We start from the raw sequence: 115,343 nt of genomic DNA on the forward strand, positions 1-115,343 counted from the left end.
ACTGAGATAGGATTCCTCCTAATGAGTATGAATCTCACGAAATTGGCTAAGAAATTAGTCCAAGATAATAGAGATAAAAAGAAAAACACAGACAGTACGGCTGGATTTCATCAAAATCAGCTCAATCTGTCTGTGTATTTTTTAGTTATTGGCTAGTTATTGGCTAGTTTTTGCCCAGCCTCGTTTGAAGTTGGAAATAGGGAAACGAAGTTTCCTCGTACGTCGAAGTAATAAGAGAAAAACTAAATGACGATACATACTAAAAGACAGGATTTCTCCTGCCTTTCACTTACATATTTTTGGCATAGTCCAGGCGATAACCTAGATTAGCAAAGAGATTCTGTACTCGTTTTATGGTGGCTACTTTACCGAATAAGAGATGGTACTGGTCGGCATTCATCTCTACAGCAGCCAAACAAAACTGTTCACTAGCATATTTTTCATCAATAATCGCAGCCCAGTCTGGCACATTGCCAGTTTCCTCCAAGCCAGCCGAATCTAGTTTTAACAAAATCCCTGCATTTCGTACAGGCTGTAGGCAATCAAAAGCCGCGATAAAATCAAATAAGCGATCCTTGCGTGGTCGAACACAAACGTACCGATTATGCTCCAGTAAAGCTAGTAGAATAAGCAACAAATTGTCCTTTTCTACTTCTCCCACACGATCTAAGAAGGCATCAAATGCCTCTGGTGATAAAATACCTTCTAGCAAGTCTAAAATGTGATTGGGATCACTTGCAAAGACGCTCTCTTTTAATTGGATAAATATATCTCGGTTGCCCTCAGATAGTAGGTCAGCAATCTCAAAAATATCCTGTAAATTTTCTTCTGTCAGCATACTTCCTCCGATTCATTTTTATTTTTTAACTTGGAAATTCCCACATAATATGAGGTTCAAGTGGACTGAGGAATTGATACACTTCATTGAAATCAGCTCCAGAAAGATTCTCAAGTTTCACCTCAGCCAAAAGGGTTCCTGTCCTTCCTACAATGCGTAGCCGTTTTGAATAATAATCACGGTAAATGCGGACAAGCTCATATTGAATTTTCCCAATTTCTGCTACAGGAATGGTTATTCTTTCTCCCAAAAGTTTGTTTTTATACTCTAAACACTGCTGATTAAGGACAAAGACCGGTCCTTGTTTCCGCCATAAATAAGCATAGAAGGCAGAAGGAACAGCTAACAATAGGTAGCCCAATCCTGATAGAATAGCAGGTTCTGGCTTTAACATTAAGCCCATACCAATCAAGATAAATACCATGCTAATAACAAGTGGTAATACAAAAGATCGTTTGTAGGAAATCATATTCGCACTCCTTTCTCAACAAGAGCTTCCAATACACAAGATTAGGGATAAATCCAGTTCATATCTGGAACCAAACTGCTAATATCGCGGTGAATACTATTGAAATCAGAATTTTCCAAGCTATTTAAATTGATTCTGTCCAAAATTGTATCATTAAAATCTTTAAAATTTAGGTATCTTCTTGTAGAATAGCCCCCTGAATTGGAATGACGTTGATACCTCATACTGTATTCTATCGCTGCAATTTCGTTCCAGTAGAGACGATGTTCTTCACGAAACATACCAGCCTTTAATTCAATATACTCCTCAGTCATCACTACTGCAATAGGCTGGCGAGATTTCAAATGGTTACTGATAAGAGCTCCGATAACAAAAGCAGCGGTAATTCCCCAAATAGCTAGTAAAATGGGCGTAATGAACTCATTATTTGGAGTCTGCACCGTTTCGGCTTGTCTTCTAATGCTGGATTTTTTCTCCTCTATCCTCTCATTGACAGTATCGACGATCTCTTGTAAACGCTCCTGGTACTCTACATCCGTTTCATTTTCCAATTTTGGAGAGATGATTCTTGCCCGGTCAAGCGTCATTGGTTCAGCATCGAGGATGTATTGCTCACGGATAGTCGATAGGTCTGTTGAAGAAGAACTATTGCTGCTTAAGCCCGGTTGTGTCAGAAACAAGAAGAGGATTGTTAGAATAGTAGCGTAAATCAATATCCAGATAATGGATGTTTGACCTTTTCTATATTCAATCCTATTCTTGATATTGCTCATTTATGAACCCCTTTTTCAACAAGAGCTTCCAATTCTTCCAAACGAGCCTCAAATACCTTGAAGGCATCGTTGAGGTAATCTTCCTTGGTCATGTCTACACCTGCTTTGGCAATGACATTGAGGGAATAATCTGAGCTACCTGCTTTCAAGTAGTTGAGATAGTTTTCTTTGTCTTCTGGACTACCATTGACAATCTTGTTTGCCAGAGCTGATGCTGCTGCAAAACCTGTCGCATATTGGTAGACATAGAAATTGTAATAGAAGTGTGGAATACGAGCCCACTCAAACTGGATTTCTGGGTTTTCTTCTGCCGAAAGTCCGTAGTATTTCTCGTTAGTCTGACCGTACAATTCATTGAGGAAATCAGCCGTTAAGACTTGACCTTCCTGGTCTGCCTTGTAGATTGCTTGCTCAAACTCGGCAAATTGCGTTTGGCGGAAGACTGTACCACGGAAACCATCTAGGTAATGATTGAGAATAGCAAAGCGTTCTTTGTCATCTTCTACTTCTGCCAAGAGTTTTTCTGTTAGGAGATTTTCGTTGGTCGTTGAAGCAATTTCAGCCAAGAAGAATGAATAATGGCCATAGACATAGGGTTGCGTCTTACGAGTCAACATAGAGTGAAGTGAATGTCCTGTTTCATGGATAAGGGTATACATGTTATCCAAGTTATCCTGCCAGTTGAGAAGCATGAAGGCGTTGGTGTCATAGGCACCACCTGAATAGGCTCCTGAGCGTTTTCCTTCATTGACATGGACATCAATCCAGCGATTTTCAAAGGCTTCTTTTACAATAGCCGCATAATCCTGACCGAAAATTTCCAAGGTTTCTTGGCATTTCTTGAGTGCATCTTCATAAGAAATCTTTGTGCTGAAATCTGACAATGGTGTGTACATATCATACATCTTCAAGTCATCAATACCCAAGAGTTTCTTACGCAAATTGATATAACGGTGCAAGAGCGGAAGGTGCTTGTTGACTGCCGCTACTAATGTATCGTAAACAGATTCTGGAATGAAATTAGCTGCAAGTGATGCGTGGCGGGCAGAGTCGTACTTCCGCAAACGAGCTTTCAGGTTATTGACCTTAACGTTAGACTGCAGAGTCTTAGCGTAGGTATGCTGGAACTGCTCGTAGGTACCGTACATAGCCTCATATGCTTCTTGGCGGACGTCACGGTTTTTAGACTCCATAAAATGAATGTAGTTACCATGAGAAAGTGGGACCAAATGACCATCTTCATCAGCGATTTCTGGGAAACGTAGGCTGGCATTGTCCAAAACAGAGAAGGTTTCAGCTGGTGATTCGAAAATCTCGCTGGTCGCTGCAAGGACTTCTTCTACTTCCTGTAACAAGACATGGTCCTTAGCTGCCAAAAGCTTTTCAAACTGATGGCTGTACTGCACAAGAGCAGGTTCTTCTGCCTTAAAGGCCTCCAACTGCTCATCAGTAATAGCCATAAATTCCGGCTCATAGAAGGCAAAAGCTTGTGAGAAGGATGAGTAAAGCCCCATAGCCTTAGCCTGAAATTCCTGATACTTTCCTTCACGAGTGTCCTGGTCGTTTTTCATAGACGCATAGACATAAAGCTTTTCAATGCGGCGCATAAGACCAAGTTGCGTTTCGCTGATTGTCAAAAGGCTCTTCGCTGAGTCGAGCAAATGACCTGCAAATTCTTTTGTTTTTTCAGTTTCAGCTTGTAAATCTGCAAGTTCTGCTTCCCAGGCTTCATCTGTTGGGAAAATAGTGGTCAAATCCCACTGGTATTTTTCTTCAATTTCGTAACGTTGTTTAGACATATTCAAATCCTCCGTTCTCCTATTCTAACATAAAAAAGCCCCTATTTCCAACGGAAAGTGAGGGCTTACAACTTACTCATCATCCTGTAAATCCACACTTGGCACGGTTGTTGCCGCATCTGTGCTGGCTTGGAAAAGCTCAACTTTTTCATAGCCAAACAGGCTAGCATAGATGGAGGTCGGGAATCGTTTGATTTTTTTATTGTAGGCTGTTGCCACTGCATTATAATCCTTGCGGGCAACCAATATCCGATTTTCAGTCCCTTCCAGCTCGGTAATCAAATCAGATACCTGTTGATTGGCTGTCAGTTGCGGATAATTTTCCGCCACCATCAGCAGGCGAGAAACAGCCGAATCCAGCTGACTTTGGGCCTGATTGTAGTCACTAGTTCCTGCTTGACTGGAGCCAATTTTCGCACGCGCATCCGCAATAGCAGTAAATATTTCTTCCTCGTGTTCCATAGCTCCCTTGACCGCAGCAACCACATTTGGAATCAGGTCATATCTGCGTTGGAGCTGGGTATCCACATTGGCCTGGGCATTTTCCACTTCCGCATGGCTATCGACCAGCCCATTGTATTGACCGACAGCCTCCATTCCTAAAAATAGCAGAGCGAGGATCGGGATTAGTATGATTAACCATTTCTTTTTCATATACTTGTTCCTTTCTCACCAACCAGACGAGGCTCCGCCGCCTCCACCACCGCCTCCAGACCAGCCACCTCCTCCGAATGATGAAGAAGAGGAAGAATGGGAGGAATGGTTGTCATGATAATGATGGCGGTCATCCACCAGCATCCATAGAAGATTTCCTGGACCACCGCCTCGACCACGGCTAGCCTTATCAATCATTCCAAAAATTATGAAGATTAGTATTAGAATTAAAAATAATACAAAACCATCACTTTCTGCACTGGTCCTTTCTTCCATAGCTGCCAGTTGTTCCTGACCCAGACTGGTACCATAGAAACGATCTCCTATGGATTGGACAATATAGGTTACTCCTCCGTCGTAGTCTTCCTGGCGGAAAAATTCCCTAGCATTTTCCAGAATGTCCTTAGCTTCCACATCTGTCAATACCGTGGCAGCATTGTCTGAAGTTTCTATCCGAAATTCCCTGTCAGCTATGGCAATCACCAAGAGGACACCATTGTCTGTCCCTGCAAAACCAACCTGCCACGCACGAAAGGTTTCATTTGCCAGACTTTTAATATCCCTTGAAAGACTTTCAGTCACATAGACCCCGACCTGTAGTTGTTGCTCACTAACTGCCCAAGTCTGATTGAGCTGGTCAATGCTGGCGATGGTTTCACTGGAAAGAAGATTGGTTTCATCAACCACCGTCGTATCAATAGGACGGTCTGGAATTCCCTCAGCTTGTGCCAGGCTAGGCAGACCTAGACAGAACAGTAAAAGCAAGAAACCCAATAAATAGAACAGATACTTTTTCATACGGCACCTCCTCTGAATGAAGAAAACGCTATCTTTATATTATTGTATCATTTTTGCTCTGTTTTGCAAGTATTTCTATAATTATTTTTTGAAGTTGCGGAATGATTTCTGCTCGAAACCAAGGATTCTTTGCTTGCCAGAGATTATTTCTTGAAGAGGGATGTGGTAAAGGAAAATAAGTGGGAAGGTAGTCATCTGCATGCTGTACTCTTTCAGTCAGGTTCCTTTGGGATTTTTCCAAATAATAATCCTGAGCATATTGCCCAATCAACAAGGTCAGTTCAAGATCAGGAAGTTGGTCCAGAATCAGCTGGTGCCATTTGGACGCAAAATCCTTGCGAGGCGGTAAATCCCCAGACTTCCCCTTTCCTGGATAATAGAAATCCATAGGAAGGATAGCAAACTGACCAGATTCATAAAAAGTTTGACGATTTACACCCAACCATTTCCGCAGATTCTCTCCGCTGGCATCATCAAAGAGGCGGCCTTTTTCTTGTGTTTTTAATCCCGGTGCCTGTCCAATAATGAGGATTTTTGCGGTAGACGGTGCTTGGAAAAGCGGGACTATTCCCTTGTTCGTAAACGCTTGATTAGCTGCATCCTTCATGATGGCTTGCTCAATTTCAGCTAGCTCCATTATGACCTACTTTCTTGACCATGGTCACATCTTCTTCTAAGGCACGGAAACCACATTTTTCATAGAAGGAAAAGGCTGGTAAATTACGTTCGGTTTGCAGGAGAATATGAACAATCCTTCTCTCAATCAACTGTTCCTCAATTCTTTTTAGGAAATCCTGCCCGATTCCTCGTCCTTGGTAATCGCGAGAGATACAGAGCTCTTCAATACGGTATTCGGTCCCCTCATACCAGTAGCGAATGTGCCCTAGAGAAAGGGCAATGAGGCTACCTTGGTCAAGCAAGCCAAAACAAAGTGCTCTTGGATGTGACAGCAAATCACCTAGATAGCGGTCTAATTGTTCCTCGTCAGCCCAATCATCATTCCATGGCTCCTGACTAAATACAGATAAAAAGAGCTGTTTGACCATTTCTATATCTGAAGAATAAAGTTCTTTCAGTTCCATATTTCCTCCTAAAAAAGACGAGCAAACCCGTCTTGATACTATTTGATCAATTCATAAATAGCTTCTGCGTAAATGGCAGCTGCACGGTAGAGTTGCTCAACTTCGATAAATTCGTTGGCTTGGTGCATGGTGTTGACATCACCTGGGAACATGGCTCCGTAGGCAACACCACGTTTGAGTAAGCGGCCGAATGTACCACCACCGATTACTTGTTCGTGACCTTTCAAGCCTGTGTGTTTTTCATAAACAGACAAAAGGGTTGCAACCATTGGGTCATCGATTGGGCAATAATGTGGAGTGTGACCATGTTCAGACAGGCTAACAGCTTCCACGCCCAGTTTTTCCAAACCAGCCTTGATAGCTTCAGGGTTTGTATTTTTTGGATAACGGAAGTTGAGGGCAATGGTATTGTCAGATGAGGCTTCATCAAACTTAAAGACACCTGCGTTCATAGAAAGGGCACCCATTTGTTCATCGTAGATGGCTACGCCGAGTTTCTTAGCATCATGGTCTTCTAGAAGGACTTGGCCTGCCAAGTCAAGATAGGCTTTAGCTGCTCCGTCAAAAGCGAATTGGCTGAGGAATTTTGCCAAGTAAGTTGCACCGTTGACGCCTTCTTCTGGGGTTGAACCGTGGGCTGATTTTCCGATGACGGTGACTTGAACTTGACCGTTTTCAAGGTTTTCCGCGTCAGCTTTTAGGCCATAGGCTGCTGTGAAATCTGCCAACTTGCTGTCTAGGTCTGCTAGGTCACCAGAAATAATCGCTGTCGCAGACTCAGGCACCATGTTCTCACGCAAACCGCCTGCGAAGGAATGCAGTTTAGCAGCTCCGCTATTTTCCCCCGCAAAATGAAGATAAGCTGTGATATTGCCCTTTTCTCCGTTGATAATCGGAAACTCGGCATCAGGAGAAAATCCAAAATCTGGCAGGGGAAGGCCGACGTGTTCGAAGTAGTAATCCATGTCCGCCCAGCCTGACTCTTCGTCGGTACCAACGATGAAGCGGACTTTTTTAGAAGTCGGAAGCCCCAACTCCTTGATGATTTTCAAGCCGTAGTAGCAAGCCATGGTCGGTCCCTTGTCGTCAGAGGATCCGCGGGCAAAGAGCTTGCCGTCGATGATTTGCGGCTCGTATGGGTCGGTGTTCCAACCGCTACCTGCTGGCACCACGTCCAAGTGACCGAAGATACCGAGGACTTCGTCGCCCTCGCCGAATTCAAAGTGACCTGCGTAGTTGTCAACGTTCTTGGTTGGATAGCCATCACGCTGAGCGATTTCTAAAAACTTATCCAAGGCACGCACTGGGCCAGGTCCAAATGGATGCTGGGCATCTGCCTGGTTGTCGTCACGCTCAGAATTGATGCGGAGGAGGTCAAAGAGGTCCGCTAGAAACTCATCTTTGCGTTTGTCAAACTCTGCTCTAAAATTTACTGTCATGTGTTCTCCTTTTCAGTATCGTCATTTGGTTTATCTTTTATTACGTCGACGAAAGTGGAAACTTCGTTTCCCTATTTCCAACTTCAAATAATTTCATCATTATTTGAACTCGTTTTGCCGTACTTCAGTTATGCCTGCGGCTGTTGACACAAACTCTGACAGTCACTACTCTGACTGTTTTGACACAAACTTCGTTTGTTTCATCTCCAACCTTCAAAGGTTCCCCGAACAGTTGTTGACACAAACTCTGTTTGTTTCATTTCCAACCTTCAACAGTCACTACTATGACTGTTTTGACACAAACTTCGTTTGTCTCATTTCCGACCTTCAAAGGTTCCCCGAACCTTTGAAGCTAGTAATAAAAGTAAACCAAAAGACTGGATTAAAGTAAGTCTATTTTATCACAAAATGAAAGAGATTTCAGAATTGAAACAACGAAAAAAAGTTGGTCTCCCAACTTATTTCTATTTTTTCCAAGCAGAGCGTTCTGCTACAACTGTGAACAAAACATCGGTTGATGAGTTGAGGGCTGTTTCACAAGAGTCCTGAATCACTCCGACCACAAATCCGACTCCAACTACTTGCATGGCTAACTCATTTGGAATGCCAAAAAGACTACATGCAACTGGAATGAGGAGAAGCGAACCTCCTGCTACCCCAGATGCTCCTGCAGCTGATAGAGATGCGACAACAGATAAAAGAAGAGCTGAACTGAAATCAACTGTGATTCCGAGTGTATTTACCGCAGCCATTGTCAAAATATTGATTGTAATGGCAGCTCCAGCCATATTGACAGTCGCACCCAAGGGAATAGAAACGGAATAGGTATCTGGATCAACTCCCAACCGTTTTGCCAACTGCATATTAACGGGAATATTGGCTGCTGAACTTCTTGTGAAAAAAGCAGTTACACCGCTAACACGGAGACATTCCAATACCAAAGGGTAAGGATTTTTTCTCATGACCATAAATGCAATCAAGGGATTGACCACCAGAGCGACAAAAGCCATGCTGCCAACTAATACTAGTAATAGAACTCCGTAATTCTTAAGAGCTGCCAATCCATTATTTGCGACTGTGTCAAAAACCAAGCCTAAAATTCCGAATGGTGCAAGACCAATAATCCAACCGACTACTTTTGAGGTTACTTCCGCTGTTGATTGCAATAAATCCTTGGTGTGTTGACTCGCATTCCGAAAGGCAAGTCCGAATATCGCTGCCCAAGTCAAAACACCAATATAGTTGGCATTCACAAGCGCATTGATTGGATTGTCAACAATGTTCAATAGTAAGTCTTGAAATACTTCTGAAATCCCCTGAGGTGGTGAAATTTCTGTCGCAGTTGCCTCGGTAAGAACCAATTTTAATGGAAATAGGTAGCTGACGATAACAGCAACACTCGCAGCTGCAAACGTGCCAATCAGATACAGGAAAAGGATAGTTCGAATGTTGCTTTTTTGACCATTAGGTGCCTGAGACAGGGCGTGGGCAACCAGTGTCAAAACCAATAGTGGTGCAATGGCTTTTAAAGCTCCAACAAAGAGACTTCCTAAGAGAGAAATCATCGTAAACTGAGGCACACTCAATCCCAAGACTAATCCTAAAAAGACCCCAATACTGATTTTCCGAATTAAACTCATCTTTTTCCAAATAGAAATTATATTTTTCAAACAATTACCTCCAAACAAACATTTTTCCATATTAGCAGAAAAACGAACGTTGGTCAATAGAATAAAAAACGAGTATGGACTAAGAGTTTTTTCAGCATACAGTCATTATTCCCTCAAAAAACTATTTCATATATTAAAGCACTTCACTTGTGAATACCGTTCTAAGATATAAAAACTACATGAGGTCACTCCACATGCAGTTTACAAGGTATTCTTATTCAAACTCCAACTGGGCCTTGTTGGTGAAATAGGTCTGGTAGGCTGCGTAGGAGGCGATTACTGAAGCCAGACTGGTCGCAGACAGCAACATGAACATGACCATAATCTGATAACGAATGGCATGGACTGGATCAACGCCTGCAAAAATCAAACCGGACATCATACCTGGCAGGCTGACCAGACCGACTGTCTTAGCTGAGTCAATGGTGGGCTGCATACCTGTTTTGATAGCCTCTCGCAAAATATCCTGTGAAGCCAATTTGACAGTTGCACCCAGACTTAATTTTTCTAAAACTTGCTGGCGGTTGTCTGTGAAGGACTTGTACATAGCCCGATAGGACAGACCGATGGCCGTCATGGCATTACTAGCCAACATCCCTGAAATGGGAATGACCTGTGAAGGAATAAATTGAATAGCACCCGATAGTACCAAAATTGTCAAGGTCAATCCAGTCGAAGCCAAAAGTGCAAGAAAAGGATGAATCAAGGATTTCTTGCCATTGGGATTGCGTTTGTTGGCTTGGACACTGGCATTGTAAAGAATGATCAAAACCATTGCCAAGCTAAGAAAGACATTAGAGGCTTGGAAGATAAATTTGAGAATGTAGCCGACAAAAATTAGCTGGAAGACAGTTCTGACAACTGCCATGAAAATATCCTTGGTCAAGCCCAGTTTTTCCTTTTGGCTAATGCCCATGGCCACCAAGACCAGCCCGAAAACAAGGGCTAGGGATAGGTTATCTACTGAAACATTCATACTTGGACCCGACCTCCTTCTATTCTCAGAATCTTTTGGGCTGCATCAATCTCTGACTGGTCATGAGTGACTTCAATCAGGGTATTTCCAGCAGCTTGGTAGTCTGCCAAGAGCTTGTTGACAATGGCCTTGGTTTCGGCATCCAATCCTGCAGAGATTTCGTCTAAGAGTAAGACTTTGGGCTCGAAGAGTAGATTGCGGATGAGGGCAACTCGCTGCTTTTCTCCTCCAGATAGTTCTGTGATTTTCTTGCTTAAAAATGTTGGTGCTAGATGAACAGATTCTAGGGCCTTTAGGGCTTTGGCTGGGTCAAATGCTAGCTGACGAATGGTAAATGGAAACTGGAGATTGTCTTGGACAGTCTGTCCAAAGAGGACTGGCTGTTGAAAACAATAGGAAACTTCTCTCCTGTAAGTCGGCATATCCAGCTCTGCTATGTCCCTCCCCTGAAAGAAAATAGTCCCACTGGTCGCGGATGTCAAGCCTGCCAAGAGTTTTAAGATAGAACTTTTGCCGCTGCCTGAAGGCCCAACCAAGGTTAGTCGCTCGCCTGCTGCAACGGTGAAGCTAATGTCCGTTAAAATCGACTTATCTTTGTCCGATAAGCTGACCGATTGAAGTTGGAAAATGTTCATCTTAATGACCGTGCTCTTCTGCTTCTTCAGCAGCGATAGCGATGGCTTGCGTTTCGTGAACTGTCCCGTGAGCGTGGTGGGCTGGTCCATAGATAGAGTAGATTTTTAGGTCTTCTTGACCGATGTTGATGACATTATGGTAGGTACCGTTTGGAATCAAAATGGCATCTTCTGGTCCAACTTCCATATCAAGCGTAATCTTATCAGCTGATTCACCCATGATAACACGGCCGTGACCTTGCTCAATGCGGAGGAATTGATCGTTTTCATTATGGACTTCTGCACCGATATCACCACCGACCGGGATAGACATGAGGGTAACTTGCAAGAGTTCCCCAGTCCAGAGGGCTGTACGGTAGTTGGTATTTTCAAGCGTTGCTGTTTCGATATTGGTTACAAATGGAGCTTTTCCATAATCTTTTGTTGTCATAATTGTTTACCTCTAAATTATAATCATTCTAAACTTTCTTTAGAACAATTCTAATTATACTCCTTTTGAAATACTTGTCAAGCTTTTTTAGAAACATTATAATTTTCAGACTATATTTAAGGAACAAGCACAGAAAAAGCTACCTTTCGATAGCTTGTTTCTATAACTTTACAGACAAGTTGGCCAAATAGTCTGAGCCAAATTGGGACAGGCGATTGCGACTGTCTTTAGATTCATAAAAATCAATCATGGCAAAACCAGCTCGTAATTGCCCAGCAATCTGTTCTTCTAAGGTATGGCTAAATTCATAGCCATATTCTGGATTGATCGTGATTTGTCCTGCTTCTTCTAATTGTCGTGCGTTGAAAGGTAGGCTATACTTGAGCACCAAGGTCTTGTCTGGACGGTCCCAAACATCGTCCCCGTCAAAGATATAAATCCAAGGGTTCATGTAGCCAACCATGAGCAGTCCGCCTTTTTTCAAAACCCGATAGGATTCCTGCCACATATTTTCCAGGTCTTCGATATAGACATTTGAAACAGGGCAAAAAATGATATCAAAACTCTCGTCTTCAAAGGGAAAGGCTTGTGTCATATCTGCCTGTACCGTCTGTAAGTCCAGATTTTCCCGCTCCGCAACCAAGCGATCCTTGTCCAACTGTTCCTTGGAAAAATCCATAATAGTCGTTTGGTAACCGTGAGCCGCAAACATCGGTCCCTGCTGACCACCACCGCAAGCCAGACCCAGTAATTTCTTGCCTTGGGCTTTTTCAAACCAGTCAAGCGGCACCGTCTTTCCAACTGTCAGGGAAACGGATAAGGGCTTGTCCTTGGCAAGAAGAAATTCCTCATGACTGAGCGGAACCGTATAGGCATTTCCCTGCCCAGCTGAAACACGATTCCAACGTTCTTGATTGTAGTGTACATAATCTGTCATTCTTATTTCCTCTGGAGAGGCCTAGCCAATATGACCTCGTTCTTTTCTTTTCATATTTTTAACTCCTTTACTATGCTCATTCTATTATAGTATAAGCACAAAGAAAAAGCTACCTTTCGATAGCTTCTTTCCTTATGTCAAGTCGTTAAAGTCCCAGACATCATCCACCCAGCCTTCATAAAAATCAGGCTCGTGGCAGACCATGAGGATAGAGCCCTTGTAGGCCTGAAGGGCACGTTTGAGTTCGTCCTTGGCATCCACATCCAAGTGGTTGGTCGGCTCGTCAAGGACCAGCACATTGTTTTCACGGTTCATGAGTAGGCAGAAGCGAACTTTAGCCTGTTCACCACCGGAAAGGACTTGAATCTGGCTTTCGATATGCTTGGAAGTCAGACCGCAACGAGCCAAGGCTGCCCGTACTTCCGCTTGGTTCAGTGCAGGAAAGGCATCCCAAACGGCTTCCAGTGGCGTCTGACGATTGCCTCCGGCAACTTCTTGCTCGAAATAGCCTAGTTCCAGATACTCCCCACGCTCCACAGAACCACCGAGCGGTGGAATAATCCCTAGCAAACTTTTAAGAAGAGTGGATTTACCGATACCGTTGGCACCGACAATGGCAATCTTCTGGTTGCGTTCAAAGGTAAGATTGAGCGGTTTACGGGTCAATACACGGTCATAACCAATTTCCAAATCAGTCGTTTGAAAGATAAAGCGACTTGGTGTCCGAGCCATTTTGAAATCAAAGGATGGCTTTGGTTTTTCCGCTTGGAGTTCAATAATCTCCATCTTATCCAACTTCTTCTGGCGGGACATGGCCATGTTTCGTGTCGCAACGCGGGCCTTGTTACGGTTAACAAAGTCCTGCAGATCTGCGATTTCCTTCTGCTGACGTTCATAGGCAGCCTCTAACTGAGCTCGCTTCATAGCGTGAACTTCTTGGAACTGGTAATAATCCCCTGTGTAACGGGTCAAGAGTTGATTTTCCACATGGTAGACAATGTTAATCACGTCATTCAAGAAAGGAATATCATGCGAAATCAAGACAAAGGCATTTTCGTAGTTCTGCAAGTAGCGTTTGAGCCAGTCAATGTGTTCGGCATCCAGGTAGTTGGTCGGCTCATCCAGAAGCAAGATGTCAGGCTTTTCCAAGAGCAATTTTGCCAAAAGAACCTTAGTACGTTGGCCACCTGATAACTCCGTCACGTCCTTGTCCATACCATAATCCATAACGCCCAGAGCCCGTGCCACTTCGTCAATCTTGGCATCCAGCGTATAGAAATCACGGCTTTCCAGACGGTCTTGCAGTTCACCAACCTCTTCCATGAGGGCATCCATATCCGCTCCCTCTTCTGCCATGGACATGTAAATGTCATTGATACGAGCCTCGGTTTTTAACAGTTCATCAAAGGCTGTTCGCAAGACATCACGGACAGACTGGCCTTTTTCTAGTTTAGCATGCTGATCTAAATAACCTGCCGTTACATAGCGGGACCATTCTACCTTGCCTTCATCTGGCTTCAATTGACCTGTCACGATGGACATGAAGGTTGATTTTCCCTCACCATTGGCACCAACAAGACCAATGTGCTCCCCCTTCAACAAACGGAAGGAAACATTCTCAAAAATGGCGCGGTCACCAAATCCATGACTTAAATTCTTTACTTCTAAAATACTCATAATTTCCTCATAACATCAAAGAACTGGAGCAAGCAACTCCAGTTTTTTATTTTTATTTTCACTGTCTTGAGAGTAACTACTAGCCACCTACTCAATCTTGTGATCCAGACAATGAAATCAGCTAAACGAATGATTGATTTCTACTTAAATTCCGATTTCTGCACGGACCACATCGGCAATGGTGTCCACATAGTAATCGACTTCAGCATCCGTTGGTGCTTCTGCCATAACACGCAAGAGTGGCTCGGTACCACTTGGACGGACCAAGATACGACCATTGCCAGCCATTTCTGATTCCATTTTTTCAATGATAGCTGCAATAGCAGGCACTTCCATCGCCTTGTCTTTCATGCTGTTTTCCACACGGATATTGACCAATTTTTGTGGGTAAATAGATACTTCTGCTGCCAATTCTGACAATTTCTTACCAGTTTCTTTCATGATTTTGGTCAATTGCACAGCGGTCAACTGACCATCTCCTGTGGTGTTATAATCCATGAGAATGACGTGTCCAGACTGCTCACCGCCGACATTATAGCCACCTTTGCGCATTTCTTCGACAACATAACGGTCGCCGACTGCGGTCACAGCTTTTTCAATCCCCTCACGGTCCAAAGCCTTATGGAAACCAAGGTTAGACATAACCGTTGTTACAATGGTATTTTTAGCAAGCAAGCCCTTGTCTGCCAAGTACTTACCAACGATGTACATGATACGGTCGCCATCAACCAAGTCACCATTTTCATCGACAGCAATCAAGCGGTCACTGTCACCATCAAAGGCAAGTCCGATTTGACTGCCAGTTTCTTTCACCAATTCCTGCAGTTTTTCTGGGTGGGTTGACCCAACTCCTTCGTTGATGTTCAAACCATCTGGGTTCTCAGCCATAACTGTCAAATCAGCTCCCAAATCTGCAAAGATTTGACGGGCAGAAGTTGAGGCTGCACCGTTGGCAGTGTCCAAGGCCACTTTCATGCCTTCCAACTGGATACCAGTCGATACAAGGAAGGATTCGTATTTACGCAAACCTTCTGGATAATCGACTACATCGCCCAAGCCTTGTGCAGAGGGACGAGGAAGGGTATCTTCTTCGGCATCCAAGAGGGCTTCAATTTCTGCTTCTAAGGCATCATCCAACTTGAAACCATCGCCTGCAAAGAATTTGATACCATTGTCTTGGGCAGGGTTGTGGCTGGCAGAAATCATAACACCAGCACTCGCTTTTTCTGTTTTGACCAAGTGAGCTACACCTGGGGTCGCAAGCACACCAAGCTTATAGACATGAATTCCAGCTGACAAAAGCCCCGCTACCAAGGCAGCTTCCAACATCTGACCTGAGATACGAGTATCACGCGCCACAAAGACACGGGGAACATCTGTTTCATGCTGACTGAGGACATAGCCACCAAAACGACCAAGTTTAAAAGCCAATTCCGGCGTCAATTCTACGTTTGCTTCTCCACGGACACCATCCGTACCAAAATATTTACCCATTTTAAAATTTACCTCTTATTTCGTTTTTGTTAATGTAATTTGCATGTTTGCCTCTGTCTGTGACAAGACAACTGGCAAGACATTGCCGTCGCTATCAACAGCCTGTAACTTAGCTGTTCCACTATAATTTGTTGACAGATTGCTCACATCTACAGCAATGGCTTCAATTCGATCAATCTTAGCCATGGTTTCTTCATCTGTCGTTACTTTTACAGTATCTACATTGACCGAAACCTTAGAAAGGCTGTAACCTTCTGCCAACTGATTGCTATAAACTTTAGCTTCTACAGGCAGGGCCTTACTAACTCTTTTACCAATATTAACCGTAATGGCATCTGGTGCTAGGGTCGCGGTCACTCCTGCTGGCAGATTGGCTAATTGGAGTTTTACAATATTGGTGCCTGCCTTCATCTCTTTCAAATCTGCGACAACTTGAAAAGTTCGTGTAGATTCATCGGATTCCCGTTGCAAAAGCACTCGATTGGATCCTCTCAACTCAACAGTCACTGTTGATGAGAAACCTGAAATAAAGTACTCACTGGTATTGTATTCAATATCTATCGGTACATTATTTAAGGTATGAACATAGGTTTCTGACTCCGTATTCTGAGCGGCTGTTTCCGAATTTTTATAGTTGGTAGTAGTCGCATAGAAAAAAAGCAAAAGCGCTAAGAATAATGAGAGAAGTAAGTGACCTACAGCTTTAAATTTTTCTTGCATGTTTGCCACCTCTCAATCGCTTCAAAAATGTGTTTTTCTCCTGATTGTCAGAACCGAAAATAGTCCATAGTTCAGCCTCAAATTCCTCCAAGCTCAAATCATGCTTGAAATTACCATTATGAGCAATGGAAATACTACCCGTTTCCTCTGAAACTATGAAAACAAAGGCATCTGAAACCTCTGACAAACCGATCGCAGCCCGGTGCCTAGTGCCAAATTCTTTTGAAATACCTGCACTTTCAGACAGGGGAAGGTAGGCACAGGAAACCGCCACCTTATCATCCTTGATAATAACTGCTCCATCATGCAAGGGGGTATTAGGAATGAATATATTTATCAATAATTCACGCGAAATATCTGCGTTCAACGAAATACCCGTTGCCCTATATTCTTGCAAGGTTTGAGCCTGCTCCACTGCCACAAGTGCTCCAATTTTACGCGGTGACATATAGGCTGCAGATTTTACAAGAGCATCAATGAGCTTTTCTTCCTTACTGAGCGTATTAGCTGAAAAAATATGGGTCGTCCGCCCTAACTTTTCAAGCATGGCTCGCAGTTCTGGAGCAAAAATAACAACTGCTGCGATAACTCCATAGGTAATGACCTGATTGATCAACCAGGCAATGGTCTGCAAACCAAATAAACTAGCAAGAAGTTGTGCAATGATAAAGAGAAATACCCCACGGATGAGGGTCATAATCTTCGTACCAGCAATAGCCTTACTAAAATTATAAATCAAATAAACAACGATGCTGATGTCAATCAAGTGTAGGATAGCTACCCAAGGACTAGCAATCAGACTTGACCAATACCCAGCATCCAGTAACTGGCTTAAGTTTAACATAGGTTTCTCATACTTCCTAACTCGTACATGGTAACGTTTCTATTATATCACATTTTTTCTTTCTTTTTTTAGAAAAGGATGAAGATAGGATTAAATTTATTACAAATAGTCATCAGAAATGTATCAGTATTTCTACATACTCCGTTCTAGAAAATCCCTGACCTTTATGATAAAATAGTCCCATGAAAATAAATACTTTATTAGGGATTGCCGCAGGGAAGACCAGCCAGTTTGTCCTCAACAAACTGGGCCGAGGAACTACCTTGCCTGGTAAAATTGCCCTCACATTCGATAAACATATTTTAGATAGTTTGGCTAAGGATTATGAAGTCGTTGTTGTGACAGGTACCAACGGTAAGACTTTAACAACTGCCTTGACCGTTGGAATTCTTCAAGAAGCCTTTGGCGAAATCACGACCAATACCAGCGGTGCCAATATGATTACAGGGATTACGGCAACCTTTTTATCTGCCAAGAAAAACAAAAACGGCAAGAAGATTGCCGTCTTGGAAATCGACGAAGCCAGCCTAGCCCGTGTAACCGACTTTATCAAGCCTAGCCTGATTGTCTTTACCAATATCTTCCGCGACCAAATGGACCGTTATGGTGAGATTTATACCACCTACCAGATGATTTTGGACGGGGCTGCAAAAGCTCCGCAGGCAACCATTTTAGCCAACGGTGACAGCCCGCTTTTCAACTCGACGAACGTTATCAATCCAGTAAAATACTACGGTTTTGCGACGGAAGAGCATGAGCCACGTCTGGCCCATTACAATACCGAGGGTGTTCTCTGCCCGCATTGCCACCAGATTATCCAGTACAAGCTCAATACCTACGCCAACTTGGGCAGCTACATCTGTAGCAACTGCGGCTTTAGCCGACCTGAACTGGACTACAAGTTGACAGAACTAAAAGAAATCACCAATACTTCTTCTACCTTTGCCATTGACGGTCAGGATTACAAAATCAACATCGGCGGGCTTTATAATATCTACAATGCCCTAGCAGCTGTCAGCGTAGCAGAATTTTTCGGAGTAGCACCTGAGAAAATTAAGGCAGGATTTGACAAGTCCAAGGCAGTCTTCGGTCGCCAAGAAACCTTTAAACTCGGTGATAAGGATTGTACCTTGGTCCTCATTAAAAACCCTGTCGGTGCAACCCAGGCCATTGAAATGATGAAACTGGCTCCTTACGATTTTAGCCTATCTGTTCTTCTCAATGCTAACTACGCTGACGGAATTGATACCAGCTGGATTTGGGATGCTGACTTTGAACAAATCACTCAAATGGACATTCCACAAGTCTTTGCAGGCGGTGTTCGTTCGTCTGAAATTGCCCGTCGCCTCCGTGTGACTGGCTATCCAGAGGACCAGATTACTGAAACACCAAAACTGGAAGACATCATGACCTTGATTGAGCAGTCCAGCAGTCAGCATGCCTATATCCTCGCAACCTATACGGCTATGCTGGAATTCCGTGACTTGCTGGCTCAACGCCAAGCCGTTGGAAAGGAGATGAAATAATGGTCTATACTTCATTAAAAAGTCCTGAAAAAGACTACACTTATGATCTCCACATCGCCCATCTCTACGGTGATTTGATGAACACCTACGGTGACAATGGCAATATCCTCATGCTCAAGTATGTAGCTGAAAAGCTAGGGGCTCGTGTACAGGTGGACATCGTTTCACTGACAGATGAATTTGACAAGGATTTCTACGACATCGCCTTTTTCGGTGGTGGTCAAGACTATGAGCAGTCTATTTTAGCCAAGGATTTACCGACTAAAAAAGACAGCCTAGCAAACTTTATCGAAAACGATGGCGTCATGCTGGCTATCTGCGGTGGCTTCCAGTTGCTCGGTCAATATTATATTGAAGCAGGCGGTAGAAAGATTGACGGTCTAGGTATCATGGGCCACTACACCCTCAACCAAACCAATAACCGTTTCATCGGTGACATCAAAATTCACAATGATGAATTCAACGAAACCTACTATGGTTTTGAAAACCACCAAGGCCGTACCTTCCTAGCTGACAACCAAAAACCTCTGGGCAAGGTTGTCTATGGCAATGGCAACAATAAGGAAGACGGTGGCGAAGGCCTGCATTACAAAAACACCTTCGGCAGCTACTTCCACGGGCCCATCCTGTCCCGAAATGCCAACCTAGCCTACCGCTTGGTCACAACTGCCCTCCGTAAAAAATACGGACAAGACATCCAACTTGCCAGCTATACTGACATCCTCAGCAAAGAAGTCGCTGAAGAATACGGCGATGTGAAAAGCAAGGCAGAATTTGAGAAATAAAGCAAAACCGCTTCTGAAATCAGAGGCGGTTTCATTCTTTATTCAGTTCCTACCAAGAGCACTCCCTCCACCGTAATCTCGGTCAACTGGCTCAGGTCCAGCTTGGACTGGTCCACTTGGAAAAAGAGAGGGGTCATATCTGCCAATACTTGAGCATGATCGGCAGAAATCGGCAGGGTACGACTGACAAAGACCTCCTCAACCTGTCCCACATAAGCCTTAAAATGCTCCACTATATCACGATTATCATAAGACTCCTTTCGGAGTTGGTCTTTGGCTAAATGGCGGAGCTCCTTGAGGTGATTGGGTCCTGGGACCAGTTTGAGAATAGCCCCACCAACTTTCAATACTCTGGCAAACTCCTGATAATTGGCTGGGGAAAAGATGTCCAAGATGCCGTCAATGGTCTTGTCTTGAATCGGTAACTTGGTCAAGTCTCCGACAAACCATTTGACTGACTTGGTACTGTCAGATCTGGCTGCTAGGAGTATGGAATCCTTAGAAATATCAAAAGCAAGAATGTCCAAGTCCATTTTCTCGGCTAATTTGCGGGAATAAAAGCCCTCTCCACAGCCGATGTCCAAGACTGACTGCAAACCCAGCTCTGCTATTTTCCCCTCCAAAGCCTCGTAGAGATGATCGTAATAGCCTGCCTCTAAAAAGGCCTGGCGATTTTCAAAGCTAGACTTGTGGTAGTTGGCAGACTGCTTGACCTGGGGTGCCAGATTGACGTAGCCCTGCTTGGCGATGTCGAAGGTATGGCGGTTGGGGCAGCGGAGGCTGTTGAGGTCAAGACCAAGAGCCTGCCCACAATGTGGACAGGCGAAAAATTGGTCGCTATTGCTAAAACGTGGATGTTTGGTCATGTTAGGTATTTTCTTTTCTAAAGCGGTGCAGGGCTAGTCCTGATAGGAGCGAGGCAAGGGCTCCTGTAAAAACTAGCAAGTAGCCGACTGGGAGCAGGTAGAAGTTTTCATGCAGGATGCCGTTGGCATCGACATATTCGACGGAATTGGCCTTGATGAGAAAGCTTCCGATAATGGTAATGGTCAGGTGCATCTGGGTACGGCGGCCTTCACGACCGTCCTTGACTAGTTTTTCTGTCATGTTGTTCATGTCAGTTCCTCCTAAGATAAGTTGATCTAGGGAGATTGAAAAGACAGAGGACATGAGAATCAAGAGTTCCAAGTCGGGTAGGTTTTTGTCATTTTCCCAGTTGGAAACAGCCTGCCGTGTCACATTGAGCTTGAGGGCAAACTGTTCCTGGGGCAAGTCTTCCTTCTTCCGTAAGTCTTTAATTTGTTATCCAAAGTTCATTTCGTTCTCCTTTTCGGGAGCGGGACAGAACTCGAAAAATGAAAAAGAGTTCGTCGTCCCGCCCCCGCACAGTTGATTAGGTCAGATTTGAAGTGTGCAACACGAACAAATCTGCCAATCAACCACTGCGCTGAGATGTTGACACCACCTTCGAGAAGTGATGCTAATCTCTATACTTATCTTAGCTTGTCGGTCGATGTTTGCAAAGAAAGGCTGGCTTGCAAATGTTATTTTTGACCGCAAGAGAATTTTGCGGCAGATTTTTTCTATCGCAAGACCTGCTTGCAGGCTTGATTTATCAAGGTTTTTTGGCTAGTGTCAACTTCTTGTCAACCTATCCCATCTGCTCGGATAATGCTTCCCATTCTTCCATGAGGCTTTCTTGTTTGGCTGTCAGTTGGTCGATTTCTTTCTGGTAATCGGTCAGCTGGGCGATATCGTTTGTTTCTAGCATGGCTTGGTTGAGCTCGCTTAGGCGGTTTTCGATGTTCTCAATTTCTGCCTCGATTTGCTCGATGCGGCGGGCCAATTTGCGTTGCTCTTTTTGGTTTTCCTTTTGGGCTTGGTAGTCCATGGCTCCGGCTGATTGGCTGGGGCTTTCTAGCTGGTCAGGCTGGGTTTCTGCTTCCTGCTCTGCCTTTTTCTCCAAATAATAATCATAGTCGCCCAAGTAAAGCGTGGAGCCCGTTTCCGAGATTTCCAGCACCTTGGTGGCGACGCGGTTGATGAAATAGCGGTCGTGGCTGACAAAGAGCAGGGTTCCGTCAAAGTCGATGAGGGCATTTTCCAGGACCTCCTTGCTATCGATGTCCAGGTGGTTGGTCGGCTCGTCGAGGATGAGGAAGTTGTTGTTCTCCATGGACAGCTTAGCGAGTAGCAGGCGGGCTTTTTCCCCACCAGACAGCATAGATACGGACTTTTTGACGTCATCGCCTGAGAAGAGGAAGGCTCCAAGGCGGTTGCGGATCTCCACTTCAGGCGTGGTCGGAAAGGCTGACCAGAGCTCCTCCAAAACGGTGTTGGAAGGCGTCAGGGCCGACTGGGTCTGGTCATAGTAGCCCACTTCCACATTGGCACCGAGCTTAGCTTCCCCTTTGATAAATGGCAGAGCTCCGATGATAGATTTGAGCAGGGTTGTTTTTCCGATTCCATTGGAACCGACTATGGCAATGGCATCCAGCTTTCGTTGGTCAATGGAAATAGGCTGAGAGAGAATGTCTCCATCGTAACCCACCGCAGCATTTTCCACCGTCAAGACGATATTGCCAGAAGTCTTGTCCGACTGGAAGGTCATGTTGGCAGACTTCTGCCCAGTTGTTGGCTTGTCCAGTCGCTCCATCTTTTCCAATTGCTTGCGTCTAGCCTGAGCACGCTTAGTGGTCGAGGCACGGACAATATTTTTCTGGACAAAGTCTTCTAGTTTGGCAATTTCCTTCTGCTGCTTTTCATAGTTTTGCAATTCCGTTTGCAACTTCTGCTCTTTGAGCTCAACAAACTGAGAATAATTACCCACATAGCGATCCAAGGAATGCTTGGTCAAATCCAGTGTCAGTGTCGCTACCTTGTCCAAGAAATACCGGTCGTGACTGACGATAATCAAGGCTCCCTTGTAGTGAACCAGATAATTTTCCAACCAAGCAATCGTGTCAATGTCCAGGTGGTTGGTTGGCTCATCCAGCACCAATAATTCTGGGCTTTCAAGCAACATTTTTGCCAGAGCAAGTCGAGTATTTTGACCGCCAGAGAGTTCGGAGATTTTCATGTCCCACATGGTCTGGTCAAACTTAAAACCATTCAAAATAGCACGGATATCCGCCTCATAGTTAAAGCCACCTGCTAGACGAAATTCCTCTGACAAACTATCGTAGGTCTTCATGAGCTGGTCGAGTTCATTACCAGAAAGACTGCCCATTTGCTCTTCCATAGACCGCAGGCGTTTCTCCGTCATCCGCAGATCATCAAATACATGGAGCATTTCATCGTAAATGGTATTTTCCGACTCAAAACGGCTGTCCTGTGCCAAATAGGAAAGAGACAAATCACGCTTGGTTGAAATCTCTCCGCTGGTCGCTGCTTCTTCTCCGACAAGGATTTTGAGCAGAGTTGACTTGCCAGCCCCATTTTTTCCGACAAGGGCAATCCGATCCCGCTCATCGACTTGAATGTTGATATTGTTAAATAAAACTTCGCCCGCAAATGAGCGTTCAATCTTGTTTCCACTTAGAATAATCATAGCAATATTGTACCATAATTTAGGGTAACAGTGCGGAATCCTTTTTCTGATTTCAGCAAAAAACAGCAACTTTTCAGCCACTGTCCTTCTCAAAAAATATTTAGACCAAACCGCTAAGTAATTCCCTATTCTGCCAGAGCAGATAAAGACCGCCACCAATAATGATGAGCATGATGACAAACTTAATCACACCTTTAACAAATCGGATAACCATCATCAAAAGCATGGACACAATCAGCCAGCCCCAAGCGGAAGAATTGAGCAAGGTCTGCATACTCTCTAGACTGGCACCTGTCCAAGCCTTGATAGGTTCTGGAATTTTATCAAACCAGCTGCTATCAATACCGATTTGTTCCATAATGGAATGACTGGTCGATTGTAACCATGCAAAAATCCCAGCATTATAGAGAAAGAGCAAGGCTTGCTCTGGGTAACGTTTTATTGTATTCGTAATTGTTCGTAACATATTTTCCCTTCTATTCTGAATACAAGGCCACTACGGCATCAATGTCTGCCTGCTGGATACCATGATTAGAGCCAGCTGATTCCATAACAGAAGCCTGACTATCATCATGATCCAAACCAATGGCATGACCCAATTCATGTTCAGCTGTATGGATAATTCTGTCCATATCATAGCCATACTCCTCATTCAAGAGATAATAACTATTCAAGCGAACTGTCACCGAACTATAATAATTTGTCAATAAATTGGTCGTTGAATTGGCCTCACCTGCCGCCTGGGTATTGCTATCATTCATCTCAGTAGCAATGATATCTGCCTGATTTGGATCTGTGGTAAGGACTAGGGTAAAGGCACCGGTCGCATTCCAATTGGCAATAGCCGTTTCATAGGCAGCTACGAATATTGGATTTTGGGTTTCAATATAGACAGTCGCAGTATTGGTTTCCCAACGTCCATGGTCAGCTGTATTAACCGTATCAGTAGTCAGATGTTTGATGGTATCAACACCCTCTTCAATACTGACCTCAGATTGACCTTTAACCATCAATTGTACTTCCTGAGCCAAAGTTTGTAGCATCTGAGGCGCAGCTTCCTGTTGAAAATAGAACAACATCCCCAAACCACATGCGATTAAAACCATGGAGAGCCAAACCAAGCTCCAAACTGTTCGCCAGATCCATTTAAAAATTGAAGCAAAAAATTTCATACACTATACCTCTCTCTAGAAATAGATTTCAGTATAGTCTTATTTTCTGAAATTTTTCTTAAATTCTAGGACAATCTTTCTTCCAATTTGAAATCAATGGGCAGCCAAGCCAAGACCTTTTCAATCTGTTGGTTCCAATAATACCACTCATGTTTACCTGGTCCATAACTAGCCTCTATATCAAACCCCAGTTCCTTTAACTCCCCGACTGCCTTCTGATGCCCCTCAAAGAGAAAATCCTCCTCACCACACCAGGCGTAGAACTTGGTTTTCTTGTCCGAAAATCTAGAAATATTAGTCAGTAGATTTGGATTTTCTGGATTATCTAAATCTCCAAAAACACCCTTCCAATAGTCAGGACTACCTAATTCCAAGGCAGATGGACTGGTAAAATCAACCTGCAAGGCTCCTGAAAGTGAGGCTGCGTAAGAAAAGTGATTGGTCATCATGGCAATCTTGAAAGTCCCATATCCCCCCATAGACAAGCCAGCAATAAAATTCTTCTCCCGCTTGTCAGACATATTTGGGAAAAACCGCTTGAGGATTTGAGGCAACTCAAGCGCTATGGCATCATAATAATTCATACCATAGGTGGTATTGGTGTACCAAGCCTTGTCCGTATTGACCATAACCACAATCAGATTAGTATAACGAACCAAGCGTTCAATAGTCGACCGATTGAGCCAGGAATCCTGATTGCCTCCCATCCCGTGCAAGAGATATAGGACAGGAATGTCGTTATCATCAGGATTTTCCACACGATTTCGGTCGGGATATAAGACCGTAACCTGTCTGGACATATCCAAAACTTCAGAATGGTATTCTATTTTCATGATTGCCATATGTTTCTCCTTATTTAGAAAAAGCCTGGGTTGCCCTGGGCTCTTTGCATTTATAAAACTCTATTTCACTTCCATAATCACCGGCAAAATGGCTGGGCGACGTTTGGTTTGGTCAAAGAGGAATTTAGCTAAGTCATCGCGAACAGCACTCTTAAGTTCTGTCCAGTCAAAACTATCCTTGGTGAAGTAATTTTCCACCGTTGCATTGACCAAATCAGAAGCCTCACGCAAGATATCCTTACTTTTCTTGACATAGACAAATCCACGCGTATTGACCTTGGCCTTGGAAATGATTTTCTTCTCACGGCGGTTGACAGTGATTGCCACGATAAAGATACCATCTTCGGAGAGAATTTTACGGTCACGAAGGACAATATTTCCAACATCTCCCATGGCATTTCCGTCAATCATGACATCACCAGCAGGAACCGCTCCGCTATGGACAAAATCGCCATCTTCATAAACCATGACATCCCCACGCTTGACGATAATAATATTCTCTGGGAACATGCCGATTTCAAGGGCAGCCTTGGCATGGGCATCTAGCTGGCGGTACTCCCCTTGAACTGGGAAGAGATACTTAGGACGGAGGATATTGAGCATGAGCTGCAAATCACGGGCATTGCCGTGACCAGATACACGCAGGTTTTTTGTAATGGATTTGACCGTTCCACCAGCCTTGTAAATCAAGTTTTCAACACGGGCAACTACCGCCTCTTTGGAAACACTTGGAGTTGTGACGATATAGACTAAATCGCCTTCCTTGATTTCGACATAGCGGTGGCGACCAATGGCCATCTTACGAAGCCCGTTCAGTGGCTCACCCATCCGGCCTGTTTCCAAGATAATCAATTCATGGTCTTCGTATTTGCCCATATCCTTTGGCTTGACCAAAAGTCGCTCGCTAACCAATCGAAGTTTTTTCAATTGGATAGCCGTACGGACAATATTTTCCACATCGTGCCCCGTCAAAACAACACGACGACCTGTCGCCTCTGCCGCATCAAAAATCTGCTGGATACGAACAATATTACTTGCCACTGCAGCCACGATGACACGCCCTTCGCAGTCAGCAATGGTATTGAGAATTTCTTCACCAGCCTCATGCATACTAGCTGACTGCACATTGCTATCCGCATTAGCAGAGTCGGATAAGAGGGCCAAAACTCCTTCAGAGCCAATTTCTGCCAGACGACCAAAGTCTGTCCGATAATACTTGTCAGCCGCTTGGTCAAATTTAAAGTCACCTGTATAGACGATATTTCCTTGGTCCGTCTTGACAACAATCCCCAAACTCTCTGGAATAGAGTGAGTTGTCTTAAAGAAAGACACAACAGAATCACCAAAATCAATCTCTGTCGCTGCATTGATAACATGGAAATCCTTGAATTTCTTGGTTGCATTATTGTTCTTGACAATCAATTTCGCCAATTCAATAGTCAAATGTGAGCCAAAGACAGGTACCTTGATTTTTTCCAAGAGATAAGGCAAGGCGCCAATCGAATCCGCGTGTCCATGTGTCAAAAAGACCCCAGCCACACGGTGCTTGTTTTCTTCCAAATAATCAAAGTTTGGGACAACAACATCGACACCCAACTGTTCATTTTCTGGATACTTAGCACCAGCATCCAAGACAAAAATATGCTCATTTACTTCGGCAATATAGAGGTTTTTTCCGTTTTCACGTACCCCACCGAGAGCCATGATTTTTATGCTACTCATTTTTTCTCCTTTTTAGGACATCCCACAGGTGTCCACCTTATTTTTTCTTACCAACGGTCCTTGGGATGCCCAAGTCGAATTACAGTCTGCTATTTATCGTCATTTAGTTTTTCTTTTATTACTTCGTTAACTCGCCTTGCCTAACTCCAGTTATGCCTGCGGCTCGTTGCCTAGTACTAAAAGTAAACTAAAAGACTATATTTTAGCTATCGCTTCTATTATACATTTTTTCAGGAAAATTTACAAAAAACTCTGCTGAAATTCAACAGAGCTCACATCATATTAAATTCTAGTTACAGTTTGGTATTAAGATACCGGTTCTTCCTAAAATTTAAGATATATTAAAAGCCTGGATTGCTCCAGACTTTAGTCAAACAACTTGTAATAATCTTCCAGCTTCATCTTGGATTTTTCCTCTGCTGTTTGGTCTTGAATAATCTGACCATTTTTCATGACAATCAAGCGATTGCCGTGACGGAGAGCATCTTCCATCTGGTGAGTGACCATGAGAGCCGTCATTCCCTTGGTCGCAATCAATTCATCTGTTAACTGCATCAAGGATTGGCTAGTCTTAGGGTCGAGAGCTGCAGTATGCTCATCCAAGAGCAGGAGTTCAGGCTGTTTCAAACTCGCCATCAACAAACTCAATGCCTGGCGTTGGCCACCTGATAAGAGTCCTGCTGGCGTATCCAGATGTTTTTCCAGACCATTTCCCACTCTCGGCAGAAGCTGGGCAAATTCTTCGGTCTGTTGGGCCAATCTGCGTGGCACCAAGCCCCGTCCCTCGCCACGATACTTAGCGATAAGCAGGTTTTCTGCCACTGTCATCCGAGGAGCAGTTCCCATTTTAGGGTCTTGGAAGACACGGGCCAGATACTTGGCACGCTTTTCTGCAGGCCAATTGGTCACGTTCTCACCAAGAATATGGACCGAACCACTAGTCAAGGGCAAGGTTCCAGCAATAACATTAAAGAGGGTTGACTTCCCAGCCCCATTGCCACCCAAAATGGTAATAAAATCACCTTGGTAGATAGTCAAATTGACATTGTCCAAAATCACACGTTCTTCATCAAAACCGTTTGTCACCACCTTGGTGGCATTTTTTAATTCAACAATTGCTTTCATCGTGACAGGCTAGCTCCTTTCAAGACTTTATTTTTCAACTCAGGAACCATGAGGCAGACAGCCAAAATCATGGCTGAGAAGATACGGAGGTAGCTGGTATTGATACCGAGGGAAATAACCACCAAAATCAAGAACTGGTAGAAGATAGCTCCCACTGCAATGGCCAGGAAGCGTTCCAACATGGTCAGATTTCCATACAAGACCTCACCAATAATCAGACTAGCCATACCGACCACAATGACCCCAATACCACGCGACACATCCGCATAGCCTTCTTGTTGGGCAATCAAGGCACCAGCAAGTGCGATGATCCCATTTGAGAGGACTAAGCCTAATAATTCCATGCGACTGGTATTGATACCAAAACTGCGAGCCATATCTGGATTATCCCCCGTTGCGATAAAGGCCTGCCCAAGTCGGGTATAAAGGAAGAACATCAAACAAGCAATGACTAGAGCAATGCTGCCCAAACCAAGCAAGAGACCATTCACCTGCTCTGAAAATGGAAGCAAATCCTGCAAGCGACTAGTATTTAACAAGCCTAAATTTGCCCGTCCCATGATAAAGAGAATAATGGAGTGACAGGAAGACATGACCAAGATACCTGCCAATAGAGTAGGAATTTTTCCCTTGGTATAGAGCAAGCCTGTGACCAAACCTGCCAAGCAACCTGCCAAAACGGCTGCCAGCGTTGCCATGATAGGATGAACTCCCTGTGTCAGCAGGGTCACTGCAACTGCTCCTCCCAGTGGAAATGAGCCCTCTGTCGTCATATCTGGGAAATTCAAAATCCGAAAGGTGACAAATATTCCCATTCCTAGTACAGCCCATAAGAGAGCCTGTGAAACTGTTGATACAATCATAACTTTCCTTTGTCTTATTCAATAACCTTGCTTGCCTGATTGATTATATCATCTGACAAGGTAATTCCTAATTCTTTAGCAACTTTCTGGTTGACCACAATAGTACCTTCATTGAAGATTTGTACTGGTGTATCCCCTGGATTTGCACCGTCTAAGATTTTCGCAGCCATTTTACCAGTTGCCACACCTAAATCATATTGGCTAAGAGTTACAGATGCGATACCGCCGCCCTCTACCATGTCTTCTACACTGGTGAAAATCGGAGTTTTGGTTTTATTGGCCACAGAGACGACAGTTGAAAATGCTGAGGCAACTGTGTTGTCTACTGGTGTGAAGAGTACATCTGCCTTGCTGGTTGCTACTTCTACTGTAGAAGCCAATTCATTACTTGAAGCCACTGCATACTCCAGAACAGTATAGCCAGCCTCTTCCGCTGCAGCCTTAAATTCTGCTACTTGAATTTTTGAATTGTCTTCGTTAGAAGAATAGAGGACACCGATTGTTTTTGCATCTGGTGTGATTTCTTTGATGAGAGAAACAGCGTCTGCAACTGGTGTTTGGTCAGATACCCCTGTGATGTTGCCACCAGGATTTTTCAAGTCTGTCACCAAGTTTGCACCAACTGGGTCTGTTACAGCTCCCATGATGATTGGTAACTCTGTCGTCGCATTTGCCAAACCTTGTGCAGCAGGTGTTGCAATCCCAATCAAAAGCTCATTGCCATTGTCCACCAATTTTTTACTCATGGTCTGAACTTGAGACTGGTCAGCCTCAGCATTCATAAAATCAATCTCCAGATTGTCTGTTGTTGAATAACCACCTTCTTCTAGTCCGGCCTTGATTCCCTTGTAAATCTCATCTAGTGAATCATGGGTCACAAACTGCAGAACACCAATTTTAACTTTTTCAGAGCTAGCAGACTGACTGCTCTGCTCTTTTTGCGTCATAAACAGGGCAGCAACCACCATCACAGTAAGGGCAATAATTGTAGCAAGTAAGTTTTTATTTTTTAACATATTCATTCTCCTTTAAAATACACACTATCCAATCTCTACGTCTTCACTATTTTATTCCACCATCGCCATCGTTTCATTTTGATTACCTCGTATTATCTACCATAGTCAAAGTAGAATGTCATTATCTGTATACCGTTTTTTCAATTAAACTACAATCTACAAAGACAAGGAAAAGCCCCCGCATACTGAAAAACAGTATGCGAGGGCGTCAATGACACGGTGCCACCTCACTTATGGGAATTGTCTAGAATCCTCCCATATCTCATCTCCTCTAACAAGGAGTTGCACTGTAAGGTGTGCGGACCGAACTATCATTGTTTTAAGTTCATTTGCGTGACTGTTTGGACTAATTACTCAAAGTAAGTTACAGCAAACAATCATTGTGAATTTAGGGCATTTTAGGACTAGGCAGTCGGGTGAAGGCAGTACTGGTGGTACGGCAAGACCGACTAACGACGTCATAAAATAGACATAAATGCACATCAGCCCATTTCATAAAACTCCGCCACCTGTTCTCAGCACCACAGGCTCCCTGAAGACTTCTGCTTTACTACTTCTTCTGATTACAGACGATTATACGGCATCCCAAAGACTTTGTCAAGACTTTTGATTAAATTTTCTGAAAATTTTTCCTAACCTACTCTGTCCCCTTCATCAAAAAGTCACTGATTTATGGTATACTAGACTGAGTTAAAGCGATTAGAAAGAGGAAAACCATGTCTTTTGACGGATTTTTTTTACATCACATGACGGCTGAATTACAGGCCAATTTAGAAGGTGGGCGGATTCAGAAAATCAACCAGCCCTTTGAGCAGGAAATTGTCCTGAACATCCGCAGCAACCGTCAGAGCCATAAGTTGCTCCTGTCCGCCCATTCAGTTTTCGGGCGGGTCCAGCTGACTCAATCGGACTTTACCAATCCAAAGGTCCCCAATACCTTTACCATGATTCTGCGGAAATACTTGCAGGGTGCCATTATCGAGGACATTCGTCAGTTGGACAATGACCGCATCTTAGAATTTTCCGTGTCCAACAAGGATGAGATTGGCGACCATATCCAAGCTACCTTGATTGTGGAAATCATGGGCAAGCACAGCAATATCATCTTGGTAGATAAGTCTGAACAGAAAATTATCGAGGCTATCAAGCACGTTGGTTTCTCGCAAAATTCCTACCGAACCATTTTGCCAGGCTCCACCTACATTCGTCCACCGGAGACGCATTCTCTCAATCCTTACACGGTATCTGACGAAAAATTGTTTGAAATCTTATCGACTCAGGAACTGAGTCCAAAAAATCTCCAACAGTCCTTTCAAGGTTTGGGTCGGGATACGGCTTCTGAATTGACCAGTCATTTGCAGTCAGACCGCCTGAAGAACTTCCGTGCCTTTTTTGACCAAGCAACACAACCTAGCCTGACAGACAAGTCCTATGCTGCTCTGCCATTTGCCAATAGCCCTGAAAACCAGCCACACTTTGCGAGCCTGAGCAGTCTGCTGGACTTCTACTATCAGGACAAGGCGGAGCGGGATCGGGTGGCCCAGCAGGCCAATGAGCTGATCAAGCGGGTCGCCAGTGAGCTGGAGAAGAATCGCAAGAAGCTGGTCAAGCAGGAGCAGGAATTGGCGGATACGGAGACTGCGGAGTTGGTGCGGCAAAAGGGCGAGCTCTTGACCACCTATCTGCATCAGGTGCCCAATGACCAGCCAAGTGTGCGGTTAGACAACTACTATACGGGCCAGGAGCTGGAAATTGAGTTGGATGTGGCTTTGACGCCTAGCCAAAATGCCCAACGTTACTTCAAGAAGTACCAGAAACTCAAGGAGGCGGTCAAGCACCTGACCAACTTGATTGAGGAGACCAAGGCAACCATTGTCTATCTGGAGTCCGTTGACACCATGCTGGGACAGGCAAGTCTAGCAGAAATCAACGAAATCCGTGAGGAGTTGATTGAAACAGGCTACCTCAAGCGTCGCCACCGTGAGAAAATCCACAAGCGTCAGAAACCTGAGCGATACTTGGCGACGGACGGGAAGACCATTATTCTGGTTGGAAAAAATAACCTGCAAAATGATGAATTGACCTTCAAAATGGCTAAAAAGGGCGAACTTTGGTTCCACGCTAAAGACATTCCAGGCAGTCATGTGGTTATCACAGATAACTTGGACCCCAGCGACGAAGTCAAGACAGACGCTGCTGAACTAGCCGCCTACTTCTCCAAGGCAAGGCATTCTAACTTGGTTCAAGTCGATATGATTGAATCCAAGAAGCTCCATAAACCAACAGGTGGCAAGCCAGGTTTTGTGACCTACCGCGGTCAGAAAACCCTCCGTGTCACCCCAACTGAAGACAAAATAAAATCCATGAAAATCTAGTTCATGGATTTTTTTGCTACTTATAACTACTCCGCCTTATCAATATCTTCTCTAATTTCCTTAGCATTGAACTTAGCAAACAGATACTGGCGGTCCTGAACTGGAAAGCGTTGATCCAGCTGATCGACTGGGCCAACCTCGATATTTCCTTGTGAAATGATATAGTCCATGACATGACCCCCAAAGGTCAAATCGTCTGAGATAAAATGCAAATGATAACCTGCCACACTGACACCATGGAAAATCTCTGGTGTCCAAATACCAACAATAGTACCCGAAATGTTCTCAGCGGTATACTCAGGCTGACGACTAGCCACCTCCGCAAAGCGAACATCCGAAGCCGATTTAGGAATCATACGGACATGCATCCGTGAAAACGTCCCTTTGATTTTGATAGAACGAAAAAGATTTTCTCCATCATAATAGGATTCAATCCGCTGGTGCAATTCATCGCTAGTCATTTCAAAGCGTTGTTTAAAAATCACTTCTGCTTCATGGAAAATAACCGCCGCATAGGGAACCTTCATATCGGCAGGAACTTCAACCACTTCTGGTTTCTCCCCTGCTCCCTTGGCCTGATAGGCCTTTCCATCTAAAACAATCAGCTCACCGTCAATAGAGTCCAGGGTTCCCAAACCCAAATCACCATGTTCCAACAATTCACCAACTGTCAAAGATCCTCCGTAAAGTCCTGCCATCAAGGCACCGAGTGTATTGTATTGAAATAATCGCTTTACTTGCATAACCTACTCTTCATTTAAAAATTCTTGCATAGCCAAGTCATCTGGCACCAACTGGATATAACGATTTGCCTGCTCTCTTGCCTGATCCAAATAACCAAGCTGGCGCAAAAGGGCTACATAATCTGCCAGAAACTCTGGGTTTTCCGCTAAATCCCCAGCTAATTCCTCATAGAAAGCAAGGGCTTCTTCTTCCCTTTCCAATGCCTGATAGGCCTTTGCTACATTCCAACGCGCCAAGACATTCTCAACCTCTTCATCAATGAGGGTAAGAACTTCGTCATAGCGTTCCTGCTCAAGATATAAATTGGACAAGCGCAGAGCTAGTTCATTACTATCATCTGCCACCTCTTTTGCCTGAAGCAGATAGTCTTCAGCAGCCTCCACATCATGCAATTCATAGGCATACTGGGAAGCCTGAAGCAAGAGATTGGCATCAAAGTCATTTTTCGCCAAACCTTTTTCCGTCATGGCCAAGGCTTCTTCAATCTTATGCTCTGCATGGAGAGATTGGGCATAGGCATATTCATAGCCCTCAAAATCAGGATTGATGGTATCCAGTTGCTTGAAGTAGAGATTGGCCTTTTGGTATTCTTCTCGTTCAAATAGCAGAGCAGCCAATTCAAAAACAGTCTGATCATCGTATTCCAACTCAACAGCCTTTTCCAAAAATTCAATGGCCGCTTCAAATTTCCCCAAACTTGCATAGGCAAGCCCAATTCGCTGATAGGTCGAAACCCCTGTTAATTCGTAGATTTCACGATTATCCATCTGGGCATAGTAGGAAATAGCCTCCTTAAAATATTCCAATTCCATGTCCAATTCCGCCAAGCCAAAGAGGATAATGGGTTCATCTGATAAGTGACTGGCTTCTAGCAATTTTTCACGCGCCACATCTGACAATCCTTCCGCCTGATACAAGTCTGCCTTGACCAACAAGGCTTCCACATAGGCAGGACTGTCTTCTGAGATTTCCTCCAAATAAGCAAAGGCTTCTTCGACCAAACCATCTTCAAAAGCAATCTGAGCCAGATTGAGGACTACCTCAGGATAGGTTTCCTTGAGCTGATCATAGATTTGTGCAGCCTGGGGGAAAAAACCAATACTTTCCAGATAGGCAGCCAAGGACAAAAGTGTGTCATTGTCATCTTCTGCCAAGGCCCGCTTGAAATACTTATCTGCCTTGGCTAAATCCTGCTGGTCCAAACAAGCCAACATTTTTTCACTATTGTTCATGAACTTCTTCAGTTTCTCCTTCTTTTTCATATAGACCACTGTAGACCTTATACCATTCAAATACAGCCTTGACCAAGACCTTAATAGAAGCATAGATTGGAATACCTAGCAGAACCCCCAGTACCCCATACATCTGACCTGCCGTCAACAAGACAAACAAAATGGTAATGGGGTGGATACTCAAAGAGCTACCTATAATGAGCGGGGTCACGAAACGACCTTCTATGGTTTGCTCTACCATAAAGACAATCAAGACCTTGACCAACATCACAGGTCCAGCAATCAAACCGAGTACAACGGCTGGAATCATGGCTAAGAACGAGCCCAGGTAAGGTATCAGATTGAGGAAACCGGCCATAACACCCAAGGTGATAGGATAGCTTAAACCAATTACCGAGAACATAAAGGAGAACATAAGGGCAACAATGATGGCCACCGTTACTTGCCCTCGCACATAGTTTGCCAATTGACTATTGACATCTGTCAAAACCTTGCTGACGGATGAACGCCATTTAGTTGGCAAATACTGGGTGACATGACCATTCAAATGCTGACCATCTCGTAAGAGGTAGAAGAGAATGAAAGGCATAATCAAGATGGCCACGATAATCTGTGAGGCCGTTGAAATCAAGCTACTAGCCCAGTTAACCGCACTGGAAGAAAATTTCTGTGCATAGGAAACAATTTGGTCATTGACCTTATTCAATATTTCCAAAGCCGTTGGGCGAAACTGTTCAAATTGCTCATTTTCCAACAAGGTTGTCACTTGACCTTCAAGCTTCTGAATATTAGATGGAAGATTCTGGGCGAAAGAAACCACCTGCCCTTGAATACTTGGAATGGCCACCGCCAAGCCCCAAACCAAAAGCATACCAATCAATACAAATAATACCGAAATGGCAGCTGTCCGTGAAATTTTATATTTCTCCAACCAATCTACAATCGGATTTAAGAGGTAGTATAACAGGCCCGTCAACAACATAGGCAAGAGAATAATTTCAATAAAACTCCCAATGGGCTTCAGTAAAAAGCTGACCTTGGTAAATACAAAAACGGTCAATAAGACCAACAAGGTCACTAGGAAAAATGTAACAGCCTGGTTGTTCACAAACCACTTAAAAAACCAGGACATTCTAAATCGTTGATTCTGCTCATCCATATCAATCGCTCCTCATTCTTTTTCTCTATTGTATCATTTAATAGGCTATTTTAGATAAATGAACTATAGGATTTCTCAGCCTTTGCAGGAAAAATATGGTATAATTTTAGCAATCATGTTCAAAGGAGATAGCCATGTCTGTTTATTTCGGTACCTATACCAAACGCCAATCCCAAGGAATTTATAAAGCTGATTTTAATGCTGAAACTGGTCAACTCAGTAATTTAGACTTAGTTGTTGAAGAACCAAACCCAACCTATCTGACTTTTGATAAGGCTGGTCGACTATACTCAGTCGGAGCTGAAAATGGACAAGGTGGTATCGTAGCTTTCAATACAGATTTTAACTTACTAAACCATGTCGTCAGCGAAGGGGCTCCCCACTGCTATGTAGCCGTAGATGACGAACGAAATCTAGTTTACGCTGCTAATTACCATAAGGGGCAAGTTCTGGTCTATAAGCAATTAGCAGATGGCTCCTTAGAATTGGCTGACCTAGCTCAACATCACGGATCTGGACCACATGAAAACCAAGCATCTGCCCATGTTCACTTTTCTGATTTAGCACCAGACAAATTCTTAGTAACTTGTGACTTAGGTTGCGACCAAGTTATTAGCTACAAGGTTTCAAACCAAGGTAAACTAGAAAAAATTGCTACTTATCAAGCAAGGCCGGGAAGCGGTCCACGCCACATTGTCTTCCATCCCGTCGCAAAATTAGCCTACCTCATTTGTGAACTTAATTCAACTATTGAAGTTCTTATTTACGATGGCTGGGGTGAATTTGAACACCTACAAACCATCTCAACCTTGCCAGAAGACCATACTGGTTTCAATGGCACTGCTGCTATCCGCATTACAAAAGATGGAAAATTTGTCTACGGTTCTAACCGTGGTAATGATTCCATCGCCGTCTTCAAGACACTTGGGGATGCCAGTTTAGAACTTGTTGAAATTGTTCCTACAAATGGTAAAACACCACGTGATTTCACCCTAAGCCCAGATGAGAAACACTTGATTGTTGTTCACCAAGACTCTGATAATGCGACAGTTTTTGCAAGGGATACTGAAAACGGTCGATTGACAGAACTTTCTCATGATTTCTACATTCCAGAAGCTGTTTGTGTTACATTTTTTGAAGACTAATCATTTGTGAAATCGCTCTATTTTTGGTTTAATAGATACATAGGAGGTGAAATACATGAATCCAGTAGATCTTTTCAACCAAGTAAAAGACTTGATCGCAAACAAAGACTTTGAAGGTGCAAAACAATTTATCGAAGAAAACAAAGACAACTTCGGCGAATACTTGGAGCAAGCTAAAGGCTTGTTGTCAGGTTCTGAAGGCGTAAGCGGTCTTTTGGACAAGGTTAAAGGCTTGTTCTAATAGAGAAAAACTAGGCTGAATGTTCAGTCTAGTTTTCTTTTTACCCAAAAATAGTTGGTAGTTCTTTCAATGAAGCAACTACCCAATCGCTCTTCCAATTACCATTTTCTCTTGTGTACTTTCCAAAACCTGTCAGTATTCGTACAGTATACATTCCCAAGGATTTAGCGGGCAGAATATCATTATCATATCGGTCACCAACATAGACAGCCTTATCTGCTGGAAGGCCAGACTCCTCTAAAGCGAGCTTGAATATTCTCAAATCTGGTTTGCACACACCAACCTCTTCAGAGAGAATTATCAGTTGAAAATAGGAGCTAATTCCCCACTCTTTTAATAGTTCTTCCACACTACCAGACTGATTGGCAATAATCCCCAATCGATAGTTTTGTGATAACTTCTCTAAAATATCTATTGTTTCAGGATACAAGCTCACCCCCTCATTCGTCCATAAAGGACGTGGCACGGTCTGTGCAAAATATTGCCAGGTCGCACGAACTGGGTCCAACGACTTATGAGCATACTCCACCATTTTCTTTTTATAAAAATCTGCTGAAACCTCTATATCAAGTGACTGTAACTTCTTCACACACTTATCTATATAGAATCCATAAGCAGCCTCTTCATCTAAAAGCGTCGAACCCAAATCAAAAAATATCCACTCTATCATCCCACTCTCCATCTCTTTTCAAAATTAGAATACTTAAATTAGTCTGTTTTTTAGAATATCATTTTATCTATAGCAAGGCAAAGAAAACTCTCCAGAAAAAACTAGAGAGTTTTACTAATTTCTCGCTTTGCTAGCTCGGGGATAAAACAGTCCACCGGACATTGAAAACAAGTCCGAAGATTTTTGGACTTGTTCTTACTATAACCCTCGCTATGCTAGCTCGGGGATAAAACAGTCTCACAGACATTGAAAAACAAGTCCGAAGATTTCGGACTTGTTTTTATTATAACCCTCGTTATACTAACTCGGGGATAAATTAGTACACTGTACTAATTTATTTTTTCAAGTTGTAGAATGAGTTCAAGCCTTTGTAGACTGCAACTTCACCCAATTGATCTTCGATACGAAGCAATTGGTTATATTTAGCGATACGGTCTGTACGTGACAATGAACCAGTCTTGATTTGGCCAGCGTTAGTTGCAACTGCGATGTCAGCGATTGTTGAATCTTCAGTTTCACCTGAACGGTGTGATACAACGGCAGTGTAACCAGCTTCTTTAGCCATTTCGATAGCTTCAAATGTTTCAGTAAGAGTACCGATTTGGTTAACTTTGATAAGGATTGAGTTAGCAGCACCTTCTTTGATACCACGTGCAAGGTAGTCAGTGTTTGTTACGAAGAAGTCGTCACCAACCAATTGAACACGTTTGCCAAGACGCTCAGTAAGAGCTTTCCAGCCATCCCAGTCGTTTTCATCCATACCGTCTTCAATAGTGATGATTGGGTATTTGTTAACCAATTCTTCAAGGTAGTCGATTTGCTCTGCAGATGTACGAACAGCAGCGCCTTCGCCTTCGAATTTAGTGTAGTCGTAAACTTTACGCTCTTTGTCGTAGAATTCAGATGACGCACAGTCGAAACCGATCATGATTCCGTTTTCGCCAGCTTCGTAACCAGCAGCTTCGATAGCTTCGATGATTGTTTCAACACCATCTTCAGTTCCTTCGAACTTAGGAGCGAAACCACCTTCGTCACCAACAGCTGTTACCAAACCACGAGCTTTCAAGATTTTCTTCAAAGCGTGGAATACTTCAGCACCCCAACGAAGACCTTCTTTGAATGAAGGAGCGCCAACTGGCAAGATCATGAATTCTTGGAAAGCGATTGGAGCGTCTGAGTGAGAACCACCGTTGATGATGTTCATCATTGGAGTTGGCAATACTTTAGTGTTGAATCCACCAAGGTAAGTGTAAAGTGGCACTTCAAGGTAGTCAGCAGCTGCACGCGCAACAGCGATAGAAACACCAAGGATTGCGTTAGCGCCCAATTTACCTTTGTTAGGAGTACCGTCAAGAGCGATCATAGCGCGGTCGATAGCTTGTTGATCACGAACGTCATAACCGATGATAGCGTCAGCAATCACGTTATTTACGTTGTCAACAGCTTTTTGAGTACCAAGACCAAGGTAACGAGATTTGTCACCATCGCGAAGCTCAACTGCTTCGTGCTCACCAGTAGAAGCTCCTGAAGGAACCATACCACGTCCGAAAGCACCTGATTCAGTATAAACTTCAACTTCAAGTGTAGGGTTACCGCGTGAGTCAAGGACTTCGCGAGCGTAAACATCAGTAATAATTGACATTATATTACTCTCCTTTGAGTTTAAAATAGTTACACTGCTATCATACCCTAAAATAAGGGATTTTTCAAGAAAAAACAGATATTTTACTGAAAGAAATAATGTAAACGTATTCTATTGCCTTTTTGCACTATTATGCTATACTAAAACCATGACTGATTTACATACAACTATCCTACAAAAAGCTTCTGGCGAAACCCGCCTAAACCCTGATCAACAACGTCAATACATGGGCACCTATCGCGAACGTGTTGTACTAGTTCTCACATTCGATGAATTGGTTCATGAAAATGTCAACAGCCGTTTTGACACTATCTGCCAAAAACTAGCATCTCATTATCTTCCTCTCTTTCTCAAACTATCACCATCCTTATCGGATAAGCAACAAATTTCCTTAATGAAAGTTGCTCAAACCTATGGCATTACGTCTGCTATCATCGATGAGAAAATCGGGAAATCTCCTTATGCTCTGGTCTTTCATACAGACCATGCTATTGACATGGAAGATATTAGCTTGGCAACCACCTTTCCAAATCTTGTACAAACTGTAGAAAAAAAGGAAGATACAAAACCTTCCTTCTGGAAAAAACTATTTGGTTAGACTTATTTATCAATAAAGCAGTATAAATATTAAAGTAAAAATAATACAGGTTAGACAAAGGATTCCTAGCAATCTGCCTCTTTCATTTTTTTCATTGAAAAAGAACGTTGCTCCATTTGCCTTTATTACATTCGTTTCCATTCCTCTTTCTTTTTTGGAAAGTCTTATGACAGATACTAGCTTTGCAAGACAAATAAAAATAAATAAGATAATAGCCACATATTTCACTAATTCCATCTTTGTTGGCCTCCTAACTGGAGCATTCTCGCCACCTGTTCTGCCGTGCGGATCAGGTTTTTTTCTGCATATTTTAGCGTGTTTTCCAAACTGTCAACACTTGCGATAATCGGAAATGCGGCGCAGATATTTTCAAAAGGAAAATCAGGAAGGTTATCCTTCAAACTACCACAAATGGCAATGATGGGAATGCCTGCTGGTGTTCGTCTAGCCACTCCTACAGGAGTTTTTCCAGCTAAACTTTGAGCATCCATCCGTCCTTCACCTACAATAACTAGGTCAGCCTCAGCAACCACTTGTTCAAAGTCCAGCTTGTCTAAGACAAAATCAATGCCTGTCTGAATATGGGCTCCTGCAAACTGCACCAAACCTGCTGCCATCCCACCACCTGCACCAGCTCCAGCCAATGTCAAGATTGCTGGGTTAACGAAATGATAAAAGGCAGCCAGCTCCTCATCCACGCGTTCAAACTCCTCCGCTGCCAGTCCCTTCTGACCTGCAAAAATATAAGTAGCTCCCTGAGGACCACAGAGTAAATTATCCACGTCCGTTACCAAATCAATCTGAACAGACGACAAATCAATACCTATGTCTTCTTGGGAAAAGTCCACAATCTTACCCAGATTGGCACCAATGGCTTCAAGCTCCTGACCCGATTGGTCATAAAAATGAAAGCCCAGGGCCGACGCCATTCCAATACCGCCATCATGACTGGCAGAACCACCAATTCCGATGAAAAGCTGTTTGGCACCGTTGTGAATGAGTTCACCCAGCAGTTCACCCACTCCTCGAGTAGAAATAGTGAGGGGATTTCTCTTTTCCAGTGGAATGCTGGCAAGACCAACAATCTCAGCCATTTCAAAAACAGCAAGTTCATCCCTCATCGCATAGGAAACACAAATCCTGTCCCCAAATGGTCCCGTCACTTCTGTCTGGTATTTCTCCAAACCCAAGGCCTGCGTCAAACTATCAAGAGTTCCTTCACCTCCATCCCCTAAAGGAAGCAAGTCATACCTTGCCTGTGGATAGACCTTTGAAAATCCCTTTTTGATTGCTTGGGCAACCTCTTCTGCTGAGAGAGATTCTTTAAAGGAATCTGGTGCAATTAGAATACGCATGAATATCCCACCTTTCTATATCATTGTAGCACTCCGTCTCAAGTCTTTCAAGATGAGGGAGAGCTTTTCCTGAAAATATGATATACTAAAACAAAGGAGATTCCTATGTATCAAACTATTTTATTCGACCTTGACGGCACCCTAACAGATTCAGGACAAGGTATCCTTCATTCTGTCGTCTATGCACTGGACCAAATGGGGATTGATGAGCCTGACCTTGCTAATTTACAACGCTTTATCGGCCCACCCCTCTATGAATCCTTTTCCCGCTTTTATCAGCTAAATCCAGCAGACACTCAAGCTGCTGTCGATGCCTTTCGGGTCTATTTTAAAGACAAGGGAATGTTTGAAAACCAGCTTTACGATGGCATTCTGCCACTCTTGGAAAGCCTGAAACAAGCAGGAAAGACCTTGGCTATTGCTACCTCTAAACCAGAAGTCTTTGCCAAGCAAATTCTGGAATATTTTGACATCGCCCACTACTTTGATGTCATTGCAGGAGCCAGTCTGGATAGTAGCCGCATTAGCAAGACTGATGTCATCTCCTATGCCTTAGCACAGCTGGACTACGATCCGCAAACAACCATTATGGTCGGGGACCGTGAACACGATATAGAGGGAGCCCAGGCCAACCAACTAGCTTCTATCGGTGTCCTCTATGGCTACGGAAATCGACAAGAACTGGAAGAAGCAGGTGCTAGCTGGATCATCGAAACCGTTCCTGATTTGCCAAAACTCTTGCTTATGCAGGATTAGAAAAAGCCAGCTATACAACTGACTTTCATTTATTATAAGCTATCCAAAATCTCTATTAGTTTGTAGAGATTTTTTTCATTGATTTGATAAGGAGCCTGTTCCTGTACAATGGGCTTGGCACAGAAAGCCACACCAACACCTGCTCCTTGAATCATCGGTAGGTCATTAGCACCATCTCCCATAGCAATCGTTTGTGATACATCCAAGCCATTTTCAGCTGTCCAGGCTTCCAAACACGCCTTTTTAGTATCCTTGGTCACAATATCTCCCAAAACCTGACCAGTCAAGACACCGTCCACTACTTCCAAACGATTGGCGCGAACATAATCCAATTCCAACTGCTCTGCAAGGCGGTCCACTGTTTCATGAAAACCTCCTGACACAACAGCAACCTTGAAACCACGTGCCTTTAATTCTGCTACTAGCTCTGCCGCTCCTGGTGTAAAATGAATTTTTTCCATGATCCGATCGAAAACAGAAACAGGCAAGCCCTTCAACAAGGAAACACGCTCACGTAATGCTTCTTCAAAATCCAATTCTCCACACATGGCACGTTCTGTAATGGCTGCAACCTGCTCGCCTACACCCGCTTCCTCACCAAGAAGGTCAATACCTTCTTCCAGGATGAGCGTTGAATCCACATCCATGACCAATAAACCGTTTGTCATTTTCCTATCCTTTCTTGTATAAAAATAAAAAGCCAAAGATGGCTCTTTATTTAGTAACGAATTGCTTCTCTTGTTTTTTCGTAAGAACGAACAAATCGTTCTGTTACGCCAGGTTCAACTGTTTCCAAGGCAAATGAAATTTCTTCAAAGGCTGCTTGGTAGTCAAAATCTCGTTCGAAAATGTCTAGGGAACGATTGAAGGCTGCTTGAATTCCTTCATCAGTTGAACGATAACGGTTAGAATACTGTAGGAGTTGCTCTGTCAAGGTCGCGTTTTGAACGATGAGATAGGCAAGCTCTTCTAATTGATTCATATCGTAGGTCGCATTTTCCAACAAACGATTAACAACTTCAATGTTGATACGCTTGTAGTCCAATTCTGCAATCAAGGCTTCCACATGATCACTTGTTCTAAAGAAGTTTGTCAAGAATTCTGCTGGAATACCTGGCAGATTGCGTTTCTCCATATAGCGTTTGAGAGTGTGCAACTTATTGATATAAAGGGTTGCTTTCTTGCGCGCTGTACTTTCTGATACTTCTTGTGATTTGAGGTACTCAGCCAATACAATTTGTTCTTCTTCGATTTCTTTCAAACTAGAAAGCGAATGTTCCAAGCGTTCTTCCAAGATTGAGTAAGCCACTTGTGGTGTCTCAATCCCCTCAACACTCTCAGCTACGACGATTTCAATGGTTTCCAAACGTTTTTTCAGCTGGTTGATACGAGAAAGCTTGCTATCTGCCAAGAGGTAATGGGCATTCAAACGTTGACTTTCTTCATCCAAGAGCTTGGTATTTTGTACCACATGCTCCAAGAATTTTGGCAAGTTCTTGCTAATCTTATTAGCGGACTTATTCGCCTCAATCTCACGATTAAAGAGCTTATACAAGTGATCAATCTTCCCTTGAATACCTTCATTTTCAGCTTCTGCAGCATCCAAATCGAAGGAAACAATCAAAGCAGTATTTTCACGAATTGAAACGCGGATATTTTGGAATTGGGACTCGATATTTCCTTCTGTAAACAAGTAGTTTTGCTCCACAAGTTTACGATAGCCTGATTCCAAATCTTCCAACTGTTCTGGAAAATCCTTGCTCACACGTTCAATCAAATGAGGAATGCGATCCATAATCTGATTGAGGGCAATCATATGCTCCTCAGTCTTATCAAGGATTTCAGAAGCTTCAATCGGATCTCCAGATGAATTGAGCATAACAAACTCTGAGAACTCAACTTCAATATTCTTCAGTTGTTTTTCAAGTTCTGGCAGGGTTTCTCCAAAACTTTCAGAATTATCACGAACAGCGGCTTGTAGATTTTCAAACAAATCCAAGGCGTGTTTGACACGACCAGAGTTCTTCTCCTCTTGTTCTTTCAAATCCATCAAACCGTGACGGATAGAAGCAATGTCTTCTTCAATCAAGTCGATTTGGCTTTCAATGCTATCAATCGCATTTTTTGCACTGACAAAACGGAATGAATTGTTAAAGGCTTCTGCTTCAAAAATATGATTTTCAATATCGGCAAATGAATTGAGAGAAAGGTCTACCCATTTCTGATTCCACTCACGGAAGGAAACCTGACTTTGACCAATCAAGTGAAGGGATTTTACCGCTTCAACTTCTTCATTTACAGGGAGGTTAAATAGCTCTTCCTTGCGCTCTTCTAATGCAACCAAGAGGTTGTCATTGCGTTTGCGAACAATCAGGCAGGCTACATAGGCAACGATTAAGATAATAACAATCGAAACGATTAAGATGATTGTTCCTGTAGGCATGTAAATCTCCTTAGTTCATAGTAATTACTAGAAAATATCGCTTTATTATACCATAAATCTCTAGCTTATGCACTTGTTTTCTCAGTTTTTAAACATCTAATGTTGAATATACCGCATTTTCTTCAATGAATTCGCGGCGAGGTTCAACCTTGTCCCCCATCAACATATCGAAAATCTTATCTGCTTCTGCAGCGTCATCAACTGAAACACGCGCCATCAGACGATTCTCTGGATTCATGGTTGTTTCCCACAACTGATGGTCATCCATTTCTCCCAACCCCTTATAACGCTGGATGGTTGGTTTAGAACGTCCTGTACTATGTCTTTCTAAGGCTTCTTGCAATTCCTGTTCTTGATTGGCACCTGGTTGAATGTATTCCTTGATTTCACTTCCAACCTTAACCCCATAAATAGGCGGTTGAGCAATGTACACATAGCCAGCTTCTACAATCGGTCTCATATAGCGGTAGAAGAGGGTTAAGAGCAAGGTACGAATATGGGCTCCATCGACATCGGCATCGGTCATGATAACCAATTTTTGATAACGAGCTTTTTCCACATCAAAGTCCGCACCGAAGCCAGTCCCCATTGCTGTAAATAAGCTACGGATTTCCTCATTTGCCAAAATCTTGTCCATGCTGGCTTTTTCTACATTCAAAATTTTACCACGAATCGGTAAGATAGCCTGAAACTCACGATCACGACCAGATTTTGCTGAACCACCCGCAGAATCCCCCTCCACAATGAAGAGCTCTGTCTTGGTAGCATCGTTTGACGAACAATCCGCCAATTTACCTGGAAGATTGGAAATTTCAAGTCCTGACTTCTTGCGAGTGACCTCACGCGCCCGTTTGGCCGCAATACGTGCCTTGGCCGCAACAATCCCCTTATCCACAATCCGACGAGCAATCTGAGGATTTTCCAAAAGAAATTCTCCAAAAGCATCTGAAAAGAGTCTATTGGTAATTTTTACAACTTCACTGTTACCCAACTTTGTCTTGGTTTGGCCTTCAAACTGAGGACCAGGGTGTTTGACAGAAATAACCGCTGTCAGACCTTCACGCACATCCTCGCCCGTTAGGTTATCATCATTTTCCTTGAGGATTTTATTCTTCTTGGCATAGTCATTGATAACACGAGTCAAAGCTGTACGGAAACCTTGTTCGTGGGTACCACCTTCATGGGTGTGGATATTGTTGGCAAAGCTGACCACATTTTCATGGTAGCTAGTCGTGTATTGCATGGCTACCTCGACTGTGATGTCATCCATTTCACCCTCTGTATAAATCGGTGTGTCAAAGATAACATCCTTGTTTTCATTGAGGTATTCCACGTAGGAAGCAATACCACCCTCATAGTGATACTCTTTGGTTTGTTCCATTCCCTCACGTTTATCCGTGATAGAAAGATTGAGACCACGATTTAGGAAGGCAAGCTCTTGGATACGCTTGTTTAATTTAGCAAACTCAAACTCTGTCGTTTCAGTAAAGATTTCTGGGTCTGGTGTAAAATGTACGGTCGTACCCGTGCGGTCTGCTTCACCCACAACCTTCAAATCAGCAACGACTTCACCACGACGGTATTCTTGGAAATAAACCTGACCATTTTTATAAACATGGACATCCAACTGGGTCGAAAGGGCATTTACTACGGATGAGCCTACGCCATGCAAACCACCAGAAACCTTATATCCGCCTCCGCCAAATTTTCCTCCGGCATGGAGAACTGTGAAAACTGTTTCTACGGCTGGACGACCTGTTTTTTCCTGAATATCGACCGGAATACCACGACCATTATCCACAACAGTGATGGAATTATCTGGTTCGATATAGACTTCAATCTTGCTGGCAAAACCGGCCAAGGCCTCGTCAATGGAGTTATCGACAATTTCCCAAACCAGATGGTGAAGGCCCTCTTTAGAGGTTGTTCCGATATACATACCTGGACGCATACGAACAGCTTCCAGACCTTCCAAAACCTGAATCTGACTGGCATCATATTCCTGTGCTTTTTCTTGTAAATCTTTGATTTCTTCTGTCATTCTTATTCCTTTATTTCTAAGCTTTGCTCTAAAAAAATCACAACAATTCATCAAACAGCTGATAAAACGGTGAAGAAAATGAGCATAAAAACTCTACAATAGTACCCAACATTATACCATATTTTTCGTAAAATTCCCACCAAAAAAGGAGCTGAATTTCTTCCTCAGCTCCCTACTTTTGAACACTTTGCTCCGCTAATTTTTATGAACCATGACTTTTGCAAGGCCTTGACCATCGCCACCAAGCAAGTCAACCAATTTGTAAGCAAAGTCCAAGCTGGTACCTGCACCTCGACTGGTAATAATTGGTCCATCTACGACTACATTTTCTGCAAGATGAATACCAGTGGAAATATCCGCTTCTTTCCCTGGGAAACAAGTATAGCGACGACCATCCAGTAAACCAGCCCTATCAAGAACAATTGGGGCTGCACAGATAGCCGCAACGTATTTCTCATTGGCTACTGCTTTTTGCAACTCAGCAATCAAACGGTCATCATCGCGGAGATTGGTGGAACCGGGCATGCCTCCTGGCAGGACAATCAAATCATACTGGCTCAAATCCCCATCAAATAGACAATCCGCTTCCACCTTGATAGCGTGCGAACCCTCTACACGAATACTGGTTAAACCGACCATATCACACTGAAAACCAGCTCTTCGAAAAATATCAACGGGGGCTAAGGCTTCAATTTCTTCAAAACCATTTGCCAAAACAACTGCGATTTTTACCATAGTAACCAACTTTCTAACGTTCTAACGTAATTTTTCTATATTTGCGTGATCTCACTTCTTCTTTTTCATCTGCTAGATGCGACTGGTAACTCATGGACAGTACCAAACCAACCCCAATCAGATTGGATACCATTGAAGAACCACCTTGGGAAATAAAGGGAAGGGGAATTCCCGTTAAAGGCAATAGCCCCGTGGCTGCTCCAATATTTTCAAAAACATGGAAAAGAAGCATCATAATGTATCCTGTTGAAATGTAAGTATAGTAGCGATTATTGGATTTTAATGTAATCCGCAACATCCGATAAATTAGCAACAAATACAAGCCAATTAAGACTGTCCCACCGATAAAACCAAAATCCTCCCCAATAACAGTAAAAATCATATCACTTTCTCGAACGGGAATCAGCAGATTTGTTTTATTGAACCCCAAACCTTTCAATCCACCGCTACCGATGGCAATCAAACTTTGAGCCTGTTGATAGGTCGTTGATTGTGCGTGTTTGAAGGGGTCTAGCCAAGCTGAAATACGGTTGATTTTATAGGTGTCCATCCCCATATTATGCAGGAAGGTTGTTCCACCTGGAGATACAAAAATCAGCATGAAACCACCAACCAGGACCAAGACCGTCAAAGCTGTCGGCAGGAGGATTTTCCATGACACACCAGACAAGAGGACCATGCCACTGAAGATGGCGATAAATACCAAGGAAGTTCCCAAGTCACTTTGCAAGGCTAATAAAACCAAGACAGGTAGTGTAAATAGGGTCATATAACCAATCAACATAAAATCTTCTCGAAGACCTCGTTCAGTATGGTGCTTATGGAAGGTGACAATAACCCTTGCAATCATGACAATATAGGATATTTTCATAAATTCCGACGGCTGAAAGAGGGTCATTCCTCCAATGGTTACCCAGTTTTTCGCACCTGTCGAAGCCACTAAATCTGGACTATAGAAGAATAGGGGAAGGACCATCAAGCCTAGACCAAGCACGTATAAAAACGGTGTTATCTGCCAGAGAAACTTGGTAGAAAAGAACATCACCAGGAATGCTGCCACAATACCAATACCAATCCAAGCAACCTGCTGCCCCACCATTTGCAACACACTATTGGGATAGTCTTGACTAACCGCGATAAAAAGGGCTATGATCCCTGCAACCAATAAAAAAAAGACTGGTAAAATGAGAGAATAGTCCACACGACTATCTATACTTCCTCTGTATTTCATCAAAAACCTCATACTTTCATTTTTAAGAAACTCTATTCACCAGCAAAGTGCTGAACTGTGAATACAGTTCTAAATATAGCTTTTAACATTATAGCAAAAAAAACGAAAAGGCTCTAGCAGGAACAAAAAATCATCTGGATTGAATAGCAAATACCATAAATTTTTTATGCACCATTCAGCCAAAAACTATGTAAGAATACTAAGTGTCCTGTACTCATTTTCCTGCTAGCTTTATGAAAATTTTTTACTATTTGAAGCAGGGGCAACGATTAAAGAAGTCCAGGAACGACTAGGGCATGAAGATAAAAAACAACTATGAATATTTACGCTCACGTTACGGAAAATACAAAAGAAAAAACGGCTGAAAAGTTTGCCCAATTTTTGGGAATGTAACGCCAGCCGTTACCATTTCCGTTACCATTTCAAAAAGAAAACCATTCCCATAGCTCAGGAATGGCTTAAAATCAACGTTTCTAACGGTTTTATAACGCTGATTATTTGAGACCGTATTTTTTGTTGAACTTGTCCACACGTCCATCTGCTTGAGTGAACTTTTGACGTCCAGTGTAGAATGGGTGTGAGTCTGATGAAATTTCCACACGGATCAATGGGTAAGTTTCACCTTCGAATTCTACTGTTTCACTAGTTTTCTTAGTTGAACCGCTAAGGAACTTGTAACCAGTAGTTGTGTCCATGAAGACAACAGTGCGATATTCTGGATGGATATCTTTTTTCATTTTAAAAATTCCTTTCTGCCATGGTCTCTTTCCGAGCCATAGATTATAACCACTTAAGTTTACCAAAACTTTTTTCTTCTGGCAAGTCTTTTTACCTATTTTTCAAACATTTTTAACAGATTATAGGACAGAAGCTCCAGAAGCCAGGTCTGAGGTCACTCTTGCCCCAAATCCCCCTCTGGATGGGCTCCCCAAACTATCTGAGATTCGCTCCTTGCCTGCCAGTATTTTATTAGAAAGTCCTGATGTCACAAAAATCTTCCCATCAAGACCTATCAAGACCACCTCAATGCCATCCGTCTCTTCAACCACTTTAATAATCTGATCAATAGCTTGACCGAACAGTCTGGTCGTCCAAATTTCACCATCGACAGAGTTTTTAGACACAATGGTCACACTGGCCAGCTGACTCTGGATAGGATAACCCGTTTGCGAACTTAAAATGTGGTGGTAGGTCTGACCATCTACCGTGAGGCTACGTTCGTAAATACCAGAGGTGACAACCGACTCTTCGCCTATCTTGAGGACGAGGGCATTTTCACCCCGTGTTTTCTGAGGATCCTGAATACCAATTCGCCAGCAACCATCTGGATTATGCGGAGCCTGTCCAAAAGTCAAGACATTGCCCCCCAGGTTAATCAGTCCAGCCTCTACTCCAATTCTTTTTAGAAAATCAACAATCCTATCTGCTACATAACCTTTGGCTAGGGCACCCAGGTCAATAGCCATGCCTTCTTTTTTTAGATAGACGGTCTGCTCTCGGTCATCGAGTTCGATATCCCTTGGATTGATGAGCTGGAGTTTTTCTGAGATGACTTCGGGACTAGGGAGCTTAGCATCACTAAATCCAATCCGCCAGGTTTGTACAAGGGGACCGATGGTAATATTCAAAAAAGATCCCTGAGCCAGACTGTGTTCCTTGCCCAATTTAATCAATTCATACAGGTCATCGGCAACAGGAACTGCTTGAACACCTGCGTTTAGATTGACCTCCATCAATTCAGATGTCAAATCATTGGCAGAAAACCGGTCTTTATAAAGATAAAGCAGCTCTTCAACCTGATCCAAAATCGGTTCAGCTTCTGGATGCCATATTTTTGTTTCAATAATGGTTCCCATTAGACGAAGGAAACGGCTACTTACTTGCATTCCTCACGACCTCTTGAATTTCTTGGTAGATTTGCTCATTTTCGGAGAGAGAATAAGAGTTAGCACCGCTGGCTAGTGGGTGGCCACCGCCATCGTGGCGCTTGGCAATCTCGTTTATCGGAATGTACTTGCTGCGTAGTCGTACTCTATAGTTTCCGTCAGTTTGTTCCACAAAAATCCCCCAAGATTGTACAGTACCAATCCGTCCTGGAGCCCCAACGATAAACGATGTATCCGCATCGGTCACCCCGTATTTTTTGAGAATAGCTTGTGTCAAAATGACCCGTGCCGCACCGTGCTCATCGACTTCCAAGTTGTCGTAAACGTAACCTGTCAGCTTGGCAATCTTGAAATCAATGGTATCCATCTGGCGAGACATCCTTGCAAAGTCAAAATCTTCCTGACGAAGGCGGGCAACAATTTCAAAAGTGCGTGAGCTAGTCGCCGGATAAAGAAAACGTCCCGTATCGCCAACAATACCAGCATATAGCAGTCGAGCAGTTTCCCCATCCAATTCCAACTGGCTTTGAAGGCCCAATTCTGCAATCATTTCACTGCATGAGCTAGCCTCAGTATTGACCCAGAGCAGGTCACCATAAGGCTCTTCATTTGGATGGTGGTCGATTTTTATCAGGAATTCACCCTGAGTGTAGCGGTCATCATCCACACGGGCTGTATTGGCAGTATCCGTTACGATAACCAAGGCCCCTTGATAATCTTGGTCGGAAACCTGATCCATTTCTGCCATCCAAGCAAGATTCGGCTCATTGAAACCGGTCACCTTAATGGTTTTTTCAGGAAAATTCTTCTGCAAGAGCTTCTGTAAGCCAACCTGACTACCGATAGCATCTGGATCTGGTCGTTGGTGACGATGAATGATAATAGTGTCATATTCGCGAATTTTTTCGATAATTGTACTGTAAATAGTCATAGCAACTCCTTTTCATCATTTTAGCATAAACTTCCCCTTTTGAAAATGATGGGAGTATGGTATAATGAGATTACTATGTAATTTGGAGGAAATTATGGCACTAGCAAAAATTGTTTACGCTAGTATGACTGGTAACACAGAAGAAATTGCTGATATCGTCGCCAGTAAGCTAGAAGAGTTGGGTTTGGAAGTACAGGTGCACGAATGTACGACCATTGAAACAGAAGAAATCTTGGATGCTGACTTAATTGTCGTAGCCAGCTACACTTATTCTTATGGTGGTGATGGTGAGCTTCCAGATGAAATCGTTGATTTCTATGCTGACCTAGCGGACTTGGATTTGACTGGTAAGGTGTACGGTGTTTGCGGTTCTGGTGATACCTTCTATGATGACTTCTGTAGTGCAGTAGATGACTTCGATGTCATGCTGGGTTCACGTGGTGCAGTCAAGGGGGCTGAAAATGTCAAGGTAGACCTTGCTGCTGAAGACGAGGATATCGTAAACCTAGAAAAATTTGCAACTGACCTTGCTGCCAAAGTAAATGAATAATCAAATCAACCAGTAACATCTGTTACTGGTTTTCTTAAAAGGAGAAAAAATGAATCTAGATCATATCCGGGAAAATATTAACGCTATTGACAGTCAATTAGTTGACTTGCTTGAACAACGCATGAAGCTAGTTGACCAAGTCACAGCCTTTAAGCGAGCAACTGGCAAACCTGTTTTGGATACCAGTCGGGAAAATGCGGTTCTTGAACGGGTTGGTAACTTAGTCCAAAAGGACGACTACCGCTCAGCTATTCAAGCGACCTTTAGTGATATGATGGCCCAATCGAGAGCCTATCAATCTTCCAAGTTAGAGAATCATGAGCAATAAGATGAAACAAGCCAGCCAACTCCTTTTCTTTGCTTGCTTAATTGGAGTCGGTGCAGGGATTATCACCACATTCTTTGGGAAAATTCTACTAGGGATTGGTGACTTACGGTCTGAATTCTTTACTTATCTAATTCCCTTTCTACCACTTGCAGGGTTGGTGATTGTTTTCGTTTATCAAAAATGGGGGAGGGAAGTCCAAGCAGGTATGGGCTTAGTCTTCAAAGCTGGACAAGGGGAGAATGTGCACATTTCTCCAGTGCTCATTCCGCTCATCATTTTTACAACTTGGCTCAGTCATCTTTTTGGCGCTTCCGTTGGCCGCGAGGGGGTAGCTGTCCAACTTGGAGCCAGTCTCTCGCATTGGTTACAAAAACAAGGTTTCACACACTTGCCTAAAGACATGATCACGAAGATTGGTATGGCTGCAGGTTTTGCGGGACTCTTTCAAACACCATTGGCTGCTAGTTTCTTTGCCATCGAAGTCTTGATTGTTGGTCAATATGCTTGGACTAGTCTTCCCTATTGTCTAGTTGCCTCTTTCACAGCTTCTACTACTTCTCATTTATTGGGATTAGAGAAATTTTCGCACGCCATCGCGACTACCTCATTCCAGTTTACAGATAGTTTCAAATGGATCTTGATTGCCATCTGCTTCGGATTTGTCGGTAATCTATTTGCCTGGTTTTTGGCACAAGCAAAAAACATCTCAACTCGATGGCTTCCAAATCCTTATATAAAAATTGCTATCATGGGAGTTGGACTAAGCGTTCTACTTTTCTTCTTCCATCAGGGGCGATATGCTGGTTTGGGAACCAATTTAATTGATGTCAGTTTAGCTGGGGAACAGGTATTTGCTTACGATTGGCTACTGAAACTCCTACTGACCTGTCTTTGTTTGGCCGCAGGTTTTCAAGGGGGAGAAGTCACGCCACTCTTTGCCATTGGTGCAAGTTCTGGGGCTGTTTTAGCAGGATTACTAGGTCTACCAACTGAACTTGTTGCAGCCCTTGGCTATTGTGCCGTCTTTGGAACAGCCACCAATACCTTGCTGGCTCCGATCTTCATTAGTTATGAAGTATTCGGCGCCAATATCCTACCCTATGCCATTCCTGTACTTGCCATAGCTTATCTAATAAACAGAAAACAAACTATTTATGGGATGCAAGTGAGGTGAAGTAAGGGAATCATAGTTTGCCTCATTTTACCTCCTAGTCATATTTTAGACAAAACAAACCTTTGAAATCAATTAGCTATTTCTAGATGACCTTCAATTTCATCATTATCTTCTAAAATATAACTTTAAAACGCCCTAGAAATCTAGAGCGTTTTTGTATTAACATAAAAAACTAAGAATTTTACTTACTTTCCGTTTTCAACTTGTTTCCGAAAACAGAATAAGCTAACAATCCCAATCCAACAATATAAATTAGGTAACCAAATCCAGGAGTTCCATATTTATAAACATAAAATGGATTCCAAATTATTACGGAAGCTATTTCAATAATCGCATAGCGTTTTACATTGTTTGTATTATTTTGAAATAAATTTAATAGTAATAAAAATGCAACTAGACATATTACCGATGAAACGATAGGATGATCAGCAAAAGCTGGTGTCGCAAGCAAGAATTTATTCATAATATTGAATGGCAATAGTTGCGAAATTACCAACAACACATTAGCAATTACTAAAAGTTTATTTTTAGAATATAGTTCCACTAGTTTATGAAAATCAAAGTGGGTTGTGTGTACTAACTCTTCTTTTTTAATAAAACGATTGTACAAATAAAGTACAAAAATGATAGATAATATTAAAAGTACCAACCGAATGAAATGATATCCAAATAGAAGTTTGCTTGATTGTGCTAAATTTGTCGGCATCTCAAACAGACCAAATGTAAAAAATGACATTACTGAAGATGCAAAATTTCCAACGTTATTTGCAAAGGCAGCACTTTGTTCAGATTCAATAACAGCTATCGATATAGTGGAGAGAATATTTAAAATCAGAAAAGTATCAATGACTCGGAAAGGAATAAAAATCTTTTCATTTCGATTAATCAAACCAACAATTTCTATAACTGAGCAAACCAAAAATAATGGAGCTATGTTCACTTTTCCGTAGATGTTCAAATTTCCAATTTGAAAAGTAGCATCATACATTACATTAAAAAACGTTGAAATAATAAGCACAATCTGGCTAATCAAAAGAGCTTTTAATATTTTTTCTAATTTCGTTCCACTTGCATTAAAATTACTAGGCTGTAATTCCATAATATACTCCAAAATATTCCTATTATCTCATCCGTATCTCCCCTGCAGGAATCGAACCTGCAACTAATTCTTAGGAGGAATTTATTATATCCATTTAACTAAGGGAAGCTACTCTTCTATTTTACATCATAAAATAGAAGATTGCAAGGTCTGTTAGTCCTTACTGGATGTTCGATATTTTTCCATTTTCTTTTTAAATAGTTCGGCATTGCTGGGAGCTGTGTAGGAAATAGCGTTAGCTCCTGCTTCAATCACGCGACGAATGGATTCTTCAGTTGGACCACCTGTCGCAATGATGGGGAAGTCTGGGAGAACTTGACGGATTTTTTTCACCACGTTAGGAGTTTCTAATCCACAGGAAACGTTTAAAATATCTACGCCAGCCTCAATTCGTGATAACAAGTCTGCCTTCTCTGAAACGACGGTGTAGATAATGGGAATATCCGCCATCTTGTTAATTTCCTCAATGGTTTTAACATCCGTAGGACCATTGACCACAACAGCATAAGCCCCTTCTGACTCAGAAAGCAAACTCATATTGGCCGACCGCATTCCTGACGTTAGACCACCTCCAACACCAGCTAAAACAGGAACAGAGGCAACCATCATAACGCTTTTGAGAATGGCCGGACTAGGAGTAAAAGGATAAACCGCTAAAACCGCATCTGCATTATGATTAGCAATAATCGCCACATCCGTTGTAAATAAAACCGAGCGGATACGGCGACCATAAATACGAATACCACTACATTCCTTTATGATGTCAGGCACCTGCACAATATCCTGGCGTAAATCAGACAAAACAGCTGGAATAACTTGCTTACTCATACTCGACCTCCTCTATGTATAGTCTTTTAGTTTACTTTTAGTACTCGCTTCAAAGGTTCGGGGAACCTTTGAAGGCTGGAGATAGTGCGAACCAAGTTCGCCGCAAAAGAGCCGCAGGCATAACTCAATGCTTTCTAATTTCTAGGCATTGACTTGAAACAGTCCCCCAGACTGTTTCAATCAGGCAAGGTGAGTTAACGACGTAATAAAAGATAAACTAAATGACGATATATAGTAACAGTATAACATATTTTATGTAGGGAGATATAGTAAACATCTATTCTTGATCGCCCTTTATACATATAGATAGGTCAGATAGGAAGCTAGCTCTTACAAACAAAAAAGAAGCAACTTTCGCTGCTTCCTCCCATCTTAGCGACGGATTTCTTTGATACGCGCTGCTTTACCTTGCAATGCACGTAGGTAGTACAATTTAGCACGACGAACTTTACCGTAACGTACTACTTCAATCTTATCAACACGTGGAGTGTGGATTGGGAATGTACGCTCAACACCTACACCACCAGAGATTTTACGTACAGTGTACATTTCTGAGATGCCTTGGCCTTTACGAGAGATAACAACACCCTCGAAAATCTGGATACGTTCGCGGTTACCTTCGACAACCTTAGCGTGAACACGTACAGTGTCACCAGGACGGAATGAAGGGATGTCAGTACGAAGTTGACCTTCTGTCAAACTTTGGATCAATGGATTCATTTTATTCTCCTATCTTTGTCAATCATAGGTGCTTTTAAACCCAGCGGATAAACTGTATTTTTGTGCGTCCATTACACACAAAATAGATTATACTAAAATCCTCTTTTCTTGTAAAGAAAAATACTCAAAATATTGAAAAAAACAAGCGAACATTCGCCTGTTTTACAATCTTATTTAGTAGCTTTGTAAAACTCGTCTACCTTATTCCCACTCCTCAGCTACAAGGGCTTTGCTCCTTGTAGCACGGAAAGCCCGATTAGCTTTCCTAGAGGACTGACTAGTTTTTTCTCGGAAAAAAATCGTTTCCTCGAAAAAACGTCGCAGTAAGCTAGTAGGTTAGTTGCTGAGAGCAGCTTTGTAAAGCTCATCAACTTTGTTCCAGTTGATAATTTCAAAGAAGGCTTTGATGTAGTTTGGACGGACGTTACGGTAGTTGAGGTAGTAAGCGTGCTCCCAAACGTCCAATGCCAAGATTGGTTTCAAACCTTGCATGATTGGTGTGTCTTGGTTAGCAGTAGAGATAACTTCCAACTTGCCATCTTTATTGACAACCAAGAAAGCCCAGCCTGAACCGAAACGAGTTGTTGCTGCTGTAGTGAAGGCTTCTTGGAAGGCATCAAATGAACCGAAAGTCGCATCAATATCGGCTGACAATTCTGCTGAAATTTCTGTTTTTTCTGGTGAAAGCAATTCCCAGAAAAGTGCGTGGTTGAGGTGACCGCCGCCGTTGTTGATAAGGGCTTGACGGATGTCCGCAGGAATTTGCTCCACATCTGACAAGAGTGCCACCAAGTCTTCACCAATTTCTGGGTGTTTTTCAAGGGCAGCATTTGCATTTGCAACATAAGTCGCATGGTGCTTGTCATGGTGCAAGGTCATTGTTTCTGCATCAATATGTGGTTCCAAAGCATCGTAAGCGTATGGAAGGTCTGGTAAAATAATTGCCATTTTTGTACTCCTCTGTCTATATGATAACTTTATTGTACTCCATTGTGAGAGCCTTTTCAACTTATTTGTCTGACTAGTTGCTAGAAATTTTTAGTAAGGCTAGGTCAAATAGATAGTCCTTCTCAAAAACACCTGTCTTAATCTGATAGTCTGTTTCAATCAACAAGGCCACTACCTTTTTCAGAAATCCAATGGATAGGTAGCGGGAATCTCGAAGGGCAAACTTCACTTGGTAGGGATTAACCTTTCGACCTGTTACGTCAGACAGGTCTACCACTATCTGCTGCTCACTCTTACCCTGTTCTTTCAGAAGTTGAACCTGCAAATAGGTGCGGAATTGGGTCAGCATAATGGCGATCAACTTGATTTCATCCTCCCCCTGTAAGCGTAAGTCACGAACAAGTTGACGGGCCTCGTCGATGTTCGATTGGAGAACCATTTGTGTCAAATCAAAAATATTGTCCTGCAGCGTCTTGGGAATAGCGGCATCAATATCTGCCATCCTAATCAGATTTTGTCCCTTGTAAGACTGTAAAAAGGCTAGGTTTTTACTAATTTCTGCAAAATCAAAATTAGATTTGACCAATAAGTATTGAAAAACATCTGCCGCCATCTGCAAGCCTAGTTGATTGGCCTCTTTTTGAAAATGGTTCTTTAAATCCATTTCTTTCAACGGACTGGCTTCTAAAACAAGACCATCTCGTTTGAGGAGTTTGACCAGGCGACGCTTGCTGTCCAACTTACCTGGGGCTAGGATGATCAAACGGGTTGTTTCGACAGGATTTTCCAAATAAGCCTCAAACTGCTTGAGCTCGTCATCCGTCAAATGCCGCTTCTTATCCGTCGTCAAGTCTGCAAAATAATCCAGTATGACCACTTTTTCATCTGAAAAAAAGGGCAGAGATACCAAATCCAGATCAACCTGACTGTAATCAGCCTCGGACATATCAAAATAGGCAAAACCTAAATCTGCTGGGTCAAAATCGACCCGTCTTAACAGTAAATCCTTGGCAATCTGATATTGACCAATATCCTCACCGCATAAAAGGGTCAAGGAACCTAATTTTTCTTTTTTTAACTTCTCAATCTGTCCAATAATTGTCATATCATCCTCTATTTCTTCCTCCATTTTACCATAAAAAGACACCCAGCAGGTCACTGGGTGCAGACTAACTGAATTTTTTAGCAGTGGATGGAATCGTCAACTTCCTATCTTGCTGGCTTGTAAAGGGAACAAGTGGAGGACGTACTCTTTCCATGTAAGCCATCACTTCTTGACCATCTGGTGCCAACTGAAGCAAGGCATAAAAGGGGTCATGGTAAAAGAGGAAGATATAACCCTTTTCATAGGCTTCATGTATCCACTTGGTCTTAGCGGCAATACTATCCATGGGATAATCATCTACAGCCGCAACCCAAAGCGGATTGCGATGGGCATGGGTCAGTAGTAAATCTGCCAGGTGGATGATGGTTTCCTGCCCTTGTTTGAGCAATACAAGGCAATGCCCCTTGCTGTGTCCACCTGTCCTGTGCATTTCAATACCTGGAAGGATTTCAATGGAGGAAGCAAAGGTTTTGACTTGCGATTGAATGGCTTCCCAATTTTCCTTGAGATAGGTTCCACGAGTACGAGGATTTGGATAACGAACCTCATCCCACTCAATCTCATTGATATAGATGGTTGCATTTGGGAAGGTTGACACCAGCTGCCCATCTTTCAATCTGGTCAATCCTCCCGCATGGTCATTGTGCATATGGGTCATTAACACACCATCAATTTCTTCACAGCTATAGCCCAAGCTAGCCAAGCTCTCAACAACCTTATTTTCAGATAAAACCCCCAGATTTCGTCTAAGCTTGGCATCTAATTTTTCAGTTCCCAAGCTGCTATCAATCAGGAATTTCTTCTCTTTGTATTCAATCAAAATCGGGTCCGTCAAATCCGCCAGCAAACCATCTTCGGTCGCTGGATAGTATCTGGACCAAACCGCCTTGGGAACAGGCCCAAACAGGGTACCTGCATCGGTATATTTGTCAGCTCCCCGTAACCAAGTAATCCTCATTTCCCCAAATTCAAATTCCTGTAACATCTTCCCTCCCCTATCTGATGACCATTATACTATAAAATCCTTCCCTAAATCACCTATTCTTATTCAACTGGTGGACTATAGAACTTCCGTATTTCTTCGTAAATAAAATTTTCTGCCTCTCCCACCCGTTTACGATAAGGCCGACATAGCCAGATATTAAAGGGCAAAGCATCGCGAAAGCGCACCACAGTAAACTGACTTTCATCAATCAATTCCTCAATGCTACTCGGTAAGATGCTGATGATGTCATTTCCAGCCGTTGCAGCAACCAAATAATCCCAAGAAGATGACAAATGAAGCCGTTGGATAGTTACATTTTCATCTTTTAATTTCTGAGTAATATTGCTATAGCTGGTAAAGTTTTGATTAAAGGTAGTCATGGGATATGATTGCAAATCCGTCCATTCAATCCATTCCTTACCTGCTAGGGGATGGTCTTTATCCATAAGGGCAACGTACTCGTCCTTGTGGATGAGGTGCTGTTCGTATTTTTTATCATCGAGATTGGTTGGCTCAATAAGAAGGGCAATATTCAAGTCATTGTCCATAAATTTTTTCCATAAATCCAAGCCACCACCCTCAAAAATCTCTATATTGATGTTAGGGTAGTTGATGTAAAAGGTTGGCAGAAGCTGGGAAAAATAGGCTCTCAAAATCACGGACGGTACCCCTAGTCGAATAGTCCCTTGCTGTTTGGCCGCTTCTTTCTGAATTAAATCCTGCATTTCTTCATACCTAGCAATGATTTCTGTGGAAAAGCGGTAAACCATGCGACCTGCTTCCGTCAGACCATCCAAACGACCATTTTTCCGATTAAATAATTGAATCCCCTCACTCGCTTCAAAATGTGTGATAAATTGACTTAAAGCAGATTGGCTAATATGAATTTTCTTGGCTGCAAGGGATAAATTACATCTACACTCCACGATATTGATCAGATACCCCATTTGTACAATATCCATGCCCATATACTACTCCTCTTTAGGTAACTCCCTAAACAATCAAACTCTCCTCTATTAGTCTGGAAGAAATGACTACATAATTGACACAAACAGCTTGCACAACTGGCATTTTGTTTCCTCAGCTTCAGCCAGCTGTCTGAAAGTGTTTCAAAAACTCCACACTTCGTCACTCAAATCAAGAAAGTTCGACCCGATTTCTAAAAATATAAGGATTTTATAGAAGAGGTCACAGTAAAATACCTCTTCATTTTTACACGATTTTATTTATATCATTATATCATATGTTTGACTTTTTTGCTAACTTTTTATGGGGATAATCTCTATTTTCTTAGCAAATCCAGGTTTACAGTAAGACAAAAAGAAACGGACAAACCCGCTTGACTTTCTATAGAAAGCAAGTGTGTTTATCCGTTTTTTATAGTAATACTGGGAGGGGTAAATTAGCTTCCTACTTACTCTGCTTTCTTGCGACCTAGCCAGAAGCCTAGACCTAATGAAGCTAACAAGAAGCCAAAAATATTTAGACTATTATGACTTTGACCTGTTTCAGGGAGGCGAGAAGAGCTGGACATTGAGGAAGTTGCACTTGTCAGGCTTCTAACCTGTTCTTCCTTCTGTTGGTGAAAGACTACTTGCTGTTGCGCTAATCTTGGTTTAGGCTGGACTTGAGCTAACTCAAGTTGCGACAGGGATATTTCTGGCAATTCTACAGTCAGTCCAGCTCCCTTGGCCGTCACTAATGGTGGTAAAACACCGACTGGCAAGCTGTGTTGAACACTACTTCCCTTGGCGGTAACGATTGCGGGGAGAACACCTGCTGGCAAGCTGTGGTGAACGCCACTTCCCTTAGCAGTAACGATAGCAGGGAGAACACCCGCTGGCAAGCTATGTTTGACACCACTTCCCTTGGCGGTAACGATAGCAGGGAGAACACCCGCTGGCAAGCTGTGTTTGACACCACTTCCCTTGGCAGTAACGATAGCAGGGAGAACACCCGCTGGCAAGCTATGTTTGACACCACTTCCCTTGGCAGTAACGATTGCGGGGAGAACGCCTGCTGGCAAGCTGTGGTGAACGCCACTCCCCTTGGCAGTAACGATAGCAGGGAGAACACCCTCTGACAAGCTATGTTTGACACCCTTGCCATGTTCTGTAAAGAGAATATAAAGAGGAACGGCTACTTCTTCTTGACTAAGGTCATCATAAACAACTCGAACTGTGACAGTGTGGTCCCCACTGGTCTGTGGAAGAGTACCTAACACTTCCAAATCAACCTGACCAGCTTCGGTTGGCAGACTGATTTGCTTCAAGATTTCTGCCGTGGTCGCCTCACTAGTGCTAGTTGGTAGGACTTGGGCAGAGCCTGTAACCTGTGCTTGATAGAGATCAGCTTTAGGAAGAACACCGACTGGCAAGCCATGTTTGACACCCTTGCCATGTTCTGTAAAGAGAATATGAAGGGGAACGACTACTTCTTCTTGACTAAGGTCATCATAAACAACTCGAACTGTGATAGTGTGGTCCCCACTGGTCTGTGGAAGAGTACCTAACACTTCCAAATTAACCTGACCAACATCACTTGGTAGACTGATTTGCTTCAAAATTTCAGTCTTGGTCGCTTCACTAGGGCTAGTTGGTAGGACTTGGGCAGAGCCTGTAACCTGTGCTTGATAGCGATCAGCTTTAGGAAGAACACCCGCTGGCAGGCTATGTTTGACACCCTTGCCATGTTCTGTAAAGAGAATATGAAGAGGAACGACTACTTCTTCTTGACTAAGGTCATCATAAACAACTCGAACTGTGACAGTGTGGTCGCCACTGGTCTGTGGAAGAGTACCTAACACTTCCAAATTAACCTGACCAACATCACTTGGTAGACTGATTTGCTTCAAGATTTCTGCCGTGGTTGCTTCACTAGTACTAGTTGGTAGGACTTGGGCATTGCTTGTAATTTGTGGCTGGAAACGACTTGCTTTTGGCAGAATCAAAACTACTGGAATCTCAATCGTTTTACTGCTAGTAATAGTAGCCAGCACCGTCCTGTCAAAGTTTGGATCCAACTGGTAGCTACCCTCTGGTGCGCTAGGCAAATCATTCTCGACACCTGTGATAGACTGCCCATCATCAACCTGTACCTGTTTCTCTTTTAACAAGAGACCTGACTGAGTAAAGTGCAGGGTTACTGTATGAACTTGTGGTGCCTGAGTCGGCTCTACCAAACGGTAAACTAGTCCATCCTTGATCAAGTTAAAACGATTGAACCCATTCTCCAAAGTAATACGTGCAGCAGGAGAAAGCATGCCCTCAACCATTACGTATTCCTTGTTTACATTCTGAGCTAAGTCCTGTTCAAAGCCTCTAACAAGCACTCCAACTTCCCCATCAATATCTCCTGTTACGTTGAGACTAGATGCTGCTGGAATGATGACGGTTCCTTGCCCAGATAGACTACCCAGTCTAACTGGATCATTGGCAATGGTCAACTGAGTCCCTGATTCTAGTTCTAGACCAGTCGAGATTTCAGATACCTGATTAGCTAAACTAACATCCGCCTTATTGACCAATTCAAGCGTTTGGATGTTCTGTAGGTTTAGTCCGTAGATGCGTGCAGTATCAATCACAACTGTATTATCCCAACTTCCGTTACCGTCAATTGACTTCAGACTGCTAGATTTTGATGTGACCAAAACTGGCTCCGTCACATCTTCTCCATTGACACCTGACAATTTGATGCCTTGGTCTACGCTAACAAAATCCGACAGGATAGAAATGGTTACTGGAATGTTACTTACTGAATCAGCATTTCCTGCATAAATGGTGTTAAACCGTGTGTCTGAATTTCCATTAAGAATGGTAATTTTCCCATGACTGCCTGCTGGTTGACCTGAACGCGAACCGGCAACTAGAGTGGGACGTAAGTCACTTTGCGCCTGACTCATTGTTGTAGATACCTGATCCAAGGTCAAGTGATAGCCATTGGCATAAATATTGGGTTGTTTACTACCATCTGCTAACATATTTAATGTTACATGAGCAAAGGTTACATCAGCCCCCAGCTCCACATCAGGTCCACGGAAGCTTAAACGATGGCCTTGACCATCAATGGTGACAGACTTATCAAGACGGAAAGGCATGTCCTGACGATGCATGATATTATCAACAAGCTTGATTCTATCCCCGTTTTTTGCTTGGGCAAGAGCGTAGGATAGACTCTGGTAAGGACTATCAAGAGTGCCGCGACCATCTTGAGATTTCTCATCTCCCTTGGTTACATACAGATCACGCGCTACTTGTTCCTGATAAATGCTAGTACGGAATTCATTTGTATCTTTCAAATAAGCCTGGAAGATGCTCTTTTTCAAGTCTTGAACAGCCGAAACCCTGGTGGACAAGGGAACCTTATTAGCAGCATTACTTTTCAGTTGTTCTAAGTCTTTGGCAATCGCTTCGTCCATTTTACTTTGAATCGCAGCAAAATCACTGGCTACACTAGTCGGTTTTAGTTCAGACACCTTGGCAATGCGGCGATTAAACATAGCCTTCTTAAAGGTTGCTAAATTCCCATCGAATTCAGGCATAATGGCAGTAAGAGCTTCCTTGTCATTGGCATGTTGATCCGATACATAGGCCACCATACCTTTTTCATAGCCGTATTCACCTAAAATTTCATAGGCATTTCGCTTAAAGCTAATATCACCTCCGCTACCCGTATCATTTTGAAGGGCAGCATAAATCGGTTCAAAGAGCGGAATAGTATAGTAGGAGTTCGTACGGGCTGTTCCTCTGGTTTCCATGCCATTAAATTTGTAGCGTCCCGAAATCAAGCCTTGATCTACAAAATCAGCGATCGTCTGTAAGTTAGCAGCTGAAGTCGAATCAATGGAGTTTACAAGTTCAGTCGTTTTTCCACCACCATTATTGGCTGGATTTGGAATAAGACTAATCTTATTGAGCAAAACAGCCCTATCAGCAGCAGTATGTTTCAAAATAGACTGAGCCTCAGCGTAGTCTAAGGTATAGATCACATCCAAGATTCCCTGCATATAGGTTTTCAAGTCTGCAGAAGTTTGGAAACGACTTGGATGGCTATTTTGAGTTCTATCGCCCGAAATAGTATAGGCAGTATTGAGGTTAAAAATCGGATCCGAAGTCGGTGATGCAGACATATTCATCGATTCAAATAACCCTCTCGCAAATACTTCCTGCAACTGATCTGGTCGACGACCATGCCCATTTAACCAAACGGTCTTATCCAACATGTGTGTCAACTCATGAGTGTAGACAGCATGGCCATCATTGGTTAATGACTTATAGAGGAAATTGTTCATACTGTTGGTCCCATTGGCTTGACCACCTGCACGAACAAAATTGATATAAAGATTCATGGGACCGATAAATTCCTGCACTCCTGTCAAGGCTTTCGGACCTGATTTAGGCGACCACAATTGTTCTGCAGAAGCCCTTCCAGTTGAATAGGCCTGCAGTGAGTCGGTCACAATAATCGGCTCATGAATTTTTAATCGTTCACTCTGCTCACTAATACGATACCAAAAATCCAAAAAAGCTTGTTGGTGAGCTGCGTAGTCTGCTATTTGTGTTTTTAGAGCAGCACGTTGACTATCGTTTTTTTCAGCTAGATAGGTATCTACCGCACCATAAGTGATGGTATTTGTCGTACTAATGGCATAAAGTGAATCATCACTCAGGTTCAGAAGAGGCAAAATATGATTCTGCCACCGCTGGCTATCTCGCAGGGTGGTGTAGAGTTCTGTTTGCCCATGCGGACTACTAGCTTCTGCAATATAAGCCTTAGAAGTATCTTTAAACCAAGCTGATACATCTTCTTGTCCCGTCCATCGTGGCACTTGACTTTCAATAAACTGAATCGCATCAGCATGATTGGTAATCGAGCTTAGTTTTCGTTGGTAGGTCACCAAGTTGTTTCTCAACTCCAAATCAGCATAAGCCAAATCGCCTATCGCCAATAAATTGGTCAAGGGGTCACTGCTATTTCCAAACACTTCTGGATGGTACAAAATGAGGTCTTTGGCTGAAAAATTACCAAATTGAAACCCATACTGACGGTCAAGATAGGTCAAGCCAAGCAAAATCTTTTCTTTGTTTGCTTTGATTGTATCAGCATTTACTGTAGTCGTTTTTTCAAAAACACCTGCCAAAATACTATCCAAATTTGTCTGAACAGCATTAAAGCTATCCCGCATATCTAACTGGTTCATATAAACCTGTCGCTTACGCTGGGTCATTTCTTCATTTGTTAGAGCTTTACCACCATTTTCCTTTTTTAGAGCTTGCTCCAACAGTATTTTCTCTAGTGGTCTCTCTGAGTGATTCAAACGCTCATACAAGCTCTCATAGTTAACTGCCTTCAATTCAGGAGATACTGCGCCAACCAGTTCTGAGACATTTTGACCATTCTTTATTCTTGGGAGATTAGCTGCAGTAGCTTCTTCAATTTGACTGGTTCCATCTGCAAATACTGTTTGTAGCTTGACAGCCGATTGATTGGTCAAAGAAGTTACCAGCTTTCCATTGGCATCTAGCGGTAATTTAGCCAACTCCTGAGCTGCCACACTGCGTACTCTTCGTGCTGAACGTAGCACAGGTTGAACGACTTCTTCTACTGCTTGGTCAGTCGAAGCTGCTTCTCCTGCTGCTGTTTCAGTTGGTTGAACTGCTTGAGTAGCCTCGTCCCTTGAACCTGCTGGTTCTTGTGCCGTTTGAATAGTCTCTAGTTCTACTGGCTCAATAATTTGATGAGAATTCTCGGCTGGGAGAGTATTCTCATTTACCGGCTCCACTGCTGGCTGCTCTTGCCCTGCTTCTGCTGGAAGTGCTGCTTGGGGTGCTGAAAGGTCTTGAGAGACCACTTCCTTCTGAATAGCTGGTTCTGCTTCTACAAGCTGGCTTTCTTGAGCTGGGTTCTCCTGTGTGGCTTCGTTTAGTGAGGAAGCAACGGTTTCTGGAGTTTGAACAGCTACCTCATTGGTTGCCAGCTCTTGACTTGGCTCATCTGTTACTAGCTGACTAGTTTGTTGACTACTAGCAGGCACTTGACTTACCTCTTGCGCAGCCGCAACCTGCCCTCCAAGGACGCTAAAGCTAATGGCCAGAGCAACTGACACGACACCGATGGAAAACTTACGTATACCAAAATGGTGCTTCTTTTGTAAAAAATGTAAATTCATTAAAATATAGTCTCCTTTTGAGTTAAATAAACACTCTACTACAATTATATAAGTAAAAAGAATGAAATGCAAAGAAAACGCTAACAAGTAAAAAAGCTCCCAACGATAACCGTCAGGAAACTGAATAAAACACTCTAAATTGAAAAGAAAATTTCTACCCTTACTTCACCGTCTCCACCTTCCACTCCTTCCAACCTCGGAAGCGAATGGCTCCTTGCTGGTCAGTACGATAGACTTGAATATTTCGACTGACAAAACGGTCCAAGGTTTCTTGGTGAGGGTGCTTGTAGCGGTTGTTTTCTCCTGCTGATACTAGGGCAATCTTGGCTCCTATATGGTCTAGAAACTCAGGATAGGAAGAACCTTTGGAGCCATGGTGACCAGCCTTCAGGACATCGACAGGCAAGCTGGGATAGGCTTTTATCAAGTCCAATTCCCCCTGCTCCAAGTCCCCTGTAAAGAGAAAATTCGTTTCCAACAAGCGACCGTAAAGGACAACAGAGTCATTATTGCCACCGTCCCCTGTCCCATCTGGATAGAGGACTTCTAGATAGGAGTCAAAAATCGGCAAGCGGTCGCCCACCGCCACCACATCAACAGGAACATTGATTTCTTTCAAGGTGGCTACAAAGTCAGGCACCGTCAGGCTTCCTGGTGACACGTAAATCCGACCAATCTGGACCTGCTTCGCCACTTCCAACACATCGCCCACATGGTCCGCATCGGTATGGGTCAGGACCAAACTATCAATCCTGTCCACGCCCCGACTATGCAGATAGGGAATCAAGGTCCGCTCTGCATTTGCCTGCGAAGACCGCTCTTGCCACTCTTCCTTGGCCGCAAAATCGACCCGACCGCCCACATCAATCAGGACCGTCAGCCCCCGCATATCCCGCAAAAAGATGCTGTCCCCCTGCCCGATATCCACCACCGTCACCTCATTTTCCAGAGGATGTTTGGTCATGAAAAATAGCAGAGCGAGGACCAGGCTCAGTCCTAAGAGCCATTTTTTCTTCCTGTAGAAATCGTAGAGCATGAAGAGGCTGACCAGCAAAAGCAAGAGGACCAGCCCAGACGGCTTGCCCAGTATCCAAGGTCGTATGCCCAAATCCGCCACCCAGACAATGATTTTTTCCATAAAGACAAAAAATCCGTTGACCCAAGTTATCTTGACCAGAGGTGACAGGAGAAAAATAACTGACAAACCTGGCAAGAGCAGGACATCAAAGATAAAGGAAAAGACAAAGGTCAGGAGGATGGACAGAGGCTGAAAGGCATAGAAATAGCTCATAAGTACAGGTAGAATCCCCAGCGAAATACTGAAACTCTCCACCGCAGCCTTTTTGACCTGCCCCAAGTCCTCAAAATCAAAGACCGTCAGCAAGAAAGCATAGGTAAAAGTCAGCACTCCACCTGCCGTCAGTAAAAATCGGGGCAGCATCAACAGGCAGACAAAGACCGTCACCGCAAAATTATCCAGCTTCCGCAAGCCCATATTGCCCAGAATTTTTTGGACAAGCGACCGCACCACTGATACCGAAAAGCCTGTCAAACCAGCATAGACCAGGGAAAAGGGAATCTGCAACTTATCTACCGTTTCCTTAGTCAAGCCCAGACGCAGCAAAATCCAACGAAACTTGTCGATGAAAAAGCCCACCTGCATACCAGACAGGGCGAAGAGATGAATGATACCCAAACTGGAATAGAGGTCGCTCATCTGATCAAAGTCACTATCCAGCTCCCCAAACAAGAGCCCTGTCATGTAGTGGCTCATAGGTGCTGGAAAATTGGTCTTGATATAGACCAAGGCTTGCCTCCGCCAGCTTGATAGCCAGTCAAAAACATTCCAAGACTGGATAGGAACAATCTTCTTAATCGCGGTTAGCTTGACAGTCCGATAGATGCCCTGTGTTTTCAGATAGGCCTGATAGTCAAAGCCCTTGAAATTCCTCTGACCAGCTGGCAGGCTGACCTCTGCCTCCACTTCTAGCTGGACCAAACCTATCAGCTTTTGAAAATAAGCCTGCTCCTCCTGACTGGCTAATTTGTAGAAAACTTGATAGTTTTGTCCGTCAGCCCGACCCCGAAAGGACAGGCTGTCCCCGTTAATGTCAATAGTATCTGGAATAACCTGAACAGATGTCACTTGCTCTGGGGCTGACTGGGCTGCCCGCTCCCATTGGACCTTCTGGCATCCAAAAAACAGACCGCACAGGGCTAGAAGCGGCAGCGTTTTGAGGAACACTGCCTTACCTTGCCGAAACCCAAAGACAGCTAGCAACAAACTCAGCAGGCCCATTGTCAAGAGGGAAAAAGAATGGACTGCAAAGTAGGCCGCCACCGCCAAGACTGCCAGGTGAATGGGCTGGCAGGGGGGCTTACTCAACCGTGACATAAGGTCGGATGCTTTCCATGGTCTTGTCGCCGATGCCCGATACATTGTTGAGGTCGTCCACCGACTTGAAGCCACCATTGGCCTCACGATAGGCGATAATGTCCGCCGCCCGCTTGGCACCGATGCCCGAAATGGTCTGCAAATCCGCCTCGGTCGCCGTGTTGAGATTGACCTTACTTTCATTTCCTTCTGGGGACATAGCAGAGCTGGCAGTCGTGCTGGCTACCACCGAGATCTTTTCGTCCTTGCTGGCCACATAGACCACCGCCTCGTCGCTGAGCTTCTGAGCCAGATTGATAGACTTGGGGTCTGCCTGACTGGTCAAACCGCCAGCCGCATCAACCGCATCATTAACACGCGCACCAGATTCTAAAGTGTAGAGCCCCGGCTTTACTACCGATCCCTTGACATCAACGACCAGCTGGCTGGACTCCTCACTTTCTTCTGTACTGTTTTCCTCGACCAACTCAGAGCTGCTAGAAGTTTGCTCGGTCTGTGGAAAGTCTGTCAGTCCTGTCTGATCAGACTTGGCAGGTTGACTGAAAATTAAGAATGTCGTCAGAAGCAAACCTGCAGCTGCTGGCAGAGCAATCTGCCACTTGTATTCTTTAAGCATTTCTATATAAGTTTTGATTGTATCCATAAATTACCTCCACCTATATAGTTCGCAAAAAATACGAAAATCCCGACCTTATAAGCCGAGATTTTCATATTTTGTCCGATAGCCAATCTGCAAAATTTTCCCATCTTGAATCAGCAATGGACGTTTGATCAGCATACCATCATTAGCTAATAAGTCTAAGGCTTGGTCCACCGTCAAACTGTCAAATTTGTCTTTTAGACCGAGTTCGCGGTAACTATTGCCTGAAGTGTTAAAATACTTTTTCAATTCCAAACCTGTTGCTTCCATCCAGGCTTTGAGCTGGTCAGCACTTGGAGGGGTTGCCTTGATGTCAATGGCTTCAAATTCCAAGCCCAAACTTTTCAGCTCTGCTTTTGCCGCCCGACAGGTCGAACACTTAGGATATTCATAGTATAAAATCATTGTTTCACCTCAAAGTATGGATTTTCGTGTTGCAAGAGCCAGATTTTTTTATCCAGTCCTCCCGCATAGCCTGTTAACTGCCCTTTTTGATTAAGAACACGGTGGCAGGGAACGATGATAGAATAAGGATTTCGCCCAACTGCTCCGCCGACTGCCTGCCCTGAGCACACTCTCAGTTGCTGGGCAAGTTGTCCATAGCTAGTCGTCTGGCCATGAGGGATTTCTTTCAATAAAGCCCAGACTTTTTCCTGAAATTCCGTTCCTGTAGCTTCAAGCGTCAGGCTAGAAAAATCTACTTCCTCACCTGAAAAATAAGCATCCAGCAAGAGACTAGTCTGGTCTAAAATAGGATGTGAGCTTAGAACTGGCTCTTCTCTTAGGCCTCGTTCAAAATATTTCTGGTCCTCAAACCAAGCTCCTCGCAAGCCCCTATCACTAGCAACAAGGGACATAGCCCCAAGTGGACTGTGGTAGATTTTCTTATATAGCATTCTAGCCTTTGTTTTTGATAACACGAACCTTGACAATGGCCTCAGTCGTTTCAAGTTTAGCAACCAAGAGATCAATCTTCGCCTTATCTGCTTCATCCAAGTCTAACAAAGTATAAGCATAGTCACCTTTTGACTTATTGATGATGTTGTCAATGTTGATGCCCAATTCAGACACAGCTGTGGTGATTTTTGCCACCATGTTTGGAATGTTCTTGTTAATCAAGGTAATACGGTAGGGAGCATCCAAGAACTGTTTGACATTTGGGAAATTGACTGAGTTGATGATTTCACCCGTTTCCATAAAGCGACGAATGGTCTGCCCAGCTGCAATGGCACAGTTGAGCTCCGCTTCTTCTGTTGAACCACCAACGTGTGGGAAGACGATAATATTATCTTTGTTGAGCACTTCTTCTGTTCCAAAGTCAGTGATGTAATTCTTGATAACTCCCGCTTCGATAGCTTCAAACAAATCAGCGTTGTTGACCAACTCACCACGGGCGAAGTTAATCAAGGTCGTTCCTTTTTTCATTTGTCCAAAACTGTCAGCATTAAAGAGTCCTCGTGTCTTATCTGTCAAAGGAACATGAACAGTAATGTAATCCGCATTGGTAAAGATTTCTTTCAAATCATCTACCCGTTTGACATGACTTGAAATCGTCCATGCTGTTTCAACTGACACATAAGGATCATAGCCAAGTACATTCATGCCCAGACGACGAGCATCGTTGGCAATACGGGCACCAATAGCACCAAGTCCAATAACACCAAGGGTTTTGCCTGAAATCTCTGTCCCTGCAAACTGCTTCTTGCCAGCTTCGACTTGTTTTGGTACATCATCTCCTGACAAGGTATTGGTCCAAGCTGTCGCTCCGATATAGTCACGGGCAGACAAGAGGATAGAAGCAAGCACCGCTTCTTTTACGGCATTGGCATTGGCTCCTGGAGTATTGAAGACCACGATTCCTTTCTCCGTAGCTTCTTCGATTGGAATATTGTTTGTTCCTGCACCTGCACGGGCAATGGCCTTCAGATTTTCAGGAAAATCAAAACCATGCAAGTTTTCAGAACGGATGATAAAGGCATCTGGATTAGCCGCATGGTCTCCATCAATCTGAAAACGATTGCCCAATTCCTTCAAACCAACCTGGTTAATATTGTTAAACGTTCGTACACTAAATACCATTTTTCTTACCTAAAAAGGCGGAAGAGCTACCGCCTGACTTTCTTTATTACTTATTTCCTAAGAGCCAACGGTCGTCTTCACTAATCTCCTGATAAAGACTGCGCTCGCTCTTGTGTTTGATTTTTTGGTAGGCCAGGCGTTCGCCGTCCAAGGGAACCTTTCCACAGTAGACAAAGCCTAGCTTTTCCAGAATGTGCTGCATAGGCAGGTTTTTCTCATGGGTATCACAGCGGAAGTCTGGCCCCTTTTGCCCTTCGATAATCCCTTGCAGGAAGGTCTGAACCACACCTTGACCCTGAAACTCCTTGGCTACTGCCACACGATGAATAGTCGTGTAAAGGGGATTGTTATGCTGCCAATTGCCCTCATAAATGGCTTCATAAGCAGCCTCGGTCCCACGAAAGACAGCCGCATAAACTGCAACCTTACCGTCCACCAGACCAACATAGCCCTTGCCTGTTAAAATATCATCAAAAATCGTATCTTGATCAGGATAAGTTCCTTGCCACTGACTACTCCCAGAAGCTGCTAGAAAGACTCTAGCTTGGTCAATAATCTGACAAATAACCCCGATTTCATTTGGATGAGCAAGACGGATTTCCATTAAGCATTCTCCGCTTCAAATTTCTTCATAAAGTCAATCAAATCAAGTACGCCTTGACGTGGGAAGGCATTGTAAAGCGACGCCCGCATTCCACCAACAGAACGGTGGCCCTTGATATTCTTAAAGCCTGCTGCTGTCGCTTCTTTGACAAACTTGGCATCCAATTCCTCGCTTGGTGAAACAAAAGGAATATTGGCAACCGAGCGTTCTTCTTTTTTGCGAACAGGGTTGCTGTAAAAAGCTGACGCGTCAATGTAGTCGTAGAGCAAACCAGATTTTTCACGGTTGATTTTTTCCATTTCATCTACACCACCAATTTCTTTGACCCATTCAAAGACAAGTTTAGAAATGTAGATAGAGTAAGCTGGGGGTGTATTATAGAGCGATTCATTTTCTGCTTGAATGCGGTAGTCCAACATGCTTGATAGCATTGGTTGATCGTTGAGGAAATCCTCTCGGATAATGACAACTGTCACACCCGCTGGACCAATATTCTTCTGTGCACCCGCATAAATCATGGCAAAGTCTTCTACATTGTATCGAGCTGCCAAGATGTTTGAAGACATATCGCCAATAACTGGAACACCATTGGTATCTGGAATGTCATAGACAGCCGTACCTTCAATGGTATTGTTGGTTGTCAAGTGAACATAGGCTGCACTTGGGTCAATGTCATTTTTATCAAAGGTTGGCAGTTCTGCATAGGTGATGTCTTCTGTTGAACCTAGCAAAATTGGTTCAAAATCAATGGTCTTAGATAGTTTCACAGCCTCTGTATAGGCTTTTTTACCCCAAGAACCACCTGCTAGATAGTAGGCTTTCTTCCCTTGAGCAAAGTTGAGTGGAATCATGGTAAATTCCAAAGACGCTCCGCCTTGCAAGAAAATCACCTTATAGTTCTCAGGAATAGCCATGAGTTCGCGCAAAGTTGCCTCAGCGCCTTTAATAATATCGTCAAAGTCTTTGGAGCGATGGGACATCTCCAAAACACTCATTCCCGAACCGTTATAATCCAAGAATTCAGCTTGAGCGCGTTCAAGCACTGGTTTTGGCAATACTGCAGGACCTGCAGAGAAGTTGTAGATTGTCATAAAATCCCTCCAAAAATGTAATGTGTTCATTATATCACAAGAATTCAGAAAATTCCATAAAGTTACCTTAATTCTCAGAAAAGATACGGAAAGTCATAACCACCCGTGAAAACGGGTGGCTTGTACACCGGCTATAAGCCGTTTCTCTCCAGCTACGTCTAAAGACGTTCGCTGAACTTCGTTCAGGTTAGTGCTATAATTACTTGACTAATGCCCGTAACAACGGGCTTTTATCTTGTTCTAAAACTGCCATCTGAAAATGGATCTTCATACTCTTTGACACTCAATTTATCAAGTGCAATGTCATTTTTCTCCTGCTCGCGAATGTATTTCGCAACTGTCTTTTCGTTCAACCCAACGGTACTAACATAGTAGCCTCTAGCCCAAAACTTTCGATTTCCATACTTATATTTTAAATTAGCATGTTTATCAAATATCATTAGAGCACTTTTACTTTTCAAATATCCCATAAAATCGGAAATCGAAAGTTTCGGTGGGATCAAGACAAGCATATGAACATGGTCTGCCATCATGTGTCCCTCAATAATTTCCACGCCTTTGTATTGGCATAGATGACAGAAAATATCAATTAAGTCCTGTCTAATTTTGTAGTAAATGGATTTTCTCCGGTACTTAGGTGTGAAAACTATGTGATATTTGCACATCCATTTGGTATGTGATAAACTGTAACTGGTTTTAGCCATTTCTTTTTCCTCCTTTATCTAACCTGAACAATTAGATTATAACAGGAAAAAGAAATGGAAGCTCAAAGCCTTGTCAGCCACCAGCATAGCTGGTGGTTTTCTTGTTTTTCTCTACGAGAAAAACTGGCTCGAAGCCATAATGAAAGGATAGACTACTTAGCCTATCCCGTGATATAGATCATATACTTCTTGTCTTTTGAGTTGGTAGCGTTTGGCAACTTCTTTAATGGCCTGGTTGGGTTTGCGGCCACTTGAGATTTCCTTCTCAACCTCAGCCTTTAAATCCACATCATCTGCAGACGGTAATTCTTCTTCACCAGCCCCTGCAACGATGATAAGGCATTCCCCTTTTAGAGGGTTGTCCTTCAAATAGTCCAAAACTTCTGAAATCGTCCCGCGCTGGAATTCTTCATAGAGCTTGGTCAATTCACGAACGACAGTCACCTGGCGATTTCCATAAACAGAAAACATATTTTCCAAGGTATCTGCCACACGATAGGGTGATTCATAGAAAATCTGCGTTTCAGGATAGGCACGCTTTTCTTGGAAAAAATCCTTTTGCTGCCCTGCTTTTCGCGGTAAAAATCCATAGAATATATGTGGTTGCGGAGCCAATCCAGAGGCAATCAAAGCCGTTATACCCGCAGACGCACCAGGCAAGGCCACTACGGGAATGTCTTCTGCAACGGCCGCCTTTACCAAGTCATGACCTGGGTCTGAAATAGAAGGCAGGCCTGCATCCGATACCTGTGCAATGGATTGACCAGACTTGAGCCAATCAATCAAGACAGGAATTTTTTCATGAGCATTGTGTTCATGAAAAGAAGTTTGTCTGGTTTCAATCTCAAAATGTTTGAGCAAAAGCCCTGTATTTCTCGTGTCCTCCGCTGCAATAAAATCAACATCCTTCAAGGTTTGAATAGCTCGGAAGGTCATGTCCTGTAAATTGCCAATGGGCGTTGGAACCAAGTAGAGACTGCCAACACTTGTCTGTCCCTTAAATGATTTCTGTACTTTCATCTCAATCTCGATTCAATAATTCAATACAAAACATACAGGGTTCATCGTTTTCCCTGCGCTGTCCATAAGAGAAGGTACAAATATGGAAACCATCTTCGTAAATATTTTCCAAATTTTCCTTCCCAAAATTGGAAGACTTATGGCCTGTCTTATCTTCTTTTTCAAGACGCTCTCGCAACTTGGAATTTTCCAAGCGGAGAGTTGTATTTTCGTCAATGACGCCCTGCAAGTGTTTCTTAATGGCATCCACTTCTGCCAAGGTCGTTAAAAGATTCTGCGAAAAATCATCAAGGGCATCAAAAATTTCTTTCTTATCCATGGTCTTCCTTTCTGCTTATTGTAATGTCATAAACTCCAAACTATTTTGTAGGCTAACATTGGCCTGCCACATCCGTTTGGCTGTTAAAACTGCATCCATTTTCTCTCGGGCTAGTGGCTCCATCATCTTCTCCGCTAAGAGCAGGCTGAGAAGGTCAAACAAACGTCCCTGCTCTGCCTTTTCCACAGCCAAAGCAACTAAGATCCCCACCTGCAAATAGGCTTGATTCGAATTGACAAGAAGCAAGTCGATGAACTTTTTAGACTGGCTAACCAGGTCCAAGAAACTCCTATTCTCTGCTAATCTTCTCGCTTCTTCTTGGCTAGAAACCAATCGTGCCAAAAGACTAGCCTCCGTTTTCAACAAACCCTTCTCTTCAAGCATTCTCTCCAAGGCAGGAAGATTTTTGGGAAAAGCAATCATCTGCGTCCGACTCTTTATGGTCGGAAGCACGGCTTCTTCTTGGTTGGTCAGGAGAAAAATATGAATATCCGATTGGGGTTCCTCAATCACTTTAAGGAGGGAATTGGCTGCGTTAGCATGCATTTTCTCTGCATCCCGAATGATGAAAACCTGTTTGCTGGATTCAAAACCAGATTGCGAAAAATTCTTGACCAGCTCGCGTACCGTTTCCGTCTTGATAATCGTTCCCTGGGGTTCCAAGAGGGTCACATCGGAAAACTCGCCTACCTCTATCAAGCGACAAGTACGACAATTTTGACACGGCAATACACCTGCTTTTTCCTGACAATATAAAGACTGGCTCAAAAAAATCGCCATGTCATAGCTGGCAAAGTCCCCCGAAAACAGATAGGCATGGGCCAGGCGATGCTGCTCCAAGATGGTCACAAAGCGCTGAAATACTGTCGGCTGTAAATGTTTTAGTTCCTCAATCTTCATGTTCTTTCTGCAAACCGTTTCTTAATAACTGCCAAGGAATCTGCAACAACAGCTTCTAAAGGCTGGCTGGCATCAATCTTAACCAAACGCTCTGGTTCTGCTTCTAAAATACTGAGATAACCTTGCCGAACCCGCTTGTGCATATCTGCCTTTTCCATATCCAGACGGTCCACATCCCTGCTTGCATTGCGAGCAATTCGGGCCAAACCCTCTTCTGCATCAATGTCAAAATAGAGGGTCAAATCAGGTTTCAAGCCATCGGTCGCAAACTGGTTGAGCCAGTTAATATCAGCCACATCCAGACCACGTCCAAATCCCTGATAGGCAATGGAAGAATCGATAAAACGATCAATCAAGAGCAACTTGCCCTCAGCCAAAGGAGGCAAGATTTTTTCTTTCAAGTGCTGACGACGGGCTGCGATAAAGAGTAAAAGCTCTGTCTTATCATCCATCTCAGTATTGGCAGGATTTAGAATAATATTGCGGATTTCCTCTGCAATCGCCACTCCACCTGGTTCCCTAGTCGTTACGACCTCTGGACCAAGCTCCTGCAAGGCAGGTAATAATTCCTGCAAAACCGTTGTCTTTCCAGCCCCGTCAGGACCTTCAAATGTAATAAAAAAACCGTTTCTCATCATTTCCTCACTCGTAGAACCTGGCTTCACAGCTCAGCTCTACCATCTACATCAAAGCACTTTACTTTTGAATGCAAATTCCTAGATAGTCATTCCATTTTACCAAAAAATAGGCAAAAAATCACTTGAAAAATGGACTTGTTTTTCATACAAAAATCTTTTAAAATTGATATATAGATGTTTTGGGAGGTTGCTATGATTCGTTTAAAAAATATTTTATTGATCTTGCTCGGTGCCGGGTTATTTGCCTTTGGACTCAACTACCTAATCATGCCCAATCGTTTATTTGAAGGGGGCGCAACTGGTCTGACCCTTATTATTTATTACCTTTTCGGCATTCAACCATGGGTGATGAACATTATCATCAATATCCCCTTGTTTATCCTCGGTTGGAAAATACTGGGTAAAAAAACTCTCTATCTTAGTATTTTAGGAACTCTAGCTGTCACTGTTTGGCTGGCTATTTTTGAAAAAATTCCCTTTTCCATCCATCTCCAGCAAGATTTGATTTTGGTTAGTATCTTGGGTGGTATTCTAATGGGATTAGGGCTTGGCACCATCTTCCGTTCAGGTGGAACCACTGGTGGAAGCGACATCATTGCCCGAATCGGTCACAAATACACTCCCTATTCGATTGGACAAATTATCCTAGCCATTGATATTCTTATTCTGACCTTGATTGTCATTGTCTTCAAAGACTTACGGACTGTCTTGTACACCTTGATGATGGTGGCTATCGCTTCCCGCGTCATCGATTTTGTCACTGAAGGTGGCTACGGTAGCAAAGGGGTCATGATTGTTTCACAAAAATCCGATCAGCTTGCCCAAGCCATTGATAGCGAGATTGAACGTGGTGTCACCTTTATCAAGGCGCAAGGTTTCTATAGCAAGACCGATGTCAATATGATCTACTCTGTCATCTATAAGAGCCAATTACAAGAAATGAAAGAACTTATCCATCGCATTGATCCCCACGCCTTTATCACCATTACAGATGCCCATGAAGTGCTAGGGGAAGGATTTACACTGGACCGTGATAAACAACCACTAGAACGACATTGATAAGAAAACTAAAACTGCAGATTCAAATGTCTGCAGTTTTTACATTATTCTGTTGTTTCAAGTGGTTGTTCTGCTTCGGACTGGGCTTCTTTTCCTTGTTCTAGCAAGGCCGCAATAATCTTCTGGTCACGCAGTTTGACCGAATCATTGATGGTTTCAGCGGAACGAATGATGGCCGCTTCCAACTCACGACGTTTCTGACGACCTTCATCAATGGCTGCAATAATACCATTGTTCTGGGCAACCAAACTCTCTGCCAACTTGGTCACTGAAGCTACTGACAGGGTCGGATTTTGCGCCGTCCGTTCCATCATTGGAATGGCCTCTTTCGAGGTATCAGCCAGCATCTGCAAAGCAGCATTGTTGGCATTGACAATGGCATCCGCCGTTTGGCTAGACTTGATAGACTGTTGCAAAATTCCCAACTGAGCGATAGACAACTTCATTGTCGGGATGGTGTTGCGACGCAACATCCCCAAACGTTGTTTCATGTCAGATGACACTTTGACCAGGTTACGCATTTGCGGTGTTGTTGTCCAAGCGACGTAAAGACGGCTCATGTATTCAGAATGTTGTTGTTCGAGGATATTGGCAACTTCCGTTACACGCGCCAACTTTTCAGAAGCTACTTGATAGTCTACCGTCGTTGGTTGCAGACCTGCCAAACGTTCCTGCTCTGCTTTTGCCCGCTGGGCAGCCTCTTGACCAGTCGCTTCGATAAAGGCAATCACGCCGACTAGATTTTCAATAGACTTGGTATTGTTCTCAATCAAGAGCTCCGCTGACACGATATTGCGGGACAAGACTTCCTCTTGCTTGACCACGCTGGCTGCCATGCTGTCCATTTTCTTTTCAATGGTCTGCGAATCGAAGTAAAATTCCTGCAAATCATTCTTGGTCTGCTTGAAGAGTCGTTGGAAGAAGCCAGGTTTCTTCTCTAACTCAGCAGTTGTCGAAATGTCCTTGTACTTAGCCACAAAACCGTTCAATTCACGGTTGGTATTGGCCAAGAGCTCATCCACCTGGGGAATTTCAATCTTTTTCTGTTCTGACAAGATGTGATTGACTGTCGCATTGACTTCTTCTACCGCTTCCTTACCAAAATCCAAGAGGGCATTCTGATTGGCCAAGAAATTATCCACTAATTGTGGCGCCTTGGCACGAATACCTGTCTGCTGTTCAGGTGTCAACTGGGCCAAGAAAGAGACCTTGGTAGTATCTCCAGCTGGTGTTGCTTGAATGATTTCCGTGGTCTTGTCCTTGGTTGACAAACTGTTATTGGCAATCTGATCAATATCGAAATTAAATCCTGACATCTTATCCTTCTTTCTTCTTCATCATGCGCAGGCTGACTTCAAAATCCTGCATATCTGCTTCGTTAAATTGTTTAATGGTATGGTCCAAATCCTTGTCAAAGGTTTCCAGAGCCAGCTTAGCCTGAGCCAAACGCTCCTCTCCATTGAAATAATCGTTTGGAGATTCTTTGATTTTCAAATAGCCCTGCAAAATATCCCTAAAGCGATTCATATTGGCTTCATGGATGGCTGTCAATTCTTCCCGCTTATCTGTCGCATTCTCCAGTTTTTCCAGAATAACCTGATTATCCCTTTGAATGTTGCAATAGGTTTCCAGGATTTCAGGAGCCAATTCTGAAATGCGTTTTTGTTCATCCCAAGTTTCATGTTTGGGAGGAGTAAAAGCATCCATCCTTTCATGACTATTTCCATCAAACGAGGTAGCTCTCTCAGGCATTTTCAATTGATACTTGAGCTGCAGGGTATCGACGACTTCCTTACTCTGATAGGCATCCAAGTATTTGCCATTCTTTTGATACAATTGGTCTAATTCAAATAGCTCACCCAAAATACGACTACGCAGGGCTAAAACTGCCTTATCCTCTCCATTTTCAGCTAACAGTTGTTGGTGCTTTTCAAAACCAGACTGAATGCTGAGTTGCAAGGTCTGAAACCGATTGATTTTATCCCCATGCAAAAAACGATTGATATTGTCACGCTTGAAAAGGCTGCCAAGAATGGGCAATAAGACCTTTCCAAAACTTTTCAGCAAGCCCAGAACTAGAACAAGTAGGATACTTTCAATATCGTCATCATGTCTGTACTTCTTATACTTTTTATGTCCCATACTTCCTCCTCTTGTAATCCCTTTTATTATACCATATAACCAATTTGTCTAGTCAAAACTTATTCACAAAAAGAAGAAAAAGCCGAGAAATCTCGACTTTAGATATTTTTAGCAACGGTTGGGACTAGGCTGTCAATCTGCAAGCCTGCTCCTTCAAATAGGGCTCTGATTTCTTCAACATCTACCTTACCGTCAATCTGTACTTCGATGACCGCCTTGCCTGATTTGGTAACTAATTGGACCGTTGAAGCAATATTGTATTCCTTATCTGCTACCAGACGGATGATTTTCTCCAATTCTCCTGCCTTATTTTCCACAAGGAAGCGAGCACGAACACCCTCTTCACCATAGCCTGAAACATGGAGAAAGGCTGCAAAGACATCACGGTCAGTAATGACACCATAGAGCTGACCATTGTCCACAACTGGAAGAATGCCGACCTTGTTTTTATACATGAGGTAAACAGCATCCTCAAGACTGGCATAGCCTGAAACAGTGATGACATTTTTAATCATGACATCCTTGACCTTGGTCTTGTTTAGAAGGTAGTTCATCTCGTAAATGGACAAGCTCGTTGCCTTAGATGGACTGGCTTCTGCAATAGTTCCTTCTGTCACCAAGCCGACTAATTTGTCATTTTCAATAACAGGCAGACGGTGCAAGCCCTGTTCACGCATCAAATCAGCCGCATGAGCGATGGTTGTGTCTGGTGAAATGTAAACAACTTTACGGGTCATAAAATCTTTAACTGACATAGGATTTCCTCCTCGTATTTTTCCTACATCCATTATAGCATAATACGAAAACGATTTCAATGTTTTGTGAAAAGAAATGAAAATTGAAGCCAGTAATCAGTAGAATATTTGGCTAATCCAGCCTTCTAGCTTTCAAACCATCCAGCTCTTCCTGACTGAGTCCCGTCAATTCCAAAATCAAATCATCTGAAAAACTCTTACCCAACATCTGCTGAGCAATCTTGAGTTGGCCATCTAACAAACCTTGTTGTAAGCCTTGTTGCAGACCCTCTTCCTTTCCACGCTTTCTACCTAGTAAGAAAGAAGTTTCCAGCTCACCAAAATGATTGGCAGCACTGTAGGCCAGTTGATCAATCATCGGCTATCACCTTCCGAATCCTCCCGTCCAGCTTTCAAACCATCCAGCTCTTCCTGACTAAGACCTGTCAATCTCACTATCATATCGACAGCGAAACCCTCGGCCAACATCTGCTGAGCAATCTTGAGTTGACCATCTAACAAACCTTGTTGTAGACCCTGTTGTAGACCTTCTTCTTTACCACGCTTTCTACCTAGTAAGAAAGAAGTTTCCAGCTCACCAAAATGATTGGCGGCACTGTAGGCCAGTTGATCAATCATCTTCCTCTCCTCCTCTGTCCATGTATTTCTATCCAGCAAATGCTCGGCTTTGCTGATGACGTCTGTCTGTTGTTGACTAAATTCTCGATTGGCAAAAAATTCCATCCATAAGCGCTGGTTTCGCCCCAAACTTCCCTCGCTCAGCTTGTTCAACTCAATAATGACCATCTCAAATGGCTTTTTCAGCTGACCTTCTTTTCCAAAAGGTAATTCCAAGACCTGTCCGTTTTCCTCGGCTGTCAGGACAAAGGAATGAATTGGATGCTTGTCGTCAAAATACCGGCTGGCCACTAAGGCGATGGAATAAATAGGCGAAATCTTATCATACATATCATGGGTCCGTTTGACCTTGTCCCTGACATTAGGCAAGTCCTTGACCAAATGTTGGCAAGAGTAGGTCCAGAGTCGTTTGATAAAACTATGCTGGTGAACCACCTGGATTTCAATGATAACCTGAGTCCCATCATCCAGTCTGGCTAGAATGTCCACCGTTGTACTAAAGTAGCCCTCCCGCTCTTTCTTGACATCGGCAAGGGTCCCATTCAAAATCTGGACGGCTTTGGGACGAAAACCTAAAAACGTTTCAATAAAATCAATGGTAATCTCATGGTCGCTGAAAATCTTCTTAGCAGCAATATCTGCCATTGGGTTAATGCTATGTCGAAATCTTGTCAATTTTTTCCTCCGATAAATAGAATTGAGAATCATCTCTATACTATCTATTCGAAGTTCCTAGTAATATTATAGCACTTGGGAGAACATTTTTCAAAAGCAAAAGGAAGAAAAATTCTTCATATGAAAAAGCAGAGCTGGTAGTCATTCAACTCTGCTTCTTATTGTCTCAAGCTACTAAGCCAGATGAGAATGTGTGATTAGACAGTTAGGAATAAGATGGATAAACTGTCTGCCATTCATCCTACTTCAACTTTTCCAGAAAGGCTGTTAGCTCTGCCTGGGCTTCTGGTGTGGTGCCGACTAGCTGACCAAGCATGGTTTCCAGCTGGGCTGTAGTTTCTGCAATTTCCTTATCAGTCTGGGCAAGCTTGTCCGCAAGTTCTGTCAGTGGAACGACAGGCTCTTCCTCAAAGGTATCGACATAGCGAGGAATGTTGAGGTTGTAGTCGTTTTCAACAATCTCTTCAAAGCTGGCTAGGTGGGCAAACTTATCCACATCTTGACGGTCTTCATAAGCTTTCAAAATCTTAGCGATATGGTCATCGGTCATGATATTTTGGTTTTTGCCCTTGTCAAACTCTTTTGAGGCATCAATAAAGAGAACATCTTTACTGGTACGGTTTTTCTTGAGAATGATGACCGTTGTTGGAATAGAGGTATTATAGAAGATGTTGGCTGGCAGACCAATCACGGTGTCAATGGCTCCTTCTTCTAGGAGATGCTGACGAATTTTCTGCTCTGCATTTCCCCTAAAGAGAACCCCGTGAGGAAGGACAATAGCCATAACACCCGAATGCTTGAGATGGTAGAAACCATGCAAGAGAAAGGCGAAGTCAGCCTTGGACTTAGGTGCTAAGACGCCGTAGCTTGAGAAACGTGCATCTTGCAAGAAACCTGCATCCCCACTCCACTTCTGAGAATAAGGTGGGTTCATAAGCACACCGTCAAAGTCCGTCGGCTCGGTCGTTGGCCAGTCCGCATCAAGAGTATCACCGACATGAAGTTTTTGGTTTTCGATGGCAACCCCGTGGAGCATCATGTTCATGCGGGCCAGGTTGTAGGTCGAGGTGTTAATCTCCTGACCGAAGTAGGAAACGGTCGAAGCCTCTTTACTGTAACGCTTGGCGTTAAGAAGGAGAGAGCCTGACCCCATGGTAGGGTCATAGAGGGTCATGCCCTTTTGATGCTCACGTCCGAGGAAGACGATCTGAGTCATGAGATGGGATACCGCTTGAGGCGTGTAGAACTCGCCTGCTTTCTTACCAGAATCGCTGGCAAACTGACCAATCAGGTACTCATAAGCATCCCCCAAGACATCTCCATCATGGTTGCTGAGGTTGAGTTCATGGAGTTCTTTGATCAGGGCTGAAATAACCTGATTCTGCTTTTGCGGTGTTGGGCCCAACTTTTTAGAATAAAGGTCAATGTCTTCAAAAAGGTTTTCAAAAATCTCATTTGACTGCTCAATGTCACGGAAGCCCTGTGCTAAATCTTCCAGCTGGAAGTTGCTAGTGTGGACTTTTACGACCAAGGCCGTAAAGGTCAAACCAGGCTCGATAAAGTAACCCAGCTCATCATCAAGGACATCCAGCAAGTCTTCCTTGACATCTGGATCCGCAAAGTTTTCTTCATAGAGTGCCTGAGCCTGTGACAAACTGTCAAAGGATTCATCGAGGTTGTCACACACTGCCAGAAGCAACTTGTCTGACAGGTATTTGTAGAAAATCAAGCCTAAAAGATAGGACTTGTATTCGTTAGCGTCCATCTTGCCACGGAGAATATCCGCCGCATTCCACAGGGACTGGTAAAGGGATTGTGAGTTGTTTGAATTGTTCATGTCTGTGATTCTTTCTAAATATATGGTATAATAGAGAGGTAGAGAAATATGACGGTGGTTCCAACTTTCTAACTGGAGGTGGTGCTTATGGAAATAAGTTCGAAATCTTACAGAAAGGGGGAACAAATGTCTCTAACTGATGTTTTGATGGTAATGATTGCCTTCGGTGGATTTATCTTAAATCTCATCAATTTAGTCATTATTATCTATAAAACATTCGCAGACAAAAAATAAAACCGTCAATATTTTGGGACACTGACGATTTTATTTTAATATAAAACAAACATTGTGAACCACCGAAATGGCTCTACTAGGAGTTGGATTGCCGTCCAACTCTTTTTCTATGCTTATTTTAACAAAATATCGTCAGTTTATCAAGATTTTTATATTGGATAACTTAGGAGCATTTGAGGCATAGCAGAGCTATACAAATAATTTACGGAGTAAGGTCTTTTTCATCTCCTTCAAGCTAGCCAGCTTGTCCTCCACCTGTGCAATCTCTTGGTCGAGGGTTTGGAAGAAGCTCCCGATAGCTTCTTGTTCGGGAAGGGTGGGGAGGAAGATCGGAATAGTCGATAGTGAAGTCGAACTAATGTGTCTCACAGTCGTTCCTGTTACTAATGGTAAAATATACCGATAGTTAGCATTGACCTGATAAGATAAAAATATTGATGAGTTATCTTTTATATTTGCTATTAATATATCTCCTCCAGCTCTCACACCCTCAATAGAAATAGAGGACGTTCTAGCTAACCCTTGAGGAGTAACATCAGACATTGGAAAAAGTAATGAATTTAATGGAATTTCTTTTCCTTCTACTGACTCCGAAGAATGAAAAATTTCTGTAATTACTTCTTTATATCTATATAAATCAGCATAGTGTATCACTTTTCCTCCCCTAACTTCTATATTTAAATCAGATTTAGATAATCCTGAACCTTTTTCCCAAACAACAATTTCCCCCAACTTCACTTCTTCCCAGTCGTCTTCAAAGCCTTGAAAGCGGAGGGCTGGTTTGGTTTGTCCCTTGGCTGGAAAGAGGAGTTTGAGATAGGTCTTCTTCTGCTCCTTGAGCGTGTCCAACTTACGCTGATGAAGGGTGATTTGACGGTCAAGGGTGGAGAAGAAGGTGCCAATGGCTTTTTGTTCAGTCTTCTGTATCGGTAAATCTATTGGGGTATTTTTACCTGTATTTATTGTAAATGTTCCTACAGTTCCTATCCCAGCCGATTCTTTTATAAATGTCTGTATATGATTGCCAATGAATGAATAGTAGAAAAATTTACCATCAATATGATTTTCATTCTTAAACCAAATAATATTCCCATCCTTAAAATAAATCGGTTCATTCCTTTCAATAAGCATAGGAACACCAATTGTGCCTACTCCAGTAACAAGTAAATCACCTTTAGTGACCTTACCTGAAATTGCTGTATATTCATCATATTTTTTTTGTGATATAAATAAGGGCTCGGTGACTAACTCATTTTTTGATTCTGCAACTATATCTCTTGCCCGTAAAAATCTAACTCCGAAATCTGTCCAATCAGATTGATGAATACGTTTTACCGAGGTAACTTCCATTACCTCCCCCAACTTCCGCAGTTCCCAAGAGTCAGTGTGGCCTTGAAAACGATAGGCTGGTATATTATTGTTTGTTTTCATTTAATCTCCTCTCAAATGTAACATTAGGACAATCTTCAATTTCTATACGGATATCCTCTTCCTCTAAATTTGTAAACAAAGTTAAGCTATCAAGGCCAAACTCTTTCGTAATTGGTATTATTTTCACATTTTTCAGATTTATTTTTTCTAACTGTTGGAATTTATCTACATCAAGTTCAAACTTAGTTTCGATTTTTAATGTAGAATCCCATATATCTAACCGATGACAAGATGAGTTTTGAATCAAATCATTGATATTGTCAAGAAGTAATGTAGAGTTAATGATTTGTACCTCACTAGCATGCTTCAATACTGTTTTAAAACTATCGTTTACTAGTAGGGTTGAAAACCAAACTCTATCTTGAACATTTTCGATACAAATTGGAACTGATGGGACTTCGTCCTCGAAATCCAATTTTTCAAAAACCCAATTTAACCACCTTGCTTCTTTTTCACTCCGAACATGAATTCTTCTAATATTTTCTTCGTTCAAATTTCTTCCAGAAATCAAAACCTTTGAGAAAATATCTTCTTTAGGAATGGTTAAGTTAAACAATTCCTCAAAGTATTCAAGGTCTTTATCTGCTATTTGTCCGTCACTTGCAGTAGATGACCGATCAAATAATTCACATGGTTCTTTTTGTAAAATATCAAGAAAGGTCACTAACCTGACTCTCTCTAAAACATCTCGTTCAAACTGTGAATTTAAGATTTTCAGTTTCTCTTCAAAATCATTTTCAAAGTAAAAAAGATAGATTCGTCTTGCACCTAAAAGATACTTTCTAAGAAATGGTAAATCACTTGAAGCGAGAGAATGACCTAATATATATAAATCAAAATCTACTTTATCTTTAAAGGAGTCATTTAACCTATCAAACTCACTAAAAATAAAGCTATCTCGTTTGACACGCACCATCTTATCATTTTTCAATGAACCCTCTACATGTAAGAGCGAGGAGCTTTCATGTCCAACCAAACCGCCACCAAAAATAAGATTCGCTTGATTTAGACTACCATGTAGTTGATAAACTTCAGTAGCTATCTCAACTAGCTTTAGGTCACTAAGAGAATTTGTGTAGTTGAAGTTAATCACATGAGCTTTGTTAAATAAATTTTCATATACAGGATTTAGCTGTAAGTCAGTTGGTAGCGATTGCTTCCAAGAACGATAAACCTGTTGTAAATAGTTATAAAACTCAAGTTCTAAATTTGAAAGATCTTGATTAAGCTTATCCATCTCATTCACTGCTTGAAACTTCTCAAAGTCAGCTGTGTTTATCGAGAATACCTTAGCTTCATACAAGGTCTCAAAGTCAGCCCAATTGAATTTTCTTCCGTCAAACTCTTTAACGAAAAGACTGTTGAAATGGTAATATTCTTCTGGAGTTGATAAGCTGTGTTCCTTAGCCATAAACTCCAGAAAAGAGTTGTAACTACTCTTTATCCCCAAATTCAAGTCAAATCCGTTCCCAACAACAACATATTTCTGTACTTCTTCTGTCATTCCCTTCTCCTTTCTATTTTCATTTTTCTCAAATTCCACATTTTGTTGAAATAGCTCTCAATTATTCAATTCTATTTTGACAAAATACTTATTTTGATAAAATAGACTCATGTTTTTTTCATTCTATTTTGACAAAATGGCTGTTTTGTTAAAATAGAATGCTGATTTTGTGGTATAATAGGGCAAAATGCAGCAAATGAGGTTTTTGATATGAACTATACTGAGTTAAGAAAAATATATTACAGTGATTTTGATAACTATGAAAAAGAGTATCAACATCGTCTGAATGGGTATAGTAGCTTGGTGACACAGCTTTATCCACGCTTGATGAAAAAAGACCAGTTTCATACCTCACGCTATCCTCTGTTTGCGGTCCTGCACTTGGGGATTCAGCTTCTGACCCAAAATATTATTGAAACATCTGATAAAATAAAAACGATTGCCGCCCAGCTACCTGAAGTAGCTCACCAGCAGTTTTACACCGAGCAGATGTATCAGTCCATCATCTCTACCAATGAAATCGAAGGCATTGCGACAACCCGACAGGAACTGAAAGAGGCTGACAGAATGGTCAGTATCAAGGCAAGAGCGGATAAGAAGACCAAACACCTGTCCACCCTACGCATGTACAAGGACATCCTAAACGATGACTTTCTCCATATAGAAAAATTGGAAGATATTCGAGCTATCTATGACCAGCTGACCAGTGGGGAGATTGATGAGAATGACCAATTGGACGGTCGGCTGTTCCGTAAGGAGCAGGTCTTTGTTCGAGATGAGCAGTCTGGAAAGGCTATCCATATTCCCCCAGTGGATGAAGACCATATCGAAGGAATGCTTAGGGATTGGATTGTCTTTATCAATTCTTCACAGGTTCCTTATCTCATCAAGGCTAGTCTGGGTCACTACTTTTTTGAAAATATCCATCCATTTTATGATGGAAATGGTCGCTGCGGTCGCTACATTCTGGCTAAATACCTAGCCAGACGGCTGGATAAATTTTCTGGTCTGGTCGTTTCTCAAAAAATAAATGAGTACAAAAACGACTATTATAAAGCCTTTAAGACTAGTGGGCATTACCTGAACTGTGCTGATGGAACTTTTTTTGTCCACTATATGTTGAAGTGTATCTTGGAAGGTCAGGAAGAAATTCTGCTGACCTTGCAAGAAAAACACTCTGATTTACAAGATTATCAGACTAAATTAGATGAAAACCAAGACCTATCCGATGTGGAAAAATATGTCATCTACCTATTGGCTCAATCAAAACTCTTCGTGAATGAGGATGATGGTCTGGAAGATAGGGAAATTTTAACCATCGCTAGCCAGTCTCAGCACCACTTTTCCCAACGGTCTATCAAGGACAGTATCCTTAAACTAGAGGAAAAAGGTATCTTGCAGGTGATTACTAAAAAACCACTACGGCACATCCTATCCGATAGTTTCTAACTACCTCCCCCTCAATGGCAGGATTTCTTCGGCAATCATGTTCATATAGTCCTCTTTGAGGGCTTTTTTGTATTTGAGCTTGTTGAGGGCTTGGTCGCCCTTGTTTTCCTTGTAGCTGGCATAGTCGTAGGTGTCGACCAAGGCTTTTTCACCGATTTGCTTGTCCTTTCCGACTCGATAATTGTCCACGATAAACTGAAGTTCGTCCTCACCGACACACCAATCTCGTGCTGTGGATACGACTTGCTCACGGATGGTCAGGTCAATCATTTCATCGAGCTTGTGGGCGATGGATTGGCCCTTGTAGTCTTGGGTATTGGTCTGGGCTTCCTGCCAGATTTTAGAAATGAGTTGGGAAAGTTTTGGATTGGTCTTGTCTAAGTCGGCGATGTAGTTGTCCACCAATTTTTTCTCCTTGTCAGGAATGACTTGGTTTTTACTGTCAATCAGGTTTTGGATGAGTGAGATGATATAGTGGTAGTTGATTTCGTCTGTACGGACAGACTCCAGCTCGTACTCGATGTCAAAAGGCGTTTCATCTACTCCCTCGTCTTCCTTTCGCCGTCTGCGGAGTTCTTCGATGACATTTTGGTATTGTCCAGAAAAATTCTCAATGTCCTCAAGACTTAGTCCGATTTCCTTAAGAATATCCTCTTGCTCGTAGTCGGCATAGACCTGCACGGAGGCAAAGAGCTTGTCAAATTCCTGGAAGGCCTTGGCAAAGCGTTTCAACTCGGCATCACTGCTGGCATCTAGGTCTGGTGTCATTTCAGGACTTGGGGCAATGGCCAGCAACTGCTGAACCTTTTCCTTGAACTTGGCTTTTTCTTCCAACCAAGTCGGAGCCAGCACCGCAAACTCACCACCATTTGAATAAAGACTGAGGGCCTCGTCAACCTTTTCCTTGAAGCGTTCCGGAGTCTGGAATGTCACGATTTGTCCAAACTTCTTGCCCTCGTCAAAGAGGCGATTGGTGCGTGAAAAGGCTTGGATGATGTGCTGGGGTTTCATAGGTTGCCTGTCCATGAAAATGGTAGACAAGCACGGAGCATCAAATCCCGTCAGCAAGCGATCCACCACGATAACCAAGTCCAACTGCTCCTCACGGAAGGCATACTTATCTTTTTTCCGTGCCAAGCGTTCGTTGAGGTCGGTATTGTAGGAACCAAGGGTCGCCAGAGTGAAGTGGGTTCCGAACATACTATTGTAGTCTTCCAAACTCTTGCTCATATAATCTTGGTTGGCAAAGGAAGACTCGTCGTTCTCAGTAACTGAATACGTTATAGCAACTTTTGGAAAGTCTGGTAAAACTTTCTTGACAGACTCGGAAATGGTCAGGCTTTTCTGACCTGCCTTGACTTCCTGTATCAAGTCATAGTAGGCTTGGGCACGGGCGATGGACTTGACAGTCAGTAGGCCCTCGTAGGTTTTCCCTACACCGTTTTGGAAACCGAGCTTGCGTTTGGATTTGTTTAAAATAGCATCCAAAACCGTCAGCATGTGCCGTTCATCGTCGTAAAACTCATCCTCGATTTCATCTTCCGCCCAGCCAGGCATGGTGGTCTGGTATTCCACTTGGAACCCAAGGACTGCTCGGTCATGGATGGCTTCTTTAACCGTGTACTCATGAAGACATGGTCCGTATTGTTCTTCTGTCGTCTGGGCCAAATCACCTTTTTGTTCTCGCTTGTTTTCCTTAAAAATAGGGGTTCCTGTAAAGCCATACCAGAGGGAATGAACAAAGAACTGCTCTAAAATTCGTTGGCGTTCTGGCGTGACAGCTCGGTGGCATTCATCCACAACAAAAGCTAGATTGAGATTTTTGACACGTTGGTGGAATTTCTCGTGCTGTCCTTCTTCAAATTGACGCAGGAGGGTATTGAGTTTCTGGATAGTGGTGACAACGACACGACGGTCTTCTGAAGCCAGATTTTTCAACAAGTGCTGGGTGTCGTCCGTCTGGTCAATATCCACCATATCGTTCTCCGCGTAGGACAGAAAGGCAGCGGTGGTCTGCTGGTCAAGATCCGTCCGGTCAATGACAAAAATAGTCTTCTCAATGGACGGGATTTGCAGGAGATTGCGAGCCACCTTGTAGGAAGTCAGGGTCTTACCCGAACCAGTCGTGTGCCAGATATAACCTGACTGACGGAGACGGCTGGCTTCTCTGATGGCTTCGATGGCATGAATTTGATAAGGTCGAAGCAGGATAAGGGCTTTTTTGTCGTCGTCAATAACCGAATATTGCATGACCAACTGATGAGCCATCGGGATGGAAAGAACCTCTCTGGCAAAGTCAAATAGATGAGGTTGGGCTTGGTTCTTCTTATCCACCCACTTGGTCAAAAAACGGTCGTTGAGCTTGGATTCTTTGGCAGCGGCGATATAGCGGGTATCTGTGATATTGGACACTACAAACATCTGCAGGCTCGAAAAGATCCCCTTAAACTGCCCTTCTTGCTCATATTTCCGAATCTGACGAAAGGCATCCATATAGGGATGGGAACGGCTCTTGAGCTCAATCTGAATCATAGGAAGTCCGTTAATCAAGAGGGTCACATCACCCCGTCTTTGTCTAGCAGCATCGCCACCTGTCACAACTTGGTTGACGACTTCATAGCTGGACTTACCACCAGCAACATTGTGCCGCCAGATGACTTCCAATCGGATGGTGCCTAAACTGGCATCTTCCCGCTGGACTTGGACCTTGGCAATGCCATTCTCACCTGCCAGCCACTTGGCTGCTTCGTAGAAATTGACAAAGTTGAGCTGGTTGCGAATTTGGTGCTTTTCTTGGTCTGTCAATGGATGGTCAGCTAAATGGCGGACGTTATTAGCTTCTAGCTTGGCGAAAAAGTTTGCCCAGAGCAGTTCTTCTGTTGTCAATTCAGGACGGTAAACCCATTGGCTTTCTCCACTGGTCAAATGGCGGATGAGTTCATCTTCCATCTGTACTTCATTGGCTGGCTTTTTAGTCTGATAAACAGCTTGCGGCTCGACCAATTCACGCTGACCAGGTAACAAGCGTAAGCTAACTTGAAAATCTTTCAAATCCTCTTCATTGACCTTTTGCAAGAGTCTGTGGAGATGCTTGCGAAAACCAATTAACTGCCCTTGGGCATCTGCTAATTTCTGCTCTGCTTGAGCATAGTGGTCAGGCTTACGTTTGATGTCCAGATAGCCTTTGAGAATATCCGTCAAGCGAGCCTGTTCTACTTGGTAAACAGCTTCTAACTCAAGGGCATTGTCTTGTCTTTCTAGCTTTTCAAGCAAGCCTGTTTGGTATTCTTCAATCGCCTTGACTTCTTCCAGCAATTCTGGTGCATAGACTGGTATGTCTAGCATGAGTTGTTTCCAAGTCATCTAGACACCTGCCTTTCGACAACGCAAAAAGCCTGCCAAGACTGGCAGGTTTCGTTTACTATAGAATTGAGCAAGTGTTTTAGATTGCTTTGATATATATATATATATGCAAATCTATTTAGAAGTTTCATATCTCTCTCCTAAAATACAAATAGGTATTACAAAAACTATTTTACCACACTAGGTCCCAAATTTACACAAACTATACATGCTATTTATATAAATTATACAAATAAAATCAGCGATAGAAAACCGCTGATTGACCCACATATAACTATTTCTATTACCCTTTTACAGCAAAGTAATGACCACTTGGGCTAGCAAAGTTAAAGTTAGGGAAAGGTTCCGCATTGACTGGACTGCAGGTATCCGTCAAACCAGCGATGCGTTCTTGAAGACCTTCAATATCGTCTGTTTCAAACAAGATACTTGGCTTCATATCGATCACTTCTGGTGATACTTGGCGAATAAACTCATTTGCATAAACTGTGATAGTCGTTGTAGCTTCAGGATGTGACTTCATGTCAAATGTTTCATACCCCATCATCTCAGCTTCATTGAAAATAGTAAAACCAGCAGCTGTCCAGAACTCCTTCTCAGCAGCAACATCATCCACATAAAACATCAATCCAAATTCTTTGGTAAACATGATTTCTCCTTCTATACTTAGTAGGTAACCTTGCCTTATTTACTTTGTTCTACCTTATCAGCATTCTCTATGCTCGGTAGAACAGGTATTTCTGATAATTCTTTTTTCAAACTCTTGATTTCGCCCTTCAAAGACAAATGTTTGGTCAAGCCAAGTAGGTACTGAATAGCCATACCCAGCAAGAGTGAGCCAATCATGACCAAAATCAAGGGCATTCTAAATTGTCCCAATAGATAATTGACAACCACCTCTTGACGATTAGCCAAAGAAAGAACCACCGTCAAAATAATGACAATCACTAACCCAATAAGCAATAATTTTCTTTTCATTCCAACTCCTTCTCTTTCTATGACAGTCTAGCATAAGAAGACAAACATAGCAAGGGAGAGGGCTTATTTAAAAATACCACTCTGGACAAATTGATTGCCAGTGGTTCCTATCTCCAACCTAAAATGAGGCGTCAGCCTCGGGGGGACAAACTAGCAACGTACATTGCTGGTTTTCCTATCTCCAACCTAAAAAGGTCCAAAAAATGGATAAAAGGAAAGACCGTCTGCCGACGGTCCCTATTTCCGACCTAAAACAACCCGTCAGGGTTGGGGGACAAAGAAAAAGCCTCGAAAGACTTTTTCTTTTCCTATTTCCAACCTAACCTTCGCTATTTCATTTCTCGGCTCAGGCTGAAACAGTTCCCCAAACTGTTTCACTACCCCGGACATTGATATAAAGAAAACTGCCTGCCGGCGTTTCCTATTTCCAACTTAAAAACGAGGCGTCAGCCTCGGGGGACAAACTAGCAACATGGGTTGCTAGTTTTCCTATTTCCCGATTAAAACAGCCTATCCGTATATAAAGAAAAACGCCTGCCGGCGTTTCCTATTTCCAACTTAAAACGTGGGGTAACCCACGTTTTAACCACCCAGATATGCTTTTTTGACTTCTTCTGATGCGAGGAGTTCTTTTCCTGTTCCTGAGAGGACGACTTTTCCTGTTTCGAGGACGTAGCCGCGGTCTGCGATGGCAAGGGCTTTGTTGGCATTTTGCTCAATCAAGAGAACGGTTGTTCCTTGTTTTTGGATATCTTGGATGATATCAAAAATTTCTTGAATGAAGATTGGGGCCAAGCCCATGGAAGGCTCATCAAGCAACAAGAGTTTTGGTTGGCTCATAAGAGCACGTCCCATAGCCAACATCTGCTGCTCACCACCTGAAAGGGTTGCCGCATCTTGGTTCTTACGCTCTTCCAAACGTGGGAAGCGTGCGAAGATTTTCTTCAAGTTAGCTTGGTTTTCCTCACGATTGTTGCGAAGGAAAGCACCCATTTCTAAGTTTTCCATAACAGTCAAGCCTGCAAAGACATGTCGACCTTCTGGAACTTGTGACAAACCGTCCGCAACGATTTTACGAGCAGGAACTTTTTGAATTTCATTTCCAAGGAAAGAAATCGTTCCAGCAGATGGACGAACAAGTCCTGAAATGGTACGAAGGATAGAGGTTTTACCAGCACCATTGGCACCGATCAAGGTTACAACTTCCCCCTCGTTGACCTCAAAGCTGACATCTTTAACAGCTTCGATAACGCCATAGTTGACGGAAAGATTTTTAACTTCTAACATTGCCATTATGCTTCACCTCCAAGGTAGGCTTCAATTACACGCTTATTATTACGGATTTCTTCAGGAGTACCATGGGCAATCAAACGACCGTATTCCAATACATAAATACGTTCCGTTACTTCCATAACCAAGCTCATATCGTGCTCAATCAAGATGATAGTGATACCAAATTCTTCCTTAATTTTACGGATGAGTTGGGTCAATTCTGCCGTTTCCTGTGGGTTCATACCAGCCGCTGGCTCATCCAAGAAAAGAATTTTTGGCTCGGTCGCAAGGGCACGAACGATTTCCAAACGACGTTGTTGACCGTAAGGAAGGTTCTTAGCCAGCGTATCCGCATCCCCATCCAAATCAAAAATTTTCAAGAGTTCAATGGCTTTATTTTTCAACTCTTCTTCATTCTTATAGAAAGCAGGCAAACGAAGAAAACTTGCCAAGACTTCTGCTTTACCATGATTACCAAGACCAATCAAGACATTTTCCAAAACTGTCATATTTTTGAACAAACGGATGTTTTGGAAGGTACGACCAAGACCAAGAGAGGCAATCTTAGAAGGTGCCTTACCATTCAAGATAGTACCTGCAAGGGAGATTGTTCCCTCACTTGGCTCATAAACACCTGTCAAGAGGTTGAAAAGGGTTGTCTTACCAGCACCGTTAGGACCGATAAGACCGACCAATTCACCCTCATGAAGTTCCATGGTCACATCACCAACGGCAGTCAAACCACCGAAGTTCTTGGTTAAATTTTTTACTTCAAGTAATGCCATTACTTAACCTCCTTCTTCTTGAGCAAGGCTGCCACGCTAAATTCCTTAGTTCCCAACAAGCCACCTGGACGGAAAATCATCAAAAGGATAAGGGCCAATGAATAGATAATCATGGCAATGTCTGAATAGCTCTTGAGGAATACGTTCAAGATACCAAGCACAATCGCTGCTACAAAGGTACCTGTGATAGAACCCAAACCACCCAATACGATGATAATCAAGACGTTTACAGAGGTCATGAAGGCAAAGTCTTTGGGAACGATTGTTCCAACATAACCTGCATGAAGACCACCTGCAATAGCTGCTGTCATGGCACCAAATACAAAGGCTGAAACCTTCACAAATGTTGGGTTGACACCAACGGATTCTGCCGCAATCTCATCTTCACGAACAGAAATGGTTGCACGCCCCATTGGACTACGCAAAAAGTTTACCGTTACAAGAGTTGTGATAATCACAAAAATGTAAACCAAAGGCCAGCTAGTAAAGAGTGGGATGGACATGATACCAGCTGCACCGTTTGTGACTGTACCACCATTGATAATCAAGATACGGATAATTTCCGCAACACCAAGGGTCGCAATAGCCAGGTAGTCCCCTTTCAAACGAAGGGTTGGAAGACCAACCAAGAGGGCAACTGCACCTGCAAGCAACATACCTACAATCAAGGCAATGGCAAATCCACCGTAAGAAGGCATCATCTTACCAAGAATACCGACTGAGTAGGCACCGATGGCCATAAAACCAGCATGACCAAGAGAGAACTGACCTGAGAAACCAACAATAAGGTTGAGACCCACGGCCAAAATAATTTGAATTCCGATTTGTTGGACAATCTGGATGTAATAGAAGTTGAGAACACCAGCTGCTACTAGACCTTGAATAAGACCAAAACCAGCCAATAAGATAGCCAACCAGATTGCATTCACTTTGAGATTTTGCTTCATGGTTACACCTTCTCTTTCACGTTCTTACCAAGGATACCGCTTGGACGCACCAAGAGGATGACAATCAATACTGTATACACAATAGCATCACGGAAGGTATCCAAACCAATCACATAAGTAAATGTTTCAATAATACCGATGACGAAACCACCTAGAGCAGCACCAGGAATAATACCGATACCACCAAGAACGGCTGCTACAAAGGCCTTCAAACCAGGAGTCATACCCATCAAAGGCTCGATTTGGTTGTAGTAAAGACCAAGGAGAACACCCGCAGCACCAGCAAGGGCTGAACCTAGGGCAAAGGTGAAGCTGATGGTACGGTTTACGTTAATCCCCATCAACTGAGCTGCATCGCTGTCTACAGAAACGGCACGCATGGCTTTACCCATCTTGGTACGTTTTACGATCAACTGCAGAGCGACCATCAAGGCAAGGGATACACCTAAGATAATCAACTGGATATTGGTGACGGAAACTGGACCAAGATTAAAGGTCACAGCCTCAATCGCTTGAGGAAAGGCTTTAACATCCGCTGTAAACAATTTAATCATACTGTATTCCAAGAAGAAGGAAACACCGATAGCTGTAATCAAGGCTGCGATACGGGTTGAATTCCGCAAAGGACGATAGGCCAAGAATTCAATAACGACACCAAGAATAGCGGTTCCAGCCATTGCTAAGATAAGGGCAACAAAAAAACGAAGGCTGCCATCAGCAATAAAGGTTAAGTTGTTCAATAGGAAATAGCCCATAAAAGCACCCATCATGTAAAGGTCCCCGTGGGCAAAGTTAATCAGTCTGATAATTCCGTACACCATGGTATAGCCGAGGGCCAAAAGGGCATAAACAGAACCAAGAATCAAACCATTGACAAGTTGTTGAAGCATAGGTTCACCAATCTTTCTAAATATTTTCAAGCTCAATAAGCATTGTTACATTATACAAAATTTTCTGAAAATAAGCAAGTTTTATAGAATTTTTTAATCTTTTAAGAAAATCTAGTTATTTCAAGGGAAAAAGAGGGAAGTCCCCCTCTTTTTTCACTTATTATTCTGCAGAAACTGTATCAACTGATGATTGCTCACCGTTAGTCAAACCAACAACATAAACGGATTTCACAACGTTGTGCTCTGCATCAACTGACATAGTACCTGTCACACCTTCGAAATCTTTCAAAGCTGCAAGGTTGTCTTTAAGAGCTTTTGAATCTGCTGCGCCTTCTGCTGCTTTCGCTGCCATGTAAACTGCATCATAAGCAAGGGCTGCAAACATGTTTGGCTCTTCGTTGTATTCTTTCTTATAAGCTTCGCTGAAGGCTTTCGCTTTATCGCTAGCTGATGTTACATAACCTGAAAGGTAATAAACGTTTGTTGCTGCTGAAGCAGTTGCCAATTCAGTAAATTGTGGTGAGTCGAAACCGTCAGAACCAAGAACTGGTTGGTTGATACCAAGACCACGCGCTTGTTTCACGATTGTACCAGTTTCGTTGTAGTAACCTGGCATGATGATGGCATCAAACTCAGCATCTTTCAACTTAGTCAAGGCAGCTTGGAAGTCTTTGTCACCTGAAGCGAAAGTAATTTCAGAAACAATTTCACCTGTGTAAGTTTTCTTGAAGGCTTCTGCTACACCCTTACCGTAGTCAGAAGAGTTGTCATAGTAAAGAACAACTTTCTTAGCTGACAAGTTTTCTGTCGCATACTTAGCCATTACTTGACCTTGGTAGCCGTCTGTAAAGGTCGCACGGAAGAAGTAGTCTTGAACTTCGCCTTTGTCATTAACAACCAAGTTGGTTTGTGTACCAGAAGGTGTAATCATTGGAACACCAGCTGATGTCAAAGCAGGAATAGAAGCTGCTGCCGCACCAGAAGTTGCAGGACCAACAACTACGTTCACGCCTTCACTTGCCAAGCTTGTCGCAACTGTTGCTGCTTCGGCAGTTTCTGATTTGTTGTCTTTAGTAACAACTTCGATTTTCTTACCACCGATACCACCAGCTGCGTTAATTTCTTTGACAGCGAGGTTAGCACCTTTTTCTTCAGTCTGACCATAAGATGATACAGCACCAGACAACTCCAAGTTGTAACCAATCTTGAAGGTATCACCGATAGCAGCACCTTGTGCTGAGCTGTTTGTAGATGAAACGGTACCACAAGCAGCAAGTAGAGCTGCAGAGGCGAAGGTAGCAAGTGCTACTGCAAATTTTCTTTTTTTCATGAAAACTCCTTAAATCTTTCTTAAATTTTACGATGTATCTAATATACTGAATTATCTGAAAATTGTCAACAAAAAAGAAAAAAATTTTTAAAAAAGTAAAAACAGGCCATCAAGCCTGTTCATTTCACTATTGAATCAAGTTGGTTTCTTCTTCTCTCCACAAACTACCAACAAAATTCTGGTCTAACTCTTTTATATAGGACGGAAGAACCTTCTTAACAAATTTTTCCTTCTTCAACTTTTGCATGGTTGCCTCTGCCTTTTCCTGATCCATATAGACCAGAACATAACGGAGTTTCCTTGAGTGATAATGAATATCTCCGTACTGGTTCAACTTCCTAGCATCACGGTTGTAATGTAAATAAACAGTTAGGCAGGTGCGCTCTCTCTTCTCAAACATGGTTTCTCCTCTAAGAACCTGTAATCACAAGCACTTCCACTTGTGATTACAGGTTCTAAAACTTCTCTTGTTTTATTATACCTTTTTCAGAGGAAAATGAAAAGTTTCAACGTGGCAGAGAAACAGAAAAGGAGGCAGTCCCCCCTCATCCGCTTATTTTGCTTTGGTATTGTCCATGATTTGATCAATGAAGCCGTAAGCTAGTGTTTCTTCTGCTGTCATCCAATAATCACGCTCGGCATCCTTGTGGATTTGTTTCACTGTTTTACCTGAATTATCAGCCAAGATTTTTTCCAATTTGTTACGGGTTTTGAGCAAGTGCTCAGCAGCAATAGCCATATCTGTTTGTTGCGTACCACCACCAGTTCCGCCCATCGGCTGGTGAATCATGTATTCGGCATTTGGCAACATGAACCGTTTGCCTTTGGCACCGCTTGAGGCAATAATGGTTCCCATGCTAGCTGCTGTTCCCATAACGATGGTTTGCACATCAGCCTTGATAAAGTTCATGGTGTCCACAATAGCAAGACCTGCTGATACAGATCCACCTGGTGTATTGACATAGAGATAGATATCCTTCGTTGGATCTTGGGCATCAAGGAAAAGCAACTGGGCAATGATAGAGTTTGCCATATTGTCCTCAACTGGTCCTGTCAACATGATAATACGGTCTTTGAGCAAACGTGAGTAAATATCATACGAACGCTCTCCACGACTAGTTTGTTCAATAACTACTGGAATCATACGAATCCTCCTTTATTTCAATAACAAGTATGAACCCATTATATAGAATTAGTCAAAATTGGTCAAATAAAAACCACGATTTTCACAGTTGAAAAAAGGGAGTGGGAAAGAACTGGACTAAGTCAAAAAGAGTTCTTCAACAAGTCCATATTTCCAGTTGTTGAGCTGAAACAGTCTATCCCCAGACTGTTTCACTCCCACCTCCGCACAGCTCAAACTGTCTGGGAGACAGTTTGAGGTTGGAGATGAAGCGAACTCTGTTCGCATCAGTCATATAGGTCGGATTTGGAGTGTGAAACACGAACAAATCTGCCAATCAACCACTGCGCTGAGATGTTGGCACGAACTCTAAGAAGCGACGCTGGGCTTTTTGCCCAGCCTCTCCATTCGATTATTTTGTACCGAACAAGCGGTCACCAGCATCTCCAAGACCAGGCACGATGTAGCCTTTTTCATTGAGTTTTTCATCCAAAGCTGCTGTGTAAATGTCAATATCTGGATGAGCTTCTTGAAGAGCTTTCACACCTTCTGGAGCTGAAACAAGGGCAACAAATTTGATATTTGAAGCGCCACGTTTCTTCAAGGAATCAACCGCCAAAATAGCCGAACCACCGGTGGCAAGCATTGGGTCAACGACAAAAATATGACGTTGGTCAATGTCTTCTGGTAATTTTACAAGGTACTCAACTGGTTGAAGGGTCTCTTCATCACGGTACATACCAATGTGACCAACCTTAGCAGCTGGTACAAGGCTAAGCAAACCGTCAACCATACCCACACCTGCACGAAGGATGGGCACAATAGCCAATTTTTTACCTGCAATTTGCTTTTGAACCGTCTTGGTAATCGGTGTTTCAATTTCCACATCTTCCAGCGGCAAGTCGCGCAAGACTTCGTAACCCATTAGCATTGCGATTTCATTTACCAACTCACGAAAATCCTTTGTTGAAGTCGATGTACGACGAAGAATTGACAACTTGTGCTGAATGAGCGGGTGTGAAATGACTTGGAATTTACCCATGATGATAAGACCTCTCTTTTTTGTTTTTTCCATTTTACCAAAAAATCATGAAAAAAGCATGGGAAAAGAAAAGGAATTTATTTTTTGAGAACGATTGCCTCATATGGTCTCAATAATTGTCTATCCAAAAATGCTGCTTCACCATAGTTATGCATAAACAAGGAATACCCTTCACTTGATACTTCATAGGCCTGCTCATCACTGGTGAAATTTACCAGAATGATGAAATCATCCTGTTCATCATATTTACGGTAGGCCTTTACTGAGCTATTACCAGTCTCCATCACTTCATATTTTCCTTCAGACATACAAGGGTACTCTTTCCGAAGAGCGATTAATTTTTGATAGGTATAGAAAAGCGATTGTTTGTCTGTCAGTGCTTTTTCAACGTTGATGTCTTTGACAATATCTCCCAAAGCCAGCCAGGCTTGACCTGTACTGAACCCTGCTCCTTCTGCACCTGTCCATTGCATTGGACGACGAGCATTATCACGACCTTTGGCATTTATAGAAGTAAGCAATTCCTCCTTGGTGAAGCCATTTTCAATCCGTTCCGCATACATGCGACGTGTTTCAATATCGTCCGCTTGGCTAATATCCATAATCGGTGTATTAATCATACCGATTTCCTCACCTTGGTAGATATAAGGTGTCCCTGACATAAAATGAAGATAAATAGCCAACATTTTACCACTTAGTTCACGAAATGCAGGTCGATCATCACCGAAGCGAGAAATGGCACGAGGTAAATCATGATTATTCCAGAAAAGCGAGTTCCAGCCTTTACCAACCAGTTCAGTCTGCCATTTGGATAGAACCTTATGCAAACGTGCTGGATCAAGCGGTGCCAAATCCCACTTTTCTTTCCCTTCCTGCTGATCCAGTCCGACATGTTCAAATTGGAAAATCATCGAAAATTCTTTTCGGTCAGGATGTGAATATAACTGAGCATTTTCTGGATTGGCACTCCAGGTTTCCCCAACAGTCACTAAGTCGTATGCACCAAAGGTTTTCTCATTTAATTCCTGAATAAGAGGATGGAGAGTCGGGCCATCAGCTGTAATTAATTTTTCCGGTTCTTTTCCAATCAAATCAATCACATCTAGCCTGAAACCGCCAACACCTTTTTCAATCCAAAAATTGATCATATCCCAGATTTCTTGTTTCAGAGCAGGATTTTTCCAGTTCAAATCCGGTTGCTTAACAGAGAATTGGTGGAGATAGTATTTGTTCAGATGTGGAACGTATTCCCAAGCAGAGCCTGAGAAGGTCGAGCGTAATTCATTCGGCTCGTCAGCCCAAATATAATAGTCATAATAGGGATTATCTGGTCCTTTGAGGGCTTCTTGAAACCAAAAATGTTCATCCGAGGTATGATTGAGCACCAAATCCATGATTATTTTGATATTGCGCTTATGGCCTTCTGCAATCAGCTCTTCCATATCTTCCATGGTCCCAAATTCTGGAGCAATTCCTTGGTAGTCACTGATGTCGTAACCATAGTCATCCATGGGGGACTGATAAACAGGACTGAGCCAAATAGCATCAATTCCAAGCTCGTGAAGATAATCTAATCTGCTGATAATCCCTCGAATATCCCCTACTCCATCTCCATTTGAATCTTGAAAACTACGAGGGTAAATTTGGTAAATGACGGACTTCTTCCACCAATCTGTTTTTTGTATTTCTGACATTTGATTCATCCTTTCTGTACAATCTAATTTACGCAAGAAAAAGGGGAATCCCCCCTTTCTATATAATCATATTATAACTCAATTGTAGTAATTTTGCCCTCTTCTATTTCAACAATTTCAAAGGATTTTTCTTTTAGATTTGCTGTTAAGCGGGCAGATACCCCTGCATCTTGATTATTCCAGAAAATTTCCATACTTGTTTCATCCAACATCTTAACAGAGAACTCTCCATCAAAAGCTGGACTTGTATTGCGGAATTTAAGGAGTTTGAACAAGGATTGTACAACTGGCCGTTGCACTTCCTGCTCAATTTCTTCCAAATCATAGTAATGGCGATTGATATTGCGACCTTCCTTGCTTGATTCCAAAAGCTCAATATCATTTTCGCCTGCTAGCAAACCAACATAATAAATTTGTGGAATACCTGGTGCAAAACATTGGAGAACACGCGCTAATAGGTAAGCTTGATCGTTATTACCAAGGGCAGAATAATAAGTACAGTTAATCTGATAAATATCCAAATTATTGTAAGCTTCAGTGCTATAAATTTTCTTGACATTGGCACCTTGTGCATACAAGGCTTCACGCGTTTCCTCTGTCTCCTCATCCGTCAGCAAATCCTTAACATCCACAACACCGATTCCATCATGTGTATCAAGAGTTGTAAATTGCTTGCGAGGGCAAATCTCCATCCAGTGAACCAGACGATTGACATGACCTGAATACAAAGCGTGGAGAACCAGCATTGGCAAGGCAAAGTCATAAACATAATAATCCTGTTCCGCAATTTTTTGCTGAATGGTGTAGTGTTCATGAATTTCTGGTAAGATTTCTACATCTTTTGGTGCCAATAACTGACGTGGAAAATGGAGCATTTCCCAAATATCAGGTTCCACAAAGAAACAGTTGGTTCCGATTTTTTTATTGGCATAAGCAAAGGCGTCCAAACGAATGATCGAAGCACCATGTTCTGCCAACTGTTCCAAATTTTCTTGGATGAACTGGCGTGTTGTCTCTGTAGTCACATCCAAGTCAATCTGTTGCTCATCAAAGGTACACCATACCTTCTCCTCACTACCATCAGCAAATGTTGCAATTCGATATGGAGCACGAGGTTTACGCTTATAGATCAAATCAACATCTTCTTGCGTTGGCTCACCATTTGGCCAAAAGTTTTTATAGCGAATAAACAAATCCGCATAAGCTGATTCATCTTTCTTTTCAAGAAAATCAAGGAAATATGGAGATTTTGCCGAGATATGATTAATCATAAAATCGAACATCAGATAGTAGTCCTTACTCAATGCTTCAATATCTGACCAATCTCCAAATGCAGGGTCTACCTTTGTATAATCCATTGGCGCAAACCCACGGTCACCTGATGATGGGAAGAATGGTAGAATGTGAATACCTCCCACAACATCCTTTAATGGTCCCTCAAGAACTTTTTTCAAATCCTTGAGATTCTTGCCTAAACTATCAGAATAGGTAATCAACATAGCTTGGTTTTTAATTTTCATCGATATTCTCCTTTGTAAGCCTTTTCTTTTTCATTTTTTAGAAAAGGTTGAACAAGTCAACCTCTAGATTATTTGACAGATCCACTCGTCATACCTGAAATAATATGTTTCTGGAAGACAAGGTATACCAATAAGATTGGGATAATCCCCACCACATAGGATGCAAATGATGGTCCATAATCACTGAAATACATACCTTGGTAATTGTATTGAAAAAGTGGCAAGGTCCACATGCTTTGATCACGGTTCAATACTAGTAAAGGCAAGAGGAAATCGTTCCAGACCCAGAGGGCATTGATAATCAAAACGGTTGCATGCATAGGTTTCATGAGTGGGAAAATGATTTTCCAGTACATAGTAAATTTATCACAGCCATCAATAGCTGCCGCCTCATCCATTTCTTCAGGAACAATGGTCTTAATATAGCCGACATAGAGGAAGAGGGCCTGAGGGACTGCATAGGTCAAATATAGAATAATCAAACCGACAATATTGTTCAAGCCAAGGCTTGACATTAATTTGGTCATTGGGAGCATAATCACTTGGAAAGGTACAAAAATCCCAATAATCAAGAAAAAGTAGATAAAGTTAAACACTGTCTGGCGTTTCATTTGACGGGCTACGGCGAAAGCTGCCATTGGAATAACAAGTAGAATCAAGCCAACTGCTACAATCGTAATCAAGGCAGAATTGCCAAAATATTGTACAATCCCATCATTAAACAAGCGTTCGTAGTTATTTAAAGTGAAATTTTCAGGAAGACCAAAGAAGTTGCTCGTGATTTCCTTGGTTGGTTTGAATGAGCTAATAATCGTTACAAGTAGCGGAATAAACATGAAGAGAATACCGCTGAAGAGCACGAGATAAACCCACCAATTTTTCTGTTTGTGCTTGTTCATATTTACTCTCCTATACTTCAAATTTCTTAGAAATCTTCATCTGAATCAACGAAATCACAATGATAAAGATAAAGAGGACCACCGCTAAAGCATTCGCATACGAAAACTTATTATCAACAAAGGCATAGTTATAGACTAATAAACCAAGTGATTCTGTCTTGCCATCTGGGCCACCACTTGTCAGTGCAAAGATAAGGTCGAATGCTGTCAAACCTGACTTCATTGCCAAGATGAAAACCATACTGATAGATGGTAATAAGAATGGAAGTTCAATATTAAAGAATTGTTGAGAGCGTGTTGCACCATCGATTGCAGCTGCTTCTTTCACATCTTCTGGAATACTCTGTAAACCAGACAGGAAAATGATAACTGGCATAGCCAAGCCCTGCCAAAGTGCTACGAAAATAACAGCTGGAATAACAGTATTCTCTTGTACCAACAAGTTTTCCATCAACCAATCGATATGAAGGATTTCTCCAATCTGTGTAAAACCATAGTTGAACAATTGGACAAAAATCAAGCCCAATGTAACGGTTGAAAGTACCGCAGGGAAGAAATACCATGTTCTAAAGAAACCAACCGCCTTTATCTTGCGATTAAGTAAGGTAGCCAACCAGATTCCGATAACTATTTCTCCAATGACTAAACCAATGGTGAAGATAATGGTAAAAGTCATAGACGTATAAAAATCAGGATTTTTCAAGATATCTAGATAATTTTGAACGCCAATCAAGCTGAAATCTGATGTCAATCCATTCCAATCTGTTAAGCTATAATAGATACCCGTAAATAAGGGATAGAAGAAAAAGATTAACTGTAGACCAATTGGTATGGCAACAAATAGATAGGGCCAATATTTGGCAATAAAACCTTTTTGATTCATCATGATACTCCTTTTTTCTAAAAGTTTCATAGTTGCTTCGTGTCAGTTTGAATAGAAGGAGTGGTTAGGGGGATTCAAACTGACACGAAACAACTATGAGGAGGAACTAGGACTTGTCTAGCCCCTCCCAATAGCTCTATATCATTTATTTTTTCATCGGATCAAAGAAAGCATTCAATTCGTCCGCAAGCTTATCTGCCTTTGGATCTTTGATTGCTTCTACAGCGATGGTCCAGAAATCATTTTGCGATGTCCATTCTTTATGCAACCATGCAATTTGCTTATCAGTAAAGGCATATTGGGCAACTCCTTCAATTTCTGGGAACTTCCCTTCTGTTTCAACTCCCTCGACAGAAGTTGGCGAACCGTCTACATCATAATATTTTTGCATGACTTCTTTGCTAGACATATAAGCGAGGAACTTTTTAGCTTCTTCTGGGTGTTCCGTCTTGGCACTAATTGACAAAGCTAAGTCGGCACCACCGATAGTCACATCATCCCCTTCTTTTTCTCCAGGGAAGGCAAAGATACCGTAATCCAAATCAGCATTCTGTTGATTGATGACTGCAGCAGCCCAGCTACCTTGTGGCATCATGAGAGCTTTGCCATCTGCAAATGCTGCGACAGCATCGGCATACTTAGCTCCAGAAAATCCTGATTGACCATTGTCATGTAATAATTCGAAGGATTTAACAACTGCTTGCGTTGCTGGATTGTCAGCTGTGATACTACCTTTGCCACTCCGAACTAGGATATCTTGAGCTTGGTCATAACCTCCTGCTGCGCTCACCCATGCCAACTGATGGAATCCATTTAGTGACCAAGAATCAGCCAAAGACAGCGCAAATGGTGTTTCACCCTTGTCTTTAATCGCCGCTACTAATTTTTCGAATTCAGCAGTCGTTTTTGGTACTTCTAGGCCTAATTCTTTAAATTTAGCCTTGTTATAATAGATACCATAGACATTGGTGTTCAATGGGAGAGAATAAATTTTATTGTCAACAGCATAGAATTCTGCTGCTCCCTCTTTCAAATTGCCAACTCCAGCATCCTCTCCGAGTTCTAGGAAACGACCATCTTTTGCCCAAGCATCAAAATCTGCCGCAACCGGATAGACATTGATAATATCTGGATCTTCATTATTGGCCATACGAGTTTTCAAGATGGTTTCTGCATCTGGCACACTGGAAAATTTAATACTAATGTCTGGATTGGCCTTTTCAAAATCAGTAATGATTTCTTGCAAGGTCGCTTGCATTTCTGGTTTTTGCGAGAAATATTCTAGTTCGACTTTATCGCTAGACCCCGCCGAGCCATTCCCACATGCTGCTAGCAAACTAGCAAAAGCAATCACAGATGTACTTTTAACGAATGTTGTAAATTTCATTTTCTTTCTCCCTCTATAACTAGGTCATTTAGTAATAATATCATATTTTTCAACTGCTAATGTAACTAATCCTTGACTCTGGAAACGAATGCCATCTGCTTCAAGTGGTGTTTCAATTTCCATACTGAACACTTGCTTCCCTCCATTGATAAACAATTCAATGGAATGACTATCCAAAATAAAGCGACAGGTGATTGAATCTTGGAGGTCTACTGCTACTTTTCTGAAACAATTCTGATCTAATCTAAGCCCAGAATAGGTTCGATCAACTTCTAGCGTATCAGTCAGCCGAGTAAATTTAAAACTGGTATATAAGTCATCATTGCAAGCTAGATCAATTTGGAATGTTGTCCATTCTTTACCAGACAAACTGAGCTGTAAATCAATAAATCTACCTTTCAAATCTGGTTTTTGATAGGTTCCATCAATGGTGGTTGAAAATTGAAGTTTATTTTGACGATAAGCCTCTAGTTCCCGAATCGGTTGCTGGATGAGCTTACCATCTTCTAAGCTAAGCTCTCTCGGAAGAGTCATCATAGCCTGCCACTCTGTATTTTCTAAATCAGAAATCGAATTCCACGATTTCATCCATCCAATAAGAATCTGTCTCCCATCACTCAGACGACACGTTTGTGGTGCATAAAAATCCAAACCATAATCAAGAGATTTTCCTTCACCTTTATCAAATTTATGATTTTCTCTGTCATAATTTCCAATAAAATAGACTGAATTGTGACCATTATGGAATTCTAAGTCTTTAGCTCTCATGTGTTGAGGTGAGCAGATTAGAACGGATTGACCATCAATTTCAAAAAAGTCCGGGCATTCCCACATGCTACCATACTCTCCTGTATCATCGCTCGCAAGTACTCCGTTATAGGACCATTCTTGTAAATTCTGACTTGAAAATAGTTGGATTTGACCACGCCCATCTGTATCCAAGTTTCCGACAACCAGATTGTATCGTCCATCTGCTTTCCAAACTTTTGGATCACGAAAATGTTCTCTACTAAAACCGTCAGGCAGTAGATTCCCTGTCAATACTGGATTCGTATTAACTTTTTTATAATCAACTCCATCTCCAACGGCTAAACATTGGTCTTGAACAGTTTCAATCTGTCCACTACTGTTTTCTTGTTTTCGAACCCCTGTATAAATTAGATAGTGTTTTCCCTCGTGCTCCACTGCACTTCCTGAAAAGCATCCTTCCTGGTCATACCATTGGTCGGGTGCTAGAGCCACGGGCAAATCTTTCCAAACTACCATATCTTCCGTCACTTGGTGTCCCCAGTGCATGGGTCCCCACTTGATATCATAAGGATGATACTGATAAAATAGATGGACTTTACCCTGAAATTCTGAAAGTCCATTCGGATCATTTAGCCAACCAACAGGTGGACTAACATGAAATCGTGGCCTTGTATCCGAAGCAACATGATGCTGGGAAACATAATCTCTAGCCTTTTTCAAGTTTTGCATCCTTCACCTCCGGATGTTATTTGTAATGTAACCGGTTACTTAATGGTATTCTACCCTTTTAGTTTTTGATTGTCAAGCGTTTTCAAAAATATTTTTCTAAATTGAAAAAAGATTGACACATAGCGATTTTCACTATATAATACTGAAAACAGGAAAGGGTTTTCAAATGAAGCAACAAAAGGTTACATTTGCGGATATTGCAAAACATACAAATTTTTCAAAGACAACCATATCACGATATTTTAATAATCCCGATTCATTAACAGATGCCAGCAAACAAAAGATTGAAAGAGCATTAATTGAACTGGGTTACCAAGAAAATAAACTTGCAAAAGTATTAGCCAAAGGCAAAACGGAGTTCATCGGTATTATCATACCAAATCTATTTCTCCACTTTTATGCGGCCATTTTAGAAGAAATACTAGCTACCTATAAAAAAAATAATTACAAATTCTTAGTTTTCATCGGTGATGACAATATTGAGACCGAACGAGAGTATATCCAAGAATTATTGGCTTATAATATCGAAGGATTGATTGTTTTAAGTCATACCATTACTTCTGAAGAATTAGCCAGTTACAATGTTCCTGTGGTTTCAATTGAGCGCGAATCACAATATATTTCTAGCATTGAAACCGACAACTATCTAGGAGCCATTCAAGCTACAGGTTCTTTAATCAAGAATAACTGTGATATACTTATCCATATTAATGGAAAATTGAAAGAAAACATACCTGCCTATAATCGAGTCAAAGGTTTCGAAACAATGTGTCAGGACAGTGATGTAGAGTACAGAATCTTTGCAACGGACCTAGGTAGTTCTTACCATCAGATTCAAACTGAATTACAGCACCATTTTGAGACGATTGAGGCTAACTATCAAGGTAAGCGCAAAGGAATTTTCTTTGCTAACGATACCTATGCCTCTATCTTTGTCAATATCCTGTTCCAAAAATATGGTCATTTCCCTGAGGATTATCGTATTGTAGGATTTGATGATTCTCCGATTGCATCGGAAACAATTATTCCATTGACAACTATCAGACAAGATTTAAAGGCTATTTCTCACACAGCTTTAGAAGTTTTGAGCCAGCAAATAGAAGAACGAAAGAAAGGAATTATTTCGCCTATCCAACATCGCGAGATTGCTCCGAAATTGATTAAGCGCTCCACAACATTTTAAAATAATGGCTACCTAGTAGAACTAAAATATCGTTACTAGGTAACCTTTTTTATTGTTCATTACTTCATTGGGTCAAAGAATGCATTTAGTTTCTTAACTAATTCTGTAGAATTTGGAATATCACAGCTTCAACTGTGATATTCCAGAACTCTTCTTCTGATTCCCACTCAGATTGCAACCAAACTACATGTTTGTCAGTGAAGGCATATTGCGTCACTCCAGCAGTTTCTTCAAACTTACCTTCTGTTTCAACGCCTTCTACAGAAGTTGGCGAACCATCTACATCATAGTATTTCTGGAGAACTTCTGGACGAGAGAGGTATTCTAGGAATTTTTTAGACTCTTCTGGGTGCTCTGTATCTGATGAAATAGATAGAGCAAGGTCAGCTGCACCAATGGTATAGTCGCCACCTTCTTTATCACCAGGGAATGTAAACATACCATATTCAAATTCTGGTTCTTGTTGGTTTACAGCTGTAGCTGCCCATGTACCTTGTGGAAGCATGAGAGCATCGCCTGCTGCAAAGGCTGCCACCGCATCTGCATAAAGCGCACCTGTTGCCCCTTTTTGTCCATTATCTGTTAACAGTTGTAAGCGTTCTAGAACTGCTTTTGTAGTCGCATCATCTTGAATTGCGCCTTTGGCACTACGGATTAGAATATCTTCTGCACCATCAAATCCACCCGCAACAGTTACCCATGCCAACTGATGGTAACCGTTCAAGGACCAAGCATCGTTCAATGAAAGAGCAAATGGTGCTGCACTGCCATCAGCCTTGATTTTGTCTACCAAAGCCACAAATTCTGCATAGGTAGTTGGAACTTCGAGACCCAATTCTTTGAACTTATCCTTATTATAGTAAATACCATAGGCATTTGCTGTCAAAGGAAGGGTGTAATTTTTTTCGTTAACAAGATAAGGCGTGACAGCACCATCTTTTAGATGACTGAGACCTGCATCATCACCAATTTCTAGGAATCGACCATCCGCTGCGTATGCTTTGAAGTCCGCATTTTGTGGATAAATGTTGATGACATCTGGCGCTTCGTTATTTGCCATACGGGTTTTTAAAACAGTTCCTGCATCTGGTACATTTGAAAATTTAATATCAATCGTAGGATTTTCTTTTTCAAATTCATCAATAATTTCCTGTAGAGTTGCTTGCATTTCTGGTTTTTGTGAGAAATATTCAATCTCAACCTTATCACTACCACCACTTGCATTCCCACAAGCAACCAAGAAGCTGGCAAAAGCACAGACGGACGCACATTTTAAAAATGTTTTCATTTTCATTATAAAATCCTCCTAGATTTTGTTAAAAATATATTGTACACTAAAATAATCTTTTTGAACATGTGGCATTGTAAGACCGATGTTCATCAATTCATCCCCGTAGAATGTTTCTCCTAATTGAGGGCATTCATACAAGGCATCTGGATCAAGTCCTTTTAATTGAACTTGTAAAAGCGGAGCTTCTGATTGAGCCAGTATCTTAACAAAGGTGAATACTGCTTGACTTCTATCCTTATTGACATAATTGGCAGCCCAGGTATTGCTTGTTTTTTTCAAGCGATAGAGCAAACCCTTCTGCACTGTTGAGCGAATGGACTTGAAGGTTTGAACTTGCTGACGAATTTCATCCAATTCCACTTGAGAAAGTTTCGTTAAATCCAGCTCGTACCCAAAGGCTCCTCCCATCATGGCGACATTCCCACGTGTTGCAAGCGGAGTGATTCGACCGACTTGATGGTTTGGAACAGCCGACACGTGTGCTCCCATAGAAGAGGCAGGTAAAACCAAACTCGTTCCTTCTTGGATAGAAAGTCGACCAATAGCATCTGTATTATCACTAACCCAAGCCTGTGGCATGTAATAGAGTAAACCTAAATCATTTCGGCCACCGCCACCAGCACAGGATTCGAACAAGATGTCTGGAAAACGCTTTGTAAGGGTGTCCAATACACGATATAGCCCTAAAATATAGCGATGATGGAATTCAAATCGTTGAGCATTTGCATAATATGGCGACATACTCGTAATATTGCGATTCATATCCCATTTAACATAACTAATCGGAGCTGACTCTAATATACTTGCGACAGATTCAATAATATAATCACAAACCTCTGTCTTGGTCAGATCCAACACCAATTGTTCTCTACTGAAAATCGGTTTCCTCCCATCAATATGAATGGCCCAATCTGGGTGTTTCCGATAGAGATCACTATCTACTGAAATCATCTCTGGTTCAAACCACAGTCCGAATTTCATACCAAGTTGGTTTATACGATCAGCCAGTCCATCCAAACCATTTGGCAACTTATCCAAATTGACTTTCCAATCACCCAATGAACATTCATCATGATTTCGTTTTCCAAACCAACCATCATCTAGTACAAAAAGTTCTACTCCAACTTGACTTGCCGATTTCGCCATCTCTACGATCTTATCTTCAGTAAAATCGAAATAGGTCCCCTCCCAGTTATTAATGAGGATCGGTCGTTCTTGATGACTAAACTTCGAAGCTACAATATGATTTTTTATGAACTCATGACTATCTTGTGTCATGCCAGTCAACCCTTTATCAGTGAATGATAAGAGGACTTCTGGTGTTTGGAAACTAGAATGATTGCTTAACTCCCAACTAAATTGTTCATCATTTAACCCCATGCCCCAACGACATGTCTCTAGTGGTGTCACTTCAGCAAATCCAGTGAAATTTCCACTATAAACTAATTGAGCAGCATAGACATCACCACTATCTTCGGTTGTTGTTGGATCCGCCAACGCTAAGAATGGTGTTTTTGAATGACTTGAGGCACCACGAATACTTCCAATAGAAAATTTTCCTTTGGTTAATGGTGTTTGTGTCCACTCTTTCTCGTAACCATAACGTCCAGCTAAGCTATGGACTGTAAAATCTTTATGTGGAAAATCGAGGGTAAAAGACAAAGCCTTTTCGATTTTTGTTGGAAATTGACCTGTTTGAATGGTTGTAGAACGGCAAAGATAATTCGCGTCCTCAAACACACTGTACTGAAGAGTTACCGTAATGTCTGTTAGCTGATCGTAGAGATCAATCTCTAGGCTCTCAACCTCATCCTCTCTAGCGAAACTAGAAGGTAGGCCTTCAAGTGCTTGTTTACCTTTCTGTATTCTGTGTGCCTTATACTTTAAATCCAAGGCCACACCAAACTCATTTCGCAATTCAATTGCAGATGTGCGGAAATCACCTAAACCATTACTAGAGTACTCCTGTTGTAAGGTATCCATAGAGTATGTCCTGTTTCCAGAAATTGGACTAGGTGAAAAGGATCGATCTAGATATGTGATTTTGTTTCCATAACTAAAATTTTTAACCTTTTTACCAAAATATCTGTGAACTAAATCTCCCGTTTCCAAAATTTGAATTATGTATGAAAACTCCCTCGTTTGTAGGTGGAACAAGCGATTTTCTTCTAAATAGTGAATCATGTTCTTCTCTCCCATCTCATTTACATACTTTATTTTATAAAATGAAAACGCTTTAATTAATGGTCTTTTGTATCTTAAACATGGTATAATGTTTCCTAAGGAGAATTGAGATGAATATTCTAAATATCTACAATGAATTTGACAGTCATAACTTTGATCTAAACGTAGACCATTATGGAGCTGAACAGTGCGATAAGAACTACTCATTTGGGCCGACTATACGAAATAACTATGTACTTCATTTTATTACGAATGGAAAAGGCAAGATTACAATCAATGGAGAAACGACTGAATTAAGAGCTGGAGATATTTTTGTACTCCCAAAACATCTGTCTATTTTTTACCAAGCTGATGGAATCGAACCTTGGACCTATACTTGGGTAGGTTTCAGTGGCTCTCGTGCTGAAACTATTCTTGCTCAAACTCAACTTCTAGAAAAATATTATCTCCACTCCCGTCTCGATTCTCCGATATTAAAAAAGATGATTGATATCAATCATACGAAAAAGCAAACACATCCAATGATTACCGAACTAATCTTAATAGGCCATTTAAATCAATTGCTCGCAGCTCTTGTAGAAGAATTTCCTAATGAATCTTTAAAAGATGCATCTACTCTTGCCAAAAATTACGTTCATCATGCTATAAAAATCATTCATTCTCAGTACAACAGTCCAATCAAAGTGTCTGAAATTGCTCATCAACTTGCGTTGAGTCGCAGCTACTTGTATAAAATTTTTAAGCAGGAAACCGGTTACTCTATCAAAGATTATATTGTCCAAGTTAAGATGAACCACGCTTGTCAACTACTTGCTAATCTCGATCTAAGTATTACAGAAATCGCGAATTCAGTTGGATATTTTGATCCATTGACATTTAGCAGTGCCTTTAAAAATCAATATCACCAGAGTCCAAGTGACTATCGAAAATATCGATTTCAATAGATGATGTTCGTATAACCTTTTGATTTCTAGCAAACTAAAAGTGTGTTCTGACTGTTATTCAGAACACACTTTTAAATTTACCCAAACACTCCTGCAATTCGTTCACAGGCTTCTTTTATGGTTTCAAACGGTGCTGCTGCATTGAGGCGGGCGTGATGAACACCTTCTTTACCAAAAGTTTGTCCATCGTTTAGGACTACTTTTGCCTCTTCTTTCAATTTACGATGCAATTCATTATGCTCCAAAGCATAGGCAGAAAAATCAAGCCAGACCAGATAGGTTCCTTGTGGTTTTACTACCTTGATCTTTGTCTGTTGAGTCAGGTAGTCCGTCACATAATCAATATTTTTCTCAAGAACTGTCTTCAATTCCTCTAACCATGGACGACCATATCGAAAGGCTGTTTCAGTCGTAATCAAGCCAATGGCTGGAATTTCATGCTGGTTATTGACCAGCTGTCTTCTTGTAAAAGCCTTTCTTAATTGTGGATTTTCAATAATAGCAAAGCTATTTTTCGTACCTGCAATATTGAAAGTTTTTGTTGCAGACGATAAAACAAGGGTGAAATCTTTAAAATCCGGACTCACAGTGTTGAAACTGTGGTGCTGGTTTCCATAGAGGGTCAGATCTTGATGGATTTCATCTGAAACTAGCAAGACCTTGTGTTTACAGCACAATTGACCAATTTTTTCTACCTCCTCCTTGGACCAAACACGACCACCAGGATTATGGGGGTTGCAGAAAATGTAGAGTTTCACTTCCTGCTCTACAAGGTCGCGCTCTAATTGTTCAAAATCAATCTGGAACTGTCCGTCCACCACCCGCAGTGAATTCGTCACCAATTGGCGATTATTCAATTTTACCGTACGGGCGAAGGGAGGGTAGACAGGAGTATTAATAAGAACGGCATCTCCCTCCTCAGTAAGAGCCTGGATAGCTACCGAGAGGGCTGGCATAACTCCCTCAATCAAAACAATACTTTCTTTGCTGATTTCATAGCCGTGTTGGTCTTTTTCCCAATCAATAATGGATTGATAGAGAGAATCACTAGCGTAGGGATAGCCGAAGATATGTTGGTCTGCATACTGGCGAATGGCAGAGCGAATTTCGGGCAGGGCTTCAAAATCCATATCGGCAACCCATAGCTGTAAGAGTTCTGGATCCTCCTCACTGGCCTTCCATTTTTCTGAATGGTGATTTAAGCGATTGGGTCTGGTTGTAAAATCATACTGGGTCATATCTTATCCCTCCAAGGCTGTTTTCAAATCTGCAATCAAGTCATCCGCATCCTCAATGCCAATAGACAGACGGAGCAAGTCATCCGTTAGTCCGTAAGAATGGCGGGTTTCAGCTGGAATATCTGCGTGGGTCTGAGTAGCTGGGTAGGTAATCAAGCTCTCCACTCCTCCCAAACTTTCCGCAAAGGTAAAGACCTCTAGGGTATTAAGAATGTGAGGAATGCGACCTTCATCCGCTACCTTGACAGAAATCATGCCCCCCTTGCCCGTGTAATAGACCTGCTTGACAGCTGGACTGGCTTGCAAGTAGGCGACAATCTTCTGGGCATTTTGCGTTGCCCGTTCCATACGCAGAGAGAGGGTTTTCAGTCCACGCATGAGAAGGTAGGCATCTAGGGGCGAAAGGGTTGGACCTGTGGTATTTTGGTCATAAAAGAGTTTGTCGTAGAGTGCTTGGTCATTGGTCATGAGCACACCTGCCAATACATCATTATGCCCTGACAGGTACTTGGTCGCAGAATGCAAGACCACATCAGCTCCAAGAGTAAGAGGATTTTGGTAGATAGGGCTGTAAAAGGTGTTATCGACAATCACCTTGGCACCTTTGGCATGGGCGACAGCCGAAACCTTAGCAATGTCAAACTCTACCATGAGGGGATTGGTCGGTGTTTCTAGGAAAACATAATCTGTCTGGTCTGTGATGGCGGCTAGTAGCTCTTCCTCGGTGTTGGCATAGGTGAAGCTAAAACGCCCCAACTGCTCCTGCTCATTGAACCAGCGGAAGGAACCGCCATAGAGATCACGCGCTGCAACTACCTTGCTTCCAACAGGAAAACCGTTAAAGAGCAAGACCAAAGCAGCCATACCAGAACTGGTCACGAGCGCATAGTCA

106 protein-coding genes, 1 tRNA gene and 2 pseudogenes (1 of these 109 running past the window's edge) are annotated in these 115,343 nt (G+C 42.5%); 16 read left to right on the forward strand and 93 right to left on the reverse strand.

The window, feature by feature from the left end:
* Positions 1-289 precede the first annotated feature (289 nt).
* The 18 genes from C1E58_RS06720 to cdaA form a co-directional block, all read right to left on the reverse strand.
* Positions 290-838: a DUF6630 family protein gene (locus C1E58_RS06720; protein WP_105113332.1), complete on the reverse strand. Its 549-nt coding sequence runs from the start codon at positions 836-838 to the stop codon at positions 290-292.
* Between the two features lie 25 nt (positions 839-863).
* Entirely contained in the window at positions 864-1,307 is a 444-nt protein-coding gene (locus tag C1E58_RS06725; protein WP_105209818.1) for a hypothetical protein, read from the reverse strand.
* 41 nt (positions 1,308-1,348) lie between these two features.
* The gene (locus tag C1E58_RS06730; RefSeq protein WP_105209819.1) at positions 1,349-2,080 is read right to left on the reverse strand and encodes a hypothetical protein; all 732 of its coding nucleotides are present in this window, start codon (positions 2,078-2,080) and stop codon (positions 1,349-1,351) included.
* The gene (gene pepF, locus C1E58_RS06735; RefSeq protein WP_105209820.1) at positions 2,077-3,879 is read right to left on the reverse strand and encodes an oligoendopeptidase F; all 1,803 of its coding nucleotides are present in this window, start codon (positions 3,877-3,879) and stop codon (positions 2,077-2,079) included. The genes C1E58_RS06730 and pepF overlap by 4 nt, the downstream gene beginning before the upstream one ends.
* A 72-nt stretch (positions 3,880-3,951) precedes the next feature.
* Positions 3,952-4,533: a LemA family protein gene (locus C1E58_RS06740; protein ID WP_105209821.1), complete on the reverse strand. Its 582-nt coding sequence runs from the start codon at positions 4,531-4,533 to the stop codon at positions 3,952-3,954.
* A 15-nt stretch (positions 4,534-4,548) separates the two neighbouring features.
* Positions 4,549-5,331, reverse strand: a complete 783-nt coding sequence (locus C1E58_RS06745; protein ID WP_105209822.1) for a TPM domain-containing protein — start codon at positions 5,329-5,331, stop codon at positions 4,549-4,551.
* A 34-nt stretch (positions 5,332-5,365) separates the two neighbouring features.
* Positions 5,366-5,968, reverse strand: coding sequence for a uracil-DNA glycosylase family protein (locus C1E58_RS06750; RefSeq protein ID WP_105209823.1), 603 nt, complete (start codon positions 5,966-5,968; stop codon positions 5,366-5,368).
* Positions 5,955-6,413, reverse strand: coding sequence for a GNAT family N-acetyltransferase (locus C1E58_RS06755; RefSeq protein WP_105209824.1), 459 nt, complete (start codon positions 6,411-6,413; stop codon positions 5,955-5,957). Before C1E58_RS06755 ends, C1E58_RS06750 begins: the two co-directional genes overlap by 14 nt.
* 38 nt (positions 6,414-6,451) lie before the next feature.
* On the reverse strand, positions 6,452-7,852 hold the full coding sequence (gene pepV, locus C1E58_RS06760) for a dipeptidase PepV (protein ID WP_105209825.1): 1,401 nt from the start codon (positions 7,850-7,852) through the stop codon (positions 6,452-6,454).
* Positions 7,853-8,316: 464 nt separating this feature from the next.
* Entirely contained in the window at positions 8,317-9,522 is a 1,206-nt protein-coding gene (sstT, locus tag C1E58_RS06765) for a serine/threonine transporter SstT (protein WP_105209826.1), read from the reverse strand.
* Between the two features lie 214 nt (positions 9,523-9,736).
* Positions 9,737-10,498 (reverse strand): ABC transporter permease, encoded by a 762-nt coding sequence (locus C1E58_RS06770; RefSeq protein ID WP_105209827.1) that lies wholly within the window; start codon positions 10,496-10,498, stop codon positions 9,737-9,739.
* A complete protein-coding gene (locus C1E58_RS06775; protein WP_105209828.1) occupies positions 10,495-11,133 on the reverse strand; it encodes an ABC transporter ATP-binding protein in 639 nt (212 codons plus the stop codon). Before C1E58_RS06775 ends, C1E58_RS06770 begins: the two co-directional genes overlap by 4 nt.
* Before the next feature lies 1 nt (position 11,134).
* Positions 11,135-11,563 (reverse strand): cupin domain-containing protein, encoded by a 429-nt coding sequence (locus tag C1E58_RS06780; RefSeq protein WP_193441739.1) that lies wholly within the window; start codon positions 11,561-11,563, stop codon positions 11,135-11,137.
* Positions 11,564-11,723: 160 nt separating this feature from the next.
* Positions 11,724-12,500: a class I SAM-dependent methyltransferase gene (locus C1E58_RS06785; RefSeq protein ID WP_105209830.1), complete on the reverse strand. Its 777-nt coding sequence runs from the start codon at positions 12,498-12,500 to the stop codon at positions 11,724-11,726.
* Between the two features lie 132 nt (positions 12,501-12,632).
* Positions 12,633-14,177 (reverse strand): ABC-F family ATP-binding cassette domain-containing protein, encoded by a 1,545-nt coding sequence (locus C1E58_RS06790; RefSeq protein WP_105209831.1) that lies wholly within the window; start codon positions 14,175-14,177, stop codon positions 12,633-12,635.
* Between the two features lie 144 nt (positions 14,178-14,321).
* On the reverse strand, positions 14,322-15,671 hold the full coding sequence (gene glmM / locus C1E58_RS06795; protein WP_105209832.1) for a phosphoglucosamine mutase: 1,350 nt from the start codon (positions 15,669-15,671) through the stop codon (positions 14,322-14,324).
* Positions 15,672-15,686: 15 nt separating this feature from the next.
* On the reverse strand, positions 15,687-16,391 hold the full coding sequence (locus C1E58_RS06800) for a YbbR-like domain-containing protein (RefSeq protein ID WP_105209833.1): 705 nt from the start codon (positions 16,389-16,391) through the stop codon (positions 15,687-15,689).
* A complete protein-coding gene (gene cdaA, locus C1E58_RS06805; RefSeq protein ID WP_105113348.1) occupies positions 16,375-17,235 on the reverse strand; it encodes a diadenylate cyclase CdaA in 861 nt (286 codons plus the stop codon). The genes C1E58_RS06800 and cdaA overlap by 17 nt, the downstream gene beginning before the upstream one ends.
* Positions 17,236-17,417: 182 nt before the next feature.
* Between cdaA and murT the strand changes: the two genes are divergently transcribed.
* Both murT and gatD read left to right on the forward strand, forming a co-directional pair.
* Positions 17,418-18,761, forward strand: a complete 1,344-nt coding sequence (gene murT, locus C1E58_RS06810; protein WP_105209834.1) for a lipid II isoglutaminyl synthase subunit MurT — start codon at positions 17,418-17,420, stop codon at positions 18,759-18,761.
* A complete protein-coding gene (gene gatD / locus C1E58_RS06815; protein WP_105209835.1) occupies positions 18,761-19,546 on the forward strand; it encodes a lipid II isoglutaminyl synthase subunit GatD in 786 nt (261 codons plus the stop codon). The genes murT and gatD overlap by 1 nt, the downstream gene beginning before the upstream one ends.
* A gap of 38 nt (positions 19,547-19,584) precedes the next feature.
* Here gatD and C1E58_RS06820 read toward each other — a convergent pair whose 3' ends face one another.
* The 10 genes from C1E58_RS06820 to trpX all read right to left on the reverse strand — a co-directional run bounded on the left by C1E58_RS06820 (position 19,585) and on the right by trpX (position 29,836).
* Positions 19,585-20,412: a putative RNA methyltransferase gene (locus C1E58_RS06820; protein ID WP_105209836.1), complete on the reverse strand. Its 828-nt coding sequence runs from the start codon at positions 20,410-20,412 to the stop codon at positions 19,585-19,587.
* Position 20,413: 1 nt separating this feature from the next.
* A complete protein-coding gene (locus C1E58_RS06825; protein WP_238142252.1) occupies positions 20,414-20,845 on the reverse strand; it encodes a helix-turn-helix domain-containing protein in 432 nt (143 codons plus the stop codon).
* Between the two features lie 352 nt (positions 20,846-21,197).
* Positions 21,198-23,096, reverse strand: coding sequence for an ABC-F family ATP-binding cassette domain-containing protein (locus tag C1E58_RS06830; protein ID WP_105209898.1), 1,899 nt, complete (start codon positions 23,094-23,096; stop codon positions 21,198-21,200).
* A 100-nt stretch (positions 23,097-23,196) separates the two neighbouring features.
* Positions 23,197-23,562: a hypothetical protein gene (locus tag C1E58_RS06835; RefSeq protein ID WP_105209837.1), complete on the reverse strand. Its 366-nt coding sequence runs from the start codon at positions 23,560-23,562 to the stop codon at positions 23,197-23,199.
* A 10-nt stretch (positions 23,563-23,572) separates the two neighbouring features.
* The gene (locus C1E58_RS06840; RefSeq protein WP_105209838.1) at positions 23,573-24,268 is read right to left on the reverse strand and encodes a M57 family metalloprotease; all 696 of its coding nucleotides are present in this window, start codon (positions 24,266-24,268) and stop codon (positions 23,573-23,575) included.
* 65 nt (positions 24,269-24,333) lie between these two features.
* Positions 24,334-25,110, reverse strand: coding sequence for an alpha/beta hydrolase (locus C1E58_RS06845; protein ID WP_105209839.1), 777 nt, complete (start codon positions 25,108-25,110; stop codon positions 24,334-24,336).
* Positions 25,111-25,170: 60 nt separating this feature from the next.
* Positions 25,171-26,832 carry a ribonuclease J gene (locus C1E58_RS06850; RefSeq protein ID WP_105209840.1) on the reverse strand — a complete coding sequence of 554 codons (1,662 nt, stop codon included), beginning with the start codon at positions 26,830-26,832 and terminating at the stop codon, positions 25,171-25,173.
* A 366-nt stretch (positions 26,833-27,198) separates the two neighbouring features.
* Complete coding sequence (locus C1E58_RS06855; RefSeq protein WP_105209841.1) at positions 27,199-27,957, reverse strand: ABC transporter ATP-binding protein; 759 nt, start codon at positions 27,955-27,957, stop codon at positions 27,199-27,201.
* Positions 27,954-28,820, reverse strand: coding sequence for an ABC transporter permease (locus C1E58_RS06860; RefSeq protein ID WP_105209842.1), 867 nt, complete (start codon positions 28,818-28,820; stop codon positions 27,954-27,956). Before C1E58_RS06860 ends, C1E58_RS06855 begins: the two co-directional genes overlap by 4 nt.
* Positions 28,821-28,834: 14 nt before the next feature.
* The gene (gene trpX, locus C1E58_RS06865) at positions 28,835-29,836 is read right to left on the reverse strand and encodes a tryptophan ABC transporter substrate-binding protein (protein WP_105209843.1); all 1,002 of its coding nucleotides are present in this window, start codon (positions 29,834-29,836) and stop codon (positions 28,835-28,837) included.
* A gap of 716 nt (positions 29,837-30,552) precedes the next feature.
* On the opposite strand from trpX, the gene C1E58_RS06870 reads away from it, so the two are divergent.
* The gene (locus C1E58_RS06870) at positions 30,553-32,211 is read left to right on the forward strand and encodes an Rqc2 family fibronectin-binding protein (protein WP_105209844.1); all 1,659 of its coding nucleotides are present in this window, start codon (positions 30,553-30,555) and stop codon (positions 32,209-32,211) included.
* A 26-nt stretch (positions 32,212-32,237) separates the two neighbouring features.
* Here C1E58_RS06870 and budA read toward each other — a convergent pair whose 3' ends face one another.
* The 3 genes from budA to C1E58_RS06885 are packed head-to-tail and all read right to left on the reverse strand — an operon-like array spanning position 32,238 to position 35,346.
* On the reverse strand, positions 32,238-32,954 hold the full coding sequence (gene budA, locus C1E58_RS06875; protein ID WP_105209845.1) for an acetolactate decarboxylase: 717 nt from the start codon (positions 32,952-32,954) through the stop codon (positions 32,238-32,240).
* Positions 32,955-32,957: 3 nt separating this feature from the next.
* Positions 32,958-34,187, reverse strand: a complete 1,230-nt coding sequence (locus C1E58_RS06880; protein WP_105209846.1) for a tetratricopeptide repeat protein — start codon at positions 34,185-34,187, stop codon at positions 32,958-32,960.
* The gene (locus C1E58_RS06885) at positions 34,177-35,346 is read right to left on the reverse strand and encodes an AI-2E family transporter (protein WP_105209847.1); all 1,170 of its coding nucleotides are present in this window, start codon (positions 35,344-35,346) and stop codon (positions 34,177-34,179) included. Before C1E58_RS06885 ends, C1E58_RS06880 begins: the two co-directional genes overlap by 11 nt.
* Before the next feature lie 134 nt (positions 35,347-35,480).
* On the opposite strand from C1E58_RS06885, the gene C1E58_RS06890 reads away from it, so the two are divergent.
* Together C1E58_RS06890 and C1E58_RS06895 are read left to right on the forward strand one after the other, a co-directional pair.
* Positions 35,481-36,491, forward strand: a complete 1,011-nt coding sequence (locus tag C1E58_RS06890) for a lactonase family protein (protein WP_105209848.1) — start codon at positions 35,481-35,483, stop codon at positions 36,489-36,491.
* 55 nt (positions 36,492-36,546) lie between these two features.
* On the forward strand, positions 36,547-36,732 hold the full coding sequence (locus tag C1E58_RS06895; protein ID WP_105113369.1) for a hypothetical protein: 186 nt from the start codon (positions 36,547-36,549) through the stop codon (positions 36,730-36,732).
* 40 nt (positions 36,733-36,772) lie between these two features.
* On the opposite strand, the gene C1E58_RS06900 is transcribed toward C1E58_RS06895, so the two are convergent.
* Both C1E58_RS06900 and eno read right to left on the reverse strand, forming a co-directional pair.
* The gene (locus C1E58_RS06900) at positions 36,773-37,402 is read right to left on the reverse strand and encodes an HAD family hydrolase (protein WP_105209849.1); all 630 of its coding nucleotides are present in this window, start codon (positions 37,400-37,402) and stop codon (positions 36,773-36,775) included.
* Positions 37,403-37,736: 334 nt separating this feature from the next.
* Positions 37,737-39,044 (reverse strand): surface-displayed alpha-enolase, encoded by a 1,308-nt coding sequence (eno, locus tag C1E58_RS06905; protein ID WP_099871461.1) that lies wholly within the window; start codon positions 39,042-39,044, stop codon positions 37,737-37,739.
* 148 nt (positions 39,045-39,192) lie between these two features.
* Here eno and C1E58_RS06910 point away from each other — a divergent pair, with 148 nt between their 5' ends.
* Positions 39,193-39,642, forward strand: a complete 450-nt coding sequence (locus C1E58_RS06910) for a DUF1694 domain-containing protein (RefSeq protein WP_105209850.1) — start codon at positions 39,193-39,195, stop codon at positions 39,640-39,642.
* A 9-nt stretch (positions 39,643-39,651) separates the two neighbouring features.
* Here C1E58_RS06910 and C1E58_RS06915 read toward each other — a convergent pair whose 3' ends face one another.
* A complete protein-coding gene (locus tag C1E58_RS06915) occupies positions 39,652-39,879 on the reverse strand; it encodes a hypothetical protein (RefSeq protein WP_105209851.1) in 228 nt (75 codons plus the stop codon).
* Positions 39,870-40,997, reverse strand: a complete 1,128-nt coding sequence (locus C1E58_RS06920) for a glycerate kinase (protein ID WP_105209852.1) — start codon at positions 40,995-40,997, stop codon at positions 39,870-39,872. The genes C1E58_RS06915 and C1E58_RS06920 overlap by 10 nt, the downstream gene beginning before the upstream one ends.
* 105 nt (positions 40,998-41,102) lie before the next feature.
* Between C1E58_RS06920 and C1E58_RS06925 the strand changes: the two genes are divergently transcribed.
* Entirely contained in the window at positions 41,103-41,753 is a 651-nt protein-coding gene (locus tag C1E58_RS06925) for an HAD family hydrolase (protein WP_105209853.1), read from the forward strand.
* A gap of 32 nt (positions 41,754-41,785) precedes the next feature.
* On the opposite strand, the gene serB is transcribed toward C1E58_RS06925, so the two are convergent.
* From serB to C1E58_RS06950, 5 genes are all read right to left on the reverse strand, one after another.
* A complete protein-coding gene (serB, locus tag C1E58_RS06930; RefSeq protein WP_105209854.1) occupies positions 41,786-42,421 on the reverse strand; it encodes a phosphoserine phosphatase SerB in 636 nt (211 codons plus the stop codon).
* A gap of 50 nt (positions 42,422-42,471) precedes the next feature.
* Entirely contained in the window at positions 42,472-44,196 is a 1,725-nt protein-coding gene (gene ezrA / locus C1E58_RS06935; protein ID WP_105209855.1) for a septation ring formation regulator EzrA, read from the reverse strand.
* A gap of 88 nt (positions 44,197-44,284) precedes the next feature.
* The gene (gene gyrB / locus C1E58_RS06940) at positions 44,285-46,237 is read right to left on the reverse strand and encodes a DNA topoisomerase (ATP-hydrolyzing) subunit B (RefSeq protein ID WP_105113231.1); all 1,953 of its coding nucleotides are present in this window, start codon (positions 46,235-46,237) and stop codon (positions 44,285-44,287) included.
* 195 nt (positions 46,238-46,432) lie between these two features.
* Positions 46,433-46,972 (reverse strand): DJ-1 family glyoxalase III, encoded by a 540-nt coding sequence (locus C1E58_RS06945; RefSeq protein WP_105209856.1) that lies wholly within the window; start codon positions 46,970-46,972, stop codon positions 46,433-46,435.
* Positions 46,973-46,985: 13 nt separating this feature from the next.
* On the reverse strand, positions 46,986-48,215 hold the full coding sequence (locus C1E58_RS06950) for an FtsW/RodA/SpoVE family cell cycle protein (RefSeq protein ID WP_105113233.1): 1,230 nt from the start codon (positions 48,213-48,215) through the stop codon (positions 46,986-46,988).
* Between the two features lie 232 nt (positions 48,216-48,447).
* On the opposite strand from C1E58_RS06950, the pseudogene C1E58_RS12010 reads away from it, so the two are divergent.
* Positions 48,448-48,596, forward strand: a pseudogene (locus C1E58_RS12010) (tyrosine-type recombinase/integrase); the annotation flags it as partial.
* A gap of 101 nt (positions 48,597-48,697) precedes the next feature.
* Here C1E58_RS12010 and C1E58_RS06955 read toward each other — a convergent pair.
* The 3 genes from C1E58_RS06955 to C1E58_RS06965 all read right to left on the reverse strand — a co-directional run bounded on the left by C1E58_RS06955 (position 48,698) and on the right by C1E58_RS06965 (position 51,020).
* Positions 48,698-48,940: a type B 50S ribosomal protein L31 gene (locus tag C1E58_RS06955; RefSeq protein WP_029177151.1), complete on the reverse strand. Its 243-nt coding sequence runs from the start codon at positions 48,938-48,940 to the stop codon at positions 48,698-48,700.
* A gap of 120 nt (positions 48,941-49,060) precedes the next feature.
* On the reverse strand, positions 49,061-50,089 hold the full coding sequence (locus C1E58_RS06960) for an FAD:protein FMN transferase (protein ID WP_105209857.1): 1,029 nt from the start codon (positions 50,087-50,089) through the stop codon (positions 49,061-49,063).
* The gene (locus tag C1E58_RS06965; protein ID WP_105145118.1) at positions 50,076-51,020 is read right to left on the reverse strand and encodes a DHH family phosphoesterase; all 945 of its coding nucleotides are present in this window, start codon (positions 51,018-51,020) and stop codon (positions 50,076-50,078) included. Before C1E58_RS06965 ends, C1E58_RS06960 begins: the two co-directional genes overlap by 14 nt.
* Positions 51,021-51,114: 94 nt before the next feature.
* Between C1E58_RS06965 and C1E58_RS06970 the strand changes: the two genes are divergently transcribed.
* The 3 genes from C1E58_RS06970 to C1E58_RS06980 are packed head-to-tail and all read left to right on the forward strand — an operon-like array spanning position 51,115 to position 53,072.
* Positions 51,115-51,570 (forward strand): flavodoxin, encoded by a 456-nt coding sequence (locus tag C1E58_RS06970; RefSeq protein WP_105117408.1) that lies wholly within the window; start codon positions 51,115-51,117, stop codon positions 51,568-51,570.
* A 49-nt stretch (positions 51,571-51,619) separates the two neighbouring features.
* Positions 51,620-51,898: a chorismate mutase gene (locus C1E58_RS06975; protein WP_105209858.1), complete on the forward strand. Its 279-nt coding sequence runs from the start codon at positions 51,620-51,622 to the stop codon at positions 51,896-51,898.
* Positions 51,888-53,072, forward strand: a complete 1,185-nt coding sequence (locus C1E58_RS06980) for a chloride channel protein (RefSeq protein ID WP_105117203.1) — start codon at positions 51,888-51,890, stop codon at positions 53,070-53,072. Before C1E58_RS06975 ends, C1E58_RS06980 begins: the two co-directional genes overlap by 11 nt.
* A gap of 181 nt (positions 53,073-53,253) precedes the next feature.
* Here C1E58_RS06980 and C1E58_RS06985 read toward each other — a convergent pair whose 3' ends face one another.
* The 21 genes from C1E58_RS06985 to tmk all read right to left on the reverse strand — a co-directional run bounded on the left by C1E58_RS06985 (position 53,254) and on the right by tmk (position 76,312).
* Positions 53,254-54,171 carry a hypothetical protein gene (locus tag C1E58_RS06985; protein ID WP_105113239.1) on the reverse strand — a complete coding sequence of 306 codons (918 nt, stop codon included), beginning with the start codon at positions 54,169-54,171 and terminating at the stop codon, positions 53,254-53,256.
* Positions 54,172-54,207: 36 nt separating this feature from the next.
* A tRNA-Arg gene (locus C1E58_RS06990) sits at positions 54,208-54,279 on the reverse strand.
* A 45-nt stretch (positions 54,280-54,324) separates the two neighbouring features.
* Complete coding sequence (locus C1E58_RS06995; RefSeq protein ID WP_105113240.1) at positions 54,325-54,999, reverse strand: hydrolase; 675 nt, start codon at positions 54,997-54,999, stop codon at positions 54,325-54,327.
* Positions 55,000-55,371: 372 nt separating this feature from the next.
* A complete protein-coding gene (rplS, locus tag C1E58_RS07000; RefSeq protein ID WP_011921928.1) occupies positions 55,372-55,719 on the reverse strand; it encodes a 50S ribosomal protein L19 in 348 nt (115 codons plus the stop codon).
* A gap of 336 nt (positions 55,720-56,055) precedes the next feature.
* Positions 56,056-56,667: a superoxide dismutase SodA gene (gene sodA, locus C1E58_RS07005; protein WP_105209859.1), complete on the reverse strand. Its 612-nt coding sequence runs from the start codon at positions 56,665-56,667 to the stop codon at positions 56,056-56,058.
* Between the two features lie 73 nt (positions 56,668-56,740).
* The gene (gene holA, locus C1E58_RS07010) at positions 56,741-57,772 is read right to left on the reverse strand and encodes a DNA polymerase III subunit delta (RefSeq protein WP_105209860.1); all 1,032 of its coding nucleotides are present in this window, start codon (positions 57,770-57,772) and stop codon (positions 56,741-56,743) included.
* 64 nt (positions 57,773-57,836) lie between these two features.
* Positions 57,837-58,757 carry an MBL fold metallo-hydrolase gene (locus C1E58_RS07015; RefSeq protein WP_105209861.1) on the reverse strand — a complete coding sequence of 307 codons (921 nt, stop codon included), beginning with the start codon at positions 58,755-58,757 and terminating at the stop codon, positions 57,837-57,839.
* Between the two features lie 59 nt (positions 58,758-58,816).
* Entirely contained in the window at positions 58,817-59,719 is a 903-nt protein-coding gene (locus tag C1E58_RS07020; RefSeq protein ID WP_105209899.1) for a LysR family transcriptional regulator, read from the reverse strand.
* A gap of 452 nt (positions 59,720-60,171) precedes the next feature.
* Entirely contained in the window at positions 60,172-65,925 is a 5,754-nt protein-coding gene (locus C1E58_RS07025) for a ZmpA/ZmpB/ZmpC family metallo-endopeptidase (protein ID WP_105209862.1), read from the reverse strand.
* Positions 65,926-66,085: 160 nt separating this feature from the next.
* Positions 66,086-68,320 (reverse strand): DNA internalization-related competence protein ComEC/Rec2, encoded by a 2,235-nt coding sequence (locus C1E58_RS07030; protein WP_105209863.1) that lies wholly within the window; start codon positions 68,318-68,320, stop codon positions 66,086-66,088.
* The gene (locus tag C1E58_RS07035) at positions 68,304-68,963 is read right to left on the reverse strand and encodes a helix-hairpin-helix domain-containing protein (protein ID WP_105209864.1); all 660 of its coding nucleotides are present in this window, start codon (positions 68,961-68,963) and stop codon (positions 68,304-68,306) included. Before C1E58_RS07035 ends, C1E58_RS07030 begins: the two co-directional genes overlap by 17 nt.
* A gap of 48 nt (positions 68,964-69,011) precedes the next feature.
* On the reverse strand, positions 69,012-69,365 hold the full coding sequence (locus C1E58_RS07040) for an arsenate reductase family protein (RefSeq protein ID WP_105107574.1): 354 nt from the start codon (positions 69,363-69,365) through the stop codon (positions 69,012-69,014).
* The gene (locus C1E58_RS07045) at positions 69,362-69,856 is read right to left on the reverse strand and encodes a methylated-DNA--[protein]-cysteine S-methyltransferase (protein ID WP_105209865.1); all 495 of its coding nucleotides are present in this window, start codon (positions 69,854-69,856) and stop codon (positions 69,362-69,364) included. Before C1E58_RS07045 ends, C1E58_RS07040 begins: the two co-directional genes overlap by 4 nt.
* 1 nt (position 69,857) lies before the next feature.
* Positions 69,858-71,039, reverse strand: a complete 1,182-nt coding sequence (locus tag C1E58_RS07050; protein ID WP_105209866.1) for a 3-phosphoglycerate dehydrogenase family protein — start codon at positions 71,037-71,039, stop codon at positions 69,858-69,860.
* Positions 71,040-71,085: 46 nt separating this feature from the next.
* Entirely contained in the window at positions 71,086-71,643 is a 558-nt protein-coding gene (locus tag C1E58_RS07055; protein WP_105209867.1) for a GNAT family N-acetyltransferase, read from the reverse strand.
* On the reverse strand, positions 71,643-72,734 hold the full coding sequence (serC, locus tag C1E58_RS07060) for a 3-phosphoserine/phosphohydroxythreonine transaminase (protein WP_105209868.1): 1,092 nt from the start codon (positions 72,732-72,734) through the stop codon (positions 71,643-71,645). The genes C1E58_RS07055 and serC overlap by 1 nt, the downstream gene beginning before the upstream one ends.
* Before the next feature lie 230 nt (positions 72,735-72,964).
* Positions 72,965-73,438 (reverse strand): IS200/IS605 family transposase, encoded by a 474-nt coding sequence (gene tnpA / locus C1E58_RS07065; RefSeq protein WP_105209869.1) that lies wholly within the window; start codon positions 73,436-73,438, stop codon positions 72,965-72,967.
* A 156-nt stretch (positions 73,439-73,594) separates the two neighbouring features.
* Complete coding sequence (gene rsmI, locus C1E58_RS07070) at positions 73,595-74,458, reverse strand: 16S rRNA (cytidine(1402)-2'-O)-methyltransferase (RefSeq protein ID WP_105209870.1); 864 nt, start codon at positions 74,456-74,458, stop codon at positions 73,595-73,597.
* 1 nt (position 74,459) lies between these two features.
* Positions 74,460-74,777, reverse strand: a complete 318-nt coding sequence (yabA, locus tag C1E58_RS07075; protein WP_105113252.1) for a DNA replication initiation control protein YabA — start codon at positions 74,775-74,777, stop codon at positions 74,460-74,462.
* Positions 74,778-74,792: 15 nt separating this feature from the next.
* A complete protein-coding gene (locus C1E58_RS07080; RefSeq protein WP_105209871.1) occupies positions 74,793-75,677 on the reverse strand; it encodes a DNA polymerase III subunit delta' in 885 nt (294 codons plus the stop codon).
* Entirely contained in the window at positions 75,674-76,312 is a 639-nt protein-coding gene (gene tmk, locus C1E58_RS07085; RefSeq protein ID WP_105209872.1) for a dTMP kinase, read from the reverse strand. Before tmk ends, C1E58_RS07080 begins: the two co-directional genes overlap by 4 nt.
* Positions 76,313-76,507: 195 nt before the next feature.
* On the opposite strand from tmk, the gene C1E58_RS07090 reads away from it, so the two are divergent.
* Positions 76,508-77,374: a YitT family protein gene (locus tag C1E58_RS07090; protein WP_105209873.1), complete on the forward strand. Its 867-nt coding sequence runs from the start codon at positions 76,508-76,510 to the stop codon at positions 77,372-77,374.
* A gap of 44 nt (positions 77,375-77,418) precedes the next feature.
* Here the strand turns inward: C1E58_RS07090 and C1E58_RS07095 are convergent, their stop codons facing one another.
* The 6 genes from C1E58_RS07095 to C1E58_RS07120 form a co-directional block, all read right to left on the reverse strand.
* Positions 77,419-78,690 (reverse strand): toxic anion resistance protein, encoded by a 1,272-nt coding sequence (locus C1E58_RS07095; protein ID WP_105209874.1) that lies wholly within the window; start codon positions 78,688-78,690, stop codon positions 77,419-77,421.
* Position 78,691: 1 nt separating this feature from the next.
* On the reverse strand, positions 78,692-79,516 hold the full coding sequence (locus C1E58_RS07100) for a hypothetical protein (RefSeq protein WP_105209875.1): 825 nt from the start codon (positions 79,514-79,516) through the stop codon (positions 78,692-78,694).
* Between the two features lie 98 nt (positions 79,517-79,614).
* Complete coding sequence (locus C1E58_RS07105) at positions 79,615-80,271, reverse strand: CBS domain-containing protein (RefSeq protein WP_105125602.1); 657 nt, start codon at positions 80,269-80,271, stop codon at positions 79,615-79,617.
* Positions 80,272-80,383: 112 nt separating this feature from the next.
* The gene (locus tag C1E58_RS07110) at positions 80,384-80,629 is read right to left on the reverse strand and encodes a transposase (protein ID WP_105209876.1); all 246 of its coding nucleotides are present in this window, start codon (positions 80,627-80,629) and stop codon (positions 80,384-80,386) included.
* The gene (locus C1E58_RS07115; protein ID WP_161951288.1) at positions 80,626-81,564 is read right to left on the reverse strand and encodes an Rpn family recombination-promoting nuclease/putative transposase; all 939 of its coding nucleotides are present in this window, start codon (positions 81,562-81,564) and stop codon (positions 80,626-80,628) included. The genes C1E58_RS07110 and C1E58_RS07115 overlap by 4 nt, the downstream gene beginning before the upstream one ends.
* A 241-nt stretch (positions 81,565-81,805) precedes the next feature.
* On the reverse strand, positions 81,806-83,401 hold the full coding sequence (locus tag C1E58_RS07120) for a type I restriction-modification system subunit M (RefSeq protein ID WP_105209878.1): 1,596 nt from the start codon (positions 83,399-83,401) through the stop codon (positions 81,806-81,808).
* A gap of 126 nt (positions 83,402-83,527) precedes the next feature.
* Here C1E58_RS07120 and C1E58_RS07125 point away from each other — a divergent pair, with 126 nt between their 5' ends.
* A complete protein-coding gene (locus C1E58_RS07125; protein ID WP_044774273.1) occupies positions 83,528-83,635 on the forward strand; it encodes a putative holin-like toxin in 108 nt (35 codons plus the stop codon).
* Between the two features lie 189 nt (positions 83,636-83,824).
* Here the strand turns inward: C1E58_RS07125 and C1E58_RS07130 are convergent, their stop codons facing one another.
* Together C1E58_RS07130 and C1E58_RS07135 are read right to left on the reverse strand one after the other, a co-directional pair.
* Entirely contained in the window at positions 83,825-85,066 is a 1,242-nt protein-coding gene (locus C1E58_RS07130) for a restriction endonuclease subunit S (protein ID WP_105209879.1), read from the reverse strand.
* The gene (locus C1E58_RS07135) at positions 85,050-86,570 is read right to left on the reverse strand and encodes an AbiH family protein (protein WP_105209880.1); all 1,521 of its coding nucleotides are present in this window, start codon (positions 86,568-86,570) and stop codon (positions 85,050-85,052) included. Before C1E58_RS07135 ends, C1E58_RS07130 begins: the two co-directional genes overlap by 17 nt.
* Positions 86,571-86,780: 210 nt before the next feature.
* Between C1E58_RS07135 and C1E58_RS07140 the strand changes: the two genes are divergently transcribed.
* Positions 86,781-88,019, forward strand: coding sequence for a Fic family protein (locus tag C1E58_RS07140; protein ID WP_105209881.1), 1,239 nt, complete (start codon positions 86,781-86,783; stop codon positions 88,017-88,019).
* On the opposite strand, the gene C1E58_RS07145 is transcribed toward C1E58_RS07140, so the two are convergent.
* The 17 genes from C1E58_RS07145 to C1E58_RS07225 all read right to left on the reverse strand — a co-directional run bounded on the left by C1E58_RS07145 (position 88,020) and on the right by C1E58_RS07225 (position 107,611).
* Complete coding sequence (locus tag C1E58_RS07145) at positions 88,020-90,968, reverse strand: type I restriction endonuclease subunit R (RefSeq protein WP_193441740.1); 2,949 nt, start codon at positions 90,966-90,968, stop codon at positions 88,020-88,022. It abuts the gene before it with no gap.
* Between the two features lie 697 nt (positions 90,969-91,665).
* Positions 91,666-92,031 (reverse strand): glyoxalase, encoded by a 366-nt coding sequence (locus C1E58_RS07150; protein WP_105209883.1) that lies wholly within the window; start codon positions 92,029-92,031, stop codon positions 91,666-91,668.
* 35 nt (positions 92,032-92,066) lie between these two features.
* The gene (locus C1E58_RS07155) at positions 92,067-92,360 is read right to left on the reverse strand and encodes a LapA family protein (RefSeq protein WP_105209884.1); all 294 of its coding nucleotides are present in this window, start codon (positions 92,358-92,360) and stop codon (positions 92,067-92,069) included.
* Between the two features lie 582 nt (positions 92,361-92,942).
* Positions 92,943-93,653, reverse strand: a complete 711-nt coding sequence (locus tag C1E58_RS07160) for an ABC transporter ATP-binding protein (RefSeq protein ID WP_002937288.1) — start codon at positions 93,651-93,653, stop codon at positions 92,943-92,945.
* Entirely contained in the window at positions 93,653-94,417 is a 765-nt protein-coding gene (locus tag C1E58_RS07165) for an ABC transporter ATP-binding protein (protein WP_105209885.1), read from the reverse strand. Before C1E58_RS07165 ends, C1E58_RS07160 begins: the two co-directional genes overlap by 1 nt.
* The gene (locus C1E58_RS07170; RefSeq protein WP_105113500.1) at positions 94,417-95,364 is read right to left on the reverse strand and encodes a branched-chain amino acid ABC transporter permease; all 948 of its coding nucleotides are present in this window, start codon (positions 95,362-95,364) and stop codon (positions 94,417-94,419) included. The genes C1E58_RS07165 and C1E58_RS07170 overlap by 1 nt, the downstream gene beginning before the upstream one ends.
* A gap of 2 nt (positions 95,365-95,366) precedes the next feature.
* Positions 95,367-96,254: a branched-chain amino acid ABC transporter permease gene (locus C1E58_RS07175; RefSeq protein ID WP_105113501.1), complete on the reverse strand. Its 888-nt coding sequence runs from the start codon at positions 96,252-96,254 to the stop codon at positions 95,367-95,369.
* Positions 96,255-96,414: 160 nt separating this feature from the next.
* Complete coding sequence (locus tag C1E58_RS07180; RefSeq protein WP_105209886.1) at positions 96,415-97,584, reverse strand: ABC transporter substrate-binding protein; 1,170 nt, start codon at positions 97,582-97,584, stop codon at positions 96,415-96,417.
* Positions 97,585-97,711: 127 nt separating this feature from the next.
* A complete protein-coding gene (locus C1E58_RS07185; protein WP_105209887.1) occupies positions 97,712-97,984 on the reverse strand; it encodes a DUF2129 domain-containing protein in 273 nt (90 codons plus the stop codon).
* A 153-nt stretch (positions 97,985-98,137) separates the two neighbouring features.
* Positions 98,138-98,728 (reverse strand): ATP-dependent Clp protease proteolytic subunit, encoded by a 591-nt coding sequence (locus C1E58_RS07190; RefSeq protein ID WP_074389118.1) that lies wholly within the window; start codon positions 98,726-98,728, stop codon positions 98,138-98,140.
* 391 nt (positions 98,729-99,119) lie between these two features.
* Positions 99,120-99,749 carry a uracil phosphoribosyltransferase gene (gene upp, locus C1E58_RS07195; RefSeq protein WP_002937309.1) on the reverse strand — a complete coding sequence of 210 codons (630 nt, stop codon included), beginning with the start codon at positions 99,747-99,749 and terminating at the stop codon, positions 99,120-99,122.
* A 77-nt stretch (positions 99,750-99,826) separates the two neighbouring features.
* Complete coding sequence (locus C1E58_RS07200) at positions 99,827-101,443, reverse strand: alpha-glucosidase (RefSeq protein ID WP_105209888.1); 1,617 nt, start codon at positions 101,441-101,443, stop codon at positions 99,827-99,829.
* Between the two features lie 71 nt (positions 101,444-101,514).
* Complete coding sequence (gene gtfA, locus C1E58_RS07205) at positions 101,515-102,963, reverse strand: sucrose phosphorylase (RefSeq protein WP_032511148.1); 1,449 nt, start codon at positions 102,961-102,963, stop codon at positions 101,515-101,517.
* Between the two features lie 68 nt (positions 102,964-103,031).
* The gene (locus tag C1E58_RS07210; protein WP_105209889.1) at positions 103,032-103,862 is read right to left on the reverse strand and encodes a carbohydrate ABC transporter permease; all 831 of its coding nucleotides are present in this window, start codon (positions 103,860-103,862) and stop codon (positions 103,032-103,034) included.
* Positions 103,863-103,872: 10 nt separating this feature from the next.
* Positions 103,873-104,745 (reverse strand): carbohydrate ABC transporter permease, encoded by an 873-nt coding sequence (locus tag C1E58_RS07215; protein WP_161951289.1) that lies wholly within the window; start codon positions 104,743-104,745, stop codon positions 103,873-103,875.
* Positions 104,746-104,890: 145 nt separating this feature from the next.
* On the reverse strand, positions 104,891-106,132 hold the full coding sequence (locus C1E58_RS07220; RefSeq protein WP_105209891.1) for an extracellular solute-binding protein: 1,242 nt from the start codon (positions 106,130-106,132) through the stop codon (positions 104,891-104,893).
* Between the two features lie 24 nt (positions 106,133-106,156).
* Positions 106,157-107,611 carry a glycoside hydrolase family 32 protein gene (locus C1E58_RS07225; RefSeq protein WP_044668669.1) on the reverse strand — a complete coding sequence of 485 codons (1,455 nt, stop codon included), beginning with the start codon at positions 107,609-107,611 and terminating at the stop codon, positions 106,157-106,159.
* Between the two features lie 166 nt (positions 107,612-107,777).
* On the opposite strand from C1E58_RS07225, the gene C1E58_RS07230 reads away from it, so the two are divergent.
* Positions 107,778-108,794 carry a LacI family DNA-binding transcriptional regulator gene (locus tag C1E58_RS07230; RefSeq protein ID WP_004298914.1) on the forward strand — a complete coding sequence of 339 codons (1,017 nt, stop codon included), beginning with the start codon at positions 107,778-107,780 and terminating at the stop codon, positions 108,792-108,794.
* A 59-nt stretch (positions 108,795-108,853) separates the two neighbouring features.
* Here C1E58_RS07230 and C1E58_RS07235 read toward each other — a convergent pair.
* Positions 108,854-110,088 (reverse strand): annotated as a pseudogene (locus C1E58_RS07235) (extracellular solute-binding protein).
* 12 nt (positions 110,089-110,100) lie between these two features.
* Positions 110,101-112,269, reverse strand: a complete 2,169-nt coding sequence (locus C1E58_RS07240) for an alpha-galactosidase (protein WP_105209892.1) — start codon at positions 112,267-112,269, stop codon at positions 110,101-110,103.
* Positions 112,270-112,379: 110 nt separating this feature from the next.
* On the opposite strand from C1E58_RS07240, the gene C1E58_RS07245 reads away from it, so the two are divergent.
* Positions 112,380-113,213, forward strand: coding sequence for an AraC family transcriptional regulator (locus tag C1E58_RS07245; RefSeq protein WP_105209893.1), 834 nt, complete (start codon positions 112,380-112,382; stop codon positions 113,211-113,213).
* A 77-nt stretch (positions 113,214-113,290) separates the two neighbouring features.
* Here C1E58_RS07245 and C1E58_RS07250 read toward each other — a convergent pair whose 3' ends face one another.
* Complete coding sequence (locus C1E58_RS07250) at positions 113,291-114,451, reverse strand: MalY/PatB family protein (RefSeq protein WP_105209894.1); 1,161 nt, start codon at positions 114,449-114,451, stop codon at positions 113,291-113,293.
* A 3-nt stretch (positions 114,452-114,454) separates the two neighbouring features.
* Positions 114,455-115,343 carry the 3' portion of a cystathionine gamma-synthase gene (locus C1E58_RS07255; protein ID WP_105209895.1) on the reverse strand. It continues 203 nt past the right edge of the window, so 889 of the gene's 1,092 nt are visible here — the last part of the coding sequence; its start codon lies beyond the right edge, outside the window; the stop codon is at positions 114,455-114,457.

It is taken from the genome of Streptococcus suis (assembly GCF_002964575.1).
In the GTDB taxonomy this organism is placed as follows: domain Bacteria; phylum Bacillota; class Bacilli; order Lactobacillales; family Streptococcaceae; genus Streptococcus; species Streptococcus suis_R.

What these genes read in the sequence shown, in the direction of transcription:
- C1E58_RS06720 (WP_105113332.1), bottom strand. Translation starts at nt 838, where the DNA reads ATGCTGACAGAAGAAAATTTACAGGATATTTTTGAGATTGCTGACCTA.
- C1E58_RS06725 (WP_105209818.1), bottom strand. Translation starts at nt 1,307, where the DNA reads ATGATTTCCTACAAACGATCTTTTGTATTACCACTTGTTATTAGCATG.
- C1E58_RS06730 (WP_105209819.1), bottom strand. Translation starts at nt 2,080, where the DNA reads ATGAGCAATATCAAGAATAGGATTGAATATAGAAAAGGTCAAACATCC.
- pepF (WP_105209820.1), bottom strand. Translation starts at nt 3,879, where the DNA reads ATGTCTAAACAACGTTACGAAATTGAAGAAAAATACCAGTGGGATTTG.
- C1E58_RS06740 (WP_105209821.1), bottom strand. Translation starts at nt 4,533, where the DNA reads ATGAAAAAGAAATGGTTAATCATACTAATCCCGATCCTCGCTCTGCTA.
- C1E58_RS06745 (WP_105209822.1), bottom strand. Translation starts at nt 5,331, where the DNA reads ATGAAAAAGTATCTGTTCTATTTATTGGGTTTCTTGCTTTTACTGTTC.
- C1E58_RS06750 (WP_105209823.1), bottom strand. Translation starts at nt 5,968, where the DNA reads ATGGAGCTAGCTGAAATTGAGCAAGCCATCATGAAGGATGCAGCTAAT.
- C1E58_RS06755 (WP_105209824.1), bottom strand. Translation starts at nt 6,413, where the DNA reads ATGGAACTGAAAGAACTTTATTCTTCAGATATAGAAATGGTCAAACAG.
- pepV (WP_105209825.1), bottom strand. Translation starts at nt 7,852, where the DNA reads ATGACAGTAAATTTTAGAGCAGAGTTTGACAAACGCAAAGATGAGTTT.
- C1E58_RS06770 (WP_105209827.1), bottom strand. Translation starts at nt 10,498, where the DNA reads ATGAATGTTTCAGTAGATAACCTATCCCTAGCCCTTGTTTTCGGGCTG.
- C1E58_RS06775 (WP_105209828.1), bottom strand. Translation starts at nt 11,133, where the DNA reads ATGAACATTTTCCAACTTCAATCGGTCAGCTTATCGGACAAAGATAAG.
- C1E58_RS06780 (WP_193441739.1), bottom strand. Translation starts at nt 11,563, where the DNA reads ATGACAACAAAAGATTATGGAAAAGCTCCATTTGTAACCAATATCGAA.
- C1E58_RS06785 (WP_105209830.1), bottom strand. Translation starts at nt 12,500, where the DNA reads ATGACAGATTATGTACACTACAATCAAGAACGTTGGAATCGTGTTTCA.
- C1E58_RS06790 (WP_105209831.1), bottom strand. Translation starts at nt 14,177, where the DNA reads ATGAGTATTTTAGAAGTAAAGAATTTAAGTCATGGATTTGGTGACCGC.
- glmM (WP_105209832.1), bottom strand. Translation starts at nt 15,671, where the DNA reads ATGGGTAAATATTTTGGTACGGATGGTGTCCGTGGAGAAGCAAACGTA.
- C1E58_RS06800 (WP_105209833.1), bottom strand. Translation starts at nt 16,391, where the DNA reads ATGCAAGAAAAATTTAAAGCTGTAGGTCACTTACTTCTCTCATTATTC.
- cdaA (WP_105113348.1), bottom strand. Translation starts at nt 17,235, where the DNA reads ATGTTAAACTTAAGCCAGTTACTGGATGCTGGGTATTGGTCAAGTCTG.
- murT (WP_105209834.1), top strand. Translation starts at nt 17,418, where the DNA reads ATGAAAATAAATACTTTATTAGGGATTGCCGCAGGGAAGACCAGCCAG.
- gatD (WP_105209835.1), top strand. Translation starts at nt 18,761, where the DNA reads ATGGTCTATACTTCATTAAAAAGTCCTGAAAAAGACTACACTTATGAT.
- C1E58_RS06820 (WP_105209836.1), bottom strand. Translation starts at nt 20,412, where the DNA reads ATGACCAAACATCCACGTTTTAGCAATAGCGACCAATTTTTCGCCTGT.
- C1E58_RS06830 (WP_105209898.1), bottom strand. Translation starts at nt 23,096, where the DNA reads ATGATTATTCTAAGTGGAAACAAGATTGAACGCTCATTTGCGGGCGAA.
- C1E58_RS06835 (WP_105209837.1), bottom strand. Translation starts at nt 23,562, where the DNA reads ATGTTACGAACAATTACGAATACAATAAAACGTTACCCAGAGCAAGCC.
- C1E58_RS06840 (WP_105209838.1), bottom strand. Translation starts at nt 24,268, where the DNA reads ATGAAATTTTTTGCTTCAATTTTTAAATGGATCTGGCGAACAGTTTGG.
- C1E58_RS06845 (WP_105209839.1), bottom strand. Translation starts at nt 25,110, where the DNA reads ATGGCAATCATGAAAATAGAATACCATTCTGAAGTTTTGGATATGTCC.
- C1E58_RS06850 (WP_105209840.1), bottom strand. Translation starts at nt 26,832, where the DNA reads ATGAGTAGCATAAAAATCATGGCTCTCGGTGGGGTACGTGAAAACGGA.
- C1E58_RS06855 (WP_105209841.1), bottom strand. Translation starts at nt 27,957, where the DNA reads ATGAAAGCAATTGTTGAATTAAAAAATGCCACCAAGGTGGTGACAAAC.
- C1E58_RS06860 (WP_105209842.1), bottom strand. Translation starts at nt 28,820, where the DNA reads ATGATTGTATCAACAGTTTCACAGGCTCTCTTATGGGCTGTACTAGGA.
- trpX (WP_105209843.1), bottom strand. Translation starts at nt 29,836, where the DNA reads ATGTTAAAAAATAAAAACTTACTTGCTACAATTATTGCCCTTACTGTG.
- C1E58_RS06870 (WP_105209844.1), top strand. Translation starts at nt 30,553, where the DNA reads ATGTCTTTTGACGGATTTTTTTTACATCACATGACGGCTGAATTACAG.
- budA (WP_105209845.1), bottom strand. Translation starts at nt 32,954, where the DNA reads ATGCAAGTAAAGCGATTATTTCAATACAATACACTCGGTGCCTTGATG.
- C1E58_RS06880 (WP_105209846.1), bottom strand. Translation starts at nt 34,187, where the DNA reads ATGAACAATAGTGAAAAAATGTTGGCTTGTTTGGACCAGCAGGATTTA.
- C1E58_RS06885 (WP_105209847.1), bottom strand. Translation starts at nt 35,346, where the DNA reads ATGGATGAGCAGAATCAACGATTTAGAATGTCCTGGTTTTTTAAGTGG.
- C1E58_RS06890 (WP_105209848.1), top strand. Translation starts at nt 35,481, where the DNA reads ATGTCTGTTTATTTCGGTACCTATACCAAACGCCAATCCCAAGGAATT.
- C1E58_RS06895 (WP_105113369.1), top strand. Translation starts at nt 36,547, where the DNA reads ATGAATCCAGTAGATCTTTTCAACCAAGTAAAAGACTTGATCGCAAAC.
- C1E58_RS06900 (WP_105209849.1), bottom strand. Translation starts at nt 37,402, where the DNA reads ATGATAGAGTGGATATTTTTTGATTTGGGTTCGACGCTTTTAGATGAA.
- eno (WP_099871461.1), bottom strand. Translation starts at nt 39,044, where the DNA reads ATGTCAATTATTACTGATGTTTACGCTCGCGAAGTCCTTGACTCACGC.
- C1E58_RS06910 (WP_105209850.1), top strand. Translation starts at nt 39,193, where the DNA reads ATGACTGATTTACATACAACTATCCTACAAAAAGCTTCTGGCGAAACC.
- C1E58_RS06915 (WP_105209851.1), bottom strand. Translation starts at nt 39,879, where the DNA reads ATGGAATTAGTGAAATATGTGGCTATTATCTTATTTATTTTTATTTGT.
- C1E58_RS06920 (WP_105209852.1), bottom strand. Translation starts at nt 40,997, where the DNA reads ATGCGTATTCTAATTGCACCAGATTCCTTTAAAGAATCTCTCTCAGCA.
- C1E58_RS06925 (WP_105209853.1), top strand. Translation starts at nt 41,103, where the DNA reads ATGTATCAAACTATTTTATTCGACCTTGACGGCACCCTAACAGATTCA.
- serB (WP_105209854.1), bottom strand. Translation starts at nt 42,421, where the DNA reads ATGACAAACGGTTTATTGGTCATGGATGTGGATTCAACGCTCATCCTG.
- ezrA (WP_105209855.1), bottom strand. Translation starts at nt 44,196, where the DNA reads ATGCCTACAGGAACAATCATCTTAATCGTTTCGATTGTTATTATCTTA.
- gyrB (WP_105113231.1), bottom strand. Translation starts at nt 46,237, where the DNA reads ATGACAGAAGAAATCAAAGATTTACAAGAAAAAGCACAGGAATATGAT.
- C1E58_RS06945 (WP_105209856.1), bottom strand. Translation starts at nt 46,972, where the DNA reads ATGGTAAAAATCGCAGTTGTTTTGGCAAATGGTTTTGAAGAAATTGAA.
- C1E58_RS06950 (WP_105113233.1), bottom strand. Translation starts at nt 48,215, where the DNA reads ATGAGGTTTTTGATGAAATACAGAGGAAGTATAGATAGTCGTGTGGAC.
- C1E58_RS06955 (WP_029177151.1), bottom strand. Translation starts at nt 48,940, where the DNA reads ATGAAAAAAGATATCCATCCAGAATATCGCACTGTTGTCTTCATGGAC.
- C1E58_RS06960 (WP_105209857.1), bottom strand. Translation starts at nt 50,089, where the DNA reads ATGCAAGTAAGTAGCCGTTTCCTTCGTCTAATGGGAACCATTATTGAA.
- C1E58_RS06965 (WP_105145118.1), bottom strand. Translation starts at nt 51,020, where the DNA reads ATGACTATTTACAGTACAATTATCGAAAAAATTCGCGAATATGACACT.
- C1E58_RS06970 (WP_105117408.1), top strand. Translation starts at nt 51,115, where the DNA reads ATGGCACTAGCAAAAATTGTTTACGCTAGTATGACTGGTAACACAGAA.
- C1E58_RS06975 (WP_105209858.1), top strand. Translation starts at nt 51,620, where the DNA reads ATGAATCTAGATCATATCCGGGAAAATATTAACGCTATTGACAGTCAA.
- C1E58_RS06980 (WP_105117203.1), top strand. Translation starts at nt 51,888, where the DNA reads ATGAGCAATAAGATGAAACAAGCCAGCCAACTCCTTTTCTTTGCTTGC.
- C1E58_RS06985 (WP_105113239.1), bottom strand. Translation starts at nt 54,171, where the DNA reads ATGGAATTACAGCCTAGTAATTTTAATGCAAGTGGAACGAAATTAGAA.
- C1E58_RS06995 (WP_105113240.1), bottom strand. Translation starts at nt 54,999, where the DNA reads ATGAGTAAGCAAGTTATTCCAGCTGTTTTGTCTGATTTACGCCAGGAT.
- rplS (WP_011921928.1), bottom strand. Translation starts at nt 55,719, where the DNA reads ATGAATCCATTGATCCAAAGTTTGACAGAAGGTCAACTTCGTACTGAC.
- sodA (WP_105209859.1), bottom strand. Translation starts at nt 56,667, where the DNA reads ATGGCAATTATTTTACCAGACCTTCCATACGCTTACGATGCTTTGGAA.
- holA (WP_105209860.1), bottom strand. Translation starts at nt 57,772, where the DNA reads ATGACAATTATTGGACAGATTGAGAAGTTAAAAAAAGAAAAATTAGGT.
- C1E58_RS07015 (WP_105209861.1), bottom strand. Translation starts at nt 58,757, where the DNA reads ATGTTACAGGAATTTGAATTTGGGGAAATGAGGATTACTTGGTTACGG.
- C1E58_RS07020 (WP_105209899.1), bottom strand. Translation starts at nt 59,719, where the DNA reads ATGGATATTGTACAAATGGGGTATCTGATCAATATCGTGGAGTGTAGA.
- C1E58_RS07025 (WP_105209862.1), bottom strand. Translation starts at nt 65,925, where the DNA reads ATGAATTTACATTTTTTACAAAAGAAGCACCATTTTGGTATACGTAAG.
- C1E58_RS07030 (WP_105209863.1), bottom strand. Translation starts at nt 68,320, where the DNA reads ATGTCACGGTTGAGTAAGCCCCCCTGCCAGCCCATTCACCTGGCAGTC.
- C1E58_RS07035 (WP_105209864.1), bottom strand. Translation starts at nt 68,963, where the DNA reads ATGGATACAATCAAAACTTATATAGAAATGCTTAAAGAATACAAGTGG.
- C1E58_RS07040 (WP_105107574.1), bottom strand. Translation starts at nt 69,365, where the DNA reads ATGATTTTATACTATGAATATCCTAAGTGTTCGACCTGTCGGGCGGCA.
- C1E58_RS07045 (WP_105209865.1), bottom strand. Translation starts at nt 69,856, where the DNA reads ATGCTATATAAGAAAATCTACCACAGTCCACTTGGGGCTATGTCCCTT.
- C1E58_RS07050 (WP_105209866.1), bottom strand. Translation starts at nt 71,039, where the DNA reads ATGGTATTTAGTGTACGAACGTTTAACAATATTAACCAGGTTGGTTTG.
- C1E58_RS07055 (WP_105209867.1), bottom strand. Translation starts at nt 71,643, where the DNA reads ATGGAAATCCGTCTTGCTCATCCAAATGAAATCGGGGTTATTTGTCAG.
- serC (WP_105209868.1), bottom strand. Translation starts at nt 72,734, where the DNA reads ATGACAATCTACAACTTCTCTGCAGGTCCTGCAGTATTGCCAAAACCA.
- tnpA (WP_105209869.1), bottom strand. Translation starts at nt 73,438, where the DNA reads ATGGCTAAAACCAGTTACAGTTTATCACATACCAAATGGATGTGCAAA.
- rsmI (WP_105209870.1), bottom strand. Translation starts at nt 74,458, where the DNA reads ATGAAAGTACAGAAATCATTTAAGGGACAGACAAGTGTTGGCAGTCTC.
- yabA (WP_105113252.1), bottom strand. Translation starts at nt 74,777, where the DNA reads ATGGATAAGAAAGAAATTTTTGATGCCCTTGATGATTTTTCGCAGAAT.
- C1E58_RS07080 (WP_105209871.1), bottom strand. Translation starts at nt 75,677, where the DNA reads ATGAAGATTGAGGAACTAAAACATTTACAGCCGACAGTATTTCAGCGC.
- tmk (WP_105209872.1), bottom strand. Translation starts at nt 76,312, where the DNA reads ATGAGAAACGGTTTTTTTATTACATTTGAAGGTCCTGACGGGGCTGGA.
- C1E58_RS07090 (WP_105209873.1), top strand. Translation starts at nt 76,508, where the DNA reads ATGATTCGTTTAAAAAATATTTTATTGATCTTGCTCGGTGCCGGGTTA.
- C1E58_RS07095 (WP_105209874.1), bottom strand. Translation starts at nt 78,690, where the DNA reads ATGTCAGGATTTAATTTCGATATTGATCAGATTGCCAATAACAGTTTG.
- C1E58_RS07100 (WP_105209875.1), bottom strand. Translation starts at nt 79,516, where the DNA reads ATGGGACATAAAAAGTATAAGAAGTACAGACATGATGACGATATTGAA.
- C1E58_RS07105 (WP_105125602.1), bottom strand. Translation starts at nt 80,271, where the DNA reads ATGTCAGTTAAAGATTTTATGACCCGTAAAGTTGTTTACATTTCACCA.
- C1E58_RS07110 (WP_105209876.1), bottom strand. Translation starts at nt 80,629, where the DNA reads ATGATTGATCAACTGGCCTACAGTGCTGCCAATCATTTTGGTGAGCTG.
- C1E58_RS07120 (WP_105209878.1), bottom strand. Translation starts at nt 83,401, where the DNA reads ATGAACAATTCAAACAACTCACAATCCCTTTACCAGTCCCTGTGGAAT.
- C1E58_RS07125 (WP_044774273.1), top strand. Translation starts at nt 83,528, where the DNA reads ATGTCTCTAACTGATGTTTTGATGGTAATGATTGCCTTCGGTGGATTT.
- C1E58_RS07130 (WP_105209879.1), bottom strand. Translation starts at nt 85,066, where the DNA reads ATGAAAACAAACAATAATATACCAGCCTATCGTTTTCAAGGCCACACT.
- C1E58_RS07135 (WP_105209880.1), bottom strand. Translation starts at nt 86,570, where the DNA reads ATGACAGAAGAAGTACAGAAATATGTTGTTGTTGGGAACGGATTTGAC.
- C1E58_RS07140 (WP_105209881.1), top strand. Translation starts at nt 86,781, where the DNA reads ATGAACTATACTGAGTTAAGAAAAATATATTACAGTGATTTTGATAAC.
- C1E58_RS07145 (WP_193441740.1), bottom strand. Translation starts at nt 90,968, where the DNA reads ATGGAAGATGAACTCATCCGCCATTTGACCAGTGGAGAAAGCCAATGG.
- C1E58_RS07150 (WP_105209883.1), bottom strand. Translation starts at nt 92,031, where the DNA reads ATGTTTACCAAAGAATTTGGATTGATGTTTTATGTGGATGATGTTGCT.
- C1E58_RS07155 (WP_105209884.1), bottom strand. Translation starts at nt 92,360, where the DNA reads ATGAAAAGAAAATTATTGCTTATTGGGTTAGTGATTGTCATTATTTTG.
- C1E58_RS07160 (WP_002937288.1), bottom strand. Translation starts at nt 93,653, where the DNA reads ATGGCAATGTTAGAAGTTAAAAATCTTTCCGTCAACTATGGCGTTATC.
- C1E58_RS07165 (WP_105209885.1), bottom strand. Translation starts at nt 94,417, where the DNA reads ATGGCATTACTTGAAGTAAAAAATTTAACCAAGAACTTCGGTGGTTTG.
- C1E58_RS07170 (WP_105113500.1), bottom strand. Translation starts at nt 95,364, where the DNA reads ATGAAGCAAAATCTCAAAGTGAATGCAATCTGGTTGGCTATCTTATTG.
- C1E58_RS07175 (WP_105113501.1), bottom strand. Translation starts at nt 96,254, where the DNA reads ATGCTTCAACAACTTGTCAATGGTTTGATTCTTGGTTCTGTTTATGCC.
- C1E58_RS07180 (WP_105209886.1), bottom strand. Translation starts at nt 97,584, where the DNA reads ATGAAAAAAAGAAAATTTGCAGTAGCACTTGCTACCTTCGCCTCTGCA.
- C1E58_RS07185 (WP_105209887.1), bottom strand. Translation starts at nt 97,984, where the DNA reads ATGTTTGAGAAGAGAGAGCGCACCTGCCTAACTGTTTATTTACATTAC.
- C1E58_RS07190 (WP_074389118.1), bottom strand. Translation starts at nt 98,728, where the DNA reads ATGATTCCAGTAGTTATTGAACAAACTAGTCGTGGAGAGCGTTCGTAT.
- upp (WP_002937309.1), bottom strand. Translation starts at nt 99,749, where the DNA reads ATGGGTAAATTCCAAGTCATTTCACACCCGCTCATTCAGCACAAGTTG.
- C1E58_RS07200 (WP_105209888.1), bottom strand. Translation starts at nt 101,443, where the DNA reads ATGTCAGAAATACAAAAAACAGATTGGTGGAAGAAGTCCGTCATTTAC.
- gtfA (WP_032511148.1), bottom strand. Translation starts at nt 102,963, where the DNA reads ATGAAAATTAAAAACCAAGCTATGTTGATTACCTATTCTGATAGTTTA.
- C1E58_RS07210 (WP_105209889.1), bottom strand. Translation starts at nt 103,862, where the DNA reads ATGAACAAGCACAAACAGAAAAATTGGTGGGTTTATCTCGTGCTCTTC.
- C1E58_RS07215 (WP_161951289.1), bottom strand. Translation starts at nt 104,745, where the DNA reads ATGAATCAAAAAGGTTTTATTGCCAAATATTGGCCCTATCTATTTGTT.
- C1E58_RS07220 (WP_105209891.1), bottom strand. Translation starts at nt 106,132, where the DNA reads ATGAAATTTACAACATTCGTTAAAAGTACATCTGTGATTGCTTTTGCT.
- C1E58_RS07225 (WP_044668669.1), bottom strand. Translation starts at nt 107,611, where the DNA reads ATGCAAAACTTGAAAAAGGCTAGAGATTATGTTTCCCAGCATCATGTT.
- C1E58_RS07230 (WP_004298914.1), top strand. Translation starts at nt 107,778, where the DNA reads ATGAAGCAACAAAAGGTTACATTTGCGGATATTGCAAAACATACAAAT.
- C1E58_RS07240 (WP_105209892.1), bottom strand. Translation starts at nt 112,269, where the DNA reads ATGATTCACTATTTAGAAGAAAATCGCTTGTTCCACCTACAAACGAGG.
- C1E58_RS07245 (WP_105209893.1), top strand. Translation starts at nt 112,380, where the DNA reads ATGAATATTCTAAATATCTACAATGAATTTGACAGTCATAACTTTGAT.
- C1E58_RS07250 (WP_105209894.1), bottom strand. Translation starts at nt 114,451, where the DNA reads ATGACCCAGTATGATTTTACAACCAGACCCAATCGCTTAAATCACCAT.